We start from the raw sequence: 115,343 nt of genomic DNA, 5'->3' as shown, positions 1-115,343 counted from the left end.
GTCGTCCACGATGGTGACCGGGGCGCCGCCGAAGACGGCGGAGAGGGCATCGGTCAGCCGGCAGCGACCCGCCTGTTCGGCGGTGGCGCCGGTGAGGCCACCGCAGACCCGGTCGACCGTGCCGCGGTGACCGGACGCCTTGTGGGCCTGCCGAACGGCCGCGACGATCATGGCCACGTCGTCCGCGCCGGGTTCGTAGGTGAACCCGGCGCCGGCGCCGTCGTAGCGTCCGTCCGGAGTTTCGATGCGGAGCCGCAGACCGGACTTTCCACCGTCCAGCAGCGCGAACGTGCCCGTCCGATCATTCATCGGGTAGCCTCCCGGGCCGAGGTCAGGAGCCGTGCCGCGGCGTCCACCACGGCGTCTCCGGCCTCGGGCGAGAAGAGGCTGAGCATCGCCTCGTAGGTGCCGGCACGGTGAGCCTCCCGGTCGACGAGGTAACTCAGGTAGCCGTCGGTACAGCCGATCACCCGGGTGTCCCGGAACGGGCTCGCGGCGGCGATCCGCAGCCCGATCGCGGAGTACGGCTCGACCGGCAGATGCAGCCAGGCGATATCGCCCAGAGCCGCCGCGGTCAACGGCGCGTCGTACCTGTCGGGCAGGTCGAGCGCGCACATCCGCTCCTGGAAGCGGGCGCCCTCCAGGCCGGCGAGCGCGGACCGGGCCGCCGCGCTGTCCGCCGGTTCGGCGACCGACCGCCGGCGCGCCTCGGCGTCCGTCACGGTACGCCGGACGACGTCCGCCTTCGGCAGTCGCCGCCCTGGCAGGTGCACGCGTCCGTGCCGGACGGCCAACCGGCAGTCGCCGTCGACCGGGTCGCTCCGGTCCTGAAGGCCACGCAGTACGGCGCCGGCGAGCAGGGTGCCGAGCCGAGCCGCCTCGGCGAAACCACGACCGCGCCGCACCGCGCGCGGGCTGACGTCGCCGGCGGCCCCTTGGAGGAACGCGATCACCGGCGGCCGGCCGGTGCCGCCGCCGAACCGGGCCACCTCGCTGAGCGCGGCGGTCAGCACGGCGCGGGCGGCGCCGGGCCAGTCCGCCGACCACGCCAGGTTCTCCGGCCCGAGGGCGGTCGGATGGCCGGCGTGGTCGAGTAGGAGAGCCCGCACCTCCGAGCCGTCCAACGACCGCAGCGCCAGGACTCCCGCACGCTCGTCGTGAGGGCCGTCCGTGCTGTTCCGGTTCGCTCCCGTGCCCGGCGCCCAGACCACGCTCCAGTGGGGCTGGACGGGCTCCGGCGTCTGGGCGGCGCGCCTGGCGAGGGCGCGTACCCGGTCGGCGAGATGTTTCACCAAGCTGTCGTCGCGGCGCTCCGGGTCGGAGGGGTGGATGCCGCCGGTCCAGCCGGACGGGCCGGAGTGGGTGTGCGAGGCGCAGACCAGGACGTCGCCGCCGATGGGGTCCATGCCCTCGGCCACGGCCTCCCGCAGTGCGGCGGCCAGCTCGGTGGTCACGGCCACCGCGTCGAGGCTCAGCCACGTGGCGGTCGTACCGGCGTCGTCGGTGAGCGAGACGAGGCCGGCGGTCAGCGGGTCGTGCACGCCGGTCGCGACCCGGCCGGCCCGGGCGGCGTACCCACCGAGCGGGTGACCGGCGGGTGGCGTGACGTCCGCCATGGCGGCGCGCAGGGTAAGGATGCTCACGGCTCGATCACGCGGACGCGGCCGCCGTACGCGCGGGTCAGGCCTGCGTTGCGTTCGTCCCCGTCGGGCAGGTTCATCGAGGTGTAGATCGGCGGTGTGGTGCCGTCCGCGAGCAGGCGCCGGCTGACTTCCTCGGTGAGCAGCTGGGCGATCAGCACCCCGGCCAGTGAGGAGACCGCGCCGACGCGGGTGCCGTCCGCGAGCTCGACCGCCGCGTCGCCCGGTGGAGCCCCGGTGTCGACGACCACGTCGGCCAGGTCGGCGAGCCGCTTGCCGGAGTGGTGCCGGGACGGCACGGAGTTGGTGTGGGCCAGCGAGGTGATCGCGATCAGGGGGTGGCCCCTGCCGGTTACCAGGCTCGCCATCTCGACGATCGAGCCGTTGATGCCGCAGTTCGAGGCGAGCAGGAAGACATCGCCCGGACCCGGCCCGGCGAGGGTGTAGATGCGGCCGGCCAGCGTCGGATCGCGCTCCAGGGTGGGGTCCATGATGTCGCCGGGCGGCGTGCCGCCGAACATCACCAGGTCCTTGATCGAGAGCATGTTGACCGGGACGAGTCCGCCGGCCCGCCCGGCCATCTCATGGGCGATGATCCGGGCGTGCCCGGTCCCGAATGTCTGGAGGATGCCGTCATCCCGGTAGCAACCGACGATCAGGGCGGCCGCCGCGTTGATCGCCGGGGTCTGGGCAGACAGGACGTGGGTGAGCGTGCGCTGGGCGACCTGGGCGTAGGTGGTCATGAAACTCCTCACACTGACGGGTGGGCGACGGCGTTACCTGCCGATGCCGGCGGTGAGACCCGCGACCACCTGCCGGCTCGCCATGACGAACACGACGACGAGTGGCAGCACGGCCAGGACGAGGCCGGCGTAGAGGGCGCCTCGGTCGGTGGAGAACTCACCGAAGAAGCGGGACAGTCCGACCGGGATGGTGTATTTCTCGCTGGAGCGCAGCAGGATCAGCGGGAAGAAGAAGTCGTTCCAGGTGGGTGCGAGCTGGAAGACGGCGACGGTGGCGATCGCCGGTCTGGACAACGGTGTCACGATCGACCGGAAGAGCCGCAGCTCGCCCACGCCGTCGATGCGGGCCGCTTCCTCGATGTCGGTGGGCAGACCCCGAAGGAACGCCATCAGGATGAACACCGAGAACGGGATGCCGCCGGCCGCGTACAGCAGGGTCAGGCCGATTCGGCTGTCGACCAGGCCCATGCTCTGGAACATGTAGAAGATCGGCAGGACGCCGAGCTTGATGGGTAGCATCAAGCCGGAGAGGAAGTAGGCGGCCAGCAGCGCGCGGCCGGTGAAGCGCCAGCGCGCGAGCGGGTACGCCGCCATCAGCGAGATCACGGTGCACAACGTCACCGCGGCAACGGTGATCACCACCGAGTTGAGCAGGTAGGTGGACAGTGACGCGTTGGCCCAGGCCCGTCCGAAGTTCTCGAAGGTCGGGCTGGTGGGCAGCCCGAGCGGCTCCCGCATGATCTCCCGGTTGCCGCGCAACGAGCCGAGCAGCACCAGGAGCAACGGTCCGAAGGCCACTCCGGCGTACGCCCACAGCAGCACCTGGACGCCGACGGCGCGTCCGATCCGTGGCGCGGTGCTCACCACGGCACCTCCCGGCGGCGGAGCGACCTGTCGACAACGAGCGCGACACCGAAGACAACGACGAACATCACCATCGCGAGTGCCGAGGACAGCCCGATCGCGTTGACGCCGCCCTGGAAGGCGATGCGATAGAAGAGCAGGCCGAGCACGTCCATCGACTGGCCGGGACCACCGGATGAGCCGCCGAGCGCGAAGACCAAATCGAAGACGTTGAAACAGCCGACGAACGTCAGCAACGTCACCGCGCCCACCGCGGGCATGATGAGCGGGAAGCGGACCTGCCAGAACGCCTTCCACGCGGACGCGCCGTCGATGACGGCTGCCTCTTCCATCTCGGCCGGCACCGCCGCCAACGCGGCGCCGAAGATGAGCATCGGGCAGCCGATCCACTGCCACGCGTTGACCAGCACCACCACCGGCAGCGCGATGGCCGGGTCACCGAGCCACGGCCGGGTGAGCCCGTCCAGGCCGACCGCCTGGAGGCCCGCGTTGACCGGGCCGAACGCGGGCGAGAGCATCATCGACCACAGGTAGCCGACGACCAGGGGGCTGATCAGGTAGGGCAGTGAGTAGAGCGTCTGGAACATCCGCTTGCCGCGCGGGTTGCGGTGCAGCAGGACGGCCAGCCCGAGACCTACGGTGTTCTGCACCAGCATCGTGCCGGCGAAGAACACCACGTTGTGCCAGAACGCCTTGAGAACCTGCTCCTGGTAGGGGTAATCGCCGAGCACGGCGGCGTAGTTGGCCATCCCGGCCGGTGCGCCCCGGGTGGTGCCCTGCCAGCCGTAGAAGCTGTACCAGAGCGCGGTGGCAAGAGGTACGACGACGAAGACCGTGTAGAGGACGGCGGCCGGGCCGCAGAAGAACGCTACCCAGCCGAGCCGCCGACCGGAGCGGAACGCCACGATCAGCCCCTCGGTTTGAACCACGTGTCGACGCTGCGTTGCAGTTCCTTCGCGGCGTCGGTGGCGTTCCCGGTCCCGAGCAGGACGGCGGAGACGTTGGTGCGCAGCACTTCGGCGCCGGGTGGCGTGCCGTAGCTGAAGTCGGCGTACATGAGGTAGGGGCTCGGATTTGCTGTGTACGCGTCGAAGGCCTGCTTGAGCAGCGGGTCGGTCGGCGCCGTGCCAGGGACGGCGGAGATCTGGATGAGCTGGTCCGAGAACGCCTGGCCGAACTCGGGAGTAGCCATCCACCGGGCGAGCTCGACGGCCTCGTCCTTGCTCCTGGTGCGCGTGGCCACTCCGAACGACCCGTCCACGAAGCCGGGAGTGACGGCCTTGTCGAGCACGGCGCCGGGCGACGGAGGCACGCTGAAGATGCCCAGCTCGATATCGGGCGCGCTCTTCCTGAAACCGGCCAGTTCCCAGACGCCGCCCGGGAACATCGCCGCCTTGCCGGATACGAACAACGCCTTGGCGTCCTCATAGCCGACGCCGGAGAACTGTGGTTGCCAGTACTTGCTGGTCCCGGCATAGGTCTCGATCGATGCAACGTAGTCCGGGTCGGTGAACTTGGCCTCGCCGGCGAGGACGCGCTTCTCGAACGCTGCTCCGCCGTAGCGGGTGGCGCCGAAGATCTCGTGTTCGATCGGGATCATCCAGTCGTCCCTGACGTTCACCGCGAACGGGATGATCTTCTTACGCTGGAGGGTGGCCGCGCCGTCCAGCATCTGTTGCCACGTCTGTGGAGGGGCCACGCCGTTGTCGGCGAAGAGCTTCTTGTTGTAGACGACGTGCATCGTCTGGATCGCGAAAGGCACCCCGTAGATCTTTCCGTCGGCCCGGCCCCGTGCGCCGTCGAGCGTGGCGGCGGGGAACGATGCGAGCCTCGGCACCGCGGCGTCGAGTGCGAGCAGGCCGCCGGAGGCGATCGCCGGTTGCAACTCACCGTAGGCGCGGAGCTGGGCGAGATCCGGACCGGAGTCGCCGGACAGGCCGGTCTGCAGGATCGTGTTGTACTCGGTGTTCTTGTAGGCCCGGTATTCCACGTCGATGCCGGGATGAGTCCCCTCGAACTTCTCGAAGATCTTGTTGTAGACGGTCACGTCCTCGGTTCGCCAGCCCCAGACCGAGAGCTTGACATCCCCGTCCGCGGCCCCGGCGCCCGGCGAACACGCCGCGACCCCGCCCGCGATGACCATGGACAGCACACCAGCGATGAACCTTCGCACGATCTTTGCCTCCCCCGAGAGCTCAGATCCGTAAGCCTATACTGGTACGCACCTGTGTCAAGATGGGTTGGCGTGCCGGACGCGAACGGGCCCGACCTGGCGCGATGCGGCAACGGACACGGCAAGATGGTCGCGTGCCCCGACCTAAGCACCAGCCGACCACCGACGCGCCCCTCCCTCTGCGGCTCCCTCCGGGCATCTCGAAGGCGGATGCGCTCTACCAGGTACTCGTCCAGCTCGCGGGGCAGATCGGCGCGGGCGGGCTGATACCGTCCGAGCGGGTGCTCGCGGAGCACTTCGGGATGGCCAGGACCACCGTGCGCCAGTCCGTCCAGCAATTGCTCACCGATGGTGTGCTGTTCCGGCGGCACGGGCACGGCACGTTCGTCGCCACCCAGCGCCCGGGATACATCGACATGCTCACGTCGTTCAGTCGCGACATGCGGGCCCGCGGGCTGACACCCGGCGCGCGGGTGCTGACCGCCGAGGTCGAGCCGGCGAGCCGGGTGGTCGCGGCCCGCCTGCAGGTCGCGGCCGGTTCTCCGGTGCTCAGGCTGGAACGCCTGCGCACCGCCGACGGACGGCCGATGGCCCTGGAACGGATCACCGTGCCGGCCGAGCGGTTCCCGGGCATCGCCGACCTGGACTGGGCCGATCGCTCGTTCTACGAGGAGTTGGAACGCGGCTGGGGCGTCCAGGTCGGCGGCAGCGACAGCCAGGTGGCGGCGGTGCTGCCCGATCCGGCCGACGCCGAGCTGCTCGACATCGACCCCATTCAGCCTTGCCTGCTGGTCGATGCGATCGTGCACGACACGCGGGGCGTCGTGTTCGAGGCGGGCCGGGCCTGGTACCGGGGCGATCAGTACGAGGCGGTGGTCCGGGCGCGACGCCCGGCGAGCTGACACCGGCGCCCGGCGGCGGGATGGTCACCGGCGGGCGCCCGGTGACCACCCCGCCGGCGGAGGCTCAGGCGACCTCCAGGTAGTCGATCTCGGCGAACTGGTCGACGTGCCGCAACCGGATCGTGTTCGTACCGGCCCGCAGCCGCACCGTGGCGCCGGTCTGCCGCCAGTTGTCCCAGCCGGTCACCGGGTAGGTCACGGCCGACGCGGCACCCCCGTTGACCGTCAACTCCTGCCGGGCCGGCCCGGAGGAGCCGTTCGCGTACCCGATGTGGACCGTGTAATCCCCGGCCACCGGCGCGAAGACGTCCACCTCGGTCCAGCTGTCGTCGAAATCGAGCCCGCCGACGACACCCTCGCCGGACGAGCCGGCCGCGCCGGTGCGAACGGTCGCGTGGTTGATCCGGCCGCGTTCGGCCTCGTAGCGCACCCGGCTTCCGCGGGCCACCGGATACCCGCCACTCCAGCCGATCTCGACGGTGTACATGCCGCGCCCGCCGGTCGGCAGCCAGCCGTGGAACATGAAGCGGTCACCGGGTTGCGATGCGGTGCCCCGCAACAGGACACCACCGCCCGGCCCGCGTACGGCCCCGTCCAGCGAATCCGTGGTCAGCAACGGACGGAACGCCTTGACGTACGGGCCGGTCACCGACGACGCGGTCGCGTAACTGGTGCTGTACAGCGGGCTGCCGTAGGGACCGGTCGAGTAGAACAACACGTAGCGGCCGTCCTGCTTGACCAGATTCGGTGATTCGATGACCCCGTGCTCGTCGGGCCGATCGACCTGGAGGAGCCGGGTCGCCGAACCCTGGAGTGAGAGGCCGTCGGCCGCGGTGCGCTGGATGTACAGGCCGGGATTCGCGCCCACCCTGTTCTCATCCGTCTTCCAGAGCAGGTACCGCGCGCCGTCGCTGTCCACGAACGCCGACGCGTCGATCGCCCCGGAACGGTCGGTCGGGCAGACCAGTGGCTGGGAGCCGACCGGGGTGAACGGCCCGCGCGGTGACGTCGCCGTGGCCGCGCCGACGCACTGGAGTCCGGAGGCGTTGTGTTTGGCGGTCAGGTAGAGCAGATAGGTGCCGTCCGCCCGGCGGGTGACGTCCGGAGCCCAGGTGTTGCCCGGCCCGGCCCACGACGGCAGCGACGGCAGCCCGTCCGCGCTCTGGAACGTCCAAGGACCGTCGGGGGAAGGGGCGGACGCCACCGGCATGTTCTTCTCGTTGTTGTTCGTCGCGTACGCGTAGTACGTGCCGTCGACGGCCAGGACCGACGGATCAGGGAAGTCCTGCCCGATCACGGCCCGGTTGGCTTGCGTACCGGTGGTGTTCCGGCCGAGCGCGCCGCGCACGAAGTGGTCGTCGATCTGCTGCGCGGACAGCGCGGACGGGTAGACGGCCACCTCGTCGACCGAGCCGGCGAGCCGTTGGCCGGCGTCGTCACCTCGGGCACCGATCTTGAGGGTGCTGTTACCGCCCGTCGCCGCGCGGGTGCTGGCGATCGACGCGTCCAAGGCCCCGTCCAGGTAGACGGAGAGCCGTGAACCGGTGAAGGTCGCCGCCACGTGGTGCCAGCTGCCCGGCTGGACGGTGGTTTTGCCCACGGTCTCGACGGGGTCGTCCCCGCCGTCCAACGCCACCAGCCGGAGCTTGTTGCCCGGCCTCAGCCGCAGGAGGTACCCGTTGTTGGCCGGCGCGTCGTACTTCTCGATAAGCGCCTGCTCCGTCGACGTGGTCACCTTGATCCACGACTCCAGCGTGAATGGGCCGGTGAAGTTCATCGCCGGGTTGTTCGGCACCTCGACGAACCCGTTGTCGAGCTGCAGCGCGGTGTCGGTGTCGTCGGCGATCGCGCCGGCCACCTCGTGGGTCTGGAATTCGCGGTAGGCGCCGTCGTTGCCCCGGCCGGACGAGTCGGCCGCGACCGGGTTGCCGTTCAGCTCGCCGAGCCGCCAGTAGCCGGCCGGCAGGGCACTACGGACCAGGTCCGGATAGCTGGTGGCGGACGGCTGGGCGACCCGGACCGTGACCTTGCGGGTAGTGGGCGGCCCGTCCGCCGGATCGGCGACGAAGTCCAGTGTGTACTGGCCGGGCGCGGTCGGCATGGTGACCTCCACACCGACCTTCTGCCAGGCGAGGCGCCGGTTGCTGGTGACCGAGAACGACGTGTCCGCGGACGCCGGCAGACCACTGCCGGAGATGGTGAGCGTCCCGGGCACGGTGCTCTCGCCGAGCGCCTCGATCGTGGTGTCGAATCGGACCTTCTGGGCCGGCGCGAAGAGCTTGCGCCCCGGCTTGACGACGGTGGCCTCGGCCTGGTCGGCGTGGGCCGGGGTGTTCCGGGTGTAGGTGACCACGATGTTCGCGGTCGCGGTCGGCTGGCCAAGGTCGATGGTCTCGGTCGTGGCGTCAAAGGCGTGCGACGCGCCGTTCACCGTCGCCGAGGCCATCCGGTAGCCGTCCGGTACGCGTAGCCGCAGCGTGACAGCGTCGGCGCGGACCCGGCCCGTGGAGGTTACCGGCGGCGTGACGCTGGCACGGACGGTGTTGTTCGCGAGGTCCGACTCGATCGAGTAGCTGACCGGCCCGAACGCGGTGGGCATGTCGGCAATGTTGATCCTCTTGCCAGAGGCCAGCCAGCCGCGCGGTGTGGCCGACGCGAGGTTCAGCGAGCCGGGCATGCCGTTCGTCTTGTTCTGCTCGCGGACCAGCATCAGGCGCAAGGCCTTGAGGTACATCGCGTTGTTGCCGGACAGCGGCGGCCACCACTGCGTGCGGTTGTATTCACCCTGCTCCGGGCAGGGCGCTACCGTCGCGCCCTCACCGCCGATGAACGTGTAGGGCGTGAGATCCTGCGCGAGTTTGCCGTAGAAGCTGAGTGCAAGTCGGTCGGCCTGGTCGTTGTCGGCCAGGAACTTCTGCAGTGAGTAGCCGTACTGCTGGTCCACGCCGGAGGACTTGTAGCCGGCGGCGCCCCCGGCGAATTGGAGCACCTGCCCGCTCTCGCAGACACCGGGGTCGACGCCGGTGGCGTTGAACCGGGTCAGGCCGAGCATCAGCGCGCCGTGTTTGTTGAGGTACTTGTGGATGCCGGCGGCGCGCGCGCTGCCCGGCTCGATCAGCCCGGTGGCCATGACGAACGGCATGGTGAGGTTCCAGTAGCTGCCGAGGGTGTCCTTGGTGATCTGGTCGTACGGCGCCGGCGCGTTCGGGTCGAGCAGCGAGATGGGCAGGAAGATGGAACCGTCTGGCAGCACCTTCTCGGACGCCGTCACGGCGTTCAGCAGCGCGGTACGCAGGCCGTTCGCCTGGGTGGCGAACTGGTCGGCGATCGCCGTCTCGCCCATCTGCCGCAGCGCGTTGCCCATGTCACGGATGCCGCGCCAGGCCTCCGCCTGATGGTGAACACCGTAGACGTCCGAGTCGATGTCGGTGCCGTACTGCTGCTTTTCCAGCAGGCCGTTGGGGTCGGCGGCCCGCTGGCGCGCGTACTCCGTCAGGAAGCTGCGGAAGGTGGTCAGGTTGTTCCGGATGAACGACGCGTCGTTGCTCTGGAAGTAGTGGTAGGCCGCGTTCTGGAGTTTGATCCCGCGTTCCCAGTTGAGAAACGTGTCCGGGCCCTGACCGCGTTTGACCAGGACGTCCATGTTGGTGCGATAGTCGGAGGCGAAGCCGAAGTCGCCGAGCACCTCGATCGATGGCCCGACCTCGGGCACGAACGCGAACGTGTCGTCGTGCGCCTCGTAGGCGTTGCCGATGCTCTGCTGCCAGCCCATCACAAGGTTCTGCATGAGAAGGTTGCGCATCGCGTCGGCGGCGTACTTCTCCGGCACCTCGACCTTCGCGCCGCCGTTGACCACGTTCTGCCAGTAGGTGCTGATCGTGTTCTTGGCCGACGTCCAGGTGCTGCTGTTGGCCTGCAACGACGTGGCCGCGGCGTTCTCGTTGAGGATCGCGAGGTAGACCTCGGCCTTGCCGGACGACAGCGGCGGGCGCAGCGTCAGGTAGGAGTCCTGCCAGGTGGCGGTGCCGCTGTACGCGAGGAACGTGCGTCCGTTCTTGACCAGCCGGTTGCCGCTGAGGGTGGCACCGGCGAGGTCCGGCCCGACGATCCGAATCCTGATCGTGGGCGCAGTGCCGGAGGACTGGATGTCGAACTTGACGTGGCTCACCAATGCGTTGGTCTGCGAGTCGCGTGCGGTGAACGACTCCCGGTCGTAGCGCACCCCCTGCGCGTCGGTGTAGCTCAGCGCGAGGATCGGCAGGTAGTCGCCGGTCAGCTTCGGCTCGGCCAGCCGGGTGCGGTCGCTGCCGTAGATCTCGGTGCCGCCGGAGCCGACCCCGAACGTGAGGCACTGCGGGATGTCACCCTGCTGGCCGGCCGGGCACTCGTCGAAGTTGTGCTCGTAGCCGCCGAACTTCTGCTCCCATTGGGAGACGATCTGACTGCCGTCCGCGACGTGCAGCGAATATTGGCGGTTGGTGACGGCGGTCCGCGGGTCCGGCTTCGGGTACGTGAACGGAAGGTAGTAGTAATGCGAGGCGGTGAGCTGGCCGTCCGAGCCGTTGGCCGGCATCAGCAGGGGTTTGATGTTCTCGTAGGTGGGACCGTCCGGGCCGGCGATCAGCTTCTCGCCCCATCGGTCGGTCTTGTCGTTGAGCATGTCGTTGACGCGGTCCGCGTAGTCCGCGGGCAGGGTCCGTTCGGTCGCCGTCGTGTGCGGCGGATCGGCCCGCGCCGGGCCTGGCCCGGCGACGGCACTCATGGCAAGAGGGACAGCGAGGGCAGCCGCCAGGATGGGGCGTCCATGCATTCGCATCATTTGAGCTCCCGTCAACATCTGGTGTGTACCAGTAACGGGGCGGGCTGCGACATTGTCAAGGGTCGATGCGATGCGCCCGTTGCCCGCCCGGTCCTGCGGAAACGCCGTCAGGGTGCGGCTTTGCGGTTGTGCTCACAGTGCCGCCGCGCTCGACCCACTACAAAGGACGCGGCCTTCCAGGGCATCAGCCGTCGCGAGACGGCGCAGCGTGAGCGCCCCGCCGTACCGGTCGATCAGTATGGCGACAGCCACCGGACTCTTACCGGACAAGCCTCGGGTTGTCTGCGCGAGAGCGCCGCGAAAGCCAGACGCCAGCGAGCCGAAAGACGGGCCGCCGATGATGGTGCGCGTTGGACCCGGATGCCGTTGCAGTAGAGCCGCGGTCCGTCGCCGCGTTCCGGCGGGCTCCTTGCTGCTCATGATGCATACGCCACGGCTTTCTGTGATGTTAAGTATCGTTACGCCAACATGAGAGGACCGCTGTGATCTTGGTGGCCGGTGCCACGGGGCACGTGGGCGGAGCGATCGCCCGGATCCTCGCCGAAGCGGGCGAGCCGGTCCGGGCGCTCGTCAGAGACGCCGGACGGCAGGGCCTGGACTCGCGGGTCACTTGGGTGCCGGCCGACCTCAACAAGCCGTCAACCGTCGCCGCCGCCCTGCCCGGTGCGACGGCGATGTTCATGATGGCCGGCTATCCCGGCCTGTCGGAGGTCCTCGATGCGGCCCGCGGCGCCGGTGTGCGCCGCATCGTGCTGCTCTCGTCGCTGTCGGCCGCTGACGGCGACACCAGCAACGTCATCGCGCGGTACCACATCGAATCCGAGGAGACGATCCGCGCCAGCGACCTGCCGTACTCCTTCCTGCGCCCGCCCACATTCATGACCAACACGCTGCAGTGGGCGTCGACGATCCGCGATGGCGGCGTCGTGCGGGCCACGTTCCCCGACGTGCCGATGGCCGTCATCGACCCGCAGGACATCGCTGCCGTTGCGGCCGTCGAGCTGCGGGAAGCCAGTGGGGACAGCCACGTCCACGAACTGAGCGGTCCGCAGGCGATGACTCCGAAGGACCGCATCGACGTGCTGAGCGACGTGCTCGGCCACCGGATTGGCTTCGAAGGGCTCACCGACGAGCAGTCGGCGAAGGTCCTGCACGAGCAGATGCCCGCCGCGTACGCCGAGGCGATTCTGAAATTCTTCGCCGAGGGCACGACGGACGAGTCGCCGGTGCGTCCGACGGTCGAACAGCTCACCGGCCGTCCGCCGGCGACGTTCCGCCAGTGGGCCGAGGCCAACGTGGGGGAGTTCCGGTGAAGAAGCTCCTCAAGATCGCCGTCGCCGTCGCCGCTGTTGTGGCCCTGAGCGCCGTGCCGGCCGACGCTCACCCGACCCGGCTGCAGGTGCACCGGTTCGCCTCTGCCAATCCGGGCTCGGTCAACTCCTACACAGTCCGAGGCCCGTACGGTTCCGTGGTCATCGACACGCTGCGGACGCTCTCCGACGCCCATGCGGCCGTCGCGCAGACCCACGGGGTGCAGGCCATCGTCCTCACCCACGCGCACCCCGACCACGTCGGAGGTGGTGAGGTCTTCCGCGCCGCCTACCCGAACGCGCCGTACCACGCCACAACGTCCGCGATCACGACGATCCGCACCGACCCGCTGGGCTTCTACGCGCTCACCCACCAGCAGCTCGGTGACGACTACCCGGCCCGGCCGCTGGTACCCGATCGCGCTGTCCACGGCGGTCGGCCGCTCACCGTCGCCGGGCTGACGTTCCAGACAGCCGAGTTCGCTGCGGCTGAGACCAGTGACCAGATCGTTTACTACCACCCGTCCAGCCAAAGCATCTTCGTCGGTGACCTGGTCGATAACGCCATGACACCAGCCCTGTTGGAAGGTCACACGTGCGGCTGGCTCAAGGCGCTGGACCAGTTGCGGCAACGCTTCCCCGAGGCACACACCGCCTATCCGGGCCACGGTGCCCCGGCCGACCTGCAGACCCTCATTCGTGATCAGCGCACGTACCTATTGCGCTTCCGGGGACTGGTCGGCCTTGCAGTGCGCACGCAATCGCCAGGCGGCAGCACGGTCACCGCAGGCGAGGAAGGCCGCATCGTCGATCAAGTCAACACCTGGTACCCCGGCTACCAGCCGGTCGCATCCATCCCGACCCTCATGCACGTCAACGTCACCGCGGTTGCTGGAGAGTTGCTGTCGGAGAAGCACGGCTGCCGCTGATTGATGTCCATTGAAGTTTGCGGGGTCGTCCGTCGTAGGTCTACCGGTAGGGCTTGGCGGTGCGATTGTAGGCGATGGTGAATTCTCGATCTTGTGTGCGAGGTCCTGGCGGGAGCTGAATTCGCTGCGGCGCAGCAGCCTGCGGGCGCGCCCGTGGGGCACGCCAGTGGGGCGGTGCCACGCAAACGATTCGCCACACATCGGGGGAGCCTCTCCTGCACCCCATCGCTGTCAGACCCGGTCGATTCGTGTTCTGGACCGGGCATCCTCGTTTGACGCGTTCGCTGGTATTGGTGGCTTCGCCGCTCGGCTTCTCGGCGCGAGCCGAGTCTCGGCCGCAGCTGCGGGGAAAGCTGCGGCCGAGACGGCCCTTCGGCAAGGTGTGACCGGACTCGAGCGATCCTTTTGACCCTCTCGAGCAGATCTCACCCGCTCGGTGAATCCTGGCAAACGCCGCTTTCATTCCCCTGACGGCACGCTGTCACGGTATCGCCCGTCGCAGCACAAGGTATGCGGCGTACCGCCGGCGAGTAAGCCGGTCATCGACGTCCCGTCGATCACCGCCAACGCCATATCGCCAGTCCATGCCCGCATCACGCCTCCGCTCGATCGGTTGCCATCTGAGGTGACGGTAGGAGCCGGTGCGATAGAAATTCCCTGTCGAACGGTGCGGGCCGGCCCGCTTGGTGGACCGGCCCGCTCGGCGTCACGATGGCAACGGGGATGACGTCGCGACGCCGGCTCAGGCGACCCGTTCTTCCACTCCGGCGCACACCGTGGCCGGCGCTGGTGTACCGACCGGTGGCTTGGAGGGCCACCAGCTGCGGGGGCCCAGCAGTGTCAGCACCGACGGCAGGATCAGGATGCGGATCACCACCGCGTCCAGGATCACCGCGGCTGCCAGACCGAAGCCGATCTGTTTCAGTTCGGTCAGGCTGACGAACATGAAGCTGACGAATACGGACACCATCACGACGGCGGCGCTGGTTACTACGCTGGCCGAGCGGGTGATGCCGTCCGCGACGGCTTCGCGGGTCGGCTGCCCGGCAAGCATCCTTTCGCGGATTCTGCTCACCACGAAGACCTGATAGTCCATCGAGAGTCCGAACAGGATCACGAAGAGGATGAGCGGAATCCGGGAAGTGATGAATCCGCCGGAGGTGAAACCGAGCAGTCTCTGCGCCCAGGTGCCTTGGAAGACCGCGACCAGGGCGCCGAACGCGGCGGCGGCGGACAGTACGTTCAGGAGGACCCCGACCAGCCCGATGACTATCGATCGGAACGCGAAGCTCATCATCACGAATGTCACGAGCAGCACGAACGCGATCACGAGCGGCGTCCGGCTGGCCTGGTGGTCGACGTAGTCGATGGAACGGGCTACCTGCCCGGACACGGCGTAGTCGAGGCCGGGGATCGCGCCCAGGGTCTGCGGGACCAGCGTGTCACGCACGATCTTCAGCGATGTGATCGAGGCGGGCGCGTTGGTGCCGGTCGGAACCGGAATCTCGAGGGTGCTGACCGTGCCGTCGGCCGACGTGCTGATCCGGGGGTGGTCGGTGCGCGCGAAGTGTGGGTCGGCCTGTGCCCGGTCGCTCAACTGAACGAGCGCGGCATTGACCGTGGCTTTCTCGGCTGCGGGCGCTTTGACGGCGACGAAATGCGCGATTCCCTCGGCCGGGAACAACCGCGCCATACGGTCGTAGGCGGCGATCGCCGGGATGCTGCGGGGGAAGGTGTCGTTGCCCTCCACCCGCAGCTTGATACCGAGCGCGGGCAACGCCAGCAGCAGCATCAGCCCGGCGGCGACGACCAAGGTGACCAGCGGGTGCTGGGTGGCCGGTCGCAGCAGGCTCTGCCACACCCGGCTGGGCATCTCGCTGGTCGGCAGCACGCCGCGGCGGCGGACACTGCGGCGGTCTACCCGCTTGCCGAGCTTTGACAGCAGCGCCGGCAGCGCGGTCAGCGAGCCGGCCATCGCCACCAGCACCACGATGATCGAGCCGGTGGCGATCGACGAGAAGATGACGTCGTCTACGAAGTAGAGGCCGACCAGCGAGAATATGACCGCCATCCCGGAGACCATGATGGTGTGCCCGGAGGTGACAGCGGCCAGTTCGACCGCCTGGGTGTGGCTGAGCCGCCCACCGGAACGCGCCCGTTCCTCCCGGATCCGTTTGAGGTAGAACAGCGAATAGTCGACACCGACCGCCATGCCCATGAGCAGGACGACGTTGGCGACCGCCCCTCCGGCGTCCGGGAAGACGAACGACGCCAGCCCGTACAGGCCGAGCGCGGTGCCGACCGACGAGATCGCCAGGATCAGGGGCACCGCGGCGGCCATCAGGGCACCGAACACGATGAATAGGATGACCAACGTCACGGGGAAGGTGATCATCTCGGCCCGGGCCAGGTCGGAGCCGAGTTGCTTACCGTTGCCCTTCGACGTCGAGGCCGAACCGGTCTGCGCCAGCACCACCCCCGGATGGGCCGCCTGTGCCGCGGTGACCTGCGCGTCGACGTCCGGCAATGCGGCCGTGGCAGCCTTTGCGTCGCCCTTCATGGTGAACGTCACCAGCACCGCGGTCCGATCCGCCGCTCGCGCGGGAGCCTGGACGGCGGCCACCGACGGCAGCCTGGACAGCTTTTCCGCGACATCGGTCGCGGCCTGGTCTGCCTCCGACCCGACTGGCGCGTTGCCTTGCGCGGTGATCAGCACTCGCTCCGTCGGCGGCTGGGTCAGGTTGCCATCCGTGGCGATGGACTCGGCCCGGCCGGCCTCGCCGACCCAGAAGTCATTGCCGGACGCCTCGTTGGTACCGACGCCCGCGCCGACGCCGATGGACAGGATCACGAACACAACCCAGCCGAGGATCGCCTTCCACGGATGGGTCGCGCTCCACCGGGCAACTCGCACCGTGATGCCGCGCCGTGCCGGCGAGGTCCTGATCATTGCATCTCCTGAATTTTGATCTTACGCATGTAAGAATATACTTACAGGTGTAGGAATGCGTGTCAATGTGTGCCTGAACGGGGCGGTAATGCCTGGTCAGCCACCCGCGATAAGGCGCGCCAGCTCGGGCCCGCCGGCCGGATCGGCCGTCAGCCAGGCCCGAAACGCGGAATATCCGCACGTACTCGAGGTAATCGCGCTCAGCGCGCGGACCTGTCCTTCGAGTGACTGCCGGCCGATGGCGTGCCGACGCAGACCAGCGCGACGTCGCAGCGGTCGGAGTGGCGCGGGGGGCGAAGCCCGCTTCGGCCCGCTACACACCTTCCGTCAGGTGCTGCCAGGTACTACGGAGCGGCGTTTCGGGTCGGCCGGGGTGATTCCAGCGTCATCAAAGCGCTGCTCGAGCGCCTCCAGACCGTGCTCGTGGCGAAACGCCGCCTCGGCCGCGGTGATCGGCAGTAGCCACAGCACCCGGATGTGGCCCTGAGCCCAGTCGCACTGCTCCAGTTCCGGGCCCCACGGGTAGGGCCTGCTCACCAGCAGGTGATCGCATTCAGAGTTTTGTAGCCACGGGCGGCCGATCGCGACCGTGTGGCCCAGGTCGAGCGCGTGCTCGCCGCCGGTGGCGTGATAGTGCCCGACCATCGTGACGGTCTCGACGTGAACGTCGGACCTGTGCGCAGCGAGCAGAACGAACTCCAGGCCGTGCCCGCGGCCGGCCAGCCCAGAGGTCGCGTAGAGCCAGCCGCCCCCGGCAGGCTCTAACCGCAGGACATGGAAGCCCGAGACCCTCTCGTGGATCGGCCCGAGCACCGGTGGCAGCACCTCGACGGGACGGCCCGGAAAGCGCGCCCGCAGGTGGCTGAGGAGAGCGGCCGCGGACGGCGGCAAGTCATGCTCCACGGCGTCGTGGTGGCACACCTGCCCAGCGACATTTGTTCACACCGGCTGTGGCGATCATGACCACCGTCCGTTCAGCCGACACTCCGCAGGATCTGCTCGACCGCCGCAATCCGTTCGGTCAACTCGTCGATCCGGGCGTGCACCTGTTCCTGTTGCCGCACCGCCTGCTCGGCGACCTTGCGGTTCTTCGCCATCTCCGTCCCCAGGACATCGGTACGGTGCCGCTCGAACCGGAAATAGAAGGCGACGCACAACGTGATGCCACCAACCAGTGTCAGGATGGCCACGATGGGAATCACAATGGAACCGATATCAGTCACTGCGGGTTCTCCTGCATTTTGCTGGGTCCTTCCCCCTGGTCCATCTGCAGCGCCGCGAGGACCGTATCGACCGTCAGGGTGAGCTCGAACGGCGCCAGTTCGAGATACTTCATCGCCTTGCCGTCGGGCGACAGCTCCAGATGCCCTTCGATGAGCCCGGCCTTCTCCAGCCGCTCCAGATGCATGTAGAGCAGCGGGCGGGAAACTCCGAGCCGGCGCGCCAGCTCGCTGACGTGCACACGTCCTGCGGCGAGTTCCCCGATGACCCGCAGCCGGAGCGGATGACCGACGGCCGCGAGTACGGCCAGCAACTCTTCACTGGTCAGAAGTTCGCTCCCATACTGTCTCGGCTTTCACATGTCAGTTCAACCTATCGGGTGGAGCTTGTGGATACAAATATCGGGTGGACGCAGGGAGTGGCCGAGCTCGACGACCGGATGGATTTGCGCCGCGGGCGGGCTCAGCGGCCAACGTGCTCCGAGGCCGATGAAGCGGCCCATCACGTGGCGCAGTTGCGGCAGCGTCCCGGAGCGCGGTGAAGATTGACGGCGCGTGCCGCGCGGTGCCGTTCGTGAGCTCCGGTACGGGTCTCGAAGGATGCTCGTCTGGAAAGCTTGGGTGATCCGGGTCGGCGCTCGAGCGGTGTGAGACCAGCGCCAGCTCGTGCTGGTATGCCGTCCGTCGGCACCGTCTCGGTAGAACTCGGGTGTGTCGGCCGACAATTCTGATGCCCGCCGTCCACACCGCGGTGTGGACGGCGGGCCCTCAAGCCCGATCAGATGTAGTCCACGTAGAGACTCCACCATTCCGGGAAAAGGCGTTCGCAATCGTACGCGCGCCATTCGCCACGGTCGATTCCCCTTTGACCTTCCGCCTTGCAAAACGGCAAAGAGGCCGACTTGAAGTCAAGCACGTATCCCCAGGATTGCGTCCCGATCTCCCCGTCGGCCTCGGCGGCCTGCTCGACCTGGACGCGTGCCGACGCCGCGCTGGCCGGTGCCGCCGCCAGGATGGCGCCCAAGGTCATGGCCACGCCCACACAAACGTTTGCGGTCCTCTTCAAGACTCACCTCATTCGACTCGCGATGCAGTGAAGTGCTAACCGTGACAAGCCAAGCGTGTCGATATGTCGTCCCGACCTCGTCACGCTGTCGCGGTTCATTCGTGGCCCGCGCCAGGGGATGCGATGTGTTCCACATGGGGCATTTGACCCCGGGGGAGTCGGCGAGCGCGGCTGGGTCATCGAAGCCGCAGTGGAACTGGGCGTTGTACTTACGCCCTGATGGATCCCGTTTCGAGGTCCGCCACGCCGAGACGGAACCGTGTCGAACTCCGTCTTTCTCCGGCTCCCGGGCTCGGCTCCGGGGCTATTCTCCTGGCCGGTCGGGACGGCACCGGATTCGGTGAACCGTTCGCGGCGCAGGATCCGATGAAGGGGTGTGACCAGTACGCCACCTGCCACTCCCGCCGACGCTGAGTTGCTCGCCCGCGTCACGACCGGCGACCGCGCCGCCTTCGAGGCGTTCTACCAGCGGCATGCGACCTGGTTGGTGCTCCGGCTGCGCTATCGCTGCGCCGACACCGAGTTGGTCGACGACGTGGTGCAGGAGACCTTCCTGGCGGTCTGGCGCGGTACGGCGAGATATCGCACGGAGCACGGTGGCGACGTCTCGGGCTGGCTGTGGCGGATCGGCACCCGCCGCCTGATCGATTCACTGCGGGGGCACGGGGCCCGGCAGCGGCTGGCCGGCCTGCTGGCGCGTCGGCAGCAAACCGACGAGCCGTCGGCGGAGGAGCAGGTGCTGATCGGGGTGGAGCACGGCGATTTCGCCGGTGCACTCGCCCGGCTTTCGCCGGAGTTGCGAGCCGTCGTGCAGGCGACCGTGCTCGACGGCCTGAGCACCGCGGAGGCGGCGGTGCTCCTCGGCATTCCGGCCGGCACGGTCAAGACCCGGGCCATGCGTGCCCGGCGGCAACTGCGTCAGGAGCTGGCGTGAGCAGCGAGGGGGAGGGGTCATGACAGCGGCCGAGTGGCATCTGCCGGACGGGGAGCTTCGGCGGTACGGGGAGGGAACACTCGTCCCGCCCCAGCTCTGGTCCACCGAGGCGCATCTGGCGGCGTGCGCGTACTGCCGGGAACGGCTCGCCGCGGCGGCCGAGCCGCAGATGACCGCGGCGGGCTGGGTCAGGCTCGATGCGGAGCTGGACGCGCCCGTCCCGGGGCCGGTGGAGCGCCTCCTGGTCCGGGCCGGCGTGGCCGAGCACACCGCCCGGTTGCTCGCGGCCACTCCGGTGCTGCGCCTGTCCTGGCTGGTCGCCGTGGCGTCGACCCTGGCGCTCGCCGCGCTGCTGGCCAACCTGGCCGACCCGGTGGTGTTCCTGGCCGTCGCGCCGCTGTTGCCGGTGGGCGGGGTGGCGCTCTCCTTCGGGCACCGGGTCGACCCGACGTACGAGATCACCGTGGTCGCTCCGATCCACACCTTCCGGCTGCTCCTGTTGCGCTGCGTGGCCGTGCTCTCCACCACCACAGTGCTGAGCGCCGCGGCGACCCTGGCACTGCCCGACCTGGGGTTGACCGCCCTGGGCTGGTTTCTGCCGGCGTTGGCGCTCACGTTGCTCACCCTGGCCTTCATGGCCCGGCTCGGCCCGGTCCTCGCCGCGGTCCTGGTCGGCCTCGGCTGGGTCGTGCTGGTGACGTCGACGCTGGGCGCCGGCTCCGGCGGCTCGTCACCCTTCGTCCCGGTCGGACAGCTTGCGCTGGCGCTCGCCGGCGCCCTGGGCGCCCTCGTCCTCGCCCGGATGCACCGGGCGTTCGAAACTCCAAGGAGGTTCCGGTGACCGTCGTCAGCGCATCCGGCCTGTCCATGCGATACGGCCGCACGCTCGCCCTGGCCGACGTGGCGTTCACGCTGGCCGACGGCGTGACCGGCCTGCTCGGTCCCAACGGCGCGGGCAAGACGACGCTGCTGCGGATCGTCGCCACGGCGCTCGTGCCGGATCGCGGGGAGCTCACGGTGCTGGGCGTCGATCCCCGGAGCGAGTCGGGCCGGCTCGCCGTCCGGCGCCGCCTCGGCTATCTGCCGCAGGATCCCGGCTTCCATCCGGGGTTCACCGCGTTCGAGTTCGTCGACTACGTGGCGATCCTCAAGGAGCAGACCGATCGCCGGGCCCGGCATGAAGAGGTCCGGCGGGTGCTGGCCGCGGTCGGGCTGGCGAACCAGCGCGGACAGAAAATCAGGGCGCTGTCCGGCGGGATGCGGCAGCGGGTGGCATTGGCCGCCGCGCTGGTGGGCGACCCGGACCTGCTGATTCTCGACGAGCCAACCGTGGGTCTCGACCCGGAGCAGCGGCTGCGGTTCCGCGAGGTCGTCGCGGAGCTGGGCGAGGGGCGTTCCGTGCTGCTGTCCACGCACCAGACGGAGGAGGCGATGGCGCTCTGCCAGCGGGTGATCGTGCTGGACCGGGGCACGGTCCGGTTCGAGGGCGCGCCGGCCGACCTCGCCGCGCTGGCCCGCGGCCGGGTGTGGACGACTGAATCTCGCGTGGTCGGGGCGCTCGCCTCCTGGCGCGACGGGACCGGCCGGTATCGCCACGTCGGCGCTCCGCCGCCTGGCGCCGAGCTGCTCGAGCCGACCGTGGAGGACGGCTACCTCCTGCTCGTCGATGCGACCGCACACCAGGGGGTGCTCGCGTGACCGCGGCCGTGGTGACGGAGACCCGGGCCGGCGTGAGGCCGGGCGATCCGCGCCGGGCCATGGTCGCGCTGGCCAAGGCGGAGGCGGTCCGCCTCCTGCGCCACCCGGTCACGATCGCCGGCATCCTGCTGTTCGTCGGGACGCAGCTGTACGGGTGGCTGAGCGCCGGTTCGGACCACTATCCAGTCCTTCAGTACGAGGACTGGTCCAAGCAGTTCACCGCCCTGCTGACGCTGGGTGGCGCCGCTCTCGTCGCCGTCAACCTGGCGGCGCTGCGGGCACACCGGCACGGCACGACCGCCGTGTTCGACACGCTCGTCCTGCCCGCTCCGTGGCGCGCCGGCGCCTTCCTGCTGTCCGTGCTGCCGTACAGCGCGGTCGTCGCGGTGTTGACCGGCGGGCGGATCGGCCTGCTCGCCGCCGTGCCCGGCGCGGCCGGCCGGCCTAACCCGTTCGAGCTGGCGCTCTATCCCGCGGCCGTCCTGCTGCTGGGTGCCGTCGGAGTCCTGCTCGCCCGGTGGCTCCGCGCCGCGATCGTCGCGCCGCTGCTACTGATGGGTCTGACCGCCGTCACCTTCGCGGGCGCCCTACCGTCCACCCCTGGCGCGACGTGGCTGCGCTGGTTGCTGCCGGTCGCGCTGGAGGAACCACCGATGCCGCTTCCGGTGGACCTGATGGCCCGCCCGGCCGGGCGACACCTGGTTTACGTATTGGGTCTGGTCGCCCTTGTCGCCGTCGCGGTGCTGGCGGTGACCGGCGCCCGCGGCCGTCGGCTGACGGCGGCCGGTGCGGCCGGCCTGTCGGTCGCCGTCCTGGCCGGCTCGGCGCAGTTCCTTCCGATGAGCGACGCGGTACGGGCCGCCCGGTCCACCGCGGCCGAGCGCCCCGCCGAGGTCCAGACCTGCCGCCGGATCGACCAGGTCACCTACTGCGCGTTCGACGGCTTTTCCTCCTGGATCGGCGGGTGGGACGGCGTGGTCCGTGGCGTCCTGCGCGGGGCGCCCGACGACCGTGCCCGGCAGCCACTCGTCGTGCGGCAGCGGATGTCCACCGTGGACCTCTACGCCGACGGCGAGAGCTCGAGGAGTGCAGAGCAAGCGGCGGCCGCCGCAGCCGCGTGGCGGCGGGTGGACGCCCGCGCCGGCACGCCGGACGCGGTCACGGTCGGCACCCGGTGGGGCGACGGCAGATCGGCGATCACATTCGCCGGCCTGGTGGCATACCAGGTCGTGGTGGGTCGCGGCGGCCCGGACGGCAGTCAGCTCTGCGGCGCGCGGGGAGTGCTGGTCGCCTGGCTGGCCGGCCAGGCGACCCCGACAGCGGCCGCCGGCCTGCATGAAGCAGACGCCACGAGTTGGGGTGCGTTGCCGTTCGGCGATCCGCAGTTTCCTATCGGTCTGTCGGTGCCGGACCGGGAGGCCGCGGTGGCGCTGGCGCTGCTGAACCGCCCGGCCGCCGACGTTGCGCAGGTGGTCCGGCGCTCGTGGGCCGAGTTGGCCGCCGCGAAGACATCCGCCGAGCGGGCCGGCGAGCTGTTCGGCGTACCGGTGGCCCCACTGCCGCCGGAGGAGGAACGGACCGTATGCGGCGCGTGAGCGCTCGGGTCCTCGTGCTGCTGTTGGCGCCGACCGTGCGAGCCACGCGGTGGGGGGCGTTCCTGGCCGCGGCCGGTGTCGGGCTGGCGATCGTCGTCGTGCCCGCGGCCACGACGACGATGCTGACCGCCGAGGATCTTGTGGCACTGCTGCGCGTCGCGGCGGTCTGCGGTGCGCTGGGTGCCGGGTTCCTGCTCGACGACCCAGCTGCGCGCAGCACCGCCACGATGCCCACGCCGCGTCCGGTCCGGCACGCTGCCCGCGCCGGCGTGATTCTGCCGGCGGTCGCGGTGTGGTGGGCGCTCGTGCTGGGCGTCACCGTGGCCGGCGCCGAAGAGGGCATCGGCGCGACGCTCCCCATCGGTGGCGTGACGGCCGAGGCGGCCGCGCTGGGTGCCGTCGCCCTCATGGTGGCCGCCGTCCGCCTGCGTGGCAGCCGGGCGGCCGGCGTGCGGGCAGACGGCGGCGTCGCCGCCTTCCCCGCCCTGCTGGTGCTGGTCATGGCCGCGACCGTGCTGCCGCGCGGGCTGGCGCTTTTCGTTTCGCCGGACAGTCCGGAGTGGACGGGGGCGCACGGCCGGTGGGTCGTGCTGCTGGCGGTCGCCCTCGCCGGATCGTTCTGGGCGAGCGTGGAGCCGACCAGGCCACTGCGCACGCCGTTCCGTTGACGGCTTCCGGCCGGCGGGCGCCAGCAACCGGGTGGCCAATATCGTCCGAGACGCGCCCACCGGCCGCACTTCATCCACCGCGTTCCGAGGCCGCATCACCGACGGACGACGCCTCACCCGCCTGGCCGCCACCCGGCCCGGAACTTCCGGCGAGCGAACGTCGTCGCCACATGAGTCATCTGATCGCATCACCCGTTGTTCCTCCGCCTGCGACTCAGGCAGCATGACGAAGATCACCCAGCCGCCCGACGCGGACGGCGAACCAGTGTCCTGAATTCCGTCGTATGGGCGTGGAGTTGACTCGATGATGGGCCGGCGCGTGCTGGCGATCGCGGCAGTGGCCGGGCTGATGATCGCCGGGCCGGTCGGCTGCTCGACCGGCAAACCGGCTGGTCATGCCACTTTTCACGATGACCATGAGGCCTCGATGGACATGCCCGGCATGCACGCCTCGGTCCCGCCCAGCGTTGGTGCGGCCACTCTTCCGGGCCCGCTCCTGCCTGGCATGCCGCCGCCGTTGCGCGCCGACGACCTCTACGCCGCCGACCGGCCGAACGCGCTGTCGGATGCGGTCAAGGACGACCCGGTTCGCGTCTACGTGCCGAACTTCGACGACGGTACGGTGTCCGTGATCGATCCGGCGACGTACCAGGTGATCAAGACCGTCCGGGTCGGCAAGGGTCCGCAGCACGTCGTGCCGTCATGGGATCTGCGCACTCTGTGGATCAACAACAACGAGGGAAATTCGCTGGTGCCCCTCGACCCTGCCACCGGCGTCTTCGGCAAACCGGTGCCGGTCGACGATCCGTACAACCTGTATTTCACGCCGGACGGCAAGGCTGCGATCGTGATGGCCGAGGAGCAGGAACAGATGGTTTTCCGCGACCCGCACACCATGGCCGTGCGCAAGACGCTTCCGGTGCACTGCAAAGGGGTCAACCACGCCGACTTCTCCGCCGACGGCCGCTATCTGATCGTCAGCTGCGAGTTCTCCGGTGACCTGATCAAGGTCGACGTTGCCAAGCGGTCGATCCTGGGGCGGATCCGGCTCCCCGGCCACCATCCGATGCCCCAGGACATCAAGATCGCTCCGGACGGCCGCACCTGGTACGTCGCCGACATGAACAACTCGGGCGTGTGGGTCGTCGACGGCGACCGTCTCGCGGTGCGAAAGTTCATGCGAACCGGCGACGGCGCCCACGGACTCTACGTCAGCCGCGATTCCCGGAGCCTCTACATCGCCAACCGTGGTGAGGGCTCGATCTCACTACTGAACTTCGCCACCGGCAAGCTGGTCGCCAAGTGGCGCATCCCCGGCGGCGGCAGCCCGGACATGGGCAACGTGTCCGCCGACGGCAAGGTGCTGTGGCTCTCGGGCCGGTACGACAACGTGGTCTACGCCATCGACACTACGGACGGCCATCTCGTCAAGAAGATCAAGGTCGGCCGTGAGCCACACGGTCTCACGGTCTGGCCTCAACCCGGTCGCTATTCCCTCGGCCACACCGGCATTCTCAGGTAGGGGGACGACCGGGCCGGAAAGTCGAGCAGACGCAGAATGATGCGCGCGTATATGGCGTCAGGTCTTCGGCCAGCCGCGCGAGGAGCTTCCCACGACGCCGCCGTCGATCTGGGGCGTGAGCTGCTGCTGCGCCTCTCGGCTGGCCGGTTTGAACGGTCCGTTGTGCTGCGCGTCCCCGGTTGTCATGTGCGTCTCGTGGGCTGGGGTGCGGCGATCTGAATGAGCGGCGCGGGCTCGTGTCAGATGATCTTGTGCATGACGTGTTTGACGCGGGTGTATTCCTCGAGCGCGTACGTCGACAGGTCTTTGCCGTAGCCCGAACGTTTGAACCCGCCGTGTGGCATCTCCGTGGGGAACATGAGATGGGTGTTGACCCACACGCATCCGAAGTCGAGGTCGGCGCTCAGCCGCATCGCGGTTGAGTGGTCGGTCGTCCACACCGACGATGCGAGGCCCTGCACCACGGAATTGGCCAGTTTCACCGCCTCCGCCTCATCGGTGAAGCGTTGCACGGTGATCACCGGTCCGAAGATCTCCTCGGTGCTGACGCGGTCGTCACCGTGGACGTCGGCGATGATGGTGGGCGCGAAGAAGTAGCCGGCCGTGCCGACCCGATGGCCGCCGGTGACCACGCGTGCGTGATCCGGCAGGGTGTTGACGAAGCGGCTGACCCGTTCGAGTTGAGCGGCGTTGTTCAGCGGTCCGTACATCGCGGTCTCGTCGTCGGGGCCGCCGGTGTGCACCGCGCCCACCGCGGTTTCCAGCGCCGCCAGGAACTCGTCGTGGATCTCCGCGGCGACCAGCACGCGGGAGGCCGCGGTGCAGTCCTGTCCGGCGTTGCTCAGCGCACCGGTCACGATGCCGGTGACCGCCGCGTCCAGGTCGGCGTCGGCGCACACCACGACCGGTGTCTTGCCGCCCAGTTCCGCCTGCACACGTTTCAGGGTCGCCGCCGCGGAGGTCGCCACGTCGATGCCGGTGGCGATCGATCCGGTCAGCCCGACCGCGGCGGGAGCCGGGTGTGCGACCAGCAGCCGGCCGGTCTCCGGGCCGCCGCAGACGACGTTCAGCACGCCGGGCGGAAGGATCTCGGCCGCGATCTCGGCGAACAGCAGAGCCGTCGCCGGGGTGGTCTCGGCCGGTTTGAGGACCACCGTGTTGCCCGCCGCGAGGGCCGGCGCCGACTTGAGCGCCGCCATCATCATCGGATAGTTCCACGGAGCGAGCAGGACACAGACGCCCAGCGGCTCACGCCGGACGTAGGACGTGTGGTCGGCGACGTACTCGCCGGCGCCCAGGCCCGGCAGCAGGCGCGCCGCGCCGGCGAAGAAGCGCAGCTGGTCACCGGCGAGCGGGATCTCGTTGGCGGCGGCGCGGCTGCCGGTCTGCCGGAGTTCCGCCTCGGTCAGCTCGGGCAGGCGGGCCTGCAGGGCATCGGCCAGCCGGAGCAACAAGGCCTGGCGCTCGGCCGGCGTGGTGGCCCGCCAGCCGTCGAAGGCCCTGGCCGCACTGCGCATGGCCGCGTCGACCTCGGCGCCGTTCGACGCGGGCGCGGTCGCCCAAACCTTGCCGGTGACCGGATCGAGCAGCTCGGCGCGCTCACTGTTGTCCGCCGTGGACGGCTTGCCGTCGATGAAGTTGGCCAGGCGTCTCATGAGGTCACCCGCAGACTTTGGAAGCCGTGGAAGCCGAGATTGTTGTTCCAGTCCAACGTCTGCGGCGCAACGCGCAGATGCGGAAAGCGCTGATACAGGTTGACCATCGCGATCCGGGTGGTCTGGCGCACCAGGGGATCGCCGAAGCACAGGTGCCGGCCCGCCCCGAACGTCAGGTGCCGGTTCGGCGCGGGCCGGCGCAGCCGCAACAGGTCGGGCTCGGTGAACACCGTGTCGTCGCGGTTCGCCGAGGCGACGTAGAGCAGCAGCGGCCGGTCGGCCTTGATGTGGCAGGTGACTCCGTGGCTGTCGACGTGATCGAAGTCTTCGCGGGCGACCCGGCCGACGAACTGCACCGGCGTGCAGAAGCGCAGCAGTTCCTCGACCGCGTCGTCGACCGTGTCCGTTCTCAGCAGCAGCTCTCGCTCCTGCTCGGGCCGCTGGTCCAGGGCATGGGTGCTGTTGCCGATCAGGTAACGGATGGAGGCCGTCCCGGCGAAGAGCAGGAGGGTGGCCTGGGCGACGACGTCGGCGTCGCCGAAGCGGTGACCGTGCACCTCGGTGGTACGCAGGGTGTGCAGCAGGCCGCCGGAGCGCACCGATCCGGCCACGATCGGCGGTGACGACAGGAACTCGACCAGTTCCTTTGTGCTCTGTCGGGTGCGGAGCACATGCTCAGCCGTGACGTGGGTCGAGCCGAACAGGTGCGCGATGTCATCGGTCCACCGGGTGAGCGCGGGATGAGCATCGACCGGCACCCCGAGGACGTCGGCGATCACCATGGCCGACAGCGGGAAGGCGAAGTCGCTCATCAGGTCGAACCCGCTCGGGTCGACCGCGTCCAGCAGCCGGTCGACGATCGCCTGGATACGCGGCTCGAGCACGTCGTCACCGAAGGGCAGATAGCTGCGGTTGGCCTGCCGGCGCAGTGTGGTGTGGCTGGCGCCGTCGTGGAAGGCCAGCCACCGTTCGAAGACGCTCACCATGTCACCGGCGGCGTCGCGCTGGTCCGCCGGCAGGAACCGCAGCGGCACCGCGGCTCTCGCGTTCGACAGCCGTTCGTCGGTCATCAGCGCGATTGTGTCGGCGTAGCTGAAGAACAGCCATGCTCCGCCGAAGATCCTCCCTGAGTGGAACGAGGGGGACTCGGCCCGCATCCGCGCGTAGAACGGGAAGGGGTCAGGGATGTACCTGGCCTCGTTGTGCGTGAACTCGTCGGCGTTCAGCAGATCGGATCCCACCTTTCACTCCCTCATGAACAGCGCCGTCGCCGGCTCACGGACAGACGTAGCGAGGTGGGGCGGCCCGCGACAAGCAGCTGGCGGGAGCACATCAAGCGAGATGGCCGCTGAATCGGCGGACACGCTGCCACCTAGCAGGGTGCCTGCCAATCAGAGGTCGGCTCCATGACAGTATGTAACCAGAGAATAGCCGAGAGTCAATCCAAACAGGATGAACAGCAGTTCACGTGGGAAGCCGACCAGGCGTGTGCCGCACGGGCAGCAGACCGGGAGGCCTGCGCTTCGCGCGGGCCTCCCGTGCTTGAAGCACGCAGCGACGATCAGCCGACGCCCTGCTCGGCGTTGCGCAGAACCGTGACCCCCTCGGCGAACTTGGCCCACTGCGCGTCGGTCCAGCCGAGCGACGCCGGCCCCTGAGCGACGACGTGGTGGCCCTTCGAGTCGGGGAACGACACGCTCACGGTCGACGTGCGGTCGACCTTCGTCGGCCGTGAGATCGACCCATCTTGACCGTTGACGGTGACCTTGCTGCTCGTCCGGGCGAGGTCAGAGCCTTCCATGCCCCAGGCCTTGAGGTCTTCCTCGGTGATCGGGCGGTCGTCGGGCGCCGCGTCCTTGGATTCCAGCATGACCGCGATCTTGCCGACCCATTCGTTGACGTCCTGGTTCTTGAAGCCCTTGGGCGCGAGCGTCAACACGGTGTTGCTGCCGCCTTGAATCTCCCAGCCTTCGGGCACCGACTTCACCGTGTAGCCGGGCACCTGCTTGCCCGTGTAGGCGACCAGCTCGATGGCCGGCAGCTGACTCCGTGGGGAGGCGCCCTTGGGCGTGGAGGCGGGGGCGGTCGCGGCCCGCGGGGGAGCCGGTTCGGTCGATCCGTTCGTGACCACGACACCGGTCGCGGCGGCGACCACGGCCAGCCCGGCGGCGCCCGCCCAGGCGCGGGTCATCCGCCGCTTGTGCAGGCGGCGGCGTCCCCGAGAAAGGTCGGCGGCCGGGTCGACCGCCTCGTTCTCGATCGGCACCGCGCTGTCCAGGAGCACCTTGATCTCATTCATGGGTTCGTCCTCTCGATCCGTTGGCCGCCCGTCGCGTGTGACGGCGCGGGAAGGAGGAGGCGCAGCTTCGCCATCCCCTTGGCCGCCTGACTCTTGACCGTGCCCTGGCTGCAGCCGAGCATCCGGGCGGTTTCCTCGATGCTGAGATCCAGCCAGTAGCGCAGGACCACGACGGCCCGCATCTGTTTGGGCAACGCCGCCAAGGCTGTCCGCACCTGTTGCCCGACCGGGCCGAATCGACCGTGGTCCAAGCCCGCGATCCCGTCCGGGCCCTCGTGGGCGGGCATTTCCGGAAGATCGGGCGTCGACCGTTCTCGGCGCCACCACGGGCGTCGAGATTCGTCGATGTGGCTGTTCAGAACCGTGCGTCTGGTGTACGCCAGGACCGTTTCCGGCCGGTCCAGTTTCGGCCAAGCCACGTACAGCTTGGACAGGGCGGTCTGCACCAGGTCCTCGGCCCGGTGGTGGTCCCCTGCCGTCAGCAGGCCGGCGAACTTGAGCAGCGACGTTCGATTGACACGGACGAACGTCACGAACTCGTCGTCACGAGTGGGACGCGGCATGTAGGTACCTCCTTCACCTCCTCTACGAGCCGGCCATCCTCCGGGGTTGCCGCCGAGCCTTCCGCAGGCGGGTGATGTCGGCCATGAACAACCTGATCGATGCCGTACGGCCGCGGTGCCGGTTCGCCCGGCTCAGTTCTGGCTGTCGAACGGAACGTCGGCCCAGACGATCTTGCCGTCGGGGCTGGTGCGGCTGCCCCACTCGCGGCTGATCGCGGCGACCATCAGCAGCCCCCGGCCGCGGACCCGGCGGGCGTCGGGGCCGTGGATCCGCGGTGTCTCGGTGCTGCGGTCGGCGACCTCGATGCGCAGGGCGCCGTCGTTGCGGCGCATGGTCAGCTCGCCGCCGTCGCCGGTGTGCTGCACGACGTTCTGGACCAGCTCGGTGATGACCAGCAGGACGTCGTCGACCAGCTCGGGGCTCTGGTGCGGGCCGAGGGCCTGCCGGGCCTGGTGGCGCAGGGCCGCGCAATCCGCGCCGTGGGAGAACGACAAGCGGAGCGGGTCCATGAAGGGATGTTTACCCTTTCGGGCACCCCGTACGCCACTCCGTACCCGAGCGGAACTCACGTTGGCCAGATCCGGGCCGTGCCAGGCTGGACGTGCCGTTCAGGGGACTGGGCTGCGACACCTCATCCTTTCGGCTGGCGGCAGGTGAGCTGAACGGTTAACTTGGGCACAGGCAATGGTTGTCGTCTGGCAAAGGAGTGACCCGGGGTGCGAGGTTCGGTTGTCTCCGAGACCGCGGTCGATCTGATCGACGAGTTCTCGCGCACGGCGGTCGATGATCCGGCCCGGCGGGGCCGGCGTGAGCGGGCGATCGAGGCGTGGCTGCCGCTGGCCCAACATCTGGCCCGCCGCTACCACGGCCGGGGTGAGCCGCTGGGCGATCTCGTCCAGGTCGCCACGGTGGGGTTGATCAAGGCGGTCGATCGGTTCGAGCCGGAACGCGGCATGGATTTCGGCGCGTTCGCCGTGCCTACCGTGCTCGGCGAGATCAAACGGCACTTCCGCGACCGTACGTGGATGATCCGGGTCCCGCGGCGGCTCCAGGAGCTGCGGCTCGACATCACGGCGGCGACCAACGAACTCACCCACACGCTGGACCGGTCACCCACGGTCGCCGACATCGCCGCGCATCTGAAGGTCACCGAGGACGAGGTGATCGAGGGTCTGGAAGGCGCGCGGGCCTACGCCGCCACCAGCCTGTCGGCGCCGGCCGGTGAGGACGGCAGCGCCGAGCTCGCCGACACCCTGGGCGCGGTCGACGACGGTTTCGAGCTGGCCGAGCTGCGGGTCGCGCTCGGCCCGGCGATGACCATTCTCGACGAGCGGGAGCGGCGCATCCTGGCCATGCGCTTCTACGGCAACCAGACCCAGCAGGAGATCGCCGGCCAGATCGGCATCTCGCAGATGCACGTGTCCCGTCTGATCAGCTGGGCCCTGGCCAAACTGCGCACCCAGCTGGAGTCCTGATCGATCCCGACGAACTGCACCACATCGACGTCGCCGTCCACGGCCGGACCGCCGCCGTCACCCTGACCGGCGAGTTCGACCTGTCGAACTGCGCCACCCTGCGCGACGCACTGACCGACGCCCTGCTGTCCCCGGACACCCGCAAGGTCGTCATCGACATGGCCGGCGTCGCGTTCGTCGACTCCACCACGCTGTCCGCGCTGGTCGAGGCCTACCGGATAGCGCAAGCACAGGGCAAGGCGGTCGCCATCACCACGGCGAGCCCCCGGGCCGACCGCATCCTGCGCATGACCGGCCTGCTCGACCTGTTCACCGAGCAGCCCGACACCCGCAGCGTGATCTGAACGGGTCCGGGGTCACTCCCACCGGACTTCGCCCAGCATGGACCGGGCCGTCTCCAGCGGCAGCGGCTCGGGCATGGGGTGCCGTTCGCCGACGGCGCGCAGCGCGGACCGGAACCGGAAGAAGGTCATCGGGTCGTTCGGGTACCGCTCCGGTGCGACTCCGGCGAACGAGCCCGACTGACGGGCCCGGCCGAGGACCTTGCGCCACTGGTCGATGCCGGCCATGCCGGCCGAGGTGACGCCGTGGCAGAACAGGCCCAGGTGCAGATGGTCGTACGGCTCGGCCCGGTCCAGGTAGGCGTTGAGCAGGTCCAGGGACGGCTCGACGGGGAAGACGCTCCAGTACGGGACGGCGCCGGTCCGCAGCGTCCACCACGGGTCGAGCAGCATGAACGAGTCGATCACCAGCCGGTCCGCGGGCATCCGCCGCTGCCGGTACCACCGGCGGTAGAGCTCGGCGACCGGCGCGCTGAGGTCCTCGGGGCCGTCGAAGGTCAGCCGCTCGACGCGGTAGCCGTGGCGGGCCGCGAAGGCCGTGACGTCGTCGCGCAGCGCCGGCTCGAATCCCCACTCCGCCTCGGGCGCCTCCTCGTCGGCCTCGGGCGCCGCCCAGCCGTCGGCCGCAACGCCGTGGCTGTGCAGGTAGCGGGCGACCCGGTCGCTGCCGGTGCGGTACTCGCCGGCCGGGATGCCACCGGTCGCGCCGAACTGGAACAGGTGCCGTTCGCCGATCCGGGTGACCGGCCACCGCTGGTGACACTCGTCGACGACGATCGTGCCGCCGGGTTCGAGATGCTCGGTGAGGAACCGTTCGTAGGCGGCGCCCAGCCGGGTGCGCTTGACCCGGAAGTACGCCATCCGGCGCAGCGTCAGCCGGTCCTGGTTCGGGTCGTGCATGTGATGCAGCACCAGGTCGGGGTTGCGGTCGAGCAGCGCCCGGGCGGTGCGGTCGAAGGCGTGTGCCGCGCGTCGCGGTTCGTCCGGCGAGATCGCTCTCTGGCGTACGGGAATGAGCAAGGTCTGTGGCAACCACGGCACACCCATGGCCGCGCAGAGATGCACCAGCGCCCCGCCCGACGAGCCGATCACCACCGCCGGATAGCGCCGCCGCGGGTAGAGCGCGGTGAGGCCTGCGCTGACCTGGTCGAAGTCGAGTGCGGCGATCTCTTCCTCGGGCCGGCCCTCGGAGCCGGAGAACACGCTGTAGATGTTCTGCCGGGCGCGGCGGGGCAGCCGCGCGACCACCGCGGCGACCGGGCGCAGCGCGGCCATCGCCGGGTTACCCAGCGGCGGCACGTCGCGGCCGTGCAGGAATCGGGCCAGCGCCACGACCATGCCGGACGCCGAGTCGAAGCCGGCTATCTCACGGGGCAGTTTCATGGCACCTCCACCGAGGTTCATGCCCGCAGCGCGAGGGTACGAACCACCCGTGATCACCTCGTATCACGACAGCCCCCTGGGGCTGATGCGCAGCCGGTCGGCCGGTGAGCCCCGCGCCGACATCCCCGAGATCGTCGTCGTGCAGGGCATGGCGGTGGCCGGCTACCTGCTCCCCGGCGTCCGCGCCCTCGGCGAGTGGACCCGCGCCCACCTGCTCGAACTACCCGGCCTGGCCGGCAGCGGCGAACCACCGCACGAACTGTCCATCCCCGAGTACGGGCAGGCGGTCGCGGCCTGGCTCACCGCCACCCGCACCCGGCCGGTCCTGCTGGCCGGGCACTCCAGCGGCACCCAGGTCGCCGCCGAGGCCGCCCCCGGCCACCCGCTCGTCGCCGGTCTGATGCTGGCCAGCCCCACGGTCGACCCCGCCGTACGCCCGTTACCCCGGTTGGCCCTGCGCTTCGTGCAGGAAGGCCGCCTGGAGCCGCCCGGGATGACCCGCTCGCACCTGCCGGAGTGGCGGCGCGCCGGGATCCGCCGGCTGGCCCATCTGGTCCGCGCCAGCCTGCGCAACGACATCGAGGCCAGCCTGCGCCGGCTCACCGTCCCGCTGCTCGTGCTGCGCGGCGCCGACGACCTGCTCAGTACCCCGCAGTGGGCGCGCCGCCTGGTCGCCACCGCCCCCGAGGGCCGGTACGCCGAACTACCCGGCGCCCACGGTTTCCCCTTCCTCGACCCGCACGCCTGGTCGAAGCCGGCCCAGCAGTTCGCCCGCACCCTCTGACGCCGCAGGCCGGCGCCCGAACCATCGACCAAGGTTGGCGCCCCGTCGACCGATGGCTCTCGGATGTGACGAAAGTGACGCGGAGACTGAGCCGATGGGCATCACGAGAGCACGATTCCTGACCGCGGCCGGCGCGGTGGTGGCCGCGCCCCTGGTGGGTGCGGCGCCCGCGGCCGCGAGGCCACGAAAGATCCACCCCGGCGTCTGTTACTCCGTCGGCGACGGGTGGGACGCCCGCCGGATGCGCGCCGACGTCCGGGCCATCGCCCGTGACCTGCACGCCGACTCCATCTCGGTCTACGGCACCGGCCCGGAGCGGCTGGCCGCCACCGCGGAGGAGGCGGCCGAGCGGGGACTCCGCGTCTGGGTGCAGCCGCGGATGGCCGACGTGCCGCCCGGCGAGATCCTCGACCACATCGTCGAGACGGGCCGGGCGGCCGAACGGCTGCGCCGCCGGCACCCGGCCACGATCTTCAGCGTGGGCTGCGAGTTCGTGCTGTTCGTCCCCGGCATCGTGCCGGGCGCGGACCCGGTCGAGCGGGTCCGCAACCTGCTCGCCGGGAACTTCGACCCGGTGGTGATGACGCGGCGGCTGACCGCGTTCACCGCGCGGGCCGCCCGGGCCGGCCGGTCGGTGTTCCGGGGCACGCTGACCTACGGCGCGGCGTACGACGAAGACGTGGACTGGTCGTTGTTCGACCTGGTCAGCGCCAACTACTACGGCGACCGGCCGGCCCGCGACCTGGCGCCGCTGCAGCAGCTCGGCAAGCCGGTGGCGGTCACCGAATTCGGCTGCTGCACGTATGTGGGGGCGGAAGCCGACGGCGGCCTGGGCTGGGACGTGGTCGACTACACGAAGGATCCGCCGGAGATCAAGGGCGGCCTGGTCCGCAGCGAACGCACCCAGGCCCGGTACATCGTCGAGCGGTTCCGGGACTTCGCCGCGATGGGCCTGCACTCGGCGATCGTCTACGAGTTCGTCTCGCCGGACGCGCCGCACCACCCGGATCCGCTCTACGACCTGGACATCGCCAGCTACAGCATCACCAGGACGGTCGGCGACCGGTGGGAGCCGAAGCTGGCGTTCCGGGCGATGTCGTCGTGGATCAGGGCGTAGGGCGGGCCTCGACACCGCTCATCCGGCCCACCAGGATGGACCGGAGGCGCTATGCGTATCGCCGCGTACAACGTGGAGAACCTGTTCAACCGGGCCCGCGCCCTCGACCAGGGCACCTGGGCGGCCGGGCGGCCGGTGCTGGAGGCGTACCAGAAGATCTGCGTCCTGCTCGAGGAACCCGCCTACACCGACCCGATCAAGCACGAGATCCTGCGTGAGCTGCGCAAGCTGGGGCTTCTTCGCGGCGACACGGCGAAGTTCGCGCGGCTGCGGCAGAACCGTGGGCGGCTGCTGCGCCGGTCCCGGGACGGCAAGATCATGGTGATCGCCGAGGGCCGCGCGTCGTGGATCGGCTGGGTGGAGCTGACCACCGATCGGGTCGACGAACTCGCCCTGGCCAACACCGCGCGGGTGCTGGCCGACGTCGGCGGCGACATCGTCGGGGTGATCGAGGCGGAGAGCCGCATCGCCCTCAAGCGCTTCGCCGACGCCGGGCTGCTCGACCGGGGCAAGGCGCGCTACCCGCACGTCATGGTCGTGGACGGCAACGACGAGCGCGGCATCGACGTCGGTGTGCTGTCCGGCCCCGGCTACCCGCTGATCCGGCAGGTCAGCCACGTCGACGACACCGACGAGCGCGGCCGGGTGTTCAGCCGCGACTGCGCCGAGTTCCTCTTCCGGACCCCGCGGGACGTGCCCGTGGCCATCCTGGTCAACCACTTCAAGAGCAAGGGGTACGGCGGGAAGCTCGCCTCCGACGCGATCCGCCGCCGCCAGGCCACCCGGGTCGCCGAGATCTACCGCGACCTGGTCGCTGACGGCATCGAGCACGTGGCCGTGGTCGGCGACCTGAACGACACCCCCGACAGCGAGCCGCTCGCACCCCTGCTCACCGGCACCGACCTGCGCGACATCAGCACCCACCCGCGCTTCGACGACAACGGCCGCCCCGGCACGTACGGCTACTGCACGGCCCGCAACAAACTCGACTACGTCCTGCTCAGCCCGCCGATGTTCGGCGCCGCCACCGGTGGCGGCATCTTCCGCCGCGGCGTCTGGGGCGGCCGGCGCGGCACCCTGTGGCCGATCTACGACACGATGACGGCCGCCGTCCACGCCGGTTCCGACCACGCCGCCATCTACGCCGACATCGCGCTCTGATCAGGTGGCACGTTTCCGGGATTCGCGCTGATCACGGTTCGGCCACGCTGTTGGCATGTCTTACGCATACCCCCAGCCCGTGTTCATGCAGCCGGAGCCCCCGATGCGCCGCAGTGCCCCGGTGAGCGTCCACTTCATCGCGATCCTGTACTACCTGGGCGGCACGATCTATCTGCTCGCCGCGGCCGGCGCCGGCCTGGTGGCCTACACCGGGACCTGGGACGACCGGATCCGGATCAACCCGGACGACCGGCTCTACGCGACCATCGCCGCGGTGGCCGTGCTGGCCGTCATCGGCCTGATCACCATGTGGTTCGGCCGCCGGCTCCAGCTCGGCCGCAACTGGGCCCGCATCCTGCTGAACATGTTCCTGCTGCTGAGCGTGGCCGCGATCGGTTACGCCACCTGGGTGGCGCAGGACCCGACGGCGCTGATCGCCCTGATCCAGCCGGCCTTCTTCCTGCTGCTGCTGAACACCCGCGCGGCCCGGTCCTGGTTCAAGCACCACACCTGGTGATCACGTTTCCGAAAAGCGATCTGCCAATACAAACAACGGCAACACCTTGACCGTCATCAATGCGTACGCCGACCATCGCAGGCATGGCAGTCACCCGGAAAATCACCGTTGTCGTGGTCGCCCTGGTCGTTCTCATCACCACCGGGGCCGCGGCTTATCCGAATCCCGGACGCGTCACCGGCGACGTCGGGGTGCACGACCCGACCGCCGTCAAACGACCCGACGGCGTCTACCTGGTGGCGCACACCGGCGACAACATCGCCCTCAAGACCTCGACCGACCGCACCGCCTTCCGCACCGCCGGCCAGGCCTTCCCGAACGGCGCGCCGTGGACGACGAGCTACACCGGCGGCAGCCGCAACCTGTGGGCGCCCGACCTGTCCTACCAGGGCGGCCGATACCTGATGTACTACTCGGCCTCGACCTTCGGCTCCAACCGGTCCGCCATCTTCCTGGCCACCAGCAGCACCGGCGCGGCCGGCTCCTGGACCGACCAGGGCCTGGTCATCGAGTCCCGGACCAGCGACAACTTCAACGCGATCGACCCGAACCTGGTCGTCGACGCCAACGGGCACTGGTGGCTGAGCTTCGGCTCGTTCTGGTCGGGCATCAAGCTGATCGCGCTCGATCCGGCCACCGGCAAGCGGTCGGACAGCACCGTCCGGGCCATCGCCGGCCGCAACGGAGGCGCGATCGAGGCGCCGGTCATCGTCCGGCGGGGCGGCTACTACTACCTCTGGGTGTCGTTCGACCTGTGCTGCCGCGGCGCCTCCAGCACGTACCGGGTCATGGTCGGGCGCTCGGCGAGCATCACCGGGCCGTACGTCGACCGCAACGGCGTCGCGATGACCTCGGGCGGCGGCACCGAGATGTTGGCCGGTCACGGGAGCATCCACGGGCCCGGGCATCAGGCGCTGCTGGCCGACTCGGACGCCGACGCGCTGTTCTACCACTACTACGCCGACAATGGGACTTCCTTGCTCGGCATCAATCTCGTCGGATATGAGAACGGGTGGCCGTTCGTTTATTAGATCGTTCATCAAATCAAGATCAAGTTCAGGTCGTAGCCGGGTGGGTGGTGCTGACCGTCGCTCCCGCCGAGGGTCGCTGCGCTCCACGTGCGTGAGTGGTCACCCTTTTCACATTCAATTCTCCGGCGGTCCCGGCCGTAGTCCTCATCGGACGCCGGCCACATCGGGAGTCCTATGTGAACAGAGGTTCGCGACGGCGGGGTCGGGCGACGGCCCGGGTGCCGCTGCCGGGCGTCACGGTCACCTGGCGGAGCTGCTGGGACTCGGGCCGGGGGTCGGGCGCGGCCAGGTCGGTGGAGGCGGCGACCCGGGAGATGACCGTACGCATGGTCAGCATCGCCAGCCGGGCCCCGACGCAATAGCGGGCGCCGTGCCCGAACGGCAGCCAGGCGCGCATGGCGGGGCCGGCCTCGTCGCCCAGGAACCGGTCCGGGCGGAAGGCGGCCGGGTCCGGGAAGACCGCCGGGTCCTGGTGGATGAGCCGGATCATCGGGAGGACGGAACAGCCGGCCGGGATCTCGTACCCCAGGATCTCCATCGGCGCGACCAGCCGGCGGTGACCGGTGAGCGCAACCGGCCGGATCCTCAGGGTCTCGCGGACCACCGCCTGCAGGAACTCCTCGTCCTCGGGCTCGTCGCGCAGCCGTTCCCAGACCCGCGGCGTGCGCAGCAGCCGCTCGAACGCCCAGGCCAGCCCCGCCGCGGTGGTCTCGTGGCCGGCGAGCAGCAGGGTGACCATCTCGTCGCGAACCGCCTGGTCGTCCTCCTCTTCACCGACCAGGCGCGACAGCATGTCCCCGTCCCCGTCCCCGTCGCCGCTCCCGCTTCCTCTCTTGCTTCCGTGCTGCCGGCGCCCGTTTCCGCTCTCGCTTCCGTGCTGCCCGCGCGCGCCGCCGCTCTTGCTTCCGTGCTGCCGGCGTCGGTCGGTGATCTCGGCGAACAGCACCTCGTCCAGCCGTTCGCGGAGGTCGGTGAAGCCGTTCGCGGTGAGCATCCGATCGCGTACCCGCGGGGGCATCACCAGCGCCGCCAGTGACAGCCGGTCGAGCATCCGTGGCGCGAGCACGCGCAACCGGCCCCGCCGCTCGGGCAGGCGGGCGCCCCACACCAGCCGGACGATCACCTCGAGCGCGATCCGCTGCATCGCCCGGTGCAGCGGAAACGCCCGATGCGCGGGCCACCCGGCGATCTCCCGGTCGGTGATCTCGGCGATGGTGTCCCGCCACGCCTCGATCGCCCGTCCCTGCAACGCCGGCGCGAGAAGCCGGTGGTGCCGTTCCCACGCCGGCCCGTCCATGGTGAACAGCGAATGCTCGCCGACGACCGACTCGAAGAGGCGCTTCCGCGGGCATCCGACCAGCCCCGCGCCGGTCGGGTCGGCGAACACCTGCCGCGCCGCCGCCACGTCGGCCACCACAACCTGCGGCGCCTCCGAGATCAGCCGGCGGGTGAAGATCGGGCCGTGGGCCCGGCGCAGCGTACGCACCGAACCGAGCGGGTCGCGGGCGGCGTGGACGCTCTGGACCAGGGCGGGCAGCCGGGATCCCGGTGGAAGCTGCGACATGGCGGCCCTCCCAGGTTCGGTTCCCCGAACTACGAGGTGCCCCCGATCGGGCCGGGCAAACGGGCCGGGGTCAGCCCGTCCGATGTTCCCCAGGCGCCCGAGCTGCCCGCTCGTCCGCTGCCGCCGCTCGCCCTGACTGCCGGGGCGACGCAGTAACAGGGACGCGACCGTTGTCCCCGTCTGGCCCTACCACCGTCGCGCGCCTGGCAACCCACCTCTGCCCCATGAACAGCGTGAGAGCGGGCACTCAGCGAGAGCACGCCGACGCGGGGGCAGAACCCAACCGGGTACGCACCGACGGCAACGCACCCCTACCGCGGTGGGACGGGTGGGTGTGCGGCCGAACGGTCGAGGTGGGCGCTGGTCGTCCGGACTAATCCGGCCGGCCGAGGCCGGGCACTTTGTCCGGGGCGGGGGCTCGGCGAACCCTACGGTCCACTTGTGCCCAGTTTTAGACGTATTCGCGAGGTTCTATCGCGGTATCTGGCGGCCGAGGTGGCCGGGACCGCGGCGGCCTTCGGCGCGATCTGGGCCGCCTATCGGTGGGGTGCCTCCCACTTCATCGCTGGGCAGTGCGGCAGCGTTGCGGAGACCTTCGGCTTCTACGGGGTCATTCTGGGTCTCGAGTGGCGCCGAGCCGGGCGGCCTACCCTCCGCTCGTTGCGGAGTCTTCTGGTCGAGTTCGGTCCGGCCGAGCTGATCGACACCTTCGTGACTCGTCCCTTACTTCTGGCTGCCGGGCCGGCCCTGTTCGACGACGTCTCCACGGGCGTGGTGGTCGGCAAGGTCGCCGCTGACGTGCTCTTCTACGCCTTTGTCATGCCCAGCCGGCGGCTCCACGACCGCCTCACCCGTCGGCCTGGCCCCGTTTCCTTCAGTGACCGTCCTGAGCCCGAAAGTGGCGAGACGGAGGTAGGTCCTCTCGGTTCCGGCGCTCGATGAACGATGGGGAGATGAACGAAGGGGAGATGAACGCCGAGGGCAGGTCGGACGACCCGCCCTTCGACTGCCCAGGAACCGGTCACGCGGCGTGGCGGTGGCGGGCTGCGGTGTAGGAGATGTAGAGCATGGCGGTGATGGCGCCGATGGCCAGGGTCAAGGAGCCGGCCTTGCCGCCGGCCGAGCAGTAGACGTCGCCGATCAGGAGGGCCGTGCCCGCGACGGCCGCGGGGACGGAGCGGTTGCGACGGGCCAGGACGTAGCAGGCGGCGATCAGGGCGGTGAAGGTGATCGTGCCGGCGACCATGTGGCCGATGCTGTGCCAGGTCATCGTGGTCGGGATGGCGGTGACGCCGGCGGGGAAGCCGTTGCCGGGGTCCATCACCAGGAGGCCGGCGGCGATCATGCCGAGGCCGCTGGTGGCCACCAGGCGTGGGGTCCAGGGGCCGGCGGCGGTGCGGCGGAGGCCGGCGGCTCCGGCCAGCAGGAGGATGCCCGCCACGACGAAGTTGGTGATCTGCGGCCAGCCCAAGGTGCCGGTGCTCAGCAGGCTCAGCGGGTGTTTGGTCAGGTCGAAGCCGTCGCGGGTGAAGGCCTGGGTCAGGGACACCCCGGCCCACAGCGGGGCGGCTACGGCGCCGGCGGTCAGGAGCGTGCGAGTGGCGACGGCGGGACGGGCGGTGGTGGCGATGGTGGTCATGAGTGGGCGCCTCTCTGCGAAGAAGGTTGCTGTCATCAGGTCGTCGGCCCGAAGATGTGACAGGGAATGGCGTAATTCCCTGTCACATGGGCCGGTCGACGTAGGGGCACAGGACCCGAGCGAGAAGGAGAAGCGATATGCGCTTCCTGATGACGTCCATGGCGGCCGATGACCAGCCGGACGAGCAGCTGTACGCGGAGATGGCCAAGTTCATCGAGGAGATGACCGCCAAGGGTGTGCTGCTGGCCACCGGCGGCCTCGCCCCGGAAGGGGTGGTGCTCACGTCGGTGGGTGATGAGCTGACGGTGACCGATGGGCCGTTCGCCGAGTCGCGGGAGGCGGTCGGCGGGTTCGCGCTGGTCGAGGTCGGCTCCAAGGCCGAGGCGATCGAGCTGGGCCGGCGCTTCCGGCGGATCGTGGGTGACGGCAAGAGCGTGATCCAGCAGGTCTACGGGCCGTGACAAGACGGTGAACGACGACGTCAGGGCCACCGTCGACGCGGTCTGGCGGCTGGAGTCGGCCCGGATCGTGGCCGCCCTCATGCGGCTGCTGCACGATGTCGGGCTGGCCGAGGAGATCGCCCAGGACGCGCTTCTCGCCGCGCTCGAACAGTGGCCCGATAACGGCATCCCTGACAATCCCGGCGCTTGGCTGACCACGATCGCCAAGCGCCGGGCGGTCGACCACATCCGCCGCGCGCGCCGGTTCGAGGAGCTGGCGCCGCGGCTGGCCGTGGACGCGCTGGAGGAGCAGCCGGACGACGTCCTGCGTCTGATGTTCATCGCGTGCCATCCGGCGCTCGCGCCGCGCACCCGGGCGGCGCTGACCCTGCGGATGGTGGCCGGCCTGAGCCCGGCCGAGATCGCGCGCGCCTTCCTCACCACGGAACCGGTGATCCAGCAGAGCATCGCGGCGGCGAAGAGCACGCTGGCCGAGGTTCACGCGAGGTTCGAGTTACCGCCGCCGGACGAGCTGGCGGGGCGGCTCTCCTCCGTACTCGAAGTGCTGTATCTGATCTTCAACGAAGGTTATGCGGCCACGGCCGGTGACGACCTGTTGCGGCCCGAGCTGACCCGGGAGGCGTTGCGGCTGGCGCGCGTTCTGGCCGAGCTCGCGCCGCACGAGGCCGAGGCGCATGGTCTGGTCGCGCTGATGGAGATCCAGGCGTCGCGGTCGGCCGCGCGCACCGGCCCGGACGGCGCTCCGGTGCGGCTGCACGAGCAGAACCGCGGGCTGTGGGATCAGTTGCTCATCCGGCGCGGCTTCACCGCGATGCTTCGGGCCCGAGAGCTGGGGGGTACGCCTGGAGCGTACGTGTTGCAGGCCGCGATCGCCGTCTGTCACGCCCAGGCCCGCACCGCCGAGGACACCGACTGGGCGCAGATCGCCACCCTCTACGAACTGCTCGAACGCCTGTTGCCGACCCCGGTGGTCCGGCTCAACCGGGCCGTGGCGGTGAGTTTCGCCCGCGATCCGGCCGAGGCGCTGGAGCTGGTCGAGCCGCTGCTCGCCGACCCGGCGCTGCGTGACTTCCACCTGTTGCCGAGCGTCCGCGCCGACCTGCTGCTGCGCCTCGGCCGCATCGCGGAGGCACGGCTGGAGTTCGGCCGGGCCGCCGACCTGGCCGCCAATGCCGCCGAACGCGCCTTCCTGATGAAAAAGGCCGGGGAAGCAGGGCCGGGCGAGCCGACGCTGGGCGAGGTGGCCGAGGCGTTCCTGGCCCGGGACGATCTCGGGGCGGCGACGCTCCGGTCGTACCGGCAGACGATGGTGCGTTTGCGTCGCAGCCTGGGTGACCGGCTGCCGCTCGGCGAGCTGACCGCCGACCGGGTGGCGCGCGCGTTCGCGGTGGCGTGGGGCGACGCCGCGCCGGCGACCTGGAACCGGCACGTGGCGGCGGCCCGCACCTTCGCCGCCTGGATCGGCCGGAGCGAGGCGGCCAGCGGATTGTCCAGAAAGGACACCACGCGAGCAGAGAAGGCCGCGCGAGAAGTGGTGTGGCACAGCGAATCCGTGCCGCTGCGTGAACGTACATTGTGGACCTTGATCGAAGAGTCGGGCGCGCCGATCCAGGCCGTGCTGTCCCTCGGCGTCGAAGATCTCGATCTGGCCGATCGGCGGGCCCGGGCCGGTCGCCGCTGGGTCACCTGGCGCTCCGGCACCGCCCGGCTGCTCCCACAGCTGCTCGCCGGGCGTACCCGGGGACCGGTGTTCCTGGCCGACCGCCGGCCGGTGCCGTCGCGCCCCCTGGCCGAGGCCGACCGATGCCCCGAGACCGGGCGGCGCAGGCTGTCCTACGAGCGCGCCGAATACCTCTGCAAGCGGATCACCGGGCACACCCTCCGCCGGCTCAAGGATCCTCCGAACGGCCAGCACTGAACACCGATCTTCGGCGTAGCGTGTCGATAAAGCCCCCCTGGGCGATTCAGAGCGGCGAGGGAGCCAGCGATGAAGAAACTCATCAACGACCCGGCGAACGTGGTGTCCGACGCGCTCCGTGGCATCGCCGCGGCCCATCCCGAGCTGCGGGTGGATCATGAGAATCGCCTGATCATCCGGGGTGACGCCCCGGTGCGGGGGAAGGTCGGGCTGATCTCCGGCGGCGGGTCGGGCCACGAGCCGCTGCATGGCGGGTTCGTCGGGCCGGGCATGCTCGACGCGGCCTGTGCGGGCGAGGTCTTCACCTCTCCGGTGCCCGATCAGATGCTCGCCGCCACCAAGGCGGTCGACGGCGGCGCGGGCGTGCTGCACATCGTCAAGAACTACACCGGCGACGTGATGAACTTCGAGATGGCGGCCGAGCTGGCCGAGGCCGAGACCGGCGTACAGGTGGTTTCGGTGGTCACCAACGATGACGTCGCCGTGCAGGACAGCCTCTACACCGCGGGCCGGCGGGGCGTCGGCGTGACCGTCCTCGTGGAGAAGATCGCCGGGGCCGCCGCCGATCAGGGCCGCTCGCTCAGCGAGGTCGCCGACCTGGCCCGGAAGGTCAACGACAGCGGGCGCAGCATGGGCCTGGCGCTGACCTCGTGCACTGTCCCGGCCGCCGGCAAGCCCACCTTCGACCTGCCCGACGACCAGATGGAGATCGGCATCGGCATCCACGGCGAGCCGGGCCGCCGCCGGGTGCCGCTCGCGCCCGCCTCCGAGGTCGCCGAGATGCTGGTCAGCCCGATTCTGGCCGACCTCGACTTCACCGGCGGCGACGGCGTGATCGCCTTCGTCAACAGCATGGGCGCGACCCCGCTGATCGAGCTCTACGTGCTGTACAGCGAGATCGCCTCGATCCTCTCCAAGGCGGGTGTCACGGTCGCGCGGTCGCTGGTCGGGCCGTACATCACCAGCCTGGACATGGCCGGCGCCTCGGTCACCCTGCTCAAGGCCGACGACGAGATTCTGCGACTGTGGGACGCGCCGGTGAACACGCCCGGTCTGCGGTGGGGAGCGTGAGCGTGGATCCGGCTTCCCTGACCGCCTGGCTGACCGAGTTCGCGCGGCTCGTCGAGACCCATCGCGAGATGCTCACCGAGCTCGACTCGGCGATCGGCGACGCCGACCACGGGTCGAACCTCGACCGCGGCATGAAGGCGGTGGTGGCGATGCTCGGCAAGGAGAGCCCGGCCACCCCCGCGGCGGTGCTCAAACGCACCGGGATGACGCTGGTCAGCACGGTCGGCGGGGCGAGCGGGCCGCTCTTCGGCACGGCGTTCCTGCGGATGGCCGCGGCGGCCGGCGACGACGAGACGCTGGACGCGGCGGGCTTCGCCAAGGCGCTGCGCGCGGCGCTCGACGGGGTGGTGGCGCGGGGCAAGGCGGTGGCGGGCGACAAGACGATGTACGACGCGCTGGCGCCGGCCGTCGACGCGCTGGACGCCGCGATCGCCGACGGCCAGCCGTTCGCCGAGGCGATGGATGCGGCCGTACGCGCGGCCGAGGCGGGCCGCGAGGCGACGATCCCGATGGTCGCCCGGAAGGGCCGGGCCAGCTACCTCGGCGAACGCAGCGCCGGCCATCAGGACCCGGGCGCGACCTCGATGACCCTCCTGCTCGCGGCCGCGGCCGCCACCCTGCCCGGGTGATGACCGGGCTGGTCGTGGTCAGCCACAGCCGGGCGCTGGCCGACGCCGCGGTGGCCCTGGCCGTCGAGATGGTCCAGGGCAAAGACCTCACGCTGGCGGTGGCCGCCGGCCTCGACGCCGACACCTTCGGCACCGACGCGGTGGCCATCGCCGAGGCCATCGCGACCGCCGACCGCGGCGACGGCGTGGTCGTCCTGATGGACCTGGGCAGCGCCGTCCTCTCCGCCGACCTGGCCCTGGACCTGCTGGAAGACCCCGACCAGCGCGATCGAGTCGTGCTCTGCCCCGCCCCCTTGGTCGAGGGCCTGGTCGCGGCCGCGGTGGCCGCCGCCAACGGCGCCGACCGGACCGAGGTGGCCGCCGAGGCCGTGGCCGGCCTGGCCGGCAAGGAATCCCAGCTGGGAACCTCAACCTTGATGGAACATGAGGTTCCCGAGCCCGGAATCCCGGACGCCACCGCCACTTTCACCGTGACCAACCCGCACGGCCTGCACGCCCGCCCCGCCGCCCGCCTGGTGACCGAGGCCCGCGAGTCCGGCGCCGCCGTGCAGATCCGCAACCGCACCACGAATTCTGCCTGGGTGCCCGCGTCCAGCCTCTCCCGAGTAGCCACCCTCGGCGCACATCAGAACCACGAACTCGATGTACGCGCATCCGGCCCCCAGGCCCGGCCGGCGATCGACCGCATCCTCGCCCTGGCCGCACGAGCCTTCGACGAAGACACGGCCCCGGCCCCCGCGCCACCGAGCCCCGGACCGGGCGCGCAACCGGCATCTCCGGGCATCGGAACAGGACCGGCCTGGCTGCCGCGACAGTCCACACCGGACCTTCCCGACGTGCCATCCCTGGGCGCGGATCGCGAGCGCCAACGCCTGGACCAAGCCCTGAACGCGGTGCGAGCCGAGATTCACCACCTGCGCAGCACCACACCCACCGCCGAGGCCGGCATCTTCGACGCCCACCTGCTGCTCCTGGACGACGCCGACCTCCTGGACGACGCCCGCGGCCGCATCGCCGACGACACCGCCGCCCCCCAGGCCTGGTCGGCCGCCACCGCCCGGGTGGCCGACGAGTTCGCCGCGCTCGACGACTCCTACCTCCAGGCCCGCGCGGCCGACGTCCGAGCCGTCGCCGACCAGGTCCTGCGCGCCCTGATCGGTGCAACCGCAACCCCTCCGACGGGTACGGGCGTCCTGATCGCCCCGGACCTGACCCCGGCCGAGGCGGCTGCCCTCGACCCCGCCACGGTCAACGGAATCGTGCTCGCCGCCGGCAGCCCCACCGCTCACGGCGCCATCCTGGCCCGGGCCAAGGGAATCCCCGCGGTGGTAGGCGTGGGGCCGGCCGCGCTGGACGTCGCCCCCGGCACCACAGTCGCCCTGGACGGCCGTACCGGAGAAGTGGTCTTCGACCCTGGCCCCGAAGTCCTGGCCGACTTCCGCAAGCGCGCGACCGACCAGACCGCCCAACGCCGGCGCGCCCTGTCAACCGCCGCCCGCCCGGCAACCACCCCATCCGGCGTCACCATCCGCGTCGGCGCCAACCTCGGCTCCACCGCGGACGCCCAGGCGGCCGCCGCCAACGGCGCCGACCACGCGGGTCTGGTCCGCACCGAGTTCCTGTTCCTGAACCGGCCGTCCGCCCCCGACGTCGACGAACAGGAAGCCACCTACCGGGCCATAGCCCAGGCCCTCGACGGCCGCCGCATCACCCTGCGCACCCTCGACGTGGGCGGCGACAAGCCCCTGCCCTACATCCCCACCCCACCCGAGCAGAACCCTTTCCTGGGCCGCCGCGGCATCCGCCACTCCCTGGCCAACCTCACCCTGCTGTCCGACCAACTGACCGCCATGGTCCGAACCGCCCGCGACACCCCGGTCAGCGTCATGTTCCCCATGATCAGCACCCTGACCGAGCTGACGGCGGCCCGCACGGCCCTGGACGAGGCCATCGCCCGAACCGGCATCGGACGGCCCGCAGGCCTGGAGGTCGGCATCATGATCGAGGTCCCGGCCGCGGCCCTGAAGGCGTCGACCTTCGCCGCCCACATCGACTTCGCCAGCATCGGCACCAACGACCTGACCCAGTACGCCATGGCCGCCGAACGCGGAAACCCTTCAGTGGCAACACTTTCCGACGCCCTGGACCCGGGCGTCCTCCGCCTGATAGCCGCCACCTGCCAGGCAGCCGGCAACAAATTTACGGTCGCTGTATGCGGCGAACTGGCCGCCGACGAGGCAGCAGTCCCGCTCCTGATCGCCCTGGGCGTCCGCGAACTCTCCGTCTCGCCACCGTCGATCCCAGGCGTCAAGGAGGCCGTCCGCTCCGCCCCCGCTTCCAACCCTGACGTGCTGGACCTTCCGGACGCGGACGCGGTCCGCGCAGCATTGCTTCAGTGACCGAAGTCAAAGCCGGGCGGAAGGCACCCTCAGCCCCCGATGAAGATCGGATTGGTCAACGCCACCATCGACGTATCGGCTCGACGAACCTCAGCCCGGACATACCGGGAGTTCTGCGAGTTCGTCGGCCACGCGACCGTCCCCGTCCCCTCAGCGGACAGCGGCGCCGTAACCCGAACGCCCTGATCCGAGATCAGCCGCGCCGTACCTCCCGGCGCGCCGGACACCGAAAGCGTCACCTGAACCGGGTCGTCCGCCGCGGCCGGGAGCCGATCACCGATCTCCGCCCGCCCCCGCGGCGTGGCCGCCGTGAACGACAGCGAAACCGCCGCGGATTCGGCGATCCACGACCGCCCCGCCCGCACAGCCGCGAGGACCGAGCGACGGTCGAGGTTGTCGGCCCGGACCACGGTCTGCGGGAGTCCGATCACCTGGGGCTCGCTGTGTGCGTCACTGGCGCCGACCGCCGGGAGCCACTGGCGCCCCCGGTTGCTGACCAGCAAGTTGTCCCACGCCGCCAGGACGGCGTCGTCGTCCGGGGTCCACGGTCCGTTCCACACCTCGACCGCGTCCAGCCCCGCGTACCCGAACCGCCATCCGCAGGCCACGCACTGAGCGTTCGGGTGCGCCGCCACCGCGAGACCGCCCGCCCGGTGGATGCGGTCCACGAAGCGTTGCAGCCCGCCGTCCGCCGCCCGGTAGCGCCAGTCGATCCAGGTGCCCGCGGGCAGCCCGAGGGCGGTGTAGTGCCCGTTGCGAGTGGTGATCTCCTCGCCGTTGATGATCAGCAGGTCCGGTCCCGCGTACTCGCCCCAGATGCCGTGCGCGCTGGTCGTGTTGTGTTCCGTCGAGACGAAGAAGTCGAGCTTCGCCGCCCGGGCGCCCGAGGCCAGCTCGGCCGGGGTGCGGCGCCCGTCCGAGTGGACGGTGTGCAGGTGCAGGTCGCCGCGGTACCACGCCTTGCCCCGGCCGGTCGCCTGGAGCGGCGCCGGGCGTGGCTGGAACGGCGCCGGCTGTGCCCCGTAGCTCAGCGTGACGGTCAAGGTCCAGGTCAAACCCTGGGGGTGCACCGTGTACGGACCGAAGATCACGTGCCAGGTCCCCGGCCGGATCGGGCCGGGGAGGTAGCCCGGGGTCGCCTCGGCCGCGCTGATCGCGAACTCCGTGCGGAACCCGCCCGACCAGCCCCGGAACCCTCGCGCGTCGCCCAGGTCGTGGCCGCTCTCGTCGAAGATGCCGATGTCCAGCGCGTTACCGGCCTGTCCCGGGGGCGGCGCCGGCCGGTCGTACGCGTAGCTGACCTCGATCTTGTTGACGCCCGTCGGGATCTCCAGCGGCACGTACACCCAGTCGGGCGCGCCGTAGGGGATCGTGCCGGTCAGGGTCCGGGTCTCCGTGCCACCGGGGGCCGCGACGGCGAACGACACCGGGTCGAGCGTGACGGCCGCGCTTCCGGCGGCCGCGCTGATCAGCAGGTTGCGTCGGCTAGGCATGGGCCCACCCTCCCGGCGCGCCGTGGCCTCGGGCTGACCGCCCGGCGACGCCCATGTGACGGGGTTGCGGCCAGTTCGGCCGCGACCCCCTCCGTCCTACCCCATGGATCGGCGCGGGTCCAGCGCCGTCCGCGCGACGGCGTTACCGTCATAGCGGCCGCCTCGCGCGTGATCGTGGGGTGGCCTACCGTCCACGGTGGAACGGATTTGGTCATACGGGGAGGCCAGGACCGATGACGACGCGGTTGATCGCGCGGGTGATGAGCGCCGTGCGGGACGAGGAGCTGGACGTTCTGGAGGCCGGGTTCGCGGGGAACGGGGACGGCGCCGGGTTCGCGTTCATCGTGATGCGGTCGGCCGACGAGCCGGACGCCGCCGACGTGCGGATGGGCTGGGACAGCTACTGCCTGACCACGGCCGAGGGGCTGACCTTCTACGGCGGGCTGGAGTCGGTGGCGCTGAACAGTGACCGGCTGGTGCTGCGGCTGAGCTCGGAGGCCGCGGACACCCTCGAACTGGACCGTGACGTCGAGGTCGAGTTGCAGGTGGACGCGGACGAGCGGCGTGAGTTCCGCGACCTCTTCCCGGGCATCGTGCTGTGGGGGCGCCCGTCGGCGCGGCCCACGCTGACCGGCTTCTGAGAAAGTCGGTCGCCCGGACATCGATGGCTTTCGTAGGGTTCCGGGCATGCCGATCGTGGAAGCGCGTGACCTCACCAAAGTCTTCCGCCGACCGGAGAAGGACCCGGGGCTGGCCGGGTCGGTGAAACACCTGTTCCGGCGGCGGTTCACCGACAAGGTCGCGGTCGATCACGTCGACCTGTCGATCGAGGCGGGCGAGGCCGTCGCGTACGTCGGGCCGAACGGCGCCGGCAAGTCGACCACGGTCAAGCTGCTCAGCGGCATCCTGGTGCCGACCTCGGGCGACGTACGCATCGACGGTCTGCATCCGCGGCGTGACCGAACCGCCATCGCGCACCGTATCGGTGTCCTCTTCGGTCAGCGCACCCAGCTCTGGTGGGACCTTCCGGTCCGTGAGTCGTTCGCGGTGCTGCGCGACATCTACGGCCTCGACGACGCCACCTACCGCAAGCGCCTGGCCCGCTTCGACGAGGTGCTCGACCTCGGCGAGATCCTGCCGACGCTGGGCCGCAAGCTGTCGCTCGGCCAGCGGATGCGCGCCGACCTGGCCGCCGCCATGTTGCACGGCCCGCGGGTGGTCTATCTCGACGAGCCCACCATCGGCCTCGATCTGGCGGTCAAGGACAGGGTCCGGGAATTCTTCCGTACGCTGCGCGATGAAGGCACCACGGTCATGCTGACCAGCCACGACCTGGCCGACATCGAAGGGTTCTGCCGCCGGCTGGTCATCATCGACGAGGGCCGGATCATCTTCGACGGCGACCTCGGCGCGGTGAAGGACCGGTATGCCCGCGAGCGCATCCTGCACGTCGAGACCGAACAGCCGGCCGCGATCGAGGCGGTGCGGGTCGCCTTGCCCGGTGCGGTGATCACCGAGGGTGAAACGCCACGGCATCTCTCCGTACGCTTCGACCGGTTCGTCCTTACTGCCGGTCAGGCCGTCACCGCGCTGGCCGGCCTGGCCACCCTGGTCGACTTCCGGGTCGACGAGCCGAGCATCGAAGATGTCATCCGCCGCGTCTACTCCGGCGAGCTCCAGCTGGACCGCTCGTGATGCGCGCCTACACCGCTCAGGCGCGGGCGATCGCGTTGAGCGCGCTCGAATACCGGCTCAACGTGCTGCTCGGCATGGTGGCCTACCTGGTTCAGCTGGTCGCGTTGCTGGCGGTCTGGCGGGTGCTGCTGGCCCAGTCGCCGGTGGAGGGCTTCACCTGGCCCCAGATGCAGGCGTACCTGCTGGTGGCGTTCGCGTCCGGCGCCCTGGTGTCGATCAACGGGGATTTCCGGATGGCGTTCCGGATCCTGCAGGGCACGGTCGCCCTCGACCTGGTCAAGCCGGTCGACTACCAGCGGTCGCGGTTCGCCGAGGCGCTCGGCGGGCTCTGGATCGAGGTGCTGATCGTGATCGTCGCGTGCGCCGGGGTCGGGTTCGCGCTCGGCGGGATCTCGGTGCCGGCCGGGCCGGCGCTGGCGCTGTTCGCGATCAGCATGCTGCTCCTCGTACCCCTCAAGTTCTTGATCCTCTATCTGACCTCGCTGGTGTGTTTCTGGACGCAGAACTACATGGGCGTGCAGTGGGCGCGGATCGCCGTGGTGAACCTGCTGTCCGGCGCGCTGATCCCGCTCGTCTACCTGCCGGACTGGCTGGGCACGCTGGCCAAGTGGTCGCCGTTCGCGGGGCTGACCTCGACGCCGGCGCTGATCTACATCGGGCGGGTCGACCTGGGCGAGGGAGCGCTGCTGGTCGCGGTGCAGCTCGGCTGGGTGGTCGTGCTGTGGTTCGGCGCGCGGCTGCTGTGGCGGTCGGCGGTCCGTCAACTGACGGTCAACGGGGGTTGAGGATGCGGCTCTATCTGCGGTTGCTCGGGGCCCATCTGCGCGCCCTGCTGGAGTACGAGGCCGACTTCTGGACGCTGGCCGTCGCCACGGTGCTGATGCAGGTGGTGAACATCGTCTTCCTGGCCGCCCTGTTCGCCAAGGTTCCGTCACTGAACGGTTGGACGTTCTGGGCCGTGCTGCTGATGTTCGGGGTGGTGGCGCTGGCCGAGGGCGTCGGGTCGCTCTTCTTCGAGGGCATGTGGCAGCTGGCCTGGCAGATCAACCTGGGTGAGCTCGACTACTTCCTGGTGCGGCCATACCCCGTGGTGCTGCAGTCGTCCAGTTCGGTGCTCGGCATCAACGGCCTGAGCAACATCCTGGTCGGCGGGGCGATGGTCGGCACCGCGCTGGCGCACAGCACCGTCGCCTGGACCCCGTGGCGGGTGCTGATCGGCGTGGTGCTGCTGATCAGCGCGATCGTCATCAAGCTGTCGATCAACCTGGCCACCAACGCGGTGTCGTTCTGGCTGTCCAGCCCCAGCCCGCTGTTCGCCTTCGCCGTGCACCAGGTCGGTGAGCTGGCCCGGTTCCCGCTGTCGATCTATCCGCTGGCGCTGAAGGCCGCGCTGGGCTTCGTGCTGCCGTTCGCGTTCGTCAGCTTCTTCCCGGCCGCATACCTGCTCAACGAGGGGTCGAACCGGTGGATCGGCCTGCTCACGCCGCTGGTCGCGGTCTACTGCGCGGTGGTCGCGCTGACGATCTTCAAGCGCGGCCTGCGCCGGTACGAGTCCGCCGGCAACTGAACACTGTGGATCGTGTGCCGCCGTCCTACGCTGCTTCTCATGAGGATGCTTCGCGTCTGGCTCGGGCAAGTGGTGCGGTCACGGACGCTGCCGGTAGTCGTGATCTTCGCGGCGGTGTCGGTCTTCCTGCTGTGGCTCGCGCGGGGCGGCGAAGCGTACGGATCGAATCTGGCCCTGAATCTTGGTTCCGAGTTCGTCGGCACGCTCGTGGTGATCTTCGCGCTGACGCCGATCATCCGGCGGGCCGAGCGCGGGCGGGTCCGTGAGCATCGGCACCTCGACTTTCCCTGGTACATCGGGCGGGTCAGGGCGGCCGCCTCCAGCGTCCGGATCCTGCACACCTTCTCCCGGCTGCTGCTGCCCCCGCACGACCAGCGTTTTCTCGCCGCGGCGACCGACCTGCTCCGGCGCGGCGGCACGGTCCGGATCATGCTCATGCACCCCGACTCGGTGGCCGCCGCCCAGCGCACCGTCGAGCTGGGCGGCCGTGGCGACGTGGCCACCGAGTCGCGGCGAAACCTACAGACACTGAACGAATTCCACCTCGGGCTCGACCAGGCGCTCCGGCATCGATGCGAGGTGCGGTTGTACTCGACCTCGGCCTCCCTCCAGGTCTACTGCTGGGACGACCGCCTGCTCGCCTCGTTCCTGCCACTGGGCCGGCTGTCCGGGGACCATTCGCAGCTGGAGGTGTCCGAGGACTCGCCGCTGGGCGGGTTCGTGACCGAGCGGTTCGAGGAGCTGTGGGACCGGAGCATGCCGGTGGACGACTACTGGCGTACCCGGGTGACCATCGCCGACCCGGGCGAGGAACGCTCGTACACGGCGAGGTTTCTCCTGGTCGGTGACCGTTTCTATCTGGCCGACCCGGAGGTGGTCGCGCACATCGCACGGGCCGGGGCGTCGACGGTACGGGCGGTGCTGCACCACGCGCCCGAGCGGTCGTTCCAGGTCACGGTGCTGCCGGACGGTGACGACGAGGCGGCCGAGGTTCAGTCACGGTACGTGGAGAAGTACGACCATCCGGAGACGGTCTTCGTCCGGCTGGTCTGAGGCTGCGCTAGCGTTCTCGACATGCGGATTGCGGTTCTGGGCGCCGGGGTCATGGGCGTCGGCGTGGTTCATTCGTTGTTGCGGGCCGGGCACGAGGTGGCGGTGTGGAACCGGACCCCGGCCAAGGCGTCGGCGTTGTCGGCTGACGGCGCCGTCGCCGCCGGCAGTGTCGAGGAGGCGGTCACCGGGGCCGACGCGGTGATCACCATGCTCTTCGACGCGGCCGCGGTGCTGGCCGCGAAGCCGGCGATCGTCAGCGCGCTCGGCCCAACGGCCGTGTGGATCCAGTGCGCCACGGTCGGCGTCGCCGGAATCGCCGAGATCGCCGACGGGGTCGACGCGCTCGTCGACGCGCCGGTGCTGGGCACGAAGAAGCCGGCCGAGGACGGCGCGCTGATCGTGCTGGCCTCCGGAGATTCCGAGCTGATCGACCGGTGCGGGCCGGTGTTCGACGCGATCGCCTCGCGGGTGGTGGTGGCCGGGCCGTCGATCGGGGCGGCGACCAGGCTCAAGCTCGTGTGCAACGCCTGGGTGTCGCTGCTGATGGCCGGCATCGGCCAGTCGGTGCAGTTCGCCCGCGCCCTGGACATCGACCCGGCCCTGTTCCTGGAGGCCATCGACGGCGGCCCGACCGGGGCGCCGTACGCCCAGCTCAAGGGCAAAGCCATCCTGGCCGGCGACTACACGACGTCGTTCGCTGTTGATGGTGTGGTCAAGGATGTCGGGCTGATGGTCGAGGCGGCGGCGGAATCCGGGTTTCCGCCGGAGCTGCTTGACGCGGTGCTGCGGTTGTATTCGCGGGCGGCCGAGGCGGGGCATGGCGGTAGCGACATGGCGGCGGTGGCGGAGGCCTTTACCGGGAAGTAGCGGCTTTACCTGGCCGTTCGTCTTTGGCCTGGTGTGCGTTTTTGGCCTGGTGTTCGCCTCGGGCTGGTTTCGGCTGTTCAGGCCGGCTTTCCGGGGCGCCTGTTTCGTTCTTCTTCCCGCGACGTCTTCGTTCTTCTTCCCGCGACGTCGCTTGTTCGGATGGCCGTCAGGGTTCCCGGCGTTCGTTTTTCGGCCCGTGACGTCTTCCGTTCGGATGGCGGTCAGGTTCCGGCAGCCGTCATGCGCCGGTCTTCCTTCCGGGCGATCTGTCATCGGGTGAAGGTCGCGAACAGCGGAGCGATGGCGTCGGCGGCTCGCCGGACGTCGGCGATCACCGTTTTGCGGAGGCGGGCCGGGTTGCGGATGTCGGTGAGGTGGCGGTTGAGGCTGGCCGCGTGGACCTGCCAGAGGCCGACCAGGGCGATCGCGGCGATCTGAGGCTCGGGGGAGTCGGCCGGTCGGCCGGCCCGGTGGGCGAGGTTCTCCGTCACCGCGGCGGTCAGTTTGTCGATCATCTCGTGCCGGTAGCCACGCAGGCTCGCCGTGCTGGTGCTCAACTCGCGGAACCGCCGCAGCGACTCGGCCGCCGAAGCCGGGTCGTCCTGCTCGGCAACCCAGGTGACGAGCCCATTCAACTCGCCGCCCAGCACGCCCAGCGCGGCATCGACCGGTGACGTCTCCAGGTCGGCCAGCGCCCCGCGCACCGCGGCCAGCGTGTCCTCGAAGCGATCCAGCAACAGCGCTTCCTTGGCCGGGAAGTAGTTGAACACCGTCTTCTCGGACACCCCACAGGCCGCGGCGATCTCGGCCACCCGGACCGCGTCGAATCCCCGTTCCAGAAACATCTCGGTCGCTGTGGCCGACAACTGCGCGCGCATCAGCTTCTTCTTGCGCTCCCGCAGCCCGGCCCCGTCTTCCGTGGTCACCACGCCAGCATAGTGCTGCTACAGTAAATTTCTAGTCACTGAACTTTTGCGGAAGAGGTGTCGGGCAATGGCTGTGCTGGAAGCGGTAAGTCTCGTGCTGGCCGGCTTGCTGGCGGGCGCCGAGTTGATCGTCCGCTGGGGCGTGCAGCCGGCGTTGCGCAACCTAGACGACCGCGCGCACATCGCGGCGCGGGTGGCGCTGGTGCGTTCCCTGCGGGTCGTCGTGCCGATCCTCATGGTGCCAACGGTGGTCGCCGCGGTCGCGGTCCTCATCGCCGACGCGGCACCCTTCCGCTGGGCCGGCGTGGCCTTGCTGCTCGCGTTCCTGCTGTTCGCCTTCCTGGGCACCGTCCCGATCAACATGAAGGTCAGCGACTGGCGCGCCGACGCCCCACCCACCGACTGGCGCGCCACCGTCGTCCGCTGGGAGCGCATCGACGTCTTCCGCTCCTCGGCCGCGATCCTGGCCTTCGTCTGCTTCGCCTTCGCCGCCACCACTTAGGCACTGGCTCCGCCCGTACGGTGGGCTGATCTGCTGATCTGCTGGCCTGCTGGTCTGCCTGCGCCGGGCCGCCGCCTACACGCTCAGCTCGTGCCACCTGCCGTGCCCGCTCAGGGTGCGCCGCTCGCCCTGCTTGCCCCTGCCCGCGCTGCCCGCCCCGCTCGTGCTGCCCGCCTCGCTTGCGCCGCCTGCTCTGCTTGCGTTGCCCGAGCGTCGCCTGCCTTGCGCGCGCTGCCCGCCGTCCGCTCTGGTTCGCCGCCTTGCCACCCTGCCGCCCTGCCTGCGCTGGCTTGCTGTTCGGGTGGCGGGAGTGGGGCGTTGAGGGGGAGGAGCGTGGCCGTTCGGTGTGGATGGTGTCGGTTGATCGGCTCGGGTTGGTGCCAAGGGTCGGGTGGGTGACAAGAGCGCAGGTCGGGAAGGGGTTGGCTGGTGGTGGGGACGGTCTCCGTCGAGGAGTGAAGATGCTGCGGGTCGCTACGTTCAACGTCAACAATCTCTTCTCGCGGTGGAGCTTCGCGGCGGATCTGCCTCGTACCGTTGCTGACGCCGCGCTGCCGGAGTTGCATGCCGACAGCAAAGAGGCGGCCGCCGGCGCGGTCACCATGGACGGGCAGTCGGCCGGCGGGGACGTCGTGCGGATCGTGCTGCCCGACGGGCAGGAGCTGACCGGGATCCTGCGCACCTTCGCGGGCCGGCTGGTCAGCGGCAAGGACCCGAAGGCCCGGGCCTGGGTGGCACGGCGGATCGCCGCTCTCGACGCCGACGTGCTCTGCCTGCAGGAGGTCGAGGACCAGGACACACTGGACACCTTCTGCCGCGAGGACCTGGCCGCTCTCGGCGTCGACTATCCGTATCGCGTCGTGATCGAGGGCAACGACCCGCGCCGGATCGACGTGGCCGTCTGCTCGCGGGCGCCGATCGAGCGGATCAGCTCGTGGCGCTACTTCGGCGGCCGCGTGTTCAGCCGGGACCTGCTCCAGGTGGCGGTCGAGGCGCCGGACGGTAAGCCAGTGAACGTTTTCGTCAACCACCTGAAGAGCAACTTCGTCACGGACGAGTTCGCGCTCAGCCCGGCCGAGGTGGAGGAGGCGCACGCTGCGATCCAGGCGAAGCGTACGCGGCAGACCGAGGCCATCGCGGCAATCCTGCGCAAGCAGCGGATCACCAAGCGAGCAGTCGTGCTCGGCGACCTGAATGACGATCCGGCCGGCGTCGCGCTGTCCGCCCTGACCCGGCACGGCATGGTCGAGCACATCACCGCCGCAACCACGATCCCCGGCCCGACCCGGACCGGCGCGCTGGTCGAGGACAGGTTCGCCGCCGAGTCCCCGACCATGTGGACCCACCGCCACCGAGCGAACAAGAAGAACAGCTACAGCTGCTTCGACCAGATCTGGACCACCACCGACCTTCCGATTGCCGCCGCCCACGTCATGCGCCGCACCCAGATCACCGGCGACGGCAGCGACCACGACCCGGCCTGCATCGACCTCGACCTGTAGCAGGCCGAAAGCATCGTCCGAGGCCGAAAGCATCGTCCGAGACCATCGGCCGCGCGTACCGGCGGAGCGCGTTCGGCCGTGGGGCATCGGCTGGGGGCATCGGTCGTGGTCGAGCGTCTCTCGGGAAGCGCGGGCATCGTGAAGTGGGCCGCGGCGGCTGGGCGCACGAGATGGATGGGCGCCTCGTGCACCCGGGGCGTGAAGTGTTCCAACCTGGTGATCATCGGCCGGAGTAGGGCCGCACCCAGCCCGGCCAGGGACGCACGTCCTCGTCCAAGGTCACGCCGAGCAGCGCCAGCGCGCCCTCGGTGGTCGGCCGGCGCGCCGGGTCAGGCTCGCACAGCCGCGCGATCACCTCACCCAGCCCGTCCTTCGGCAGGGCCCCGTGCAGCGAGCCGGTCAGCGCCTCGCGCAACGTCATGCCCAGGGCGTACACGTCCATCCCGGGGGTGATCGGCTCGCACGCCTCCATCTCGGGAGGCGCATATCCCTGCGTACCCACGGGCCGGCCGGTTGGTTGTCTGGCGCCTATCTCGCGCGCCGAGCCGAAGTCGATGAGGATCGGGCGGCCGTCGCGGAGCACGATGTTCTCCGGCTTCACGTCGACATGCGCAACCCCGTGCTGGTGGAGCGTACGCAGCCCGGCGAGCACCTGGATGCCGAGCAGCGCGACGTCTTCGGCGCCCAGCGGACCCGTCTCGTCGATCTCGTCGGCCAGGGTCGGCCCGTCGACGTATTCGGTTGCCACGTAGGGGATCTCCTCGCCGATGCCGTCCTCGTAGAGCCGCGGCAGCACGGGATGGGGGTTGTCGCTCAGCGCGGCCACCTCGCGGGCCAGCGAGCGTGTCGACCGAGGGTTGCCCACCTGGTGGGGCCGGGGCAGCTTGAGCACCGCGGGCCCCCACAGCCGCGGCGACCAGACCAGCCAGGTCTCGCAGCGGATGCCGACGCCGAGCCGTTCCCACGCGCGGAAGCTGCCGGGCATCGAGGCGCCCTCGGCGAACGACCAGATCGGTTCGCCGTCCTCGTCGTCGAGGGCCGGCGCCGGCACAACTTCGTCGATCATGACCAGTCCAGTCTGAAGAATGTGGTCGGAGACCCGCCCGGGTGTTCGGTGAGGCACCCGGGCGGATCTCCGCTTCGGCACCGACGGACGCCGGAAAAACACCCGTCGGAGAGGACCGGATCAGCCGCGCGTGCGGGTCCGCGTGCGCGTGCGAGTGCGGGTCCGCGTACGACCGCCGCGGTGCTGCAACGGCGACTGGATGCGACGACCAGCCATGGTGATCACCTCCTTTCGATGAGGTTGAAAGCGCTAGCTCAGCCCCGCGTACGGGTGCGCGTGCGCGTGCGCGTGCGCGTCCGGGTGCGGGTGTGCTTGCGTCCACCGCGCCCGCGGTGCTGCAGCGGCGACTGGATGCGACGACCGGCCATGAGGATCACCTCCTTCCGGCGAAGCGGAACGGCCGAGGGTGACGACCCGGTCGGCGATGGCCGCCAGGTCGAGATCGTGGGTGACGAGGAGCACGGTGCGTTCGGCGGTCGCGTAGCGGATGGCCCGCATGATCTCCGCGGCGGACGCCGGGTCGAGCGACGCGGTCGGCTCGTCCAGCAGGACCAGGGGCGCGTTGGAGACGGCGGCGCGGGCGATCGCCACCCGGCGGCGTTGACCGCCGGACAGGCGTACCCCGCCTTCGCCCAAAGGGGTGTCGTAGCCGAATGGCAACGTCTGCGCGAACTCGTCCACCAGCGCGGCGCGGCCGGCGGCGAGCACGTCGGCGCGCGTGGCGGTGGCCGACCCGAACGCGATGTTCTCGGCCAGCGTGCCGTCCAGCAGCCACGGGTCCTGCGGCACGAACGCGATGCGCTCGCGCAGGCTCAGCTGCCGGATCTCGCGGACGTCCACGTTGTCGACCAGCACCGCGCCGGCCTCCACGTCGTAGAGCCGGAGCAGCAGGTGAAGGACCGTGCTCTTGCCGGCGCCGCTCGGCCCGATCAGCGCGACCGTCTCGCCGGCGCCGACCCGCAGGTTGAAGTCGTGCAGGACGGGCTGCTCGCGGTCGTAGCCGAAGCCCACGTGGTCGAAGCGGACCTCGTGGCGAAGCAGGGGCGCGGGGCCGGCGCCGGGAGTTTCGGGCACGGCCTCGGTGCTGTCGAGCACCTCGGCCACCCGGGCCGCGCTCGCCCCGGCCTTGGCCAGAGTGGTGGACAGCCGGGTCAGGGCGCGCACCGGGGAGTAGAGGTCTTTGAGGTATGCCACCACGACCAGCAGCTCGCCGGTGCTCAGCCGGCCGGCCAGCACCTCGCGGCCGCCGACCAGCAGGACCAGGCCGGCGCCGACGGCGAGCACCACGTCGGCCAGCGGCGTCCACCGGGCGGCGGTGTCGATGGCGCGCAGCTCGGCGTCGAGCAGGGCACGGTTGCGGGCGTTGAACGATCGGGAGGCGCGGTCGGTGCGGCCGAACGCCTGCACCGCTCGTACGTTGCGAAGCAGATCTGTCGTAGTGGCCGCCAGCCTGCCCGACTGGGCCCGGGCTTCCGCCTGCTGCGTCCGCACCTTGCGTCGCTGTCGTACGGCGAGCACCGCCAGCACCGGCAGTACCGCGAGCCCCACCAGGGCGAGACCCGGGTCGAAGAGCACCAGGATGACCAGCACCGCGACCAGCATGACCAGGTCGGGCACGAGCGTCTCGGCCAGCGCCACGACGGCGTCCAGCATCCGCCCCACGTCGGTGGTGAGCCGGGACAGCAGCTCGCCGCTGCGCAACCGGTCGTGCCAGCGCAGGGAACGCGTGACCGCGTGGTCGAAGACCTGCGTACGCATCCGGGCGCCGATCCGCTCGGCGGCCCGCTCGACCGTCATCACGCCGGCCATGTCGATCAGGCCGGCCACCCCGCTCAGGACGATCGTGGCGACCGCGGCGAGGACGAGGAGGAGCGGACGCGGGTGTTCCGCGGCGATCACGTGATCGATCGCGAAGGCGAGCGGCCAGGGGCGGGCCAGCGTGACCCCCACCTGGAGCACGTTCAGCCCGGCCCCGGCCGCCAACGGCAGCGCCTCGGCCCGGACGGCGGGCCTGGCGACGGAGATGGCGAGCGGTGCTGGCATGCCGACCACTTTGGGGCGAACGTGGTCGCGGCCGCTATTGCCCTTTGGTCCTATGACCGTGGTCTGACGCGGAATCGCGAATTGCTCCCTATCTTCGAACCATGACCTCAACCGTCGGGCTCGTCGCCCGGTTCACCGCGGTCGGCGTGGCCGTGCTGGCCGGGCTGGCGGCGCTGCTCGCCGTCGCCGCGCGGCAGGCCGGCATCGAGCAGGCCACCGACTCGGCCAGCGAGGTCGCCTTCGTGACCGCCAAGGGCGTGGTCGAGCCGCGCCTGGACCAGGCGGTGATCGACGGCGACCCGGCCGCGCGAGCCGCGTTCGACCGGGCCATGCACCAATACGTGCTGGCCGGCTCGCTGGTCCGGGTGAAGCTGTGGGACGAGTCCGGCAAGATCATCTATTCCGACCAGCCCGGCCTCGACGGCACCAGGTGGGAGCTCGAGGAGGAAGAGCTGGAAGCGCTGCGCGAGCAGCGGATCGACTCCGAGGTGAGCGACCTGTCCCGGCCCGAGAACCGGTTCGAGGTCCGCTACGGCAAACTCCTCGAGGTGTACGTCGGGGTGCGCGCGCCCACCGGCCAGCCCCTGCTCTTCGAGGTCTACTTCCGGTACGACGCGGTCGACCAGGCCGGCCAGGCGGCGTGGCACAAGTTCGCCCCGATCGCCCTGGGTGCCCTGGTCGCCCTCCAGCTCGTGCAGATCCCGCTGGCCTGGTCGCTGGCCCGGCGGGTGCAGCGCCAGCGCGCCGAGCGCGAACGGCTGCTGCGCCACGCGGTCGACGCCTCCGACGCGGAGCGCCGCCGGATCGCGGGCGAGCTGCATGACGGGGTGGTGCAGCAGCTCACCGGCATCACCTACGCACTCGACGCGGCCCGGCTCGGCAGACCGGACGAGACCCAGCGGGCCGAGGTGATCAGCCAGGCGGCGTCCGATCTGCGTACGGGCATCGGCCAGCTCCGGTCGCTGCTGGTCGACATCTACCCACCGAATCTCGACGAGGAAGGCCTCGGATCGGCACTCGCCGAGCTGGCGGTCGGCCTCGAACGCACCGGGGTCAACGTCACCCTCGACGTCGCGGACACCGAGCACCTCACGCCGGTCACGGCGGGGCTGCTCTTCCGTACGGCCCAGGAAGCCCTGCGCAACGTCACCGCACACAGCGGGGCCTCGCAGGTCGACATCAAGGTCACCGAAGAAGGAGGAATGGTCCGGCTCGTGATAGATGATGACGGACGAGGGTTCGACGGCGACCTTGTCGCCGAACGGGCCGAAGGCGGACATTTCGGGTTGCGTGCGTTGAGCGACCTGATCTCCGGCGCGGGCGGCAGACTGGTGATCCGGTCCGCCCCGGCGGCCGGGACCAGGGTGGAAGCGGAGGTGCCGGTCCATGATCCGGGTGCTGATCGTCGACGATCACGCGGTCGTCCGGCGGGGGTTGGTGCAGCTTCTGGAGACGACCGATGACATCCGGTTGGCAGGGGAGGCGGCCAACGGCGAAGAGGCCATCACGCTCGCCGCGTCACTCAACCCCGACGTGGTGCTGATGGATCTCTCCATGCCGAAGACAGACGGCGTCCAGGCGATCGGCGTGATCGTCACCGCCAATCCCGACGCTCACGTGCTCGTTCTGACCTCGTTCAGCGACCAGCAGCGGATCCTCGACGCGCTCCAGGCCGGCGCCGAGGGTTACCTGCTGAAACACGCCGAACCCGAGACGATCCTGTCTGGTATCCGCGAGGTGGTGGCCGGCGGCTCGCCGCTCGACCCGAAGGCGGCCCGGGTGCTGCTCACCAGTCGCCGGGCGCCTCGCAAGGCACTGACGTTGACCGACCGGGAGCAGGAGGTGCTGCGGCTGGTCGGTCAGGGGCTGCCCAACAAGTCCATCGCGCGCAGGCTGGGCATCAGCGAGCGGACCGTCAAAGCCCACCTGACCAGCGTCTATCAGCAGCTGGGGGTCACCGACCGCACCCAGGCCGCGCTGTGGGCGCAGCGTCAGTCCGAGGTACTAGGACCAACGGACAATGGCGCGTTCGGCGACGAAGGTTGAAGATCGGACTGTGGAGAATGTCCGACTCGCGTCGCCCGACGCGCGCAACCGGCCGGTGTTGCTCGACACCGGCCCGCTGAACACGCGCGACCGGCGTCGCCGGGGCCGGGCGGCGCGCGGGGTGCTCGGGGTGGCGATCGCCGCGGTGCTGGCCGCCGGAGCGATCGCCGCCGGCGGCTGGAGCATCATGACCGCGGCCAGCGGCAGTCCGCGGGCTGACGGGGCGTCGCCGCTCTGGTACACGCCGCCGGCCGACGTCGAGCTGCCCGCGCAGCCCGTGGCACCCACCCGGACGCTCACGCCGACGTCGCCCGGGCTCGCCGATCCGGTGCCGCTGATCAAGCCGAAGGCGGTGGCGTCGACAGGACCGTCCCATCGGCCGACGCCGGTCCGGTCGGCGTCCGGCGGTCGGAGCACGTCGCCGAACAAGGGCAAGGGCTCGCCGACCAGCAAGCCGACGACGACCAAGACCTCGGGTGGCGGCCACAAGGGCAGCGGTGGCGACGACGCGCCGGGCGATGACCACAGCGGTTCGGGAAACTCCGGTGGCTCCGGCAAGTCCGGCAAGGACGACAAGAAATCCGAGAACAGCAAGGAAGACAGCAAGAAATCCGAGGGATCCGACGACGACTAGAGGCGACTAGACCCCGGTCTTCGGACGCAAACCGAGCAGCGCCGGGGGAGACCGGCGCGCAGCCTGTGGTTCGGCGCGGGACCAACGCGACGCGCGGGGCGAGATGGCCGCAGGACCGGGAATCGGCGCGGCGATCGGCCAACGGCAGGTGGGGTCCGGAGGCGCAGGTCGAAATGGCTGCGGGATCGCTACCGCGCGCCGACCGTGGGCCCGCGGCAGGCGACGGTCGGCGCGCTGGACGCGGCCTCTACCCGCGGGCGGTGGCAGCCAGCGCCCGGAGGATAATGGCCGGACGGGAGAGTTCGGTCGGATGCGCCAACATTGTCGTGACGCGGCCGACGGTGTGGTTGACCGTACGGTCGCGGGTTGAGGCTTTGAAGACCAGGCCGCTTGCCCATTGGATGAACTTGTAGCCACGTGGGTAGGGGCCGTCGACGTGGGGCAGGGCCAGGTCGGACAGTGTTGACACCTGCCAGGCGGCGTCCACGACCACTCGGACGTCGGCGAAGTAGGACAGCGCCGGCTTGGCGAGGTCGGGGTTGCCGCGCAGGTACTCCGACAGGCAGCTGGCGTGCATCATGGCCGAGGTCATGCCCTGGCCGTAGACCGGGTTGAACGACGCGACGGCGTCGCCGGTGGCGATCAGGCGGGCCGGGAACCGGTCGAGGCGGTGGTAGTCGCGGCGGCGGCTGTCGGCCTGGTGGTAGGTGACCACGTCGCTGGTGCGTTCGGCGGTGGTGGCGACGTCGCCGAACTCGGACGGGAAGTCGTTGGTGCAGCGGCGCTGGTAGTCGTCCGGGTCGCGGCTGGGGCGGTCGTCGTTGTAACCGGCCACCAACATCGTCCAGCGGTCGCCTTCGACCGGGGTGAAGCCGGCGATCCGCGCGACCTTGCCGGGCCCGGGGTTGGCGATCGAGATCGTCGTCCACACCTTGGCGTCGGCCGGGCGGCGGAAGAACGCGGTCGCGTAGTTGAGCTTGATGTTCATCCGCTGCATCGGCGGGCGCGGGAACCCGTACCCCTCGATCCAGTCACCGAGCCGGCTGGATCGACCCGTCGCGTCGGCCACGAACCCGGCCGGCTCCTCGACCACCTCGTCCGACCCGGCCGGCGCGTAGCGCACCCCGGTCACCGCGCCGTCCACAATCGTCAGGCCGTCGACCCGGCCGTGCAGCGTGCGGACGTTCGGCAGGGCGAGCACCCGGTGTCGCAGCAGCGCCTCGAGGAACGGCCGGCTCGAGATGATGCCGATCATGCCCTGTCCGGTCGGCGGGTCGAGCCGCAGTTCACCGTCGATGTAGAAGCGTCCCGCGTCCGGCGGCGGATTGACCGCCCCGGCCGCCAGCGCCGCGTCGACGAAGCCCGGAAACCACCGCTCGAGCTGAATCTGCCCCGACGGCAGCAGCGCGTGCACCTGGCTGCCCTGCGGCACGCCCGGCCGCGGGCTCACCGCCGCCGCCGGATCACGCGCGATGTCAGCATCGGACACATCCAGCGCGGCCAGATCATCCCGCTCAATGATCAACACCTCGTCGGCGTGATCACTGAGCACCCGCGCCGCCATCAGCCCCGCAACACTCCCGCCGAGCACAATCGCCCGCGCAAACTGAACGCTCTGCCCCGTCGGCCGCACAGCCGAGGTGATCACCCTGAACCGGTCCGCTGCCGACATTCCCCGCCCCGCAAACATGAAGGTTTCTTAGCCGTCCCAACGATAGCCATGGATCAATCGATCCGCTGCCTGCGGCTTCGCAAAATCAAGCAGAGGTACGGACGACCACCGCACCGTGGCGCCCACGCCGGGCCGTCGCCGGTCACCCTCCCTGCCCCACCACCGGGTTGTCCCGCGGGGCAAACCCCCGACCGCCGCCGACATCGCAGGCCCCGATCCACGCCACCCCGACGGCTGAGTTTCCGGCTTGATCTCGACTTTCCACAGTTCCCTGACACGGTCGTCGTGCCGTCGTGCCGTCGTGCCGTCGTGCCGTCGTGCGGCCGTGCCGTCGTGTCGCCGAGCCACGGCTGTGGCTGCCCGGCGGCGAGGTCGGCATGGCCGCGACGGCGAGGGCGCTTCGGCCGATCTGATGGCACCGAACCGGATCCGCTTCGTTACGTCGCTCGGGTGGCCGTCGCTCCTGAACGTTTGGATGCCGGCGCCGCCGAGCTGGACGCGTTGAACGGGAGTGCGCCTCAGCATGCGACTACCGACGCGAGTGGTCGCGGTGAGGTTCTCACGGCTGTCGCGCTCGACCGGGAACGGCTTGAAGAGCTGACGGAGGCGTGGATCCCGGTTGTCGTGGGGGAACGGCGCGGGGTGCTCGTGTTCACAAACTGTGATTGACCACCCGGGACGACCCGGCGGTGGGGCAGGGAGGGTGACCGGCGACGGACCCGGCGTGTGCGCCACGCCGGGTTTACGTCGGGCGTATCCAAAAGGGTCTCGTTCTTTCGACCCGGCTTGGATGACGCCTGAGCACGGTCCCCGAGCCTCTCGTTTGCTAACCGCCACCGCTAGGCGTCTCGCTTTCTCAGTGCCCAGATGGCGCCGAGCACCGCGGCCGCCGCCCAGCCCACGCCGACCAGACCCCACAGGACCTCGCCGTGCATGAAGCGGTCGCCGGCCGTGTTGGGCAGGTAGTCGGCGACCGTGTTGAAGACGTCGGCGTGAAGGACGTCGGCGAGCAGGCCCAGCAGTTCGGGCACGATGAAGAGCAGGACGAACAGGATGGTCAGGGCGCCGGCCGTGCGGCGGACCAGGACGCCCAGACCCAGTGACAGCACCGCGGTCAGGGCCAGCTGGGCGCCGATCGCGATGATCTGGCCGGTCAACTGCGCGGCGTCGACATCGGCGAACTCGCGTAGCAGGGGAGCGCTGGACGCGACGCCGATCGCGGCGATGACCGTGCCGGCGGCGAAGACCGCGAGCAGGACCACCGCCGTCTTGGCCAGCATCAGGCGGCTGCGGCTCGGGACGCAGGCCAGCGTGACCATGACGCTGCGGGTGGCGTACTCGCTGGTCGCCACCAGCAGGCCCAGCGCGCCGCAGATGACCAGCAGCCAGCCCGCGGCGGTGATCGCCTCGGACGCCGCATCCACCGAGCCGTGTGGCGCGCCTGAGGCCCGCAGCGCGCCACGGTCGCTGTCCGCGTTGGACGCCGCCACCAGGACCATCGTGACCAGGGCGCCGCCGGTGAACCACCAGGTGGAGCGGACCGTGCGCAGCTTCACCCACTCGGCCCGGACGGCGCTCATGCGCGGACCCCGAACTCGGTGCTGTCGGCGGTCAACCGCATGTAGGACTCCTCCAGGGACGACTCGACCGGTTTCAGGCCGTACAACAACAGGCCTTTCTCGTGCGCCTGCCGGCCGACCTCTTCCGGGGTCGTGCCGGGGATGGTGAGTTCGCCGGGGCCGGACCACTGCGCGGCCGGGTAGGCCGACGCCAGCGGCTGCAGAGCGGGGCCCGAGACGACCGTGCCGCCGCCGGTCAGCAGGTTCGCCATCGGCTCGTCGGCGATCAGGCGGCCCCGGCCGATCACGACCAGGCGGTCGGCGGTCAGCTCCATCTCGCTCATCAGGTGTGACGAGACGAAGATGGTTCGACCCTCGGCGGCCAGCGTGCGGAGCAGCGTGCGGATCCAGCGCACCCCGTCGGGGTCGAGGCCGTTCACCGGCTCGTCGAGCATCAGCACGCGCGGGTCGCCGAGCAGCGCCCCGGCGATGCCCAGCCGCTGGCTCATGCCCAGCGAGTAGGTGCCGGCCCGCCGCCGGGCGGCGTCGCTCATGCCGGTCATCTCCAGAACCTCCTCGACCCGCGAGTACGGGAGGTCCTGGCTGCACGCCATCGCCCGCAGGTGGTCGCGGCCGCTGCGGTTGGGGTGCACCGCCTTCGCGTCGAGCAGGGCGCCGACGGTCCGCAGTGGATGTTCCAGCTCGACATAGCGGCGCCCGTCGACCAGCGCGACCCCGGCGGTGGGCGCGTCCAGCCCCAGGATCATGCGCATGGTGGTGGACTTGCCGGCGCCGTTCGGGCCGAGGAACCCGGTCACCAGCCCGGGCGTGATCTCCAGGGTCAGGTCGTCGACCGCGGTCGTGGCGCCGAACCGTTTGGTCAGTCCGCGAAGGCTAATCATGGCCGGAAAGTTAGCCGCCTTCACGGCCCTCTGTTTACTGTCTTTCGTCGGGTGTCGACACGACTTTCGTCGTCGTACTGTGTGGTCCATGCCCCGCTGGTGGAACTGGTCAGACCTGCTTCTCTGGCTGACCATGAGCGCGGTCCTGTTCATCTCCGACGACCCGCTGCCGTGGTGGCAGAAGGCGATCATCGTGGTGCTGCTGGCGCCCGTGGTCGCGGCGAGTCACCGCTGGCCGGTCCCGGCCGCCGCCGTCCCGGTGGTGCTGGCGCTGGCCACGACCGGCGGCCTGTTCTCCGACGCGCTGATGGTGCCGCAGGTTGCCCTGGCGCTGCTGCTCGGCCGCAACACGGCGCGCCTGCGAGCCGGGCTGATCTTCCTGGCCGTCCTGCTCGTGGCCGCGGCGGTGCTCGACGCGCTGCCCGACGCCGCCACCGCGCTGACCACGGTCATGCTGCCCTGGCTGGTCGGCCGGCTGGTGCGGCGCCACGACGAGCTGGTCCGCGACGGCTGGCAGCTCGCCGAACGCCTCGAACGCGAGCAGGAGCTGACCCGCCTGGTCGAACGCGCCCGCATCGCCGGCGACATGCACGACTCGCTGGGTCACGAGCTCAGCCTGCTCGCCCTGCGGGCGGCCGCCCTCCAGGTCGATCCCACCCTGGACGACACGGCCCGGAAGGCGGCCGGCGAACTGCGCGAGTCGGCGTCCCGCACCACCGAACGCCTGCACGAGATCATCGGCGTGCTGCGCGAGGACGGCCCGCTGACCAACACCTCCGTGACCGGCGTCGTCGAACGGGCCCGCGCCTCCGGCCTGACGATCACCGTGGAAGGCGAGCTGACCGGCCTGCCACCGATGAGCGACCGCGCGGCCTACCGTGTCGTGCAGGAGGGTCTCACCAACGCGGCCAAGCACGCGCCCGGCTCACCGGTGACCGTCCTGCTGTCGACCGACGAGACGACGGCGGTCGTGACCGTCCGGACATCGTCACCGGCCGCGATCACCCCCGGCGGCTTCGGGCTGGTCGGCCTCGACGAGCGGGTCCGCATGGCCGGCGGACGCCTGACCGCGGGCCCCGCGGCGGAAGGCGGTTTCGAGGTGACGGCCCGGCTGCCGCTGATCCCCGGTGCGGCGCCGGCCCAGCCCGACGCCCGCATCGAGCTGGCGCGGGCGAAGCGACGGGTCCGCCGGAGCGCGCTCGACGTCCTGGTGGTCCCCGCCGTCGCGGCCGCCGTCCTCCTGCTGGTGACGGTCGGCTACGAGGCCATCACGGGCAGCCGCAACGTCCTGGCCGCCGACGACTACGCCCACCTGCGCGTCGGCCAGGACGCCGCCTCCGCCGAATCCCTGCTGCCCGCCTACTCCCCGTCCCGCGACCGCCCCGCCGCCACACCACCCGACCCGCCGGCCGCCGACGAGTGCCGCGTCTACCGCGTTCACGCGACGGCCCGCTCACCCGCCTACCGCATCTGCTTCACCGCCGGCCGCGTGTCCCACATGGACCGCCTGATCATCCCGGGCCAGTAAGAATGAAGATCAAGAGCCTGATGTCGTGGCTGGGTGGGTGGTGCCGACCGTCGCTCCCGCCGAGGCCGGGCCCACGGCTCCTGGCCGCTGGCGCGTCCAGAACGGAGCCGCGAACCCTTCATTCTGTGTGAGTGGTAACCCGCCGGCGCTGCGCGCCGATTCCCGGATCCCGCCCAGCCCGAGCCGCGCCACCTGCCGTGCGACGGTCGCATCGAGCCCGGCGAGATCCCGCGCCCGTGCGACCAGGTCCCCGAGCCGGCCATCGCTGGCCGTCGTCATCAGGTGGTCGCCAAATAGCCGTCCCCGCCCCTATCGAGCGTGATGCCTTTGAACCACCGGCCCGAACCAGCCGCGGCGGCCGCCACACGTCAAACCCCGGAACCGCCCGAGCCAGGCCACAGTGATCCGCCGCGCATCCACTCCCGCCCCGAGAGGGCTTCCGGGTGGAGGCCTGCTGTATCGCTCGCGCTGGTCATGGGTGGAGCTTCAGGCGCACCAGGCACCCCACCTGCCCGCTCGCCCTCCCTGCCGCCGCTCGCTCTCCCCGCCAAGCGGCGCAGTAGAGGGGCCGCGGTCGGTGTGCCGTGTTGCTCTACCACTGTCACGACCAGCGGTAGAGCAACACGGCATCGCGCCCCAAATGCCGTCAGGGCCTACCGCTGTCACGGGCGGTGGTGGGGTAGCACGGCTTTACGGTGCTGGATGCCGTCAGGGCCTACCGCTGTCACGAGCGGCGCTGGAGCAGTACGGGATTACGGCCCTGGATGCGGTCGGGGCCTGCCACTGTCACGGGCGGTGGTGGGGCAGCACGGTGTCGCCCGCCCGGACGCCGTCAGGGCCTACCACCGGTGCGGGGCGGCCAGGACGAGGGGCGGCAGCGAGGGTGAGGGGCAGCCCGGGCGCCTGGCAACCCGGCTCAGCCCATGACCAGTGCGAGGGCGGGGATTCAGCGAGGGCGGGCGCCGGTGCGAGGGCCGGCGTCCAGCGAGGGCGGGCACCAGGGCAGCTCGACCGGCGCGGATGGGCCGGGCCTTCACTCGGAAGGCTGTCTAGTCATTCACCCGGTCGCCGGCCGCCTGGCAATCTGAGCTCTGGTGCACCGAGGACAAATTGTCCTTCGAGAGCAGCGTGACAACGCTCTGCCCGTTCACGATCGGGGACACGGAGGAGTTCCAGCTCACTTCGCGAGGGTTCCACTGCGGTCCACTGTCGCAATGCCGCCGGCGTGATGGGCGCAGCCGCCCAGGACTCGCAGGAACCGTTGTTGTCTCGGCCATGTGCAGGCGCCGGAGTGACCACCATGTGCAGGTGACGGGGTGACCACCATGGCGCATACACGGGACTGCCACCGGAGCGTGGCGGCCATGGCTCGGCTGGGTGGGGGTGACCCGTGGCGGGGCGGGAGGGTGACCGGCGGGGGTCTGGCCACGCGGGACAACCCGGCGGTGGGGCAGGGAGGGTGACCAGCGACGGCCCGGCGTGTGTGTCACGGCGGGTTTGGTCGGGCGTACCTCAGCAGGGTTTGACGTTGAGGAACGAAGATGGTCGAGGCGGTGACGGGGGTTCGGAATCGTTGCGTCGCCACGCTGGGAGGGTGGGGGAAGCCCGTCGCCCGCGGGAGAACTGGTGATTGGTCATGGCGGCCGGAGCGGCGGTAGCGTCGCGCTCGGCTCGGGGGCGCGACGTGCACGCGGCGGCCATGGGGGTGGATGTGCGGATCGACGTCGGGGCGACCACTCTGAGTGTCGTGGTTACTGGCGGCGGCCTTGTGCCGGCGTCAGCGTCATGGGTGCTGGTGCGGCTGGCCTACCTTGGCGGGCGGAACGGGCGGGCCGGGACGTAAAAGGACCGGCGTCCACGGGGGAAGACGCCGGTCCTGGTGATGGACGTTACTCCACTGGCAGATGACTTGTCGATACGGGATTACGGGTTTCCACAGATGATTCGCGTGCTGCTGGCCGACGATGAGGCGATGGTCCGGGCGGGGGTCCGCGCGATCCTCGACAAGACCGGCGACATCGAGGTGATCGCCGAGGCGGGCGACGGGCACGAGGCGGTCGAGTTGTGCCGCGCGCACCGGCCCGATGTCGCGCTGCTGGATATTCGGATGCCCCGGCTCGACGGGCTGGGGGCCGCGGCCGAGCTGCGGCAGGTCGCGCCGGACGTGTCGGTGGTGATGCTGACGACCTTCTCCGAGGACGAGTACATCACCGCCGCGCTGGACGGCGGGGCCAGCGGGTTTCTGCTCAAGTCCGGTGATCCGTACGAGTTGATGGCCGCGATCCGGGCCGCCGAGCAAGGGGCCGCCTTCCTGTCCCCGCGGATCGCGCACCGGGTGATCCAGCGGCTCAGCGGCGGCCCCGCCGCGCGGCAGAAGGTGGCCCGGGAACGGATCACCCTGCTGTCGCCGCGGGAGCGGGAAGTGCTCGGGCTGATCGGGGCCGGCCTGTCCAACGCCGAGATCGCGGCGCGGATGTTCCTCGTCGAGGGCACCGTCAAGGCGTACGTGAGCAACGCTCTGACCCGCCTGGAACTGAAGAACCGGGTGCAGGCGGCCGTCTTGGCGTACGAGGCGGGTCTTGTTCCCTAGAGCGTCGTTGTGATGGGGGACGGACGACCCTCGGGAGATGCAGCGGTGAGTGAGAACCTGATCGACGAACGCGTGAAGCGCCTGCTGGCGGCGGTGTCCGCGGACGGCAAGACCTCGGAGCACCCGGTGGTCTCGGCGGGGGTGAAACCGAACCAGGCGCTCCAGGTGCTGACCATGGCGCAGCGCACCGCCGAGCAGCACGTCGCCGACGCCAACCGGGACGCCGCCAAGATCAGGGAGGCGGCGCAGCAGGCCGCCGAGAAGGTCGGCCGGGAGGCCCAGGAGCACGCCGACAAGGTGCGCCGGGACGCCGAGAAGGCGACGGCCGAGGCGCGGACGGCGACCGACGCGGCCAACCTGGACGCGCAGAAGACCGTGGACGACGCGCGCCGGCAGGCCGAGCGGATCGTCCAGGAGGCGCGGACCAAGGCCACCGCGATCACCAGCGACGCGCGCGGCGAGGCCCAGCAGCTCGGGGCGCGGGCGCAGCAGCGGTACGACGACTTCGTCGGCGGGCTCAGCGCCAAGCGGGAGGCCCTGCAGCAGCAGATCGAGGCCCTCGAAACCTTCGACCGCGAGTACCGGGCCCGGCTGATGTCGTTCATGCAGGCCCAGCTGCGGGCCCTGTGGGTGGACGAGCCGCAGGTCGAGGAGGCGCCGGCCGAGAAGCCCGAGGTCATCGAGGCGGCCGAGGAGAAGGCCGAGGAGAAGCAGGACGCTCCCGAGGAGCGTTGACAGCACGCCTAGCGTGATGGTCATGGAGAACGGCGGCACGCGCGATCACGCCGTTGAGCAGACGCCGGCCGCCGACCCGCCGAGCCGTTCTCCCAAGGCCGTCGCGCCGAACCTGCTCGGGGCGGGCAACCGGGCCGTCGCCGCGCTGATGCGCCGGGCCGGGGACGGGGACGGCGACGACGGCGAGTCGCTGATGGCGCTGCTGCGGGGCGGTGGCGGCGCGCCGCTGCCCGAGGCGCCGCGGGCCGCGTTCGAGCAGGCGCTCGACCATCCGCTGGGCCACGTCCGCGTGCACGACAGCAACGCCGACGACACCGCCGCCCGGTCGGTCGGCGCGGACGCGTTCACCGTCGGCAGCCACGTCTACTTCCGGTCCGGGCAGTACGCCCCGGGCACCCCGGACGGCGACCGCAAGCTGGGCCACGAGCTGATCCACGTGGTCCAGCACGACGAGGGCCGGGTCGCCGCCGGGCCGCAGCACCGGGACGCGGCGGTGTCGGCGCCGACCGACCCGCTGGAGCGGGAGGCGTACGCGGGCGAGGAGACCGTGGCCGCGACCGCGGCGGCCGCGCCGCCCGCACCGGCCGGCCCGATCGTGGCGCCGACCTCGCCGGTGGCCGGGGAGAAGCCCGACGAGCAGGTGCTGCCGCCGGCGCCCAGGGTCGAGCCGCGCATCCCGGAGGGGGCGCCCCGGCCCGGGCCGGTGGTGGCGACCGTGGCGAAACCGGTCCCGGCGGTGGAAAAGGCGCCGGCGCCGGTCCTGACGGCGCCACCCGCCGAGGTCGTCGAGCAGGTGGCCGCGCCGACCAGCCTCGGGGCCGACCTGGCCGCCGCCTACGACGAGCAGATCCAGGCGGTGGCCGCGAGCGTCGCCACCGGTCTCGCCTCCGTCGCCGCGGCCGCCGACCAGCAGCGCGCCGCGATCACCACCGCCGCCGAGACCGAGCGGCAACGGCTGGCGGCGAACTACGACAAGGCCCAGCTCGACGCGATCGCGCACGTCGACGGCCTCAAGACCCAGGCGATGGCGGTGGCCGAGGCCGAGGCGGCCCGAGCCGTCGCGGGCAGCGAGGAACGGGCGGTCGCGATCCTGGCCGAGGGGCGCGGCGCGGGCGGCACCGGTGAGCCGCCGTCGGCCGAGGCGCAGGTCAAGGCGGCCGGCCGGATCGCCGAGCGGGCGGCCGACCAGGTTCGGCAGACCGGCGCCAAGGTGGCCACCATGGTCCGGCAGGAGGCCGCGCATCACGTCGCCACCAACTACGACCCGATGCTGCGCGACTACCTGACCACGCTGGCCGGGTCGCGGCCGGCGGCCGAGCAGGCGATCGCCGGGTTCGTGCAGACCGCGATGGCGCGGGTCGATCACACCGCGGCCGAGGCGGCGACCGCTCTGCGTACCCTCGGCGAGCACGCCGCCGCCACGCTGACCAGGGAGAAGGCGGCCGCGGTGGCCGAGGCGGCCGGCTTCGAGGGCGCCGAGCAGCCGGTCCTCGACGAGGTCGCGCAGATCGCCTCGGAACGGCGTACCCAAATCACGGCCCAGGGAGCGCAACTCGCCGCAGCGGCCGCGAGCGGCGCGGACAACGCGGTTCAGGCGATGGCCGCCGTGGCCACCGGGATGCGCGACCAGCTGACCCGCGGCGCCGCCGAGGCCGAGACCAAGCTCGCGCAGGGCGCGGCCGAGTTCCGGAGCGGGCTGCAGACCGTGCACGACAAGGCGCTGCAAGGCTTCGCCAAGCTGGTCGACGACGCCCTGGTCAGCGAGGACAGCCTGCTGGCCAAGGCGCGGGCCGAACTGGCGAGCGTGCCCGGCCGGGTGGACGCCAAGTACACCGGGCTCAAGGGGCAGGCGGCGAACACCCCGATCCAGCGGGGCATCTGGTCGTCGATCACCGGCTGGGTGTCCGACCTGCACGACAGCGCCAAGAAGTGGTTCGCCGACACCTTCGGCGACTGGCTCGGCGGGCTGCTGCTCGGCATCCTCGAAGGCCTGATCATGGTCGGCGTCGGCCTGCTCATCGGGTGGGCGGTCGGCGCGGTGGTCGGGTTCTTCATCACCGCCGGATCGGTCGCCGCGATCGTCACCGTGGCGATCATGCTGACCCTCGGCATCGGGCTGAACATCTACAACCGGTTCCAGGAGTTCTACGCCGACAACCCGGGCCAGGACGCCGGTTTCTGGCGCGGCCTCGGCCTGGTCGGGCTGGGCATCGCCGACCTGACCGGCATCCCGTTCATCATCGAGGGGACGGTCGGGCAACGCGCGTTCGGCGCCAAGATGAGCCGCTTCGACGCCAACGAGCGGCTCGGCATGGGCCTGGTGTTCCTGGGCGCCACGGTGGTGTCGGCCAAGAACTTCTTCCGGGCCAAGCCCAAGGTGGTGGACAAGCCGACCGCCCGGCCCGAGCCGCGGGCCAACCCGAGCGAGATCGCGCCGGCCGGCCTGTCGCCGAAGCTGGAAGGGATCCGCGGCGGGCTCACCGACCCGCGCGCGATCGAGCAGTTCGACACCATGTTCAAGTCGCTCAAGGGTGACAGCGCCAAGATGGAACGCATCCTGGACGGGTTCGCCGGCAAAGGCCCGGTCGAGGAACGCCTGATCAAGGACTGGGAGGCGAAGAACCCGGCCCCCGAACCGCCGCGTGGCGACGCGCTCGACCAGGTGCCCGAGCTCAAGGCGCGGGCCCAGGCACTGCGCGACGAGATGGTGACTTTCCGTGAGAAGATCCCGGGCATGCCCGACCGGATCAAGTCCCTGGACGGCGAGATCGAAGGTCTCAACCGGATGCTGGACGGCCGGCTCGAGGCCTCGGCCGAGCAGGTGACCAGCAAACGATCGAACCTGGACGGCATCCGGGACGAGTTCACCGAGGCCAGGCAGGCGTCCGGGGTCACCGGGGTGAGCCGGAAGTTCTCGCTCGACGGCCGGCCCGACGCGGTCGAGGTGGACGTGGTGTCGGACGGCGGCCGCACCTGGACCGACGTGAAGTCGACCGAGCCGTTCGGCACCGAGAGCAACGCCTGGACCGGCAAGGAGGGCCACCAAGGCCTCCAGGTGCAGGCCGAGGAGATGGTCCGGTCGGCCGGGCAGAACAAACTGCCCGACGGTACGACGCCGAAGGTGCGCTTCAAGTTCACCAAGGGCGTCACCCCCGAGGTCCGCGCCGGGCTGGAGGGCATGGGCATCGAGGTGGCCGGTCCGACCGCCGACGTCAAGCCGCAGCCGATCCCGATCCAGCCGCCCAGGACCGACAAGGAGAAGGCGGAGTGACCGACAAGCTGCTGGCCGCCGCCTTCTACCTGACGCCGGACCGCTCCGACCGGCCACTCGCCGACCTGCTGGCCACCGCGGGAGCGGACGACATCGGCGACGGGGTCTGCCGGTGGGCCGGCCTGACCTGCCGGGCGTACGTCGTGTCCGCCGTCGCCAACCGCATGCTGGTGCTGACCTTCTTCCGCGACTTCGACGAGGACGCCCTGGTCGAAGCGTTCGAGGGGGCGTGCGAGGCGCTGGAGCCCGAGGCCGCGCTGGTCGTCACCCATCCCGACCAGGCCGGGGTCGACGCGCTGCGGCGGCTCTCGGCGCAGGTGGCCGAGGCGGACGCGACGGCGCTCGCCGCCCGCCGGTTCGGCCTGCTCTACGTCAGCGACAAGCTGGCCGACTATCAGACCGGCGGCTGGATCGGCGCCGACCGCGAGGTGGTACCCACGGTCGGCGGCCGGCTCATCTTCGGTGGCGAGGGCGCTGAACGCCTCTCCTGACGGCTTACGCCGTGGCCATCAGCGCGAAGATGTTCTCCAGCTCGGTGCGGTCGACGCCGGCGGCCAGGGCCAGGTGGAGCAGGAGGCGGGACTTGTACGGGTCCAGGCGCCCGGCCGGGATGAGCCGCCGCTTGATCAGGTCGCTCTCCGAGCCCGCGAACGCGTACGTGCTGATCCCGGTCAGCCCCGAGCCGGTCCGCGAGGCGAGCACCACCGGGATCCGCTGCGCCGTCGCCTCCAGGGTCGCCACCCAGCTCTCCGGCACGTGACCCATCCCGAACGCCCCGATCACCAGCCCATCCAGCCCTTCTCCCTCGGTGAGCGCTCGCAGCAGTTCGCCGTCGTCGCCGAGCGAGGCGGGATAGATGACCACCCGAGGCTCCCGGCTCGGCGCCGGCAGGGTGAGGCGTCGCGGTGGACGATTCATCAGGTACGCGCGGCGCTCGGCGACGTAACCCAGCGGTCCGCCGGTCGGTGACGCGAAGGCCGAGACGCTGGTGCTGTGCGTCTTGCGTACCCGGCTCGCCGCGTGGATCTCATCCGACATCACGACCAGGCAGCCCAGCTCGCGCGCCTCCGGTTCGGCCGCGGTGACGATCGCGGCGAGCAGGTTGCCCGGCCCGTCCGCGCCGGCCAGCGAGGGATTGCGCATGGCGCCGGTCACGACGATCGGCTCCGGCCGGCGGTGCAGAAGATCCAGCAGGTACGAGGTCTCCTCGATGGTGTCGGTGCCCTGCGTGATCACGATCCCGCCGGCCCCTTCGTCCAGGTGCCGTTCGGCCGCTTCGAGCGCGCTCACCACATCCGGAATGGAAACCGAGGCACCCGGCACCTGCAGCCGGCTCTCGGTGACAATGTCGAGCTCGAGGGTGCTGAGCCCGGGAACCGAGGCGACGAGCTGCTCGGCCGACAGCGCCGGCCTGGCGCCGCCCTCGGGTGGCCCGGTCATCGCGATCGTCCCGCCCAGCCCGATCACCGCAACCCGCATGGCGCCCTCCTCCGTCGGTCCTTGAAGTCCATCCCGGACCGACGAGGCCCGCAACTCGAAGTGCCCTGGGTGGGACTCGAACCCACGTCCCCTGGTCGACGGTGAGGCAACGCGCTTCCCTGCCGGGGGCTGAGGTTCCCTGTCCTGTGGTCTTCTACACCACGGGCCCGGTCCCGGTGCATCCGCAACTCTCCCGCCGTGACACCGTTTCGTTTTCGGCCGCTCTCTCCTTCTGAGCTACCAGGGCGTGCCCCGAGCAGGATTCGAACCTGCGACCCCCTGATCCGTAATCAGGTGCGCTATCCACTGCGCCATCAGGGCTGGTAATACGTAGGCCGTACCGGGATCGAACCGGTGTTCTCCTGATTGAGGGTCAGGCGAGCGTTCCGCTGCTCCGACGGCCCATGAAAGGGTGCAATGAATCGCCATTTCCCCGTGATGGGAAAATGGTTTTCACTGGCAAAGGAAAAGCCGCCGTTCCCGAATGGGAAGGGCGGCGGCCGGGAGGCTGGTCTCAGCCTCGCCGTCGCCCCGGCGCAGGTCGCTCGGCTTCACGGCCAACGACCACGGTCCGCAGCGTCACGCGCCGCGAGCGGGTGGATCGTTCCCGTGTCATCGAATGCTCCCTGTCAAAAGTGGTGGCGACTGAGGAAAAGAATAGGCGCGGCCCGAACGAATGGCAAGCCGCTTATTCTGGCCGAGTTCGGAAAGAATCCGGGCGGGGGTGTCGGATCGGGGCGGTGGCGTTCGTTGCAGGGGTGAGGCCGTCCACGAGCGGCGGCGCCGGCCACGAACCGTGATCATGAAGCCTTGGACGAGGCACGGTTCCGACGACACAGGAGATGATCTTCAGATGCAGTATCTGGTTTCGGTGATCGACGACAAGGACAACCCGGGCAGCACGGACCGGCAGCCGGCCATCAGTGTGTTCAACGAGCGGCTGATCGCCGAGGGCTACTGGGTGTTCGCGGGTGGGCTCGCGGACACCGGCGCGGCCACGGTCATCGACAATCGGGGCGAGTCGGCGGTGTTCAGTGACGGGCCGTTCGTGGAGTCGAAGGAGTATCTCGCCGGCGTCTGGGTCTGGGAGGCGCCCGATCTGGATGTGGCGCTCAAGCTGGCCGCCGAGGCGTCGAAGGTGTGCGACCGGAAGATCGAGGTGCGGCCGTTCCTGTGAGGGACGCCAAGCGGCCGAGGCGTTGGTGAACGCCTCGGCCGAGGGGCAAGCAGCAACCGGTCAGACTCGGGCCGGAACGGCGGCGGCGGTAGCGGGGCGGACGTCGAGGCCCAGTTTCCCTCGGGTGGCCACGATCAGGATCAGGGCGAGCACCGTGCTGCAGATCAGCTGGGTGTGCAGCGGGTCGCGGACCGGGTCCAGGGTGGGGAAAACCTCGTGCCAGACCAGGGAGTAGGTGCTGTTGATGCCGGCGTGCAGGATCATCACGATCGGCAGGCTCTGGCCGGTTCGGTTGAAGACCCAGGTCATCACCAGGCTCAGCGGCACGCAGCAGGCGACGAACTCGATCGGGCTCAGCCAGTGCGTGTTCGGCCAGCCGCCCCACTCGCTGAAGAACAGCGGCAGGTGCCAGCCGCCCCAGAGCAGGCCGAGCACGGTGGTGCCGCCGACCGCGCCGAACCTCTCCTGGAGGCGGGGCAGGGCGAAGTCGCGCCAGCCGGGCTCCTCGGCCATCGCGGTGGTGAAGAACTGGAGGATCAGCATGGGCAGGTACGCGGCGGCCACCCAGGCGGGGATCATCCGGGCGTTGCCCCACGACTCGGGCAGCACGAAGGTGGACAGCAGGATCGTTGCGGGCACGCCGAGCAGCACCACGGCGTACCAGCGCCAATTGACCTTGAATTTGACCAGCCGGCGGGACCAGTGGCGCAGGCCGTCGCGGCCCGAGACGGTGGCGGTGACGATGAAGGCGGCGGTGACCGGGCCCAGGTAGGCGCCGGGGAGCAGGCCGACGAGCTGCGCGCTGCCGCCCAGCCTCGGGATGTGCAGGTCGAGCACGTTCAGCCCGCTGTCGCCGAGCACGAACGGGATCCAGGCCAGCCAGCTCAGGCCGTAGGCGAGGGTGAAGAAGGCGGTCAGCGGGAAGCGGTGCACGAGGCGGCTTGTCATGGGATCAAACGCTAGGAACGGGACGGATCTCGATCGATCCCGCTGACTACCGAGGGAAAGTACAGCCTGCTGGAGTGAGGCGCGCCCAGAAGCACGGCAGTATTGCCGCCATGCCCTTGCATGTCTCCCGCCGCGTCCGGGCCGCCGTGTACGCGCTGGAGCACCTGGTCCTCGGCATCGGCACCGCCGTCCTGGCGCTGACCGCCCTGCTCTGGACGCTGTTCATGCTGCTCCCGGCGCCCCGGCTGGCGCTGCCGGCGATGCGCCTCGCGGCCGACCGTGAGCGTGACCGGCTGTCCCGGATGGGCCCCGAGATCGCCGGCCCCGACCCCCTGCCGCAAGGGCGATGGGCTTGGGTACGCGACACCGCGATCCGCCGCGAGCTGGCCTGGACGGGCATCCACGCCACGGCCGGGTTCTTTCTCGGGCTGGCCGGGCTCACCCTGCCGCTGTACGCCCTGCAGGATCTCACGTTCCCGCTGTGGTTCTGGGTGCTGAACCCGGAGGACGGCGGCCCGAGCCTCGCCCTCTGGCGGATGGACGGGCCGCTGGACGTCTTCTACGTCTTCCTGTTCGGGCTGTTCTGGGTGCTCATGGTCATCTTCGTCGGCCCGGTGCTGGCCTGGGCGCAGGCGTGGCCCGGCCGGCGGCTGCTGGGGCGGACCGACGGCGACGCCTCCGTACGCATCGCGCACCTGACCGCCACCCGCGCCGCCGCCCTCGACGCGCACGCGCTGGAACTGCGCCGCATCGAACGGTCGCTGCACGACGGCACCCAGAACCGCCTGGTCGCCGTGAACATGCTGATCGGGGCGGCCCGGCGGGCCCTGACCCGGGATCCGGCCGTGGCCGAGGCGGCCCTGGACCGGGCCCAGGAGGCGACCGAGCAGGCGCTGGCCGAGTTGCGTACGGTGGTCCGCGGCATCCTGCCGCCGGTGCTCGCCGACCGCGGGCTGCCCGGCGCGCTGGCCGGCCTGGCCACCCACTGCGCCGTGCCGACCAAGCTCGACATCGACGCGGGGGTCCGGGCCCCGGCGTCGGTGGAGGCGACCGCCTACTACGTCGTCGCGGAGGCGCTCACCAACGTGAGTAAGCACAGTGGAGCGTCGAACGCCGTGGTCGAGGTGCGGCGGCCGGGCGACCGGCTGGTCCTGCGGATCGAGGACGACGGGCACGGCGGCGCCGACGAGCGGGGCGGCTCGGGCCTGACCGGCATCCGCCGGCGGGTCGAGGCGCACGACGGGAAACTGACCCTGACCAGCCCACCCGGTGGGCCGACGACGATGCTGGTGGAGCTGCCGTGCGGATCGTGATCGCCGAGGACGACCCCCTGCTGCGGGAGGGCCTGGCCGCCCTGCTGCGGGCCGAGTCGCTGGACGTGGTGGCCACCACGGACGACCCCACCTCGTTCCTGGCGGCGGTCGACCAGCACCAGCCGGACGTCGCGATCGTCGACGTGCGGATGCCGCCGACGCACACCGACGAGGGCATCCGGGCGGCGGTGGAGGCGCGGCGCCGGCAGCCGGGGCTCGCGGTGCTGGTGCTCTCGGCGTACGTGGAACAGGCTTTTGCCACTGAGCTCCTGGCCGGGGGAGCGGTGCGGCTGGGCTACATGCTGAAGGAGCGCGTCGGCCGGGTGGAGGAGTTCCTGGCGGCGCTGCACCGGGTGGCCGAGGGCGGGACGGCGGTCGACCCGGAGGTGGTCGGCCAGTTGCTGGCGCGGCCGCGGCAGGACGACACCCTGGAACGGCTGAGCCCCCGCGAGCGTGACGTGCTGGCGCTGATGGCCGAGGGGCTGGGCAACACCGCGATCGCCGAGCGGCTGTTCGTCACCGAGGGCGCGGTGCACAAGCACATCCGGAGCATCTTCGCCAAGCTCGACCTGGCGCCGGATGATCGGGCCGACCGCCGGGTCACCGCGGTGCTGCGATTCCTGGACAACCCGGTCGCCCGCTGACTGGCGGTTTGACGACACAGCCGTTGTGCCGGGCCGGTCCGGCTGCTGGTGTGTGGTCGTGGCGGTTTCGGTGGTGGCCGCGGCCGCCGGGTACGGCAAGACCACGGCGCTGCGTGGGTCGCACCCGGACGCGCGCTGGCATCGAGGCCTGCCCACCGGCGGCAGCGATCCGTGCGCGGCGCTGGCCGGGGTGGTGCTGGAGGAGGCGCGGGGCGGGGCGAGCCAGGTGGTGTTCGACGACCTGCCGCCGCTTCCGGCCGGGACCGTGGCCGCGGTTTCCAAGATCGTCGAGGGTACGGCCGACGTCGCGCTCGCCTCCCGCTGGCCCGGCCCGCGGGCCGACGTGGGGCCCGCCTCCCTGGCCCTGACCGTCGATCAGGTGGCGGCGCTGGTCCCGCCGTCCGACGCCGCCCGGATCCACGCCGCCACGGCCGGGTGGCCGGTGCTGGTGCAGCTGGCGGCCGGGAACGGGGAGCCGCTCGGGTCGCCGGACGGGGCGATCGCGGAGTACCTGGCCGAAGAGGTCCTGCCGTCGCTGCCGGAGCCGGCCCGGCGGTTGCTGACCCACCTCGGCGACCTCGCGCCGGTCGGCGCCGACCTGTGCGCGTCGCTCGGCCACCCGTCGTCGGCGTTGCGACACCTGGTCCGCAGCGGGCTGCTGACCACGGCCGGGTCGCCGCCGTCGGTGCCCGGTGGGCCGCCGCCGTGCCTGCGCGTGGTGCCGGTGGTGGCCGCCGTGCTGGCCTCGTCGCCGCCGCGCGCCAAGGCGGCCGTGTTCTTCGACCAGCACGGGCCGCCGGTGGCGGCGGCCCGGGAATACCTCCGGGGCGGTGACCGGTCCTCGTGCGCCCGCGTGCTGGCCACGCACGGTGATTCGATGCTGGCCGCCGGCGCTGCCGAGGAGGTGGCCTCGCTGGTGGCGGCGCTGCCCCCGCGTACCCCCGAGCTGTGGTTGTTGCTGGGGGACGCGCACCGGGCGGCGGCGTCGCTGGGCGCGGCCGAGCGGGCCTACGCGGCCAGCGGCCTGCCGGCGACGAGCCCGGCCCTGGCCTGGCGCCTGGGGCGCATCCACTACCAGCGTGGCGACGCCACGGCCGCGCTGACCGCCTTCGCGGCCGGTCAACCCGCCTCGGGGCCGGACGCCGTGCAACTGGCGGCCTGGAGCGCCAACGCGCACCTGCTGGCCGGGTCGGCCGAGACCGCTCTCGCCTCCGCCCGCCGGGCGATCGCGCTGGCCGCCGACGAGCCCGCGGCGGTGGCGCTGGCCCACGTCAGTGCCGCGTTGTGCCTCGCCGCCACCGGGGACGACGCCGCGAGCGAGGAGCACTACGGCATCGCGGTGCCGGCGGCCGAGCGCGCCGGCGACGTCGTCCTGCTCACCCGGATCTTCATCAACAAGACCTTCCGGCTGCTCCGGGCCGCCCGCTTCGAGGCCGCGCTGGCCGCCGGCCGGACCTGCGCCCGGTACGCCGCCGTGGCCGGGCAGCCGAGCCTGCAGGCCATCGCCGCCTGCAACGAGGGCGACGTGCTGGCCATGCTGGGACGGTTCGACGAGGCGGTGCGGTGCTTCGAGACCGCGATCGCCGGATATCACCGGACCGGGTCGCGGCGGGTGGCCGGCGCCCAGCTCGGGCTGGGCGAGGTGTACCGCCGGCGGGGCTGGCGGGAGCAGGCGCGGGCGGCCTTCGAGGCGGCGATCCGGGTCGCGACCGAGGCCGGGAACAACCACGTGCTCGGGCCGGCCCGCAACGGCCTGGCCCTGGTGCTGCTCGACGACGACCCGGAGCGGGCGGCCGCGATCGCCGCGCCCGGCACGCTCGCCGACGGGTGGCGCGCGCTGCGGGCCGGCGATGAGGAGCGGGCGGCCGCGGTGGCCGACGAGCGTTGCGCCGCCGCCCGTGACGACGGTGATCGGGTCGCCCTCGCCGACGCCCTCGAGCTGCGCGGCATGCTTGTTACCAACCAGTCGGTAGCGTTGCGGGAGTGCCACGGGATCTGGGCCGAGGCGGGCGCCGTGGTCGAGGCCGCGCGCCTGGTCGTGATCATGGGGCGGATGCCCGGCAGCGGTCCCGGCGAGCGCCTGCGGCGGCTGGTCGCGATCGAGCGGCTGCGCGAGGCCGGTGCGGTCGTCGCGCCCGAGGAGCCGTCGGCCGATGTGCTGGTGCGGGCCTTCGGGCGGTTCGAGGTGCTGGTCCGCGGCGAGCCGGTGCCGGCCAGGCGCTGGCAGTCCAAGAAGGCCCGTGACCTGCTGCGGATCCTGGTCGCGCGGCGGGGCCGGCCGATCCCGCGGGACGAACTGTGTGAGCTGCTCTGGCCGGGCGCCACCGGGGCCGGCCACCGGCTGTCCGTGCTGCTGTCCATCCTGCGGGGCGTGCTCGACGACGCCGGGCCGGCCCTGGTGGCCGACCCGGCGAGCGTGGCGCTGGACGTGACCCGGATCCGGGTCGACGTGGAGGACTTCCTGGCCTATGTGGCGCAGGCCCGCCGCCTCGTCGACACCGGCGACCTGGCCGAGGCGCGGGCCCTGCTCGCCACCATCGACCGGCATCACACCGGCGAGGAGGCGTTCGGGGACGAGCCGTACGCGGCCTGGGCGGCCGGGTTGCGTGAGGAGGCGCGGGCCGCCCAGCTGCGGATGCTGCGGATGTCGGTGCAGGTGACGGACAACGTCGACGCCGCCGCCGGGTTGCTGCTGCGGCTGCTCGACCACGATCCGTACGACGAGACGGCGCACCGGGGGCTGGTGCGCCGTCTCGTCGCGGCGGGGCGGCACGGGGAGGCGCGGCGAGCCTTCGACCGCTATGTGGCTGCGATGCGGTCGATCGGCGTACGCCCACCCGACGAGACCCTGCTCAGTGGATCGTCCCGCTTCAGTGGAACGTCCCGCCGAACGCCGCCTCGACCATGACCGTGCCGCCCTCGTCGGCGAAGGCCTTCTTCGAGGCGACGCCGAACAGCGTGCCCCGCGCCCACGTGGTGCCGTTGTCCGGGCCGGGCACGATCGCGTCCAGCGTGGCCCGGGGCGGCCCGGTGACCGTGGCGCCCACCCCGTAGACCGCCTTCTGCGGGTCGTTCTCCGAGAACGGGGCGACGATCGGCCACGAGTGGGACGCCGTCGTCGTGCGTACCCGATCCATCTCACCGGAGGGACGGCACAGCGCGAACGCGGTGACCTGGGCCAGCCAGGAGTCGGCGGCCACCCGCACGGTCTCCAGGTCCTGGTCGATCGTGATCGACCTGGGCACCCCGCCCTCGATCCGGAAGCCGAGCCCGAAGAGCTGGGTGGTGTCGGAGCACGAGGCCTCGGCGGTCCCCACGCCGGTCCCGGTCTCGCGGTAGGGCGTCACCGAGCTCTCACACATGACGTACGCGGTGACCGACCAGGAGCCCACCATCCCGGCCGGCGCCCGCGCGATCACCTTGACCGACTGCTGGTCCTCGGCCGGCACGACCGCGGTGATCGCCACCCCGCCCCCGCCCGCCGATCCATAATTGATCATCCCGCCGCCCGCGTACCGGGCGCCGGAATCGCAGGTGGCGATGGCCGTCTTCACCTGCTGCGGCCCGAACACACTGGTGTCCGACGCCCGCACCGGCGTCCCTCCGAGCGAGGCGACCAACCCCGCGACCAGAACCGTGGCAACAAACATGTCTGTCCCTTCGACGTGAGAGCTCGATGGAACAGAGGGGGTGTCAGGGTGGCGTCATGCCGGGTCGCGGAAACCCGACAGTCAGCCGGGCAGCCGGAGCCGGACCGGGGTCTCCTCGGCCAGGAAGGTCAGGACCGCCATGGTCTGCGGCGGGATGGTGCCGCCGGCGCAGGTGGACCAGCTGACGTCGCCCGTGCGGAAGGTGGCCACCGTGGTCACGCCGCCGGGACAGGACGGGGGCCGGTGGCCCTGCTGGGCGCCGGTCTCCAGGGCCAGGCGCGCGTCGATCAGCCCCTTGAGCTTCTTGACCTTCCTCAGGCTCAGCCGGCCCTCGGTGTCGGCGCCGTCGCCGGCGCAGTCCTGGCAGAGCCAGCCGCCGTCGATGTTGACCGACAGCCAGGACGTCCCCCAGCGGACGTCGACCGGGGAGCCGAGTTCGTCCTTGGTGGCGGCGCGGCGGGCGGGCGACGGCCCGGCCAGCGGCGGGTGCCGCGGACCACGCTGGACCAGGTCGCGGAGCCGGGCGAAGTCGTCGCGCCGGTCGGCCGTGAAGGTCACCCGGCCGAAGCTGCCCGGGTCGGCCCACCAGCATCGCGTCGTGGTCGCGGCCCGGCCGCAGCGGGCCACGCCGCCGTACCGGCCGGGCTCGACCGGTCCGTAGTCGGCCAGACCCTTCACCTCGTTGGTGAGGTAGGCGTCGAGCATCCCGGCCGGGTCGGTGACCGGTCCGGCCGCGGCGGCGAACTCGATGCTCTCCGCACCCTGGCGATAGGCGGCGGCGAACGGCGTCGACGGCGGGCCGATCTTGGCGGCCAGGCCGGTCGCGTCGTCTCGGGGCGCGCCGGCCGGCAGGCCGTCGATCTCGCCGGGTGCCGCGAACGTGGCGCTCACCGGGGCCGGGGCGGGCAAACCGGCCGCCGAGGAGCAGCCCGCCGTCAGCAGGACGGCGAGCATCGACACGGAGAGGGTGGCCCGCACGACGCGCCAGGCTACGTGGTCGAGCCGCGGCCACTCACAGCGGCAGCGGCGTCGTGCGGCGCGACCTGGGGCATCACCGGCCCGTCGTACTACTGCTTCCGGCACGGCACGCTGGCCAACCTGCACAACGTGATCACCGACGTCCGCGCCCGTTGCGGCCGGCCGGTGGTGCGGGGCCGACCGCCCCCAGTGACCCGTATATATATAGGCAACACCGCTGGTCGGAATGCGGGGACGGCGGAATCGCCGTCCCCGCATTCCGGTGTGGTCAGGTCGCCGGGCGGTAGCCGGCCGGGCGGCTGGTGAACGTCCCGCGGCCGTGGGTGCGGCTGCGCAACGTGGTCGCGTACCCGAAGAGCCGCGCGAGCGGGACGACCGCCCGGACCGACGACGAGGTCGACCCGGTCACCCGGCCGTGGCGCGCGCCGAGATCGCCGAGGACCGCGCCCAGCGTCTCGGCCGGGGCGTCCACGGTCACCTCGGCGACCGGTTCCAGCAGCGTCATCCCGCACGCCGCCAGCGCCTGCCGCAGCCCGAACCGGCCGGCCGCCCGGAAGGCGAGCTCGGACGAGTCCTTCGGGTGGGTGGCGCCGTCGCGCAGCACGACCCGCAGCCCGGCCACCGGATGACCGCCGATCGGGCCCTCGGCGAGCGACTCCCGGCAGCCGGCCTCGACCGCGCGGACGAACTCGGCCGGCACCCGCCCGCCGGTCACCGCCGACGCGAACGCGAAGCCCTCGGACGAGGGCGACACGTCGAGGACGATGTGCGCGAACTGGCCCGCCCCGCCGTCCTGCTTGACGTGCCGGTAGACCATCCCGGTCACGCCCCGCGTCACGGTCTCGCGGTAGGCCACCTGCGGCCGGCCCACGGTCACGCCGATGCCGAGCTTCTTCACGGCCACCTCCAGATGCAGTTCGCCCTGCCCGGAGAGCAGGGTCTGCCCGGTCTCCCGGTCGACCCGCACGGTCAGCGACGGATCCTCCTCGACCAGCACGGCCAGCGCGCCGGTCAGCTTCTGCGACTCGGCCCGGGTCCGCGCCTCGATCGCCACCGAGACCAGCGGCGGCGACGCCGTCGCCGGTGGCTCCAGCCGCACCGGACGGTCCCGGGTGCTCAGCGTGGCGCCGGTCCGGGCCGCCTTGACCCCGGCCACGGCGACGATGTCGCCGGCCCGCGCCTGGTCCAGGTCGGTGTGCCGGTCGGCCTGGATGCGCAGGATGCGGGCGACGCGTTCGGTACGCCCGGCGTCCGCGTCCCACACGACGTCCCCCTTCCGCAGCGTGCCGTCGTAGATCCGGAGGTAGGTCAGCCGCCCGGTCCGTGCCGAGTGCACCTTGAACACCAGCGCGGCCAGGTCGCCCGACGGGTCGCCGCCGGGCGCGGGCAGGTAGTCCACCACCGCGTCGAGCAAGGGCTCCACGCCGCGGTTCCGGTACGCCGCCCCGCACAGCACGACCACGGCCTTCCCCGACAGGGTCAGGTCGCGCAGCGCCCCGCGCAGGGTCGGCTCGGACATGTCGCCCAGCTCCTCCAGGGCGCCGGCGTGCAGTTCCGCCACGGCTTCCTCCAGCCGGCGCCGAGCCTCGGAGGCGCCGGCCGGCGTCACCCGCAGGACACCGTTCGTCCAGACGAGACGCCGCAGGCCGACCAGGTCGACGACGCCGACGAACTCGTCGCCGTCGAACACCGGCTGCTGGACGACGAGCGGGGTGACGCCCAGCCGGGAACGGATGGCGGCCACCGTCGCCTCCAGCGAGGCGCCGGCCCGGTCCATCTTGTTCACGAAGGCGAGGCGCGGCACGCCGTACCGATCGGCGGCCCGCCACACCGACTCGCTCTGCGGCTCCACCCCGGCGACGCCGTCGAAGACGGCGACTGCGCCGTCCAGGACGCGCAGCGACCGCTCGACCTCGGCCGAGAAGTCGACGTGGCCCGGGGTGTCGATCAGGTTGATCCGATGACCGGCCCAGTCGCAGCCGACCGCGGCGGCGAAGATGGTGATGCCACGCTCACGCTCCTGAGGGTCGAAGTCGGTGACCGTCGTCCCGTCGTGCACCTCGCCGCGCTTGTAGGTGGCGCCGGTGGTGAACAGGATGCGTTCGGTCACGGTGGTCTTGCCGGCATCGACGTGCGCGAGGATGCCGATGTTGCGTACACGCATGATGGGTTGAGCCTTCCGGGTGACGTGAACGACGACAGGTTCGTCCACCCCGGCCGGGCAGGGGTTAACGCCGGCTATGCCCGACTGGGCAGAAGGTAACGCCGGCTATGCCCGACCGGGCACGCCAGACACGAGGATCCGCTCATGGCGCGAACACATGGCGGTCTCCTCTCCGCTCGTTGGCCCTGACCAGGGTAGACAGATCTTGGGACCGCCGCGACCGGTTTTGGTGTCCGTTAGCGGTCGCGCCCGCAGTTCGGACAAAGTCGTATTTAGACGACGGTAGTCCTTCGGGCCACGTACCGGTATGGTGGCTCCGCATAGACGCCGGTCTGATTCTGATTATCGGACCACCCCCCGAGCGGCTAGGACGATCACGAAGACGTGACTACGCAAACCGATGCCGAGCAGCAGTCGGCCGCACCGCAATCCATCAAGCGCCGGGTCATCCGGCTGGTTCTGATCCCGGGCGCCGCCGCCCTGGTGCTCTGGCTCGTGGCCTCCGGCTATCTGGTCTTCACCGGCTTCTACGAGCGGGCGGTGGCGGTCGGCGTCCGCCAGGTGTCCATCCCCGCGGTCACCGGTCTGGCCGCCCTGCAACGCGAGCGCCGGATGAGCATCGGCTACCTCGCCCACCGGCAGCAGGAGATGCGCCAGCTCATCGACCAGCGCCGACAGACCGACCAGCTGCTGACCGAGCTCCGCGACAAGGCTGAGCCGGTTCTGGCCAACGCTCCGGGCAGCATCAAGGTCAAGTGGGAGACGCTGTCCCAGGGCCTGGACGGGCTGCCGGGCATGCGCACCACCATCGACTCCGGGGCGGCGACCCGGCCGCAGGTCTACGACTTCTACAACGGACTGCTCGATTCGGCGATCGGCCTGTTCGACACGCAGGCGCGGGTCTCGTCCGGCTCGGAGGCCGCGCTCGGCGGCATCGCCGCGACCGAGATGTTCCGGGCCAGTGACCTGATGGCGCGCAGCGGATCGATCATCGCCGGCGCGTTCGGGTCCAAGGCCCTGACCCGCAACGAATACCTTCAGTTCACCGCGTTCGTGGGGGCGTACCGCGACGAGCTGGCCACCATCGCGCCCCACCTGGAGCCCCGGGCCGCGCAGGTCTACCGCGACATCCTGGCCAGCGAGGACTGGCGGGACATGGTCGCCGCCGAGAACACCTTGATCGTCTCGGGGTCGTGGAGCAACCGGCCGCCGCGTGGCCTGCCCCTGGACGAGGCGGGCTGGGAACGGCTCAGCACCCAGGTCTCGGGCGACCTGACCAACCTGGCCACCATCCAGGCCGACGAGGTGTCCGCGGCCGACCTGGCCAGCGGCACCCGGCAGCTGCTCTTCGCGTCCATCGGCAGTGTGGCCGCGCTGCTGATCGCCGCCATCGCGATCGTGTGGGCCGTGCGGCAATCGCAGATCCTGGTCAACAGCGCCCTTTCGGTACGCCTGAGCCAGCTCGGCCGGGACGCCGCGGCGGTCGTCGACGACCTGCTCCCGGCCATGATGAGCAAGCTCCGGCAGCGCCAGCGGGTGGATCGCGACACCGACCTGCTGAGCCAGGACTATGGCCGGGATGAGATCGGTCAGCTGGCCCAGGTGCTCAACAAATCGCTGCACGCGGCGGTCGGCGCGGCCGTGGACGAGGCGAACGCCCGCGCCGCCGGCACCGCGATGTTGATGGGTGTCGCCCGGCGCCCGCAGCGCCCGCTCCAGCGTGGCCTCAAGGTGGTCGAAGACCTGCAGGACCGGGTCGGCGACGAGCAGTTGCTGGCCGCGTTGTTCGACATCAACCACCAGATGACGCAGACCCGCCGGTTCCTGGAGAACCTGATCATCCTGGCCGGCGGGCAGACCGGCCGCCGGTTCCAGAAGCCGGTGCCGATGCGCCGGGTGCTGCTCGCCGCGATCGCCGAGACCCAGCAGTACCAGCGGGTCAGCATCCGGCAGACGGCCGACGTGGCGGTGGCCGGCACGTCCACCTCGGGCACCATCCACCTGCTGGCCGAACTGCTGGACAACGCGCTGGCCTTCTCGCCGCCGGAGTCGCCGGTGTGGGTCAGCAGCGCCCGGGTGGAACGTGGCGTGGTCATCGAGATCGAGGACGGCGGCGTCGGCATGTCGGCCGAGCGGCTCGAGCAGATCAACACGATGCTGGCCACCGCGCCGACGCCGGACGTGACGGCGCTGCGGGACGGCGCGCAGATCGGCCTCTGGGTGGTCGCCGAGCTGGCCCGCCGGGACGGTCTTCAGGTTCAACTGCGGAGTTCGGCGTACGGCGGGGTGCTGGCCGTGGTCCTGGTGCCGGACCGGGCGCTGGCCCAGTACTCGGAGACGCCCACGATGGAACTCGACGCCACGGTGGGCGTGGCCCGGAAAACGTCCCGGGCCCATGTCGGCCCGCCGGTGAAAGCGCCGGTGGCACCGGTGGCGCCGGTCGTGGTCGAGGAGAAAGCCCCGCAACAGCCCGCGGCCCCGCCGCCGGTGGCGGTCGAAGGGCGGCCCGCGCTTCCGGTCCGCCGCCCGCAGGAGCACATCAACCCGATGCTGCGCGAGGAGGAGCCGTCCGGCGCCTTCGCCCCGCCCGCCGCCCCGGTCCGCAGCCCCGACCAGGCTCGCGAGCGCTTCGCCCGCTACCAGCAGGGCTGGCGGGCCGGCAAGGACGCGGGCACCGAACCCGATCAGGCGCCGCCGCCCGGCGCCGACTACCGGTAACTCGAGACAGGGAAGATATGGACTCGACGTCGCACAACGATCTGACGTGGATGCTGGACGAGCTGGCCGCCTTCCCCAGCGTGCTGAACGCGGCCGTGCTCTCCACCGACGGGCTGATCATCCAGCGGTCCACCTCGCTGCCGCAGGACGCGGCGGATCTGATGGCGGCCGCGGCCTCCTCGCTGTACAGCGTGGCCGCGGGCACCGGGCGCCGGTTCAAGAGCGGGCCGGTGCACCAGGTGGTCATCGAGTACGAGGACCACACCCTGTTCATCGCGGCCGCGGGGGAGAACGCGCGGCTGGCCGTGCTCTGCGGCGAGGACGTGGACATGGGCGCGATCGCGTACGAGATGGGCCGGCTGGTCACCCGGATCGGCCAGTACCTCGGCGCCGAGGCGAGAGCGAAGGCCGCGGCGGGCAACGGGCACGCGGGCGGCTGACGGGTGGCCTACGGCTCATGGCCCGGCGACGACGACGAGCTGGGCAAGCTGGTCCCGCTCTACGTCCTGGTCGGTGGGCGGACCACCCCGCGCAACACCAGCCTCGACCTGGCCACGCAGGTGATCGCCTACCCGTCCGACCCGGCGGCGCTCGAGCCGCAGTACCGGCAGATCATCCTGAGCTGCGGCGACTGGATCTCGATCGCCGAGGTGGCCGCGTACCTCGACCGTCCCCTCACCGTCATCAAGATCCTGGTCGACGTGCTGCTGGAGCAGGGCCTGCTGGCCATCGGCGCGCCCGCGCAGCAAACCGTCATCAACCGTGGCCTGCTCGAAACGCTCCTCGACGGCCTCCAACGACTCTGACCGAAGGACAGCACACGTGAAACGCACATCGGTGAAGGTGGTGGTGGCCGGCGGCTTCGGCACCGGCAAGACCACGCTGGTCCGGTCGATCAGCGAGATCGAACCGCTGACCACCGAGGAGTTGCTGACCGAGGCCAGTGTCGGCGTGGACGACCTGGCCGGCCTGACCGACAAGGACAGCACCACGGTGGCGCTCGACTTCGGGCGGATCACCATCAACCACGAGGTGGTGCTCTACCTGTTCGGCACGCCCGGTCAGGACCGGTTCTGGTTCATGTGGGACGAACTGGCGCAGGGCGCGGTGGGGGCGATCGTGCTGATCGACACCCGCCGGCTCGACTCCAGCTTCGCCGCCATCGACTACTTCGAGCGGCGGAAGATCCCGTTCGTGCTGGGTGTCAACATGTTCTTCGGGGAGCGGCAGTACACCGAGGAGGAGATCCGCGGGGCGCTCCATCTCGCGGCCGGGGTGCCGCTGCTGTGGGTCGACGCGCGTGACCGGGCGTCGGTGCGCGAGACGCTGGTGAGCCTCGTACGCCACGCGCTGTCCCGGCTGCCGGACGAAGCGAAGGTCTGATCTTCAGCTCAGTGTAATCGGATCAATACTGGCCGAGATCGTCGGCGGCGGATAGCATCATCTTCATGACCATCGATCTACTGGGATTTCCCGAAATAACTTGGGAAAATTACCCGGCGGTCGGCCGGTCATTCGGAAACTTCCTCAGTGGACTCTGGGCCACCGCGTGCGGCGTCCTCGACGTGCCGCACAGCCCGGCGGCCCAGAGCACCCAGCTGGTCGGCTCGCTGCTTCCGGCGTGGAGCTCGGAGGTCATCGGCGTCACGCCGGCCCGGCAGTCCTATGTGTCCGATGACGGCTTCCCGGCCGAGCTGTCGGTGAACTGGTCCGGCCGGCACCCCGAGCTGCGGATCCTGTTCGACAGCCTTGGCGACCCCTGGACGTTCCCCGACGAGCCGGACGGCTCCGTCGCCGACATCTTCGGCCCGGCGCCGGTGTGGCACGCGATCGCCTGGCGCCCGCCGGCGCGGGTGGTGCTCAAGACCTACTACGGGCTGTACGAGTGGCCGGCGCCCCAGCGGCCGGCCGCGGTCGGCGAGGCGATGGCCCGGCTCGGCCTGGCCGAAGCCTGGGCGGATGCCCGCCGGCGGGTGGAGGCGGCCGGCGGCGAGCGGGAGGTCGAGTTCTTCGCGGTCGACCTGCGCGGCGTACGCGACGCCCGGGTCAAGATCTACTACCGCAACCACGACGCCGGTCTGGCCGAGGTGAGCCGGCTCGCCGCCGTGGCCGGGAACCACAACGCCACCGCGGCCGACGCCGCCTACCGGGTGTTGACCGGCGAGCGCGCCAAGGCCGGTCGCGCCGCCCTGACCTGCCTCGCGTTCCGCGCCGGCGGCCGGTCCGCGGCCGAGTCGACCACGTACCTGCGGTTGCCCACCCTGACCACCTCCGACCGGCAGGCCGTCGACCGCACCAGCACGCTGCTCCTCCGCGAGGGCGTCGACCCCCGGCGGTTCCGCGCGCTGGCCGCCGCGCTGACGCCGACGCCCCTGCCGGACAGCACCGGCCTGCTCGAGCTGGTCAGCTTCCGCGCCGCCGGCCGCCGCGCCGACATCACCACCTACTTCCGGTTCCCCGTGTACTGAACCAAGGAAGGAAGGCCCCCGCCATGCCCACTGCTCAGGATGTGGAACGCGTCAACTTCTTCGTGGAGGAACGCGCGCAGGACTACCGGCAGTCGTCGTTCCTCACGCTGCTGACCGACCCGGACACCCCGGTCGAGACCAAGAAGGCCACGCTCACCTACCTCCAGCCCTGGTCGAACGCCTACCAGCGGATGATCAGCGCCCGGGTCGTGCACGAGCCGGACGACGGCCTGCACGCGCTCGCCCTGCTGCACCAGCAGGAGGAGATCGGGCACAACATCATCCTGCACCGCAGCCACCCGGCCGACGGCTCGACGGTCTTCGACCCGATCATCGAGGCCTGCGGATCCTGGTACGTCGACCAGCTGTCCTCGCTGCCCGGCGTGCACAAGGCCGCGATCGCCCACCTGGCGCTCGAGGTCGGCTGCCTGGTGATGAGCGAGGCGGGCCTGGTGCCGTTCCCGGACGACGCCTACTTCGCCCTGCACGTGGTGGCCGACGCCGACCACGTCGAGATGGGCTACGAGATGCTCCGCGAGCGCACCGACTGGACGGCCGACGAGGTCATCGCCGTGCTGGACCGCGCCTGGCAGGTCATCGGGGTGGCCTCGGACCGGATCGCCGAGTGCGCCCGCCGGGACACCCTGGCCTGACCGGCAACCCGGTCGCCACCCCTTCGCCCGCACCACCGCAGGCGCCGGTCACGCGGAACTGCTCCGCGCGGCCGGCGCCGGCGTGTACCGGCCAGAGGCTCTCGGCCGCCACATGCTCGTCCGCCCCGGGGGCCGGACGGTCTGGGTGACCGCGCCCGGCGGCCGTGGGGACGCTTTCGCTCGAGATCCACCGCAATCACTCGCGGTGAGTTCAAGTTGTGAACGATAACAACCGGGCTGACCGGCTGAATAACAGATCGGGACACGTCATGTGATCCAGCCTTGACGCACCGGCATGAGAACGTTAACACTGTCGAAACTCATCACCCCCTCTTACTCGAGTTCACAACGTCCCGGGAGCTTTTGTGGCTGCGTCGGGACCCCTTCGGAATCCCTTTTGCCAGTTCGCCAGGAGGAATCATGATTCTGCGTAGGATGTCCGCAATTGTCGCGGGCGTCGTGCTGCTCGCCGGCGTGGCCGCCGGCTGTGGCAACGGCACTGAGGTGTCGGGCGGCTCGAGCGGCACCGACGACGGGAAGATCACGCTGGGCTTCTCGCAGGTCGGTGCCGAGAGCGGCTGGCGTACCGCGAACACCAAGTCGATCCAGGAGTCGGCCGCCACCGCCGGCATCGACCTCAAGTTCGCCGACGCGCAGCAGAAGCAGGAGAACCAGATCAAGGCGATCCGGTCCTACATCACCCAGAAGGTCGACGTGATCGCCTTCTCGCCGGTGGTGGAGACCGGCTGGGACGCCGTCCTGCAGGAGGCCAAGGCGGCCAACATCCCGGTGATCCTGACCGACCGGGCCGTCGACTCCCAGGACAAGACGCTCTACAAGACCTTCATCGGCTCGGACTTCGTGGTCGAGGGTCAGAAGGCCGGCGAGTGGCTGGTCAAGGAGTACGAGGGTAAGCCCGACCCGGTCAACATCGTGCAGCTCGAAGGCACCACGGGCTCCGCGCCGGCCAACGACCGCAAGTCCGGCTTCGAGGAGAAGATCAAGGCCGACCCCAAGTTCAAGATCATCGCCTCGCAGACGGGCAAGTTCACCCGCGCCGACGGCAAAGAGGTGATGGAGGCCTTCCTCAAGGCCAACCCCAAGATCGATGTGCTGTACGCGCACAACGACGACATGGGCCTCGGTGCGATCGAGGCGATCGAGGCGGCCGGTAAGAAGCCGGGCGTCGACATCAAGATCATCACGGTGGACGCGGTCAAGGACGGCATGCAGGCCCTGGCCGACGGCAAGATCAACTTCATCGTGGAGTGCAGCCCGCTGCTCGGCCCACAGCTGATGGACCTGGTCAAGAAGGTCAAGGCGGGCGAGACGGTCGAGCCGCGGATCCTGACCGAGGAGACCACCTTCACGCAGGCGCAGGCCAAGGAAGCCCTGCCCAACCGGAAGTACTGACGATGGCGGAGACCACGCCGATCCTCGAGATGCGCGGCATCGGCAAACGATTCCCCGGTGTGATCGCGCTCGACGGCGTGGACTTCCGCCTCCTCCCCGGCGAGGTGCACGCGCTGATGGGGGAGAACGGCGCGGGCAAGTCCACGCTGATCAAGATCCTGACCGGTGTCTACGACATCGACGACGGCGAGATCGAGCTGGACGGCGTACCCGTGCTCTTCTCCGGGCCGAAAGCGGCGCAGAACGCCGGCGTCAGCACCGTCTACCAGGAGATCAACCTCTGCCCCAATCTCTCGGTGGCGGAGAACATCTACATCGGCCGCGAACCCCGGCGGCTCGGCTTCATCTCGTTCCGCGCCATGCGGGCGAAGGCGGCCGAGCTGCTGGGTTCGCTCGGCATCGACATCGACCCCGGCTCGATCCTGGCCGGGCACTCGATCGCGGTGCAGCAGATGGTCGCGATCGCGCGGGCGGTGGACATCTCGGCCCGGGTGCTGATCCTCGACGAGCCCACGTCCAGCCTGGACGCCGGCGAGGTGGCCCAGCTGTTCCGGGTGATCCGCGGCCTGCGCGAGCAGGGGCTGGCGATCGTCTTCGTGACGCACTTCCTCGACCAGGTGTACGAGATCTCGGACCGCATCACGGTGCTGCGCAACGGGCGGCTGGTCGGCGAGTTCCCGACCACCGAGCTGTCCCAGCGCGACCTGGTCGAGAAGATGATCGGCAAGGAGCTCTCGGTCCTGGAAAGCCTGGAGGAACAGGCCAAGCCCGACCTGCGCTCGCTCGAGGCGTCGCCCCCGGTCCTCGCGGCGGATCGGGTCGGGCGCGCGGGCGCCATCGCGCCGTTCAGCCTGACCATCCACGCCGGCGAGGTGGTCGGGCTGGCCGGGCTGCTCGGCTCCGGTCGCAGCGAGCTGGCCCGGCTGCTCTTCGGCGCGGACAAGGCCGACTCGGGCGAGCTGCGGGTGGACGGGCAGCCGGTCACGTTCCGCGGCCCGCGCTCGGCGATGGAACGGGACATCGCCTACCTGTCCGAGAACCGCCGCACGGAGGGCCTGATCGAGGAGCTCACCGTACGCGAGAACATCATTCTTGCTCTTCAGGCCAACCGCGGCTGGGCGCGTCCGGTGCCCCGGCGGCAACAGGACGAGCTGGTCGACAAGTACGTCAAGGCGCTGAGCATCCGCCCGGCCGACCCGCAGACCGTGGTGCGCAACCTGTCCGGCGGCAACCAGCAGAAGGTGCTGCTGGCCCGCTGGCTGATCACCGAGCCGCGGCTGCTCATCCTCGACGAGCCCACGCGGGGCATCGACGTCGGCGCCAAGGCCGACATCCAGCGGCTGGTCGTCAGCCTGGCCGGGGACGGGCTCGGGGTGCTGTTCATCAGCGCCGAGCTGGAAGAGGTGCTCCGGCTCAGCCACAAGATCGTCGTCCTGCGCGACCGGCAGGTCGTCGCCCAGCTCGAGAACACCGACGAGGTGGACGCGAACACCATCATGAACACGATCGCCACCGGGGTCAGCTCGTGACACTTTTGAGGCATCGGCTCTTCTGGCCGTCCGCGGCGCTGATCGTGCTGCTGCTCGGCAACCTGATCTTCACGCCACACTTCTTCTCGATCGAGCTCCGGAACGGGCAGCTGTACGGGAGCCTGATCGACATCCTCCGGCTCAGCGCGCCACTGATTCTCGTGTCGCTGGGCATGACGCTGGTGATCGCCACCGGGGGCATCGACCTGTCCGTGGGGTCGGTGATGGCCGTGGCGGGCGCGCTCGCCTGCTCGATCGTCGTCGACCGGCCGGACATCTCGGGAGTCCTGCTGGCGTGCGCGGCCGCGCTGGCGCTCGCTCTGGCCCTGGGCCTCTGGAACGGTTTCCTGGTCTCGGTCGTCGGGCTGCAACCGATCATCGCCACGCTGATCCTGATGGTCGCCGGGCGCGGGCTGGCCCAGCTGATCACCGAGGGCCAGATCATCACGGTCAACTCCCCGCCGTACCGGTTCATCGGCGCCGGCTACCTGCTCACCTTCCCGTTCGCGGTGATCATCGCGGCGGTGGTGGTCGCCCTGGTCGCGCTGATCACCCGGCGTACCGCCCTCGGCCTGCTGGTCGAGTCGGTCGGCGGCAACCCGCGCGCCAGCCGCCTCTCCGGCATCCACTCGCGCCGCCTGATCTGGGGCGTGTACGCGTTCACCGGCGTCGCCGCCGGGATCGCCGGCCTGATGGCCACGGCCAACGTGTCCAGCGCGGACGGCAACGCGGTCGGCAGCCTGATCGAGCTGAACGCCATCCTCGCCGTCGTCATCGGCGGCACGTCCCTGGCCGGCGGCCGGTTCTCCATCGCCGGCACGGTCGTCGGCGCGCTGCTCATCCAGGCCCTCGACACAACCATCTACACGACCGGCGTGCCGGCCCAGACCACCCAGCTCTTCAAGGCCGTCGTGGTGATCGCGATCTGCCTGATCCAGTCGCCCGTCTTCCGTCGTCGCGTCTTCAGGACGGTGCCCGCATGACCGCAGTCCTCGCCCCCCGGCGCCGGGCGCTGGCGATCCGCAAGTACGTCCCGATCCTCGGCACCCTGGCCCTGCTGATCGTCATGTACGCCATCGGCATCGCCAACTACGAGAACTTCTACAACACCCAGATCCTGCTGAACATCTTCATCGACAACTCGTTCCTGCTGGTCGTCGCGGTCGGCATGACGTTCGTGATCCTGACCGGTGGCATCGACCTGTCGGTCGGCTCGGTGGTCGCCCTGACCACCATGGTCTGCGCCACCATGCTGAACAACGGCTGGCCCACCCCGCTGGCCATGATCGCGGTCCTGCTGATGGGCGCCGCCCTGGGCTTCGCCATGGGCTGCGTGATCCACTTCTTCGAGATCCAGCCGTTCATCGTGACCCTGGCCGGCATGTTCCTGGCGCGCGGCCTCTGCTACGTGATCAGCACGTCCTCGATCTCGATCAACGCCGACTTCTGGCGCACCACCGCCCAGCACCGCATCGGCGTGGGCTCCTTCACCGTCACCCCGAGCGTCCTGATCGCGGCCCTGGTCGTCATCATCGCCGCCGTGGTCCTGGCCTGGACCCGCCTGGGCCGCACGGTCTACGCCATCGGCGGCAACCCGACGTCGGCCATGCTCATGGGCCTGGGCGTCGGCCGTACCAGGATCGCGGTCTACACGATCAGCGGCCTGTGCTCGTCGATCGGCGGCCTGCTGCTCAGCTTCTACATGAGCTCCGGCGACCCCCTGCACGCCATCGGCATGGAACTCGACGCGATCGCCGCCGTGGTCATCGGCGGAACCCTGCTGACCGGCGGCGCCGGCTACGTGGTCGGAACCGTCCTGGGCATCACGGTGCTGGGCCTGATCCAGACAATCATCACCTTCCAGGGCAACCTGAGCAGCTGGTGGACCCGCATCGTGATCGGCGCCCTGCTCTTCGTCTTCGTCCTCCTCCAACGAACCGTCGTCCGCCGAACCCCCTGACCCCCGCAATCTTCGTTGGCCCACCGCCCGCTTCCCCGGCGGCTTGCCGGGCGGCTTCTCCGGCGGCTTGCCGGGCCGCTTTCCGGCGGCTTGCGGGGCGGCTTTCCGGGCCGCGCTTGTGCCCGCCCTCGTGGGGCCGGCCCGCACGTCGGTGCCCGCGCTCGTTCGGCCGATCCGCACGTCGGTGGCTCCTATCGCTGGGTGCCCCCTCTCGCGCTGGTCGTGGGGCACCTCGGCGGCGCTTTGCTCTGAGCGCGTATAGGCACCACTCGGATACCGGTGGTATCTGGATACAGCCAGCATCGAAGTGTTGCCTATACGCGCTCAGAGCAAAGCGGCCGGGGGCAAGTGCGCGGTGGTGATGACCGATCGCTGTCTCGTCGGCCATGGGGCTGATGGGTGGCGGCTCGACGTCGGCACGGGCGGCGGCCGGCGGCGGTCATTCTCCGCGGCTGGCGCCGCGTGGGCAGTGGCCTTTGGGGCGCGGCTGGCACCGCACGGGCGGTGACTTCGCGGGGTGGCGGGTCAGCGTTGGCGGATTCGGAGGAACGTGACCGAGTTCGGTGGGAACGTGTGGGTGAAGGTGGTCGCGACGCCCGTCAGGGTGGTTGTCACGGGAGCGATCGGGCGGGCGGTGCCGGTGTTCTGGGCCTGGGGGTCGCCGGTGATCACCGTCATTGTGGCGCGCGGGGCGACCTTGCGGCCGTTGAGGTCGATGGCGGTGGTGGCGGGGGAGTCCTGGGCGTTCACCACCTTGACGATCAGGGTGCTGCCCTCCTGGGTGACGACCTGCGCGAAGGGTTCGGTCACGCGGTCGTCGGCGAACTGGCCCCAGAGTTGGCCGTCGACGAAGAGGCGGACGCGCGTACCGCGTACCTCGGCCTTGAGGTTGTAGGCGCGTCCCGGCGTGATGCTGTCGGGGCGGGTGAACAGCTGCTCCTTGGCGCCGCCGGAGGCCTTCTCGACCGCGCCCTGGGTGTTGTTCCAGCCGCCGAGGTTCCACCAGTACCAGTTGTCGACGTCCTTGAGCCCGAACGCGACCAGGAACCCCTCGTTGCCGGCGGTCTTGGTCGCGGTCAGCGTCAGGTCGTAGTTCGAGGGCAGCGTCGGACCACCCTTGGCCAGCGTGTTCTCGGCGGCGGGGTCGGTCTGTGCGTACGCGCCGTCGATGACCGACCAGGTGCCGCGCCCGGTCAGCGGGGTCCAGTCGCCGGCCCCGGCCGAGAAGTCGTCGGCGAACAGCACCGTGCCGTCGGGGGCGGTGACCCGCACGTCGTCGTAGCGGGCCGCGGTCGCCCACGTGGACAGGCCGATGCTGCCGGTGATCGGCTGCGGTTCGATGACCTTGCCGGTGGCTCGGCTCGGCACCACCCGCTGCCCGACGTTGTTCATGAACAGCTTCTGCACCTCGTAGCTGGTCGAGCCCCACGAGTCGTCGTTGTCGAACCAGATCATGTCCGGCGTCCACTGCGTGTTGTCCACACTGGCCAGCAGCGGCGCGTATGACGCCAGCCGGACCACGTCGGCGTTGCGTTCCAGGCCGGTCATGTACGCCGCCTCGCTGAGCGCGTTGAACCAGCGGTTGTTCTGTGACGCGTACTCACCGAGGAAGACCTTCGGGCCATTCCGGTCGTACGAGTCATAGCGCCTGTTGTTCTGCAGGAACCAGGCGGGACTGTTGTAGTAGTGCTCATCCACGAGAGGAACGTCGGCCGCCCGGTTCAGTGCCCACAGCCGGTCGAAGGTGACACCCTGGTCGTCCGGCCCGCTGTTGCCGATGACGGTGATCGACGGGTACGCCGCCTCGATGGCCGCGCGGAACCGCTGGAAGTTCGCGAAGTACTCCTCCGGCAGGTTCTCCTCGTTGCCCACGGCCAGATGCGTCAGCCCGAACGGCCGTGGGTGACCCATCCGCGCACGCAGCGAACCCCACGTCGACGTCTTGGGCCCGTTGGCGAACTCGATCAGGTCGAGCGTGTCCTGGATGTGCCGCCGCCGCAGCGCCTCGTCGTCGGTGGCCCGGTTCTGCCCGCAGCCGGTGACCAGGGCCGGCACGACCGGCAGCGGCATCGCCCCGATGTCCTCGCTGAACTGGAAGTACTCGTAGTAGCCGAGCCCGTAGCTCTGGTTGTAGCCCCAGAAGTTGGCGTTGGTGGCCCGCGTCTCGACCGGCCCGACGGTGTCCTTCCACTGGTAGGAGCGGGCCCGCGGGAAGCCGTTCGCCGCGTCGTACGCGTCCATGGTGCCGGTGTTGACCAGGCAGCCGCCCGGGAACCGCACGAACGACGGCCGCAGGTCGGCGACCTTCTGCGCGAGGTCGGCGCGCAGCCCGTTGGGCCGGCCGTGGAAGGTGTCCCGCGGGAACAGCGAGATCATGTCGAGCCGCAGCGTCCCGGCGCCGCCGGCGGCGACGGTCAGCCGTCCCGCGTCGGTGTCGCGTGTGGCCCGGAGGACGCCCGCGTACCGGGTCCAGGCGTCGCCCGTGACTGTCGGGGTCAGGGGCTTGGCCAGCGCGCGCCCGGCGGCGTCGTGCAGTGTCACGGTCAGCGGCGTCCCGCCGGCGGCGTCGCTGCGCGCCCACACCGAGAAGTCGTACCGCTCACCCGCGTGCACGGCCATCCCGCCGGCGAACCCGCCGTTGGTGACCGCGGCCGGCCCTTCCACCCTGAGGTACGTGCGGTTCCGCTCGTTCAACCGCTGGTCGTCGTCGACCGCGGCGACCGGGCCGGCCGTCGTCCACCCGGTCGTGGCGGTGTACGACGCGTTGTCCACCGGCCGGAACTCGAACGACCGGTTCCGCACCAGCTCGGCGTAGAGCCCGCCGTCCGCCGCCGAGTTGATGTCCTCGAAGAACACGCCGTACATCGAATCGGCGATCTCCGGCCCGCCCGCGCCGTCCTCGACGGTGATCGTGTAGTCGGCCGCGGCGGCAGCCGGCACGACCAGAAAACTGGACGCCGCCAGCAGTCCGGCAACTGTTCGGGAGAGGACAGACATGGCCGGACCCTAACGCCGAAACGCCGAGATCATGGATGTACGTCAATGTGAGGTCGGGAACGCGCGCTCTCGATTTCCGAACGCGCCAGGGAAAGGGTTCCGAACGCGCCAGGGGAACGTGTCACCACGCGCCCCTGGCGCTCGCCGTACCCGGCTAGTAACCGAAGCAGTACCCGGCTAGGAGCCGAAGCCGGCCACCCACTTGCCGAGCTTCTTGTTGCTCAGCTGGGTGTAGACGCCGGGCCGCCCGGTCGCGGCGCACCCGTAACCCCAGCTGACAATGCCGAGCTGGATGTACTTCGGCTGCGTGCCGGGCACCTTGACGAACAGCGGGCCGCCGCTGTCGCCCTGGCACGAGTCCTTGCCGGCGCGGCCGGCGCAGATCTCGGTCGCCCGCTTGAGGTTCGGATAGGAGACCTTGCACTCGTCATCGGAGACGATCGGCACGGTCACCTCCTGCAGGCGGTCCGGCGCGTACTCGCCGGGACCCCCACCGCCGGGGCCGTCCGGGTCGAGGATGGTGCTGCCCCACCCGGCCGTGATGACGTTGCTGCCCGGGCGCTCGACCGCGTCCGTGCCGGGGGTGACGAGCTGGATCGGCGTGATGCCCGTGACGGAGCCGTCCAGGAACACCAGGGCCGCGTCGGCCTTGTCGTAGACCGAGATGCCGCCGACGCCGAACACCTGGCCGTCGTCCGCGGACTGGGAGGTGCGACCGACGACGATGCGCAGCTCCGGCGCGCCCTCCTCGGACAGCCAGTCCACGCAGTGGGCCGCGGTGAGCACCGCGCCGCGGGCGTCGATCAGCGTTCCACCACATCCGTGCTGCCAGGTCTCTTCGCCGGCCCATTTGAACTGCAGCGAAGCCATGAACGGGTACTTACCGTCGGGCACGTCGTCGCCGCCGATGATCTGCGTGGTCGGAGGCTTCGGCGGGTCGGCCGCCTGAGCCGCACCGCCCGGCCAGGCGGCCGTGACGGCCACCGCCATGGCGACGACCGCCACCATTGCTCGTACGTTGCGCATCCAATCGTTCCCTTCACCCATGTACCGGTGCCATTGACTGGTATCGACTGCTTACGCGTATCGATGTGAAGGGACGGTTAAGTCTTGCCCGAATGGACCTCAGCCGCCGGCCATGGCGCCGACGATCAGGTACGGCTCCTTCCCGGTCGCGACCGCCTCGGGCAGTTCGGCGTCCGGGTCCTCATGGGACAGATCCTCCTCGCAGGCGAAGAAGCGCACCAGCGGCCGCCGTTGGCCGGTGCGCCGGTCGCGCATCGTCCCGACCAGCATCGGAAAGCGCGCCTCGACCGCGTCGAGGACCGAACCTTGGGTGACCGGGCCGTCGACCTCCACCGACACCTCGCCACGGACGCCGGCGAGCGTGCGCAGGTGGGTGGGGAGCACGACCCGGATCACGGCAGGACCTGGGCCTCGACCGACAGCACGGGGGGCAGGTCGCGGACGATCGGCGCCCACGTGTCGCCGCTGTCGGAGGAGCCGTAGACCTGGCCGCCCGAGGTGCCGAAGTAGATGCCGCAGTCGTCCAGGGTGTCCACGGCCATCGCGTCGCGGAGCACGTTGACGTAGCAGTGCTGCTGGGGCAGGCCCGCGGTCAGCGGCTCCCAGGTGTCGCCGCCGGTGCGGCTGCGGTAGACGCGCAGCTTGCCGTCGGGGACGTAGTGCTCGGAGTCGCTGGTGATCGGGACGACGTAGATCGTCTCGGGCTCGTGGGCGTGCACCGCGATCGGGAAGCCGAAGTCGGTCGGCAGGTTGCCGCTGACCTCGCGCCACTGGCCGCCGGCGTCGTCGGTGCGCAGGACGTCCCAGTGCTTCTGCATGAACAGGGTCTGCGGCCGGGTCGGGTGTTGCGCCAGGCGGTGCACGCAGTGGCCGACCTCGGCGTCCTCGTCGGGGATGCCGGCGCTGCGCAGGCCCCGGTTGATCGGCAGCCACGACTGGCCGCCGTCGTCGGTGCGGAAGGCGCCGGCCGCCGAGATGGCCACGAACATGCGCTGCGGGTCGGCCGGGTCGAGGATGATCGTGTGCAGGCAGAGGCCGCCGGCGCCGGGCTGCCACTGCGGGCCGGTCGGGTGGTTGCGCAGCGCGGTCAGCTCGGTCCATTCGCGCCCGCCGTCGGTGGAGCGGTAGAGCGCGGCGTCCTCGCCGCCGGCGTACACGGTGTCGGGGTCGGTGCGGGACGGCTCGAGGTGCCAGATGCGCTTGAACTCCCACTTGCGGGGCGTCCCGTCGTACCAGAGGTGTTCGCCCACCTCGCCGTGGTAGCCGAAGTCGTTGCCCACCGCCTCCCACGATCGGCCGCCGTCGTCGGATCGGTGGATGACCTGGCCGAACCATCCGCCGGAGGCGGACGCCCAGAGCCGGTCGGGGTCGGCCGGCGACCCGGCCACGTGGTAGATCTCCCACCCGCCGAAGAACGGTCCTTCGACCGTCCAGTCCTTGCGGGCGCCGTCAGCAGTGAGGGTGAAGGCACCTTTCCGGGTGCCGACGAGCAGTCGGACGCGATTCATCTACGAGAGTCTGCCCGTCATGTGCGGTGAGCGCAGCAGTTCATCCATCCGGGTGGCGTCGAGCGGGGCGGCGTAGAGGTAGCAGCACCGTGAGCCGCGCGATCAGCTCGGGCGCTAACCGGCGAGGTGGGTGCGGAGCAGGCGTTGCAGGACGCCGCGTACGTCGGCGGTGGGGACGATGTCGAGGAGGGCCCGGACGATGTAGGGCTCGGGCTCCCGGTCGGCCACCGCCAGGCCGATGCGGGAGCCGCCGGAGCGGCCGGTCAGCGGGACCACCCGCATGCCGTCGGGGACGCCGAAGGTGTGCAGCCACGCGTGCGCGATGACGCTCGACCAGCGCCGGGTCGCGATGTGGGCGTACAGCGCGTCGACGGTGTCGGTCTCGACGGCGGGGGTGGGCGCCGGGCCGTGCGCCGCGAACAGGCCGTCGATGATGCGACGGTTCCGCATGCGGGGGGTGAGGAGCACCAGGGGAAGCTTGGCGACCTCGGCCCACGACACCGACGGGCGGTCGGCCAGCGGGCCGAGGGCGGGGGTCAGCAGCAGGTAGCGCTCCTCGTAGAGGGGCACGGTCCGCATGCCGGACAGGGTCTCGTCGTCCAGATAGGTGAGGGCGACGTCCAGTTCGAAGCCGGCGAGCTGGGCCGCCACCTCGCGGGAGGTCAGTGAGGTCAGCGTGACGCGAACCTCGGGATGCCGGGTGCACAGGGGCGTGATCAGCAGGGACGCCGCGGTCAGGGCGGTGGGGATGGCGCCCAGCCGCAGGGTGCCGGTGAGCTCGCCGCGCATCGAGGCCAGGTCCTGGTGCAGGGCGGTGGCCCCGGCCAGGATGCGCCGCGCCCACAGCAGCACCCGCTCGCCCTCCGGGGTCAGCCCGGCGAAGCGGTGACCGCGCAGGACGATCTGCACGTCGAGCTCCCGCTCCAGTTTCCGGATGGCGGTGGAGAGCGAGGGCTGGGAGACGTGGCAGGCGGCGGCCGCGCGGGCGAAGTGGCGTTCACGGGCCAGCGCGACGAGATATTCGAGCTCTCTCAACAGCACCGTCTGTGACATACTGCATACAGTAGACCACCAGGAGGTGTCTCGTGTCACAGATATCGACCGATGTCTACGGACGTCGTTATCGGGTGGGCGAGTCGGACGTCGAGCTGCTGGGCCGCCCACGCGTCTGGATGAAACGGTCGGCCTGGGCGGTGATGGCCGCGGTGAGTCTGTTCCAGTACGGGTACGCCGCGGTGCTGCCGATGGTCGTCGAGCGGAACGGCTGGACCGTCCGGCACGCGCTGCTGGTCCTCGCGGTCTGGGTGTTCTGTCAGGCCGGTTCGGCCGCCCCGGCGGCCTGGCTCTATCGCCGGTCCGGCCGCAACCCGGAACTCCTGCTCCTCGTCGCGGCGGCGCTCTGTGCCGCCGGACTCGTCTCCCTGGCCCACCAGAACAGCGGTTTCGGGTACGCCGTCTACGGCGGCCTCGGCACCGGACTGGCCTACGTGGTCAGCCTCGGCGTGGTGACCGAGTGGTTCCCGGAACGGGCCGCGAGCGCCGCGGGCGCGGTCAGCGGCGCCTTCGGCTACGGCGCCCTGCCGTTCGTGCTGCTCGCGAGCCTGTTCCTCGACCACGGCACGATCCTGCTCGACGTCGCCGCCGTCGTGGTGGCCGGCGTGCTCGTGACGGCCGCCCTGCTGATCCGCCGCCCGCCGGCCCACTGGTGGCCGTCCCATCTCGATCCCCATCGCTGGGCGGTGGACCGCACCCTCAACGCCAGCATCCCCAACAACCGTCCGGCCCTCCGTCACTTCTCCTTCCGGGCCGCGATCCGCTGCGGGGTCCTTCCGATCCTGTTCGTGGTCGTGGTGCTCACCTCGGTCATGGCCTTCTTCGACATCGCCGTGCTGGCCACCCATGACTGGCCTGCGGTCTCGATCGCCGTCCTCGCGGTCGCGACCGGGCTGGGCCGGTGGGCGAGCAGCCGGCTGTCCGACCGGCTGGGCCGCCGGCAGACCCTGGCGCTGGCCCTGTGGATCGGCGCCCTGGCCCAGTTCGCCCTGCTCGCGGCGGTGCAGAGCCAGGCCCCGGTGGCCGTCGCGATCAGCGGCGCGATCGCGGGGGCCGGCACCGGCGCGGGCTATTCGCTGCTCATCGGCCTGGTCCGGGACTGGTTCGGGGACGAGGCCACCCTGTCCAACTACGGCGTCGTCTACACCGGCAAGGCGGTGGGCGGCGTGCTCGGCATCATGCTCGCGACCGGTCAGTGGGCCTGGGGAGCGGCCGGCTGCCTCGGCCTGGTTGGTGCCCTGTTGGCCTATCGTCTGCGCCAGCCCGGCCGCCCGATGCTCACCCTGCCCCGCTGAACCGGGCCAGCAGATAGCCGCTGGCCTGCGACAACGCGGCCATTCAGCTCTTCTATCGATGTCTTTCCAGCACGCTCTGGACACACCACTGTTACATGCGACAACATACTGACTACGAAATACGGTATGCAATCCAACCACTACAGAGATCCGTCGTTGGAGCACCGCATTCGTCTCCGCGACCCGTTCAGCGTCGTACAGGAGGATCACGATGACAAAGGCACTCGAGGGCGTCCGAGTTCTCGACATGACACACGTCCAGTCCGGACCGTCGGCGACGCAACTGCTCGCCTGGCTCGGCGCGGACGTGATCAAGCTGGAAGCCCCCGGCCACGGCGACATCACCCGGAGCCAGCTCCGCGACCGGCCGGACGTGGACAGCCTCTATTTCACGATGCTCAACTGCAACAAGCGCAGTATCACGCTGAACATGAAGAATGACCAGGGCAAAGAGGTCTTCACGAAGCTGTTGTCCGAGGTGGACGTGCTCGTGGAGAACTTCGGCCCCGGCGTGGTCGACCGCTTCGGCTTCCCCTGGGAACGGCTGCAGGAGATCAACCCCGGGCTGGTGTACGCGTCGATCAAGGGTTTCGGCCCCGGCCGGTACGCGGGCTTCAAAGCGTACGAGGTGGTCGCCCAGGCCATGGGCGGCGCGATGAGCACCACCGGGTTCGAGGACGGGCCACCGACCGCGACCGGCGCCCAGATCGGCGACTCGGGCACCGGCATCCACCTGGTCGCCGGCATCCTGGCCGCGCTGCTGCACCGCACCCGCTCGGGCCGGGGCCAGCGGGTGCAGGTGGCGATGCAGGACGCGGTGCTCAACCTGTGCCGGGTCAAGCTGCGCGACCAGCAGCGGCTGGAGCACGGCCCGCTGGGCGAGTACCCGAACGAGAACTTCGGCGACGAGGTGCCGCGCTCGGGCAACGCGTCCGGCGGCGGGCAGCCGGGCTGGGCGGTCCGGTGCGCGCCGGGCGGTCCCAACGACTACATCTACGTGATCATCCAGCCCACCGGCTGGGCGCCGATCGCCGAGCTGATCGGCCGCCCCGAGCTGGCCGGCGATCCCGAGTGGAACACCCCGAAGGCGCGGCTGGACAAGCTGGACAAGGCGTTCCAGCTGATCGAGGAGTGGACCTCCAAGCACACCAAGTGGGCGGTGATGGAGGAGTTGAACGCGCACAACATCCCCTGCGGCCCGGTGCTGTCGACCCGCGAGCTGATCGAGGACGACACCCTGCGGACGCTCGGCTCGGTGGTCTCGGTCGAGCACCCGGAACGCGGCACGTTCAAGACGGTGGGCTGTCCGATCAAGCTCTCCGACTCGCCCGTGGACATCGAACGATCGCCGCTGCTGGGCGAGCACACCGACGAGATCCTCGCGGAGATCGGCTTCGAAGGCCGGGCCGCCGAACTGCGCGCCGCCGGCGCCATCTAGGGGAGGCCCGATGAACAAGAGCAAGGTGCAGGAGATCCTCGACCAGGTCGCGGCGGACGGCCGTTCGGCGCTGACCGCGCCGGAGGGACGAGCGGTGGCCGAGGCGTACGGGATCAGCACTCCCGCCGAAGGCCTGGCCACCAGCCCGGACGAGGCCGAGAAGCTGGCCCAGGCGATCGGCTTCCCGGTCGTCATGAAGATCGTGTCGCCCGACGTGCTGCACAAGACCGAGGCCGGCGGCGTGATCGTCGGGGTCGGCAGCCTGCCCGAGGTGGGCTGGGCGTTCGAGAAGATCCTGACGTCGGTCCGCGCGCACGTGCCCGGCGCCGACGTGCGTGGCGTGCAGATCCAGAAGCAGCTCGGCGGGGGCCACGAGGTCATCATCGGCGCGGTCACCGACCCCAGCTTCGGCAAGATCGTCGCCTTCGGGCTGGGCGGCGTGCTGGTCGAGGTGCTCAAGGACGTCACGTTCCGGCTGGCGCCGGTGACGCCGGAGACCGCGGCGTCGATGCTCGACGGCATCGCCGCGGCCGAGATCCTCAAGGGCGTACGCGGATCCGAACCGGCGAACCGCGAGCTGCTCATCGACCTGATCGTGCGGGTGTCGCAACTGGTGACCGACTTCCCGCAGCTGGCCGAGGTCGACCTGAACCCGGTGCTCGCCACCGGTGACTCGGCGATCGCGGTGGACGTACGCATCCTGGTCGACGAGGCCGCGGCCGGACGGCCGGAGACCTTCACCACCGAGCAGATCCTCGCCGCGATGAACCGCATCATGAAGCCGGCCGCGGTCGCCGTGATCGGCGCCTCCGCGGAGGCCGGCAAGATCGGCAACTCGGTGATGAAGAACCTGGTCAACGGCGGGTACGCCGGCCAGATCTTCCCGATCAACCCGAAGGCCGACGAGATCCTCGGCCTCAAGGCGGTCAAGTCGATCACCGACGTGCCGGGCGACGTGGACGTGGCGGTGTTCGCGATCCCGGCCAAGTTCGTCCCGCAGGCGCTGGACGAGGCCGGCGCCAAGGGGGTGGCCGGCGCGATCCTGATCCCGTCCGGCTTCGCCGAGACCGGCAACCAGGAGCTGCAGGACGAGGTGCTGGCCATCGCCCGGCGGCACGGCGTACGGATCCTCGGGCCGAACATCTACGGCTACTACTACACGCCGGAGAATCTGTCGGCGACGTTCTGCACCCCGTACGACGTACGCGGGGGAGTGGCCCTGTCGTCGCAGTCCGGCGGCATCGGCATGGCGATCCTCGGCTTCAGCCGCTCGGCCGGCATGGGTGTGTCGGCCATCGTGGGCGTCGGCAACAAGGCCGACATCGACGAGGACGACCTGCTCACCTTCTTCGAGCAGGACGACAACACCAACCTGATCGCGATGCACCTCGAGGACCTCAAGGACGGCCGGGCGTTCGCCGAGGTGGCCAAGCGGGTCTCGGCCACGAAGCCGGTCGTGGTGCTCAAGGCCGGCCGCACCGACCAGGGCGCCAAGGCGGCGGGCTCACACACCGGCGCGCTGGCCGGCAACGACAAGGTCTACGACGACATCCTGCGCGAGAGCGGCGTGATCCGGGCGCCGGGTCTCAACGACCTGCTCGAGTACGCCCGGGGCGTACCGTTGCTGCCCACGCCGGCCGGCGAGAACGTCGTCATCATCACCGGCGCCGGCGGGTCGGGCGTGCTGCTGTCGGACGCCTGTGTCGACAACGGCCTGAACCTGATGGCGATCCCGCCGGACCTCGACACCGCCTTCCGGGCCTACATCCCGCCGTTCGGCGCGGCCGGCAACCCGGTCGACATCACCGGCGGCGAACCACCGTCCACCTACCGCAACACGATCGCGCTGGGACTTTCCGACGAGCGGGTGCACGCCCTGATCCTCGGTTACTGGCACACGATCGTGACCCCGCCGATGACCTTTGCCGAATTGGTCGTCGACGTGGTCGAGGAGTTCCGCGCCAAGGGAATTCACAAGCCCGTCGTCGCCAGCCTTTCCGGTGACGTCGAGGTGGAGGAGGCGAGCGAACACCTCTATCGCCACGGGATTGTCGCTTATCCGTACGACACGGAGAAGCCGGTCGCGGTCCTCGGCGCGAAATATCGCTGGGCCCGCGCCGCGGGATTGATCACACCCGCATAACCACACACGTCTGGCGGCCCGCACAAAGGCGGGCCGCCAGACCGGAAAGAAAAGCGAGCTGCCGCCCCACGCGCCAACGTCGAACGGCAGCTCAAGGAAGCACAGCCAGGTCTGGACCTACATCGTCGCAGACCACCTGTCTCTGTCCTTCAAGGAGGTCCAGTCATGGTCTCGACACCAGACCGTCCACCTGCCGAAAAGTCTAACTCGAATACCGGATCCGGCAACGCGACAAACACCACAGTGAACGGTTACCGGGAGATCATCGACGGCAACGGCCGGCTGTATCGTCTCGGTGAGTCCGATCGTGAGTTGATGGGCCGGTCCCGCCGCTGGATGGTCTTCCTGCCGTGGGCCGCGATGATGGCGATCAGCTCGTCCGAGTACGCGTTCACCTCGGCCGAGGACACCCTCTCCGAGGCGCACGGCTGGCACGGCGCCCACATCTTCTGGCTCCTCGGCGTGTGGGTGTTCTTCCAGGCGGCGATCGCTTTCCCGACCGGGAAACTGCGCGAGAGCGGCCGCCTCTCGGCCCGGGCCGCGATGATGTGCGGTGCGGCCGGCACGATTCTCGGCTACCTCGCCCTGGCGTACGCGCCGAATGTGCTCGTGGCCTATCTCGGCTTCTCGGTCTTCGGCGGTCTCGGCGCCGGCATGGTCTATGCCACCTGCGTCAACATGGTCGGAAAGTGGTACCCGGAACGGCGGGGTGGCAAGACCGGTTTCGTCAACGGCGGCTTCGCGTACGGGTCGGTGCCGTTCATCTTCATCTTCACCAACTACATGGACGTCGGGAACTACGGCCCGTTGCTGGTGGCGGTCGGCATCTTCCTGGCCCTGGCCGTGGCGATCTCCGGCTTCTTCTTCCGGGACCCGCCGAAGAACTGGTGGCCCGAGCACGTCGACCCGCTCCGGGTGGCCGACGACCCGCGGGTGCGGCGTTCGCTGTCGAAGAACCCGCCGGCGGTCAAGCAATACCTTCCGCGCGAAGCCGCGCGTACCCCCGTGCTCTATCTGATGTGGTTCTGCCTGCTGATGACGGCCGGCGTGAACATCTTCGGCATCGCGTTCCAGGTGCCGTTCGGCAAGGAGATGGGCTTCGCCGGCGGCATCGTGGCGCTGGCGATGAGCCTCAAGGCCGTGGTCAACGGCACCGGCCGCGGCGTGATCGGCTGGATCTCCGACCGGTACGGCCGCCGCCAGACGCTGACCATCGTCTGCTGGGTGCTGGGCCTGGCCCAGTTCGCCGTCTTCCTCTCCGGCTCGATCGGCAACATGCCGCTGTTCCTGCTGGCGTCGATGATCTCCGGCTTCGGTGGCGGCGCGATCTTCCCGCTGTTCGCGGCGATGACCGCGGACTTCTTCGGGGAGAACAACAACGCCTCCAACTACGGCATGGTCTACAGCTCCAAGCTGGTCTCCGGCCTGGTCGGCTCGGGTCTGGGCGCGGTGGTCGTGGCGGCCTGGGGCTACGGCGGCGCGTTCCTGCTGGCCGGCTGCATCGGCCTGGTCACCGGCGTGCTGTCGTTCTCGCTCAAGCAGCCCGGCCGGCCCGGCGGGCTGGGGCCCGAGGCCGACGCGGTCCCGATGACCCGCGCCACCGTGGGTTAGCCCGACCTCGATCCCGAGCGGCCGGACTACCGGGGCCCTGGTGGTCCGGCCGCTTGTTCCATCGCGACACCATACTGTATACAGAAGACACAACGAGAGGAGACGGCGTGCGGATCGCGATTCTCGGCGCCGGTGCCATCGGCGCGTATGTCGGCGCCGCGCTGCACCGGGCCGGCGTGGAGGTCCACCTGATCGCCCGCGGCCCGCACCTCGCGGCCATCCGGCGCGACGGCGTCCAGGTGCGCAGCCCGAGGGGCGACTTCACCGCCCGTGCCCGGGCCACCGACGACCCCCACGAGGTGGGCCCGGTCGACTTCGTCTTCCTCGGGCTCAAGGCGCACGCCTACGCGTCGGCCGGCGCCCTGGTCGCGCCGCTGCTCGGCCCGCACACGGCGATCGTGGCGGCGCAGAACGGCATCCCGTGGTGGTACTTCCACGGGCTCACCGGCCACCCGCTCGAGGACCGCCGCATCGAGTCGGTCGACCCGGGCGGCGCCACCACCGCCGTCCTGCCGGTGGACCGGGCGATCGGCTGCGTCGTCTACTGCTCGACCGAGATCGAGAGCCCCGGCGTGATCCGTCACCTGGAGGGCACCCGCTTCTCGATCGGCGAGCCCGACCGTACCCGCTCCGACCGGTGCCTGAGCTTCGCCGAGGCGATGGTCGCGGGCGGGCTGAAGTGCCCGGTCGAGACGAACATCCGCGACGACATCTGGATCAAGCTGATGGGCAACGTCGCGTTCAACCCGCTCAGCGCGCTGACCCGGGCCACCCTGGCCGACATGTGCGGCCATCCGGGGGCTCGCGACCTGGTCGCCGGGATGATGCGGGAGACCGTCGCGGTGGCCACCGCGGCCGGCTGCGCGCCGTCGATCTCGATCGAACGGCGCATCGACGGCGCGGCCAAGGTGGGCCACCACAAGACATCGACGTTGCAGGACCTCGAGGCCGGCAAGGAGCTGGAACTCGAGGCCATCATCGGCGCGGTGGTCGAGCTGGCCGACATGACCGGCGTCCCGGCGCCCACGCTGCGCAACGTCTACGCCGCGGTGGATCTGCTCGCTCGCACGGTCACCGGCCCGTCCCCGGTGGGTGCGCGATGAACCTGCTGCCGGAGGTGCCCATGCCCGAGCCGGACCGTCCCCGCCGCAAACGTCGCGAGGCCGCCGCGCCGAGCCCGGCCTCGTTGGTCGACCCGGCGATCGCGGCGCCCGTGCGAGCCGCCGTGGCCGCCTGTCGCGAGCAGCGGGGCAACCTGATCCCGATCCTGCACGAGATCCAGCGAACCCTCGGGCACGTGCCCGACGACGCGGTGCCGGTGCTGGCCGAGGAGCTCAACCTCTCCCGGGCCGAGGTGCACGGCGTGATCACCTTCTACCACGACTTCCGCTCGATGCCGACGGTCGGCCACCAGGTGCGGGTGTGCCGCGGCGAGGCCTGCCAGGCGGTCGGCGCCGAGGCGCTGTTCGCCTCGGTGCCCGGTGCCGAGCAGGTGTTCTGCCTGGGCAACTGCGCGCTCGGCCCGTCGGCTCAGGTCGACGGCCGGCTGTACGGCCGGATGGACGCGGCCCGGCTGCGGGGGATGCTCTCATGACCACGGTCTACGTCCCGCGCGACTCGGCCGCCCGCTCGGTCGGCGCCGACCAGGTGGCCGCCGCCTTCGAGGCGGCCGGCCCATCCGTGACCGTGGTGCGTAACGGATCGCGCGGCATGCTCTGGCTCGAACCCCTGGTCGAGGTCGGCACCCCGGCCGGGCGGGTGGGTTACGGCTCGGTTGCCCCGGCCGACGTGCCGACGATCCTGGCCGGGGAGGCGGAATCCATCGGCGTGGTCGACGAGTTCCCCTGGCTGGCCTCGCAACAGCGGGTGACGTTCGCCCGGATGGGCCGCACCGACCCGCTGTCGCTGGACGACTATCTGGCCCACGGCGGCATGGCCGGGCTGCGCAAGGCGCGCACGATGACGCCGGCCGAGGTGGTCGCCGAGGTGACCGAGTCGGGGCTGCGCGGCCGGGGCGGCGCCGGGTTCCCGGCCGGCATCAAGTGGAAGACCGTGCTGGAGTGCGCGGGTGACCTGAAGTTCATCTGCTGCAACGCCGACGAGGGCGACAGCGGCACGTACGCCGACCGGATGGTCCTCGAAGGTGACCCGTTCATGCTGATCGAAGGCATGGCGATCGCGGCGTACGCGGTGGGCGCGGCCGAGGGCTACATCTACATCCGCTCGGAGTATCCGGACGGCATCGCGACGATGCTCTCCGCGATCCGGATCGCCGCGGAAGAAGGCTGGCTCGACGGCTTCCGGCTGGAGGTTCGCGTCGGCGGCGGCGCGTACATCTGCGGTGAGGAGACCTCGATGCTGGAGAGCCTGGAGGGCAAGCGGGGCATGGTCCGGGCCAAGCCGCCGATCCCGGCGTTCGAGGGGCTCTTCGGCCGGCCCACCGTGATCAACAACGTGCTGACCCTGGCCACCGTGCCGACCATCCTGGCCAACGGCGCCGCCGCCTATCAGGAGCTGGGCGTCGAGAGGTCGCGGGGCACGCAGGTGTTCCAGCTCGGCGGGAACATCGCCCGCGGCGGCATCGTCGAGACCGCGTTCGGCATCACGCTGGGCGAGCTGGTCGAGGGCTACGGCGGGGGTACGCGCAGCGGCCGCCCGGTCCGCGCGGTGCAGGTCGGCGGGCCGCTCGGGGCGTACCTTCCGGCCTCGCGGTTCGGCCTGCCGATGGACTACGAGGCGTTCGCCAAGGCCGGCGCCATGGTCGGGCACGGCGGCATCGTGGTCTTCGACGCCTCGGTGGACATGGCGGCCCAGGCCCGGTTCGCCTTCGAGTTCTGCGCCGCCGAGTCGTGCGGCAAATGCACGCCCTGCCGGGTCGGCGCGGTCCGCGGCGTCGAGGTGATCGACCGCATCCGCACCGGCGTCGACCGCGACGAGAACCTGGCCGTGCTCGAAGACCTGTGCGAGCTGATGACCGACGGCTCGCTGTGCGCGATGGGCGGGCTCACCCCGATGCCCGTACGCAGCGCGTTGACCCACTTCCCGGACGACTTCGAGGCGAGGCGGCCATGACCCTGCTCAAGGAACCCGACCACGGAACTCCCCGGCGCCCGGGGCCGGCGACGATCACCGTGGAGGTCGACGGCCTGCCCGTCACCGTGCCCGAGGGCACCTCGGTGATGCGCGCGGCGTCGCAGGCCGGCATCCCCATCCCCAAGCTCAGCCTGGAGGCCTTCGGGTCGTGCCGATTGTGCGTGGTCGAGATCGACGGCCGCCGCGGCACCCCGGCCTCGTGCACCACGCCGGTGACCCAGGGCATGCGGGTCAGCACCGAGACGCCCAGGCTCCAGCGGCTGCGCCGGGGCGTCATGGAGCTCTACATCTCCGACCATCCGCTGGACTGCCTGACCTGCCCGGCCAACGGCGACTGCGAGCTGCAGGACATGGCCGGCGCGGTCGGCCTGCGTCAGGTCCGTTACGGGTACGACGGGGCCAACCACCTCGACGCGCCGACCGACAGCAGCAACCCGTACTTCGACTTCGACGCCTCCAAGTGCATCGCCTGCTCGCGCTGCGTCCGCGCGTGTGACGAGGTGCAGGGCACGTTCGCGCTGACCATCGAGGGCCGCGGCTTCGAGTCCAAGGTGTCGCCCGGCGCCGGCGGCTCGTTCATGGAGTCCGAGTGTGTCTCCTGCGGCTCGTGCGTGCAGGCTTGCCCGACCGCCACGCTGCAGGAGAAGTCGGTGGTCCAGCTCGGCATGCCGAACCGTACGGTGATCACCACCTGCGCGTACTGCGGTGTGGGGTGTTCCTTCAAGGCCGAGCTGCGCGGCGACGAACTGGTGCGGATGGTGCCGTACAAGGACGGCGGCGCGAACGAGGGCCACAGCTGCGTCAAGGGCCGCTTCGCGTTCGGCTACGCCAGCCACCCCGACCGGAGGCTCAAGCCGATGGTCCGGGACACCATCGACGACGAGTGGCGCGAGGTGGAGTGGGACGAGGCCATCGGCACGGTCGCGAGCCGCCTGCGGGAGATCCAGCAGCGGCACGGCGCCGGGTCGATCGGCGCGATCTCGTCGTCGCGGTGCACCAACGAAGAGGTCTTCGTGGTGCAGAAGATGGTGCGTACGGCGTTCGGCAACAACAACATCGACACCTGCGCCCGGGTCTGCCACTCGCCGACCGGCTACGGCCTCAAGCAGACGTTCGGCGAATCGGCGGGTACGCAGGACTTCAAGTCGGTCGCCGAGGCCGACGTGATCGTGGTGATCGGCGCCAACCCGACCGACGGGCACCCGGTCTTCGCGTCCCGGATGAAGCGCCGTCTGCGGGAGGGCGCCCAGCTCATCGTCGTCGACCCGCGCCGGATCGACCTGGTCCGCTCGCCCCATATCGAGGCGGCGTACCACCTGCCGGTCCGTCCAGGCACCAATGTTGCTGTGGTCAACGCGATGTCCCATGTCGCGGTCACCGAGGGCCTGGTCGA

Annotated in this window: 99 protein-coding genes and 2 tRNA genes (2 of these 101 only partly in view); 61 read left to right on the top strand and 40 right to left on the bottom strand. The window is 70.6% G+C overall.

Annotated elements, in window-relative coordinates:
• The 6 genes in view from AB0M54_RS17385 to AB0M54_RS17360 are tightly spaced (at most 33 nt apart) and all read right to left on the bottom strand, a layout consistent with a single transcriptional unit that may run on beyond the window.
• Positions 1–309 carry the beginning of a BadF/BadG/BcrA/BcrD ATPase family protein gene (locus AB0M54_RS17385; protein WP_364472230.1) on the bottom strand. The gene continues 663 nt to the left of window position 1, outside the view, so the window shows 309 of its 972 coding nt (coding positions 1–309); the start codon lies at positions 307–309; its stop codon lies beyond the left edge, outside the window.
• Entirely contained in the window at positions 306–1,643 is a 1,338-nt protein-coding gene (locus AB0M54_RS17380) for a hypothetical protein (RefSeq protein WP_364472227.1), read from the bottom strand. Before AB0M54_RS17380 ends, AB0M54_RS17385 begins: the two co-directional genes overlap by 4 nt.
• Positions 1,640–2,383 (bottom strand): SIS domain-containing protein, encoded by a 744-nt coding sequence (locus AB0M54_RS17375; RefSeq protein ID WP_364330634.1) that lies wholly within the window; start codon positions 2,381–2,383, stop codon positions 1,640–1,642. The genes AB0M54_RS17380 and AB0M54_RS17375 overlap by 4 nt, the downstream gene beginning before the upstream one ends.
• A 33-nt stretch (positions 2,384–2,416) precedes the next feature.
• Positions 2,417–3,247 carry a carbohydrate ABC transporter permease gene (locus tag AB0M54_RS17370; RefSeq protein ID WP_364472224.1) on the bottom strand — a complete coding sequence of 277 codons (831 nt, stop codon included), beginning with the start codon at positions 3,245–3,247 and terminating at the stop codon, positions 2,417–2,419.
• On the bottom strand, positions 3,244–4,176 hold the full coding sequence (locus tag AB0M54_RS17365) for a sugar ABC transporter permease (protein WP_364330640.1): 933 nt from the start codon (positions 4,174–4,176) through the stop codon (positions 3,244–3,246). The genes AB0M54_RS17370 and AB0M54_RS17365 overlap by 4 nt, the downstream gene beginning before the upstream one ends.
• The gene (locus AB0M54_RS17360; protein ID WP_364472222.1) at positions 4,155–5,420 is read right to left on the bottom strand and encodes an extracellular solute-binding protein; all 1,266 of its coding nucleotides are present in this window, start codon (positions 5,418–5,420) and stop codon (positions 4,155–4,157) included. The genes AB0M54_RS17365 and AB0M54_RS17360 overlap by 22 nt, the downstream gene beginning before the upstream one ends.
• Before the next feature lie 134 nt (positions 5,421–5,554).
• Between AB0M54_RS17360 and AB0M54_RS17355 the strand changes: the two genes are divergently transcribed.
• Complete coding sequence (locus AB0M54_RS17355; RefSeq protein WP_364472219.1) at positions 5,555–6,322, top strand: GntR family transcriptional regulator; 768 nt, start codon at positions 5,555–5,557, stop codon at positions 6,320–6,322.
• Positions 6,323–6,386: 64 nt separating this feature from the next.
• On the opposite strand, the gene AB0M54_RS17350 is transcribed toward AB0M54_RS17355, so the two are convergent.
• Entirely contained in the window at positions 6,387–11,084 is a 4,698-nt protein-coding gene (locus tag AB0M54_RS17350) for a family 43 glycosylhydrolase (protein ID WP_364472216.1), read from the bottom strand.
• A 548-nt stretch (positions 11,085–11,632) separates the two neighbouring features.
• Here AB0M54_RS17350 and AB0M54_RS17345 point away from each other — a divergent pair.
• Both AB0M54_RS17345 and AB0M54_RS17340 read left to right on the top strand, forming a co-directional pair.
• Positions 11,633–12,454, top strand: a complete 822-nt coding sequence (locus AB0M54_RS17345) for an NAD(P)H-binding protein (protein WP_364472213.1) — start codon at positions 11,633–11,635, stop codon at positions 12,452–12,454.
• The gene (locus AB0M54_RS17340) at positions 12,451–13,380 is read left to right on the top strand and encodes an MBL fold metallo-hydrolase (protein ID WP_364472210.1); all 930 of its coding nucleotides are present in this window, start codon (positions 12,451–12,453) and stop codon (positions 13,378–13,380) included. Before AB0M54_RS17345 ends, AB0M54_RS17340 begins: the two co-directional genes overlap by 4 nt.
• A 742-nt stretch (positions 13,381–14,122) precedes the next feature.
• Here the strand turns inward: AB0M54_RS17340 and AB0M54_RS17335 are convergent.
• From AB0M54_RS17335 to AB0M54_RS17315, 5 genes are all read right to left on the bottom strand, one after another.
• Positions 14,123–16,330: an MMPL family transporter gene (locus tag AB0M54_RS17335; RefSeq protein WP_364472207.1), complete on the bottom strand. Its 2,208-nt coding sequence runs from the start codon at positions 16,328–16,330 to the stop codon at positions 14,123–14,125.
• Between the two features lie 327 nt (positions 16,331–16,657).
• Positions 16,658–17,221, bottom strand: coding sequence for a suppressor of fused domain protein (locus AB0M54_RS17330; RefSeq protein ID WP_364330659.1), 564 nt, complete (start codon positions 17,219–17,221; stop codon positions 16,658–16,660).
• Positions 17,222–17,304: 83 nt separating this feature from the next.
• Positions 17,305–17,553 carry a hypothetical protein gene (locus tag AB0M54_RS17325; RefSeq protein ID WP_364330662.1) on the bottom strand — a complete coding sequence of 83 codons (249 nt, stop codon included), beginning with the start codon at positions 17,551–17,553 and terminating at the stop codon, positions 17,305–17,307.
• Positions 17,550–17,864 (bottom strand): winged helix-turn-helix domain-containing protein, encoded by a 315-nt coding sequence (locus AB0M54_RS17320; RefSeq protein WP_364330664.1) that lies wholly within the window; start codon positions 17,862–17,864, stop codon positions 17,550–17,552. The genes AB0M54_RS17325 and AB0M54_RS17320 overlap by 4 nt, the downstream gene beginning before the upstream one ends.
• Before the next feature lie 464 nt (positions 17,865–18,328).
• Positions 18,329–18,586, bottom strand: coding sequence for a hypothetical protein (locus tag AB0M54_RS17315; RefSeq protein WP_364472205.1), 258 nt, complete (start codon positions 18,584–18,586; stop codon positions 18,329–18,331).
• A 406-nt stretch (positions 18,587–18,992) separates the two neighbouring features.
• Between AB0M54_RS17315 and AB0M54_RS17310 the strand changes: the two genes are divergently transcribed.
• The 6 genes from AB0M54_RS17310 to AB0M54_RS17285 all read left to right on the top strand — a co-directional run bounded on the left by AB0M54_RS17310 (position 18,993) and on the right by AB0M54_RS17285 (position 25,033).
• Complete coding sequence (locus AB0M54_RS17310; RefSeq protein ID WP_364472202.1) at positions 18,993–19,550, top strand: RNA polymerase sigma factor; 558 nt, start codon at positions 18,993–18,995, stop codon at positions 19,548–19,550.
• Positions 19,551–19,569: 19 nt separating this feature from the next.
• The gene (locus AB0M54_RS17305) at positions 19,570–20,391 is read left to right on the top strand and encodes a hypothetical protein (protein ID WP_364472199.1); all 822 of its coding nucleotides are present in this window, start codon (positions 19,570–19,572) and stop codon (positions 20,389–20,391) included.
• A complete protein-coding gene (locus AB0M54_RS17300) occupies positions 20,388–21,248 on the top strand; it encodes an ATP-binding cassette domain-containing protein (protein WP_364330676.1) in 861 nt (286 codons plus the stop codon). The genes AB0M54_RS17305 and AB0M54_RS17300 overlap by 4 nt, the downstream gene beginning before the upstream one ends.
• Complete coding sequence (locus AB0M54_RS17295; RefSeq protein ID WP_364472196.1) at positions 21,245–22,843, top strand: hypothetical protein; 1,599 nt, start codon at positions 21,245–21,247, stop codon at positions 22,841–22,843. The genes AB0M54_RS17300 and AB0M54_RS17295 overlap by 4 nt, the downstream gene beginning before the upstream one ends.
• A complete protein-coding gene (locus AB0M54_RS17290; protein ID WP_364472193.1) occupies positions 22,840–23,511 on the top strand; it encodes a hypothetical protein in 672 nt (223 codons plus the stop codon). The genes AB0M54_RS17295 and AB0M54_RS17290 overlap by 4 nt, the downstream gene beginning before the upstream one ends.
• Positions 23,512–23,815: 304 nt before the next feature.
• Positions 23,816–25,033, top strand: coding sequence for a YncE family protein (locus tag AB0M54_RS17285; RefSeq protein ID WP_364472190.1), 1,218 nt, complete (start codon positions 23,816–23,818; stop codon positions 25,031–25,033).
• A 57-nt stretch (positions 25,034–25,090) separates the two neighbouring features.
• Here AB0M54_RS17285 and AB0M54_RS17280 read toward each other — a convergent pair whose 3' ends face one another.
• The 6 genes from AB0M54_RS17280 to AB0M54_RS17255 form a co-directional block, all read right to left on the bottom strand.
• Positions 25,091–25,219: a hypothetical protein gene (locus AB0M54_RS17280; protein ID WP_364472187.1), complete on the bottom strand. Its 129-nt coding sequence runs from the start codon at positions 25,217–25,219 to the stop codon at positions 25,091–25,093.
• 53 nt (positions 25,220–25,272) lie between these two features.
• On the bottom strand, positions 25,273–26,688 hold the full coding sequence (locus tag AB0M54_RS17275; RefSeq protein WP_364472184.1) for an aminobutyraldehyde dehydrogenase: 1,416 nt from the start codon (positions 26,686–26,688) through the stop codon (positions 25,273–25,275).
• The gene (locus tag AB0M54_RS17270) at positions 26,685–27,929 is read right to left on the bottom strand and encodes a cytochrome P450 (protein ID WP_364330692.1); all 1,245 of its coding nucleotides are present in this window, start codon (positions 27,927–27,929) and stop codon (positions 26,685–26,687) included. Before AB0M54_RS17270 ends, AB0M54_RS17275 begins: the two co-directional genes overlap by 4 nt.
• A gap of 320 nt (positions 27,930–28,249) precedes the next feature.
• Positions 28,250–28,987 carry a hypothetical protein gene (locus AB0M54_RS17265; RefSeq protein WP_364330695.1) on the bottom strand — a complete coding sequence of 246 codons (738 nt, stop codon included), beginning with the start codon at positions 28,985–28,987 and terminating at the stop codon, positions 28,250–28,252.
• A complete protein-coding gene (locus AB0M54_RS17260) occupies positions 28,984–29,550 on the bottom strand; it encodes a SigE family RNA polymerase sigma factor (RefSeq protein ID WP_364330698.1) in 567 nt (188 codons plus the stop codon). Before AB0M54_RS17260 ends, AB0M54_RS17265 begins: the two co-directional genes overlap by 4 nt.
• A 132-nt stretch (positions 29,551–29,682) precedes the next feature.
• Positions 29,683–30,060, bottom strand: coding sequence for an ATP-binding protein (locus tag AB0M54_RS17255; RefSeq protein WP_364330701.1), 378 nt, complete (start codon positions 30,058–30,060; stop codon positions 29,683–29,685).
• 243 nt (positions 30,061–30,303) lie between these two features.
• Between AB0M54_RS17255 and AB0M54_RS17250 the strand changes: the two genes are divergently transcribed.
• Together AB0M54_RS17250 and AB0M54_RS17245 are read left to right on the top strand one after the other, a co-directional pair.
• Positions 30,304–31,026 carry a SigB/SigF/SigG family RNA polymerase sigma factor gene (locus AB0M54_RS17250; RefSeq protein ID WP_364472285.1) on the top strand — a complete coding sequence of 241 codons (723 nt, stop codon included), beginning with the start codon at positions 30,304–30,306 and terminating at the stop codon, positions 31,024–31,026.
• Complete coding sequence (locus AB0M54_RS17245; protein WP_364472282.1) at positions 30,987–31,370, top strand: STAS domain-containing protein; 384 nt, start codon at positions 30,987–30,989, stop codon at positions 31,368–31,370. The genes AB0M54_RS17250 and AB0M54_RS17245 overlap by 40 nt, the downstream gene beginning before the upstream one ends.
• Before the next feature lie 12 nt (positions 31,371–31,382).
• Here the strand turns inward: AB0M54_RS17245 and AB0M54_RS17240 are convergent, their stop codons facing one another.
• Positions 31,383–32,750 (bottom strand): hypothetical protein, encoded by a 1,368-nt coding sequence (locus AB0M54_RS17240; RefSeq protein WP_364330703.1) that lies wholly within the window; start codon positions 32,748–32,750, stop codon positions 31,383–31,385.
• A gap of 49 nt (positions 32,751–32,799) precedes the next feature.
• Here AB0M54_RS17240 and AB0M54_RS17235 point away from each other — a divergent pair, with 49 nt between their 5' ends.
• The 5 genes from AB0M54_RS17235 to AB0M54_RS17215 all read left to right on the top strand — a co-directional run bounded on the left by AB0M54_RS17235 (position 32,800) and on the right by AB0M54_RS17215 (position 37,360).
• Positions 32,800–33,534, top strand: a complete 735-nt coding sequence (locus AB0M54_RS17235; RefSeq protein WP_364472181.1) for an alpha/beta fold hydrolase — start codon at positions 32,800–32,802, stop codon at positions 33,532–33,534.
• Between the two features lie 94 nt (positions 33,535–33,628).
• Complete coding sequence (locus tag AB0M54_RS17230; RefSeq protein WP_364330708.1) at positions 33,629–34,651, top strand: hypothetical protein; 1,023 nt, start codon at positions 33,629–33,631, stop codon at positions 34,649–34,651.
• A gap of 51 nt (positions 34,652–34,702) precedes the next feature.
• Positions 34,703–35,812 (top strand): endonuclease/exonuclease/phosphatase family protein, encoded by a 1,110-nt coding sequence (locus AB0M54_RS17225; RefSeq protein ID WP_364472179.1) that lies wholly within the window; start codon positions 34,703–34,705, stop codon positions 35,810–35,812.
• Between the two features lie 55 nt (positions 35,813–35,867).
• Positions 35,868–36,329 carry a hypothetical protein gene (locus AB0M54_RS17220; RefSeq protein WP_364330713.1) on the top strand — a complete coding sequence of 154 codons (462 nt, stop codon included), beginning with the start codon at positions 35,868–35,870 and terminating at the stop codon, positions 36,327–36,329.
• 83 nt (positions 36,330–36,412) lie between these two features.
• Complete coding sequence (locus AB0M54_RS17215; protein WP_364472176.1) at positions 36,413–37,360, top strand: arabinan endo-1,5-alpha-L-arabinosidase; 948 nt, start codon at positions 36,413–36,415, stop codon at positions 37,358–37,360.
• Positions 37,361–37,532: 172 nt separating this feature from the next.
• On the opposite strand, the gene AB0M54_RS17210 is transcribed toward AB0M54_RS17215, so the two are convergent.
• Complete coding sequence (locus AB0M54_RS17210; RefSeq protein ID WP_364472173.1) at positions 37,533–38,924, bottom strand: cytochrome P450; 1,392 nt, start codon at positions 38,922–38,924, stop codon at positions 37,533–37,535.
• A 441-nt stretch (positions 38,925–39,365) separates the two neighbouring features.
• Between AB0M54_RS17210 and AB0M54_RS17205 the strand changes: the two genes are divergently transcribed.
• Positions 39,366–39,866: a hypothetical protein gene (locus AB0M54_RS17205; RefSeq protein WP_364472170.1), complete on the top strand. Its 501-nt coding sequence runs from the start codon at positions 39,366–39,368 to the stop codon at positions 39,864–39,866.
• A 79-nt stretch (positions 39,867–39,945) separates the two neighbouring features.
• Here the strand turns inward: AB0M54_RS17205 and AB0M54_RS17200 are convergent, their stop codons facing one another.
• Positions 39,946–40,563: a DUF998 domain-containing protein gene (locus tag AB0M54_RS17200; RefSeq protein WP_364330724.1), complete on the bottom strand. Its 618-nt coding sequence runs from the start codon at positions 40,561–40,563 to the stop codon at positions 39,946–39,948.
• A gap of 137 nt (positions 40,564–40,700) precedes the next feature.
• On the opposite strand from AB0M54_RS17200, the gene AB0M54_RS17195 reads away from it, so the two are divergent.
• From AB0M54_RS17195 to ptsP, 5 genes are all read left to right on the top strand, one after another.
• Positions 40,701–41,024: a YciI family protein gene (locus AB0M54_RS17195; protein WP_364330727.1), complete on the top strand. Its 324-nt coding sequence runs from the start codon at positions 40,701–40,703 to the stop codon at positions 41,022–41,024.
• Between the two features lie 7 nt (positions 41,025–41,031).
• Complete coding sequence (locus AB0M54_RS17190) at positions 41,032–42,942, top strand: RNA polymerase sigma factor (RefSeq protein ID WP_364472167.1); 1,911 nt, start codon at positions 41,032–41,034, stop codon at positions 42,940–42,942.
• 69 nt (positions 42,943–43,011) lie between these two features.
• Positions 43,012–44,013, top strand: a complete 1,002-nt coding sequence (gene dhaK / locus AB0M54_RS17185) for a dihydroxyacetone kinase subunit DhaK (RefSeq protein WP_364330732.1) — start codon at positions 43,012–43,014, stop codon at positions 44,011–44,013.
• Positions 44,014–44,015: 2 nt separating this feature from the next.
• The gene (gene dhaL, locus AB0M54_RS17180; protein WP_364330734.1) at positions 44,016–44,642 is read left to right on the top strand and encodes a dihydroxyacetone kinase subunit DhaL; all 627 of its coding nucleotides are present in this window, start codon (positions 44,016–44,018) and stop codon (positions 44,640–44,642) included.
• The gene (gene ptsP, locus AB0M54_RS17175) at positions 44,642–47,041 is read left to right on the top strand and encodes a phosphoenolpyruvate--protein phosphotransferase (protein ID WP_364472279.1); all 2,400 of its coding nucleotides are present in this window, start codon (positions 44,642–44,644) and stop codon (positions 47,039–47,041) included. Before dhaL ends, ptsP begins: the two co-directional genes overlap by 1 nt.
• A 29-nt stretch (positions 47,042–47,070) precedes the next feature.
• Here the strand turns inward: ptsP and AB0M54_RS17170 are convergent, their stop codons facing one another.
• Positions 47,071–48,534, bottom strand: a complete 1,464-nt coding sequence (locus tag AB0M54_RS17170; RefSeq protein WP_364472164.1) for a CehA/McbA family metallohydrolase — start codon at positions 48,532–48,534, stop codon at positions 47,071–47,073.
• 233 nt (positions 48,535–48,767) lie between these two features.
• Here AB0M54_RS17170 and AB0M54_RS17165 point away from each other — a divergent pair, with 233 nt between their 5' ends.
• The 6 genes from AB0M54_RS17165 to AB0M54_RS17140 are packed head-to-tail and all read left to right on the top strand — an operon-like array spanning position 48,768 to position 53,716.
• Positions 48,768–49,175, top strand: coding sequence for an Imm10 family immunity protein (locus AB0M54_RS17165; protein ID WP_364472161.1), 408 nt, complete (start codon positions 48,768–48,770; stop codon positions 49,173–49,175).
• Positions 49,176–49,221: 46 nt separating this feature from the next.
• Positions 49,222–50,229 carry an ATP-binding cassette domain-containing protein gene (locus AB0M54_RS17160; protein WP_364330746.1) on the top strand — a complete coding sequence of 336 codons (1,008 nt, stop codon included), beginning with the start codon at positions 49,222–49,224 and terminating at the stop codon, positions 50,227–50,229.
• Positions 50,229–51,014 carry an ABC-2 family transporter protein gene (locus tag AB0M54_RS17155; RefSeq protein WP_364330749.1) on the top strand — a complete coding sequence of 262 codons (786 nt, stop codon included), beginning with the start codon at positions 50,229–50,231 and terminating at the stop codon, positions 51,012–51,014. The genes AB0M54_RS17160 and AB0M54_RS17155 overlap by 1 nt, the downstream gene beginning before the upstream one ends.
• Before the next feature lie 2 nt (positions 51,015–51,016).
• Complete coding sequence (locus AB0M54_RS17150; RefSeq protein ID WP_364472158.1) at positions 51,017–51,796, top strand: ABC-2 family transporter protein; 780 nt, start codon at positions 51,017–51,019, stop codon at positions 51,794–51,796.
• 39 nt (positions 51,797–51,835) lie between these two features.
• Positions 51,836–52,849, top strand: coding sequence for a hypothetical protein (locus tag AB0M54_RS17145; protein ID WP_364472155.1), 1,014 nt, complete (start codon positions 51,836–51,838; stop codon positions 52,847–52,849).
• Between the two features lie 21 nt (positions 52,850–52,870).
• Complete coding sequence (locus tag AB0M54_RS17140; RefSeq protein ID WP_364330757.1) at positions 52,871–53,716, top strand: NAD(P)-dependent oxidoreductase; 846 nt, start codon at positions 52,871–52,873, stop codon at positions 53,714–53,716.
• A gap of 269 nt (positions 53,717–53,985) precedes the next feature.
• On the opposite strand, the gene AB0M54_RS17135 is transcribed toward AB0M54_RS17140, so the two are convergent.
• Positions 53,986–54,642, bottom strand: a complete 657-nt coding sequence (locus tag AB0M54_RS17135; protein WP_364330760.1) for a TetR family transcriptional regulator — start codon at positions 54,640–54,642, stop codon at positions 53,986–53,988.
• A gap of 67 nt (positions 54,643–54,709) precedes the next feature.
• On the opposite strand from AB0M54_RS17135, the gene AB0M54_RS17130 reads away from it, so the two are divergent.
• The gene (locus AB0M54_RS17130) at positions 54,710–55,144 is read left to right on the top strand and encodes an anthrone oxygenase family protein (protein ID WP_364472153.1); all 435 of its coding nucleotides are present in this window, start codon (positions 54,710–54,712) and stop codon (positions 55,142–55,144) included.
• 461 nt (positions 55,145–55,605) lie between these two features.
• Positions 55,606–56,646: an endonuclease/exonuclease/phosphatase family protein gene (locus AB0M54_RS17125; protein ID WP_364472150.1), complete on the top strand. Its 1,041-nt coding sequence runs from the start codon at positions 55,606–55,608 to the stop codon at positions 56,644–56,646.
• Positions 56,647–56,866: 220 nt separating this feature from the next.
• On the opposite strand, the gene AB0M54_RS17120 is transcribed toward AB0M54_RS17125, so the two are convergent.
• Both AB0M54_RS17120 and AB0M54_RS17115 read right to left on the bottom strand, forming a co-directional pair.
• Complete coding sequence (locus tag AB0M54_RS17120; protein ID WP_364330768.1) at positions 56,867–57,712, bottom strand: serine/threonine-protein kinase; 846 nt, start codon at positions 57,710–57,712, stop codon at positions 56,867–56,869.
• Between the two features lie 249 nt (positions 57,713–57,961).
• On the bottom strand, positions 57,962–59,755 hold the full coding sequence (locus AB0M54_RS17115; RefSeq protein ID WP_364472147.1) for an ABC transporter ATP-binding protein: 1,794 nt from the start codon (positions 59,753–59,755) through the stop codon (positions 57,962–57,964).
• Between the two features lie 101 nt (positions 59,756–59,856).
• On the opposite strand from AB0M54_RS17115, the gene AB0M54_RS17110 reads away from it, so the two are divergent.
• The 3 genes from AB0M54_RS17110 to AB0M54_RS17100 are packed head-to-tail and all read left to right on the top strand — an operon-like array spanning position 59,857 to position 62,435.
• Positions 59,857–61,218: a histidine kinase gene (locus tag AB0M54_RS17110; protein WP_364330774.1), complete on the top strand. Its 1,362-nt coding sequence runs from the start codon at positions 59,857–59,859 to the stop codon at positions 61,216–61,218.
• Positions 61,151–61,801, top strand: coding sequence for a response regulator transcription factor (locus AB0M54_RS17105; protein WP_364472144.1), 651 nt, complete (start codon positions 61,151–61,153; stop codon positions 61,799–61,801). Before AB0M54_RS17110 ends, AB0M54_RS17105 begins: the two co-directional genes overlap by 68 nt.
• A gap of 10 nt (positions 61,802–61,811) precedes the next feature.
• Positions 61,812–62,435, top strand: a complete 624-nt coding sequence (locus tag AB0M54_RS17100; protein ID WP_364472141.1) for a hypothetical protein — start codon at positions 61,812–61,814, stop codon at positions 62,433–62,435.
• Positions 62,436–62,682: 247 nt separating this feature from the next.
• Here the strand turns inward: AB0M54_RS17100 and AB0M54_RS17095 are convergent, their stop codons facing one another.
• Entirely contained in the window at positions 62,683–63,987 is a 1,305-nt protein-coding gene (locus tag AB0M54_RS17095) for an FAD-dependent monooxygenase (protein ID WP_364472138.1), read from the bottom strand.
• Between the two features lie 168 nt (positions 63,988–64,155).
• Between AB0M54_RS17095 and AB0M54_RS17090 the strand changes: the two genes are divergently transcribed.
• Positions 64,156–64,776, top strand: a complete 621-nt coding sequence (locus tag AB0M54_RS17090) for a DUF6210 family protein (protein WP_364472135.1) — start codon at positions 64,156–64,158, stop codon at positions 64,774–64,776.
• 170 nt (positions 64,777–64,946) lie between these two features.
• On the opposite strand, the gene AB0M54_RS17085 is transcribed toward AB0M54_RS17090, so the two are convergent.
• Both AB0M54_RS17085 and AB0M54_RS17080 read right to left on the bottom strand, forming a co-directional pair.
• Positions 64,947–65,687, bottom strand: a complete 741-nt coding sequence (locus AB0M54_RS17085; protein ID WP_364330788.1) for an ABC transporter permease — start codon at positions 65,685–65,687, stop codon at positions 64,947–64,949.
• Positions 65,684–66,568, bottom strand: a complete 885-nt coding sequence (locus tag AB0M54_RS17080; protein WP_364330791.1) for an ABC transporter ATP-binding protein — start codon at positions 66,566–66,568, stop codon at positions 65,684–65,686. Before AB0M54_RS17080 ends, AB0M54_RS17085 begins: the two co-directional genes overlap by 4 nt.
• A gap of 88 nt (positions 66,569–66,656) precedes the next feature.
• On the opposite strand from AB0M54_RS17080, the gene AB0M54_RS17075 reads away from it, so the two are divergent.
• The 5 genes from AB0M54_RS17075 (at position 66,657) to AB0M54_RS17055 (ending at position 75,183) form a co-directional block, all read left to right on the top strand.
• Positions 66,657–68,096 carry a histidine kinase gene (locus AB0M54_RS17075; protein ID WP_364472132.1) on the top strand — a complete coding sequence of 480 codons (1,440 nt, stop codon included), beginning with the start codon at positions 66,657–66,659 and terminating at the stop codon, positions 68,094–68,096.
• A gap of 1,939 nt (positions 68,097–70,035) precedes the next feature.
• Positions 70,036–70,686, top strand: a complete 651-nt coding sequence (locus AB0M54_RS17070) for a response regulator transcription factor (RefSeq protein WP_364472129.1) — start codon at positions 70,036–70,038, stop codon at positions 70,684–70,686.
• A 45-nt stretch (positions 70,687–70,731) separates the two neighbouring features.
• Positions 70,732–71,421, top strand: coding sequence for a hypothetical protein (locus AB0M54_RS17065; protein ID WP_364472127.1), 690 nt, complete (start codon positions 70,732–70,734; stop codon positions 71,419–71,421).
• A 22-nt stretch (positions 71,422–71,443) separates the two neighbouring features.
• The gene (locus tag AB0M54_RS17060; RefSeq protein WP_364472124.1) at positions 71,444–74,692 is read left to right on the top strand and encodes a DUF4157 domain-containing protein; all 3,249 of its coding nucleotides are present in this window, start codon (positions 71,444–71,446) and stop codon (positions 74,690–74,692) included.
• Complete coding sequence (locus AB0M54_RS17055) at positions 74,689–75,183, top strand: hypothetical protein (RefSeq protein ID WP_364472121.1); 495 nt, start codon at positions 74,689–74,691, stop codon at positions 75,181–75,183. The genes AB0M54_RS17060 and AB0M54_RS17055 overlap by 4 nt, the downstream gene beginning before the upstream one ends.
• Positions 75,184–75,187: 4 nt before the next feature.
• Here the strand turns inward: AB0M54_RS17055 and AB0M54_RS17050 are convergent, their stop codons facing one another.
• The 3 genes from AB0M54_RS17050 to AB0M54_RS17040 all read right to left on the bottom strand — a co-directional run bounded on the left by AB0M54_RS17050 (position 75,188) and on the right by AB0M54_RS17040 (position 76,575).
• Complete coding sequence (locus AB0M54_RS17050) at positions 75,188–76,171, bottom strand: asparaginase (protein WP_364330808.1); 984 nt, start codon at positions 76,169–76,171, stop codon at positions 75,188–75,190.
• Positions 76,172–76,419: 248 nt separating this feature from the next.
• Positions 76,420–76,492 (bottom strand) — tRNA-Arg (locus AB0M54_RS17045).
• A 10-nt stretch (positions 76,493–76,502) separates the two neighbouring features.
• Positions 76,503–76,575, bottom strand: a tRNA-Glu gene (locus AB0M54_RS17040).
• 449 nt (positions 76,576–77,024) lie between these two features.
• Between AB0M54_RS17040 and AB0M54_RS17035 the strand changes: the two genes are divergently transcribed.
• Entirely contained in the window at positions 77,025–77,348 is a 324-nt protein-coding gene (locus AB0M54_RS17035; protein WP_364472118.1) for a YciI family protein, read from the top strand.
• Positions 77,349–77,408: 60 nt separating this feature from the next.
• On the opposite strand, the gene AB0M54_RS17030 is transcribed toward AB0M54_RS17035, so the two are convergent.
• Positions 77,409–78,296 (bottom strand): type II CAAX endopeptidase family protein, encoded by an 888-nt coding sequence (locus AB0M54_RS17030; RefSeq protein WP_364330814.1) that lies wholly within the window; start codon positions 78,294–78,296, stop codon positions 77,409–77,411.
• Between the two features lie 110 nt (positions 78,297–78,406).
• On the opposite strand from AB0M54_RS17030, the gene AB0M54_RS17025 reads away from it, so the two are divergent.
• Genes AB0M54_RS17025 through AB0M54_RS17015 form a run of 3 tightly spaced genes read left to right on the top strand, consistent with a single transcriptional unit; the run spans position 78,407 to position 83,161 of the window.
• Entirely contained in the window at positions 78,407–79,609 is a 1,203-nt protein-coding gene (locus AB0M54_RS17025; RefSeq protein WP_364330817.1) for a sensor histidine kinase, read from the top strand.
• On the top strand, positions 79,597–80,253 hold the full coding sequence (locus AB0M54_RS17020) for a response regulator transcription factor (protein ID WP_364330820.1): 657 nt from the start codon (positions 79,597–79,599) through the stop codon (positions 80,251–80,253). The genes AB0M54_RS17025 and AB0M54_RS17020 overlap by 13 nt, the downstream gene beginning before the upstream one ends.
• Before the next feature lie 58 nt (positions 80,254–80,311).
• Positions 80,312–83,161: a tetratricopeptide repeat protein gene (locus tag AB0M54_RS17015; protein ID WP_364472115.1), complete on the top strand. Its 2,850-nt coding sequence runs from the start codon at positions 80,312–80,314 to the stop codon at positions 83,159–83,161.
• Here the strand turns inward: AB0M54_RS17015 and AB0M54_RS17010 are convergent.
• The 3 genes from AB0M54_RS17010 to AB0M54_RS17000 all read right to left on the bottom strand — a co-directional run bounded on the left by AB0M54_RS17010 (position 83,124) and on the right by AB0M54_RS17000 (position 87,045).
• Positions 83,124–83,903, bottom strand: a complete 780-nt coding sequence (locus AB0M54_RS17010; protein ID WP_364330825.1) for a hypothetical protein — start codon at positions 83,901–83,903, stop codon at positions 83,124–83,126. The two genes, AB0M54_RS17015 and AB0M54_RS17010, sit on opposite strands and share 38 nt — an antisense overlap.
• Positions 83,904–83,984: 81 nt before the next feature.
• Entirely contained in the window at positions 83,985–84,881 is an 897-nt protein-coding gene (locus AB0M54_RS17005; RefSeq protein WP_364472112.1) for a hypothetical protein, read from the bottom strand.
• 268 nt (positions 84,882–85,149) lie between these two features.
• On the bottom strand, positions 85,150–87,045 hold the full coding sequence (locus AB0M54_RS17000) for an elongation factor G (RefSeq protein WP_364472109.1): 1,896 nt from the start codon (positions 87,043–87,045) through the stop codon (positions 85,150–85,152).
• Between the two features lie 384 nt (positions 87,046–87,429).
• On the opposite strand from AB0M54_RS17000, the gene AB0M54_RS16995 reads away from it, so the two are divergent.
• From AB0M54_RS16995 to yjfF, 10 genes are all read left to right on the top strand, one after another.
• Positions 87,430–89,763: a nitrate- and nitrite sensing domain-containing protein gene (locus AB0M54_RS16995; RefSeq protein ID WP_364472106.1), complete on the top strand. Its 2,334-nt coding sequence runs from the start codon at positions 87,430–87,432 to the stop codon at positions 89,761–89,763.
• Between the two features lie 17 nt (positions 89,764–89,780).
• On the top strand, positions 89,781–90,203 hold the full coding sequence (locus AB0M54_RS16990; protein WP_364330837.1) for a roadblock/LC7 domain-containing protein: 423 nt from the start codon (positions 89,781–89,783) through the stop codon (positions 90,201–90,203).
• A 3-nt stretch (positions 90,204–90,206) separates the two neighbouring features.
• Entirely contained in the window at positions 90,207–90,569 is a 363-nt protein-coding gene (locus AB0M54_RS16985; RefSeq protein ID WP_364330840.1) for a DUF742 domain-containing protein, read from the top strand.
• Positions 90,570–90,585: 16 nt separating this feature from the next.
• A complete protein-coding gene (locus tag AB0M54_RS16980; RefSeq protein WP_364330843.1) occupies positions 90,586–91,146 on the top strand; it encodes an ATP/GTP-binding protein in 561 nt (186 codons plus the stop codon).
• 65 nt (positions 91,147–91,211) lie between these two features.
• Entirely contained in the window at positions 91,212–92,231 is a 1,020-nt protein-coding gene (locus tag AB0M54_RS16975) for a hypothetical protein (protein ID WP_364472103.1), read from the top strand.
• Positions 92,232–92,254: 23 nt separating this feature from the next.
• Positions 92,255–92,884 carry a hypothetical protein gene (locus tag AB0M54_RS16970; protein ID WP_364330848.1) on the top strand — a complete coding sequence of 210 codons (630 nt, stop codon included), beginning with the start codon at positions 92,255–92,257 and terminating at the stop codon, positions 92,882–92,884.
• A gap of 420 nt (positions 92,885–93,304) precedes the next feature.
• Positions 93,305–94,297 (top strand): ABC transporter substrate-binding protein, encoded by a 993-nt coding sequence (locus AB0M54_RS16965; protein WP_364330851.1) that lies wholly within the window; start codon positions 93,305–93,307, stop codon positions 94,295–94,297.
• Between the two features lie 2 nt (positions 94,298–94,299).
• Positions 94,300–95,826, top strand: a complete 1,527-nt coding sequence (locus AB0M54_RS16960; protein ID WP_364472100.1) for a sugar ABC transporter ATP-binding protein — start codon at positions 94,300–94,302, stop codon at positions 95,824–95,826.
• Entirely contained in the window at positions 95,823–96,809 is a 987-nt protein-coding gene (locus tag AB0M54_RS16955) for an ABC transporter permease (RefSeq protein ID WP_364330857.1), read from the top strand. The genes AB0M54_RS16960 and AB0M54_RS16955 overlap by 4 nt, the downstream gene beginning before the upstream one ends.
• Positions 96,806–97,786, top strand: coding sequence for a galactofuranose ABC transporter, permease protein YjfF (gene yjfF, locus AB0M54_RS16950; RefSeq protein ID WP_364330860.1), 981 nt, complete (start codon positions 96,806–96,808; stop codon positions 97,784–97,786). Before AB0M54_RS16955 ends, yjfF begins: the two co-directional genes overlap by 4 nt.
• Positions 97,787–98,311: 525 nt before the next feature.
• On the opposite strand, the gene AB0M54_RS16945 is transcribed toward yjfF, so the two are convergent.
• The 5 genes from AB0M54_RS16945 to AB0M54_RS16925 form a co-directional block, all read right to left on the bottom strand.
• On the bottom strand, positions 98,312–100,783 hold the full coding sequence (locus tag AB0M54_RS16945) for an alpha-L-arabinofuranosidase C-terminal domain-containing protein (protein ID WP_364472097.1): 2,472 nt from the start codon (positions 100,781–100,783) through the stop codon (positions 98,312–98,314).
• Positions 100,784–100,960: 177 nt separating this feature from the next.
• Positions 100,961–101,809, bottom strand: a complete 849-nt coding sequence (locus AB0M54_RS16940; RefSeq protein ID WP_364332840.1) for a serine protease — start codon at positions 101,807–101,809, stop codon at positions 100,961–100,963.
• A 99-nt stretch (positions 101,810–101,908) separates the two neighbouring features.
• A complete protein-coding gene (locus tag AB0M54_RS16935; RefSeq protein WP_364472094.1) occupies positions 101,909–102,205 on the bottom strand; it encodes a MoaD/ThiS family protein in 297 nt (98 codons plus the stop codon).
• Entirely contained in the window at positions 102,202–103,317 is a 1,116-nt protein-coding gene (locus tag AB0M54_RS16930; protein WP_364332845.1) for an exo-alpha-sialidase, read from the bottom strand. Before AB0M54_RS16930 ends, AB0M54_RS16935 begins: the two co-directional genes overlap by 4 nt.
• Positions 103,318–103,431: 114 nt before the next feature.
• Positions 103,432–104,370 carry a LysR family transcriptional regulator gene (locus AB0M54_RS16925; RefSeq protein WP_364472091.1) on the bottom strand — a complete coding sequence of 313 codons (939 nt, stop codon included), beginning with the start codon at positions 104,368–104,370 and terminating at the stop codon, positions 103,432–103,434.
• 32 nt (positions 104,371–104,402) lie between these two features.
• On the opposite strand from AB0M54_RS16925, the gene AB0M54_RS16920 reads away from it, so the two are divergent.
• The 8 genes from AB0M54_RS16920 to fdhF form a co-directional block, all read left to right on the top strand.
• On the top strand, positions 104,403–105,665 hold the full coding sequence (locus tag AB0M54_RS16920; RefSeq protein ID WP_364332851.1) for an MFS transporter: 1,263 nt from the start codon (positions 104,403–104,405) through the stop codon (positions 105,663–105,665).
• A gap of 211 nt (positions 105,666–105,876) precedes the next feature.
• Positions 105,877–107,103, top strand: coding sequence for a formyl-CoA transferase (gene frc / locus AB0M54_RS16915; protein ID WP_364332854.1), 1,227 nt, complete (start codon positions 105,877–105,879; stop codon positions 107,101–107,103).
• Positions 107,104–107,113: 10 nt separating this feature from the next.
• Complete coding sequence (locus AB0M54_RS16910) at positions 107,114–109,246, top strand: acetate--CoA ligase family protein (RefSeq protein ID WP_364472088.1); 2,133 nt, start codon at positions 107,114–107,116, stop codon at positions 109,244–109,246.
• Between the two features lie 243 nt (positions 109,247–109,489).
• The gene (locus AB0M54_RS16905) at positions 109,490–110,857 is read left to right on the top strand and encodes an OFA family MFS transporter (RefSeq protein WP_364332860.1); all 1,368 of its coding nucleotides are present in this window, start codon (positions 109,490–109,492) and stop codon (positions 110,855–110,857) included.
• Positions 110,858–110,964: 107 nt separating this feature from the next.
• Positions 110,965–111,960: a 2-dehydropantoate 2-reductase gene (locus AB0M54_RS16900; RefSeq protein WP_364472085.1), complete on the top strand. Its 996-nt coding sequence runs from the start codon at positions 110,965–110,967 to the stop codon at positions 111,958–111,960.
• Positions 111,957–112,451, top strand: a complete 495-nt coding sequence (locus tag AB0M54_RS16895; RefSeq protein ID WP_364472083.1) for an NAD(P)H-dependent oxidoreductase subunit E — start codon at positions 111,957–111,959, stop codon at positions 112,449–112,451. Before AB0M54_RS16900 ends, AB0M54_RS16895 begins: the two co-directional genes overlap by 4 nt.
• The gene (locus AB0M54_RS16890; protein ID WP_364332869.1) at positions 112,448–113,929 is read left to right on the top strand and encodes an NADH-ubiquinone oxidoreductase-F iron-sulfur binding region domain-containing protein; all 1,482 of its coding nucleotides are present in this window, start codon (positions 112,448–112,450) and stop codon (positions 113,927–113,929) included. The genes AB0M54_RS16895 and AB0M54_RS16890 overlap by 4 nt, the downstream gene beginning before the upstream one ends.
• A protein-coding gene (gene fdhF, locus AB0M54_RS16885; protein ID WP_364472080.1) for a formate dehydrogenase subunit alpha crosses the window boundary here: on the top strand, positions 113,926–115,343 show its 5' portion. The gene runs 1,381 nt beyond the window's last position; 1,418 of the gene's 2,799 nt are visible here — the first part of the coding sequence; its start codon is at positions 113,926–113,928; its stop codon lies beyond the right edge, outside the window. Before AB0M54_RS16890 ends, fdhF begins: the two co-directional genes overlap by 4 nt.

It is taken from the genome of Actinoplanes sp. NPDC051470 (assembly GCF_040682035.1).
GTDB lineage: Bacteria > Actinomycetota > Actinomycetes > Mycobacteriales > Micromonosporaceae > Actinoplanes.
Note: the sequence above shows the minus strand (reverse complement) of the source record. Positions and strands in the feature narration are given on the sequence as shown.

Excerpts from the sequence above, each read along its gene's own strand:
- AB0M54_RS17085 (WP_364330788.1), bottom strand. The coding sequence starts at position 65,687 with ATGAGCGCCGTCCGGGCCGAGTGGGTGAAGCTGCGCACGGTCCGCTCC.
- AB0M54_RS17130 (WP_364472153.1), top strand. The coding sequence starts at position 54,710 with ATGGCTGTGCTGGAAGCGGTAAGTCTCGTGCTGGCCGGCTTGCTGGCG.
- AB0M54_RS17240 (WP_364330703.1), bottom strand. The coding sequence starts at position 32,750 with ATGAAACTGCCCCGTGAGATAGCCGGCTTCGACTCGGCGTCCGGCATG.
- AB0M54_RS17210 (WP_364472173.1), bottom strand. The coding sequence starts at position 38,924 with ATGTCGCAGCTTCCACCGGGATCCCGGCTGCCCGCCCTGGTCCAGAGC.
- AB0M54_RS17220 (WP_364330713.1), top strand. The coding sequence starts at position 35,868 with ATGTCTTACGCATACCCCCAGCCCGTGTTCATGCAGCCGGAGCCCCCG.
- frc (WP_364332854.1), top strand. The coding sequence starts at position 105,877 with ATGACAAAGGCACTCGAGGGCGTCCGAGTTCTCGACATGACACACGTC.
- AB0M54_RS17075 (WP_364472132.1), top strand. The coding sequence starts at position 66,657 with ATGCCCCGCTGGTGGAACTGGTCAGACCTGCTTCTCTGGCTGACCATG.
- AB0M54_RS17260 (WP_364330698.1), bottom strand. The coding sequence starts at position 29,550 with ATGCCGCGTCCCACTCGTGACGACGAGTTCGTGACGTTCGTCCGTGTC.
- AB0M54_RS16990 (WP_364330837.1), top strand. The coding sequence starts at position 89,781 with ATGGACTCGACGTCGCACAACGATCTGACGTGGATGCTGGACGAGCTG.
- AB0M54_RS17080 (WP_364330791.1), bottom strand. The coding sequence starts at position 66,568 with ATGATTAGCCTTCGCGGACTGACCAAACGGTTCGGCGCCACGACCGCG.
- AB0M54_RS16970 (WP_364330848.1), top strand. The coding sequence starts at position 92,255 with ATGCCCACTGCTCAGGATGTGGAACGCGTCAACTTCTTCGTGGAGGAA.
- AB0M54_RS17275 (WP_364472184.1), bottom strand. The coding sequence starts at position 26,688 with ATGAGACGCCTGGCCAACTTCATCGACGGCAAGCCGTCCACGGCGGAC.
- AB0M54_RS17375 (WP_364330634.1), bottom strand. The coding sequence starts at position 2,383 with ATGACCACCTACGCCCAGGTCGCCCAGCGCACGCTCACCCACGTCCTG.
- yjfF (WP_364330860.1), top strand. The coding sequence starts at position 96,806 with ATGACCGCAGTCCTCGCCCCCCGGCGCCGGGCGCTGGCGATCCGCAAG.
- AB0M54_RS16895 (WP_364472083.1), top strand. The coding sequence starts at position 111,957 with ATGAACCTGCTGCCGGAGGTGCCCATGCCCGAGCCGGACCGTCCCCGC.
- AB0M54_RS17265 (WP_364330695.1), bottom strand. The coding sequence starts at position 28,987 with ATGAATGAGATCAAGGTGCTCCTGGACAGCGCGGTGCCGATCGAGAAC.
- AB0M54_RS17115 (WP_364472147.1), bottom strand. The coding sequence starts at position 59,755 with ATGCCAGCACCGCTCGCCATCTCCGTCGCCAGGCCCGCCGTCCGGGCC.
- AB0M54_RS16910 (WP_364472088.1), top strand. The coding sequence starts at position 107,114 with ATGAACAAGAGCAAGGTGCAGGAGATCCTCGACCAGGTCGCGGCGGAC.
- AB0M54_RS17090 (WP_364472135.1), top strand. The coding sequence starts at position 64,156 with ATGGATCAATCGATCCGCTGCCTGCGGCTTCGCAAAATCAAGCAGAGG.
- AB0M54_RS17110 (WP_364330774.1), top strand. The coding sequence starts at position 59,857 with ATGACCTCAACCGTCGGGCTCGTCGCCCGGTTCACCGCGGTCGGCGTG.
- AB0M54_RS17010 (WP_364330825.1), bottom strand. The coding sequence starts at position 83,903 with ATGTTTGTTGCCACGGTTCTGGTCGCGGGGTTGGTCGCCTCGCTCGGA.
- AB0M54_RS17025 (WP_364330817.1), top strand. The coding sequence starts at position 78,407 with ATGCCCTTGCATGTCTCCCGCCGCGTCCGGGCCGCCGTGTACGCGCTG.
- AB0M54_RS17195 (WP_364330727.1), top strand. The coding sequence starts at position 40,701 with ATGCGCTTCCTGATGACGTCCATGGCGGCCGATGACCAGCCGGACGAG.
- AB0M54_RS16945 (WP_364472097.1), bottom strand. The coding sequence starts at position 100,783 with ATGTCTGTCCTCTCCCGAACAGTTGCCGGACTGCTGGCGGCGTCCAGT.
- AB0M54_RS16960 (WP_364472100.1), top strand. The coding sequence starts at position 94,300 with ATGGCGGAGACCACGCCGATCCTCGAGATGCGCGGCATCGGCAAACGA.
- AB0M54_RS17285 (WP_364472190.1), top strand. The coding sequence starts at position 23,816 with ATGATGGGCCGGCGCGTGCTGGCGATCGCGGCAGTGGCCGGGCTGATG.
- AB0M54_RS17170 (WP_364472164.1), bottom strand. The coding sequence starts at position 48,534 with ATGCCTAGCCGACGCAACCTGCTGATCAGCGCGGCCGCCGGAAGCGCG.
- AB0M54_RS16975 (WP_364472103.1), top strand. The coding sequence starts at position 91,212 with ATGACCATCGATCTACTGGGATTTCCCGAAATAACTTGGGAAAATTAC.
- AB0M54_RS16940 (WP_364332840.1), bottom strand. The coding sequence starts at position 101,809 with ATGCGCAACGTACGAGCAATGGTGGCGGTCGTCGCCATGGCGGTGGCC.
- AB0M54_RS17200 (WP_364330724.1), bottom strand. The coding sequence starts at position 40,563 with ATGACCACCATCGCCACCACCGCCCGTCCCGCCGTCGCCACTCGCACG.
- AB0M54_RS17165 (WP_364472161.1), top strand. The coding sequence starts at position 48,768 with ATGACGACGCGGTTGATCGCGCGGGTGATGAGCGCCGTGCGGGACGAG.
- AB0M54_RS17255 (WP_364330701.1), bottom strand. The coding sequence starts at position 30,060 with ATGGACCCGCTCCGCTTGTCGTTCTCCCACGGCGCGGATTGCGCGGCC.
- AB0M54_RS17150 (WP_364472158.1), top strand. The coding sequence starts at position 51,017 with ATGCGGCTCTATCTGCGGTTGCTCGGGGCCCATCTGCGCGCCCTGCTG.
- dhaK (WP_364330732.1), top strand. The coding sequence starts at position 43,012 with ATGAAGAAACTCATCAACGACCCGGCGAACGTGGTGTCCGACGCGCTC.
- AB0M54_RS16925 (WP_364472091.1), bottom strand. The coding sequence starts at position 104,370 with ATGTCACAGACGGTGCTGTTGAGAGAGCTCGAATATCTCGTCGCGCTG.
- AB0M54_RS17120 (WP_364330768.1), bottom strand. The coding sequence starts at position 57,712 with ATGATCGACGAAGTTGTGCCGGCGCCGGCCCTCGACGACGAGGACGGC.
- AB0M54_RS17230 (WP_364330708.1), top strand. The coding sequence starts at position 33,629 with ATGGGCATCACGAGAGCACGATTCCTGACCGCGGCCGGCGCGGTGGTG.
- AB0M54_RS17060 (WP_364472124.1), top strand. The coding sequence starts at position 71,444 with ATGGAGAACGGCGGCACGCGCGATCACGCCGTTGAGCAGACGCCGGCC.
- AB0M54_RS17225 (WP_364472179.1), top strand. The coding sequence starts at position 34,703 with ATGCGTATCGCCGCGTACAACGTGGAGAACCTGTTCAACCGGGCCCGC.
- AB0M54_RS17305 (WP_364472199.1), top strand. The coding sequence starts at position 19,570 with ATGACAGCGGCCGAGTGGCATCTGCCGGACGGGGAGCTTCGGCGGTAC.
- AB0M54_RS17125 (WP_364472150.1), top strand. The coding sequence starts at position 55,606 with ATGCTGCGGGTCGCTACGTTCAACGTCAACAATCTCTTCTCGCGGTGG.
- AB0M54_RS17070 (WP_364472129.1), top strand. The coding sequence starts at position 70,036 with ATGATTCGCGTGCTGCTGGCCGACGATGAGGCGATGGTCCGGGCGGGG.
- AB0M54_RS17000 (WP_364472109.1), bottom strand. The coding sequence starts at position 87,045 with ATGCGTGTACGCAACATCGGCATCCTCGCGCACGTCGATGCCGGCAAG.
- ptsP (WP_364472279.1), top strand. The coding sequence starts at position 44,642 with ATGACCGGGCTGGTCGTGGTCAGCCACAGCCGGGCGCTGGCCGACGCC.
- AB0M54_RS17145 (WP_364472155.1), top strand. The coding sequence starts at position 51,836 with ATGAGGATGCTTCGCGTCTGGCTCGGGCAAGTGGTGCGGTCACGGACG.
- AB0M54_RS16965 (WP_364330851.1), top strand. The coding sequence starts at position 93,305 with ATGATTCTGCGTAGGATGTCCGCAATTGTCGCGGGCGTCGTGCTGCTC.
- AB0M54_RS17030 (WP_364330814.1), bottom strand. The coding sequence starts at position 78,296 with ATGACAAGCCGCCTCGTGCACCGCTTCCCGCTGACCGCCTTCTTCACC.
- AB0M54_RS17160 (WP_364330746.1), top strand. The coding sequence starts at position 49,222 with ATGCCGATCGTGGAAGCGCGTGACCTCACCAAAGTCTTCCGCCGACCG.
- AB0M54_RS16890 (WP_364332869.1), top strand. The coding sequence starts at position 112,448 with ATGACCACGGTCTACGTCCCGCGCGACTCGGCCGCCCGCTCGGTCGGC.
- AB0M54_RS17035 (WP_364472118.1), top strand. The coding sequence starts at position 77,025 with ATGCAGTATCTGGTTTCGGTGATCGACGACAAGGACAACCCGGGCAGC.
- AB0M54_RS16930 (WP_364332845.1), bottom strand. The coding sequence starts at position 103,317 with ATGAATCGCGTCCGACTGCTCGTCGGCACCCGGAAAGGTGCCTTCACC.
- AB0M54_RS17140 (WP_364330757.1), top strand. The coding sequence starts at position 52,871 with ATGCGGATTGCGGTTCTGGGCGCCGGGGTCATGGGCGTCGGCGTGGTT.
- AB0M54_RS17155 (WP_364330749.1), top strand. The coding sequence starts at position 50,229 with ATGCGCGCCTACACCGCTCAGGCGCGGGCGATCGCGTTGAGCGCGCTC.
- AB0M54_RS17050 (WP_364330808.1), bottom strand. The coding sequence starts at position 76,171 with ATGCGGGTTGCGGTGATCGGGCTGGGCGGGACGATCGCGATGACCGGG.
- AB0M54_RS17215 (WP_364472176.1), top strand. The coding sequence starts at position 36,413 with ATGGCAGTCACCCGGAAAATCACCGTTGTCGTGGTCGCCCTGGTCGTT.
- AB0M54_RS17335 (WP_364472207.1), bottom strand. The coding sequence starts at position 16,330 with ATGATCAGGACCTCGCCGGCACGGCGCGGCATCACGGTGCGAGTTGCC.
- AB0M54_RS17350 (WP_364472216.1), bottom strand. The coding sequence starts at position 11,084 with ATGAGTGCCGTCGCCGGGCCAGGCCCGGCGCGGGCCGATCCGCCGCAC.
- AB0M54_RS17280 (WP_364472187.1), bottom strand. The coding sequence starts at position 25,219 with ATGACAACCGGGGACGCGCAGCACAACGGACCGTTCAAACCGGCCAGC.